At 64.7% G+C, this 112,624-nt stretch carries 103 protein-coding genes, 1 tRNA gene and 1 pseudogene (1 of these 105 only partly in view); 51 read left to right on the forward strand and 54 right to left on the reverse strand.

From position 1 onward, the window contains the following. The first annotated feature begins 92 nt into the window (after window positions 1–92). Together IVA81_RS00270 and IVA81_RS00275 are read left to right on the forward strand one after the other, a co-directional pair. The gene (locus IVA81_RS00270) at window positions 93–314 is read left to right on the forward strand and encodes a dodecin (protein WP_247310541.1); all 222 of its coding nucleotides are present in this window, start codon (window positions 93–95) and stop codon (window positions 312–314) included. Between the two features lie 179 nt (window positions 315–493). After that, window positions 494–2,398, forward strand: coding sequence for a sensor domain-containing diguanylate cyclase (locus tag IVA81_RS00275; protein ID WP_247310544.1), 1,905 nt, complete (start codon window positions 494–496; stop codon window positions 2,396–2,398). 18 nt (window positions 2,399–2,416) lie between these two features. Here the strand turns inward: IVA81_RS00275 and IVA81_RS00280 are convergent, their stop codons facing one another. The 6 genes from IVA81_RS00280 to IVA81_RS00305 all read right to left on the reverse strand — a co-directional run bounded on the left by IVA81_RS00280 (window position 2,417) and on the right by IVA81_RS00305 (window position 9,720). Next, window positions 2,417–3,385, reverse strand: coding sequence for a dipeptide ABC transporter ATP-binding protein (locus IVA81_RS00280; RefSeq protein ID WP_247310546.1), 969 nt, complete (start codon window positions 3,383–3,385; stop codon window positions 2,417–2,419). Beyond that, a complete protein-coding gene (locus IVA81_RS00285) occupies window positions 3,382–4,377 on the reverse strand; it encodes an ABC transporter ATP-binding protein (RefSeq protein WP_247310550.1) in 996 nt (331 codons plus the stop codon). The genes IVA81_RS00280 and IVA81_RS00285 overlap by 4 nt, the downstream gene beginning before the upstream one ends. Then, window positions 4,377–5,294, reverse strand: coding sequence for an ABC transporter permease (locus IVA81_RS00290; RefSeq protein ID WP_247310552.1), 918 nt, complete (start codon window positions 5,292–5,294; stop codon window positions 4,377–4,379). The genes IVA81_RS00285 and IVA81_RS00290 overlap by 1 nt, the downstream gene beginning before the upstream one ends. After that, window positions 5,260–6,219: an ABC transporter permease gene (locus tag IVA81_RS00295; RefSeq protein ID WP_247310555.1), complete on the reverse strand. Its 960-nt coding sequence runs from the start codon at window positions 6,217–6,219 to the stop codon at window positions 5,260–5,262. Before IVA81_RS00295 ends, IVA81_RS00290 begins: the two co-directional genes overlap by 35 nt. A gap of 30 nt (window positions 6,220–6,249) precedes the next feature. Beyond that, window positions 6,250–8,040 carry a peptide ABC transporter substrate-binding protein gene (locus IVA81_RS00300; RefSeq protein ID WP_247310558.1) on the reverse strand — a complete coding sequence of 597 codons (1,791 nt, stop codon included), beginning with the start codon at window positions 8,038–8,040 and terminating at the stop codon, window positions 6,250–6,252. A gap of 261 nt (window positions 8,041–8,301) precedes the next feature. After that, window positions 8,302–9,720, reverse strand: a complete 1,419-nt coding sequence (locus IVA81_RS00305) for a M20 family metallopeptidase (protein WP_247310561.1) — start codon at window positions 9,718–9,720, stop codon at window positions 8,302–8,304. 685 nt (window positions 9,721–10,405) lie between these two features. Between IVA81_RS00305 and IVA81_RS00310 the strand changes: the two genes are divergently transcribed. From IVA81_RS00310 to IVA81_RS00320, 3 genes are all read left to right on the forward strand, one after another. Beyond that, window positions 10,406–11,377, forward strand: a complete 972-nt coding sequence (locus tag IVA81_RS00310) for a S1C family serine protease (protein ID WP_247310563.1) — start codon at window positions 10,406–10,408, stop codon at window positions 11,375–11,377. A gap of 23 nt (window positions 11,378–11,400) precedes the next feature. Then, a complete protein-coding gene (locus IVA81_RS00315; protein ID WP_247310566.1) occupies window positions 11,401–12,471 on the forward strand; it encodes a phospholipase in 1,071 nt (356 codons plus the stop codon). Between the two features lie 81 nt (window positions 12,472–12,552). Then, window positions 12,553–12,759: a hypothetical protein gene (locus IVA81_RS00320; RefSeq protein ID WP_027573305.1), complete on the forward strand. Its 207-nt coding sequence runs from the start codon at window positions 12,553–12,555 to the stop codon at window positions 12,757–12,759. Between the two features lie 77 nt (window positions 12,760–12,836). Here IVA81_RS00320 and IVA81_RS00325 read toward each other — a convergent pair whose 3' ends face one another. From IVA81_RS00325 to IVA81_RS00335, 3 genes are all read right to left on the reverse strand, one after another. Further along, the gene (locus IVA81_RS00325) at window positions 12,837–13,496 is read right to left on the reverse strand and encodes a DsbA family protein (RefSeq protein WP_247310567.1); all 660 of its coding nucleotides are present in this window, start codon (window positions 13,494–13,496) and stop codon (window positions 12,837–12,839) included. An 86-nt stretch (window positions 13,497–13,582) separates the two neighbouring features. Further along, window positions 13,583–14,035, reverse strand: a complete 453-nt coding sequence (locus tag IVA81_RS00330; protein WP_247310570.1) for a PaaI family thioesterase — start codon at window positions 14,033–14,035, stop codon at window positions 13,583–13,585. 3 nt (window positions 14,036–14,038) lie between these two features. Then, window positions 14,039–14,467, reverse strand: a complete 429-nt coding sequence (locus IVA81_RS00335; RefSeq protein WP_247310572.1) for an acyl-CoA thioesterase — start codon at window positions 14,465–14,467, stop codon at window positions 14,039–14,041. Between the two features lie 113 nt (window positions 14,468–14,580). Between IVA81_RS00335 and IVA81_RS00340 the strand changes: the two genes are divergently transcribed. Then, entirely contained in the window at window positions 14,581–15,129 is a 549-nt protein-coding gene (locus tag IVA81_RS00340; RefSeq protein WP_247310574.1) for a TetR/AcrR family transcriptional regulator, read from the forward strand. Between the two features lie 54 nt (window positions 15,130–15,183). Here IVA81_RS00340 and IVA81_RS00345 read toward each other — a convergent pair whose 3' ends face one another. Next, a complete protein-coding gene (locus IVA81_RS00345) occupies window positions 15,184–15,666 on the reverse strand; it encodes a hypothetical protein (RefSeq protein WP_247310576.1) in 483 nt (160 codons plus the stop codon). A gap of 202 nt (window positions 15,667–15,868) precedes the next feature. Here IVA81_RS00345 and IVA81_RS00350 point away from each other — a divergent pair, with 202 nt between their 5' ends. Together IVA81_RS00350 and IVA81_RS00355 are read left to right on the forward strand one after the other, a co-directional pair. After that, window positions 15,869–16,159, forward strand: coding sequence for a PsiF family protein (locus IVA81_RS00350; protein WP_247310577.1), 291 nt, complete (start codon window positions 15,869–15,871; stop codon window positions 16,157–16,159). Between the two features lie 99 nt (window positions 16,160–16,258). Beyond that, window positions 16,259–17,344 carry an AbrB family transcriptional regulator gene (locus tag IVA81_RS00355; protein WP_247310579.1) on the forward strand — a complete coding sequence of 362 codons (1,086 nt, stop codon included), beginning with the start codon at window positions 16,259–16,261 and terminating at the stop codon, window positions 17,342–17,344. 115 nt (window positions 17,345–17,459) lie between these two features. On the opposite strand, the gene IVA81_RS00360 is transcribed toward IVA81_RS00355, so the two are convergent. Further along, window positions 17,460–18,014 carry a disulfide bond formation protein B gene (locus tag IVA81_RS00360; RefSeq protein WP_247310583.1) on the reverse strand — a complete coding sequence of 185 codons (555 nt, stop codon included), beginning with the start codon at window positions 18,012–18,014 and terminating at the stop codon, window positions 17,460–17,462. Between the two features lie 157 nt (window positions 18,015–18,171). Here IVA81_RS00360 and IVA81_RS00365 point away from each other — a divergent pair. From IVA81_RS00365 to IVA81_RS00380, 4 genes are all read left to right on the forward strand, one after another. After that, window positions 18,172–18,256 (forward strand) — tRNA-Leu (locus IVA81_RS00365). 191 nt (window positions 18,257–18,447) lie between these two features. Beyond that, entirely contained in the window at window positions 18,448–18,750 is a 303-nt protein-coding gene (locus tag IVA81_RS00370; protein ID WP_247310587.1) for a hypothetical protein, read from the forward strand. A gap of 791 nt (window positions 18,751–19,541) precedes the next feature. Continuing rightward, complete coding sequence (locus tag IVA81_RS00375) at window positions 19,542–19,769, forward strand: hypothetical protein (protein WP_247310589.1); 228 nt, start codon at window positions 19,542–19,544, stop codon at window positions 19,767–19,769. Window positions 19,770–20,327: 558 nt separating this feature from the next. Next, window positions 20,328–21,071, forward strand: a complete 744-nt coding sequence (locus IVA81_RS00380) for an ABC transporter substrate-binding protein (protein ID WP_247310591.1) — start codon at window positions 20,328–20,330, stop codon at window positions 21,069–21,071. Window positions 21,072–21,328: 257 nt separating this feature from the next. Here IVA81_RS00380 and IVA81_RS00385 read toward each other — a convergent pair whose 3' ends face one another. The 4 genes from IVA81_RS00385 to IVA81_RS00400 form a co-directional block, all read right to left on the reverse strand. After that, entirely contained in the window at window positions 21,329–21,835 is a 507-nt protein-coding gene (locus tag IVA81_RS00385) for a lipocalin-like domain-containing protein (RefSeq protein WP_247310593.1), read from the reverse strand. A gap of 310 nt (window positions 21,836–22,145) precedes the next feature. Continuing rightward, a complete protein-coding gene (locus IVA81_RS00390) occupies window positions 22,146–22,331 on the reverse strand; it encodes a hypothetical protein (RefSeq protein WP_247310596.1) in 186 nt (61 codons plus the stop codon). A gap of 223 nt (window positions 22,332–22,554) precedes the next feature. Further along, a complete protein-coding gene (locus tag IVA81_RS00395) occupies window positions 22,555–24,498 on the reverse strand; it encodes a serine hydrolase domain-containing protein (protein WP_247310599.1) in 1,944 nt (647 codons plus the stop codon). Window positions 24,499–24,847: 349 nt separating this feature from the next. Beyond that, window positions 24,848–25,261, reverse strand: a complete 414-nt coding sequence (locus IVA81_RS00400) for a hypothetical protein (protein WP_247310602.1) — start codon at window positions 25,259–25,261, stop codon at window positions 24,848–24,850. Window positions 25,262–25,666: 405 nt separating this feature from the next. On the opposite strand from IVA81_RS00400, the gene IVA81_RS00405 reads away from it, so the two are divergent. Next, the gene (locus tag IVA81_RS00405; protein ID WP_247310605.1) at window positions 25,667–26,350 is read left to right on the forward strand and encodes a response regulator transcription factor; all 684 of its coding nucleotides are present in this window, start codon (window positions 25,667–25,669) and stop codon (window positions 26,348–26,350) included. Between the two features lie 17 nt (window positions 26,351–26,367). Further along, window positions 26,368–28,305, forward strand: coding sequence for an ATP-binding protein (locus tag IVA81_RS00410; protein ID WP_247311162.1), 1,938 nt, complete (start codon window positions 26,368–26,370; stop codon window positions 28,303–28,305). A 136-nt stretch (window positions 28,306–28,441) separates the two neighbouring features. On the opposite strand, the gene IVA81_RS00415 is transcribed toward IVA81_RS00410, so the two are convergent. Beyond that, on the reverse strand, window positions 28,442–28,720 hold the full coding sequence (locus IVA81_RS00415) for a hypothetical protein (RefSeq protein WP_247310606.1): 279 nt from the start codon (window positions 28,718–28,720) through the stop codon (window positions 28,442–28,444). Between the two features lie 238 nt (window positions 28,721–28,958). Between IVA81_RS00415 and IVA81_RS00420 the strand changes: the two genes are divergently transcribed. Continuing rightward, window positions 28,959–29,183 carry a cysteine rich repeat-containing protein gene (locus IVA81_RS00420; RefSeq protein WP_247310610.1) on the forward strand — a complete coding sequence of 75 codons (225 nt, stop codon included), beginning with the start codon at window positions 28,959–28,961 and terminating at the stop codon, window positions 29,181–29,183. A 67-nt stretch (window positions 29,184–29,250) separates the two neighbouring features. Here the strand turns inward: IVA81_RS00420 and IVA81_RS00425 are convergent, their stop codons facing one another. Together IVA81_RS00425 and mddA are read right to left on the reverse strand one after the other, a co-directional pair. Beyond that, window positions 29,251–29,673: a GFA family protein gene (locus IVA81_RS00425; protein ID WP_247310613.1), complete on the reverse strand. Its 423-nt coding sequence runs from the start codon at window positions 29,671–29,673 to the stop codon at window positions 29,251–29,253. A 209-nt stretch (window positions 29,674–29,882) separates the two neighbouring features. Further along, entirely contained in the window at window positions 29,883–30,671 is a 789-nt protein-coding gene (gene mddA / locus IVA81_RS00430; protein ID WP_247310616.1) for a methanethiol S-methyltransferase, read from the reverse strand. Between the two features lie 134 nt (window positions 30,672–30,805). Here mddA and IVA81_RS00435 point away from each other — a divergent pair, with 134 nt between their 5' ends. Next, on the forward strand, window positions 30,806–32,353 hold the full coding sequence (locus IVA81_RS00435) for a winged helix-turn-helix domain-containing tetratricopeptide repeat protein (protein WP_247310619.1): 1,548 nt from the start codon (window positions 30,806–30,808) through the stop codon (window positions 32,351–32,353). A gap of 18 nt (window positions 32,354–32,371) precedes the next feature. Here IVA81_RS00435 and irr read toward each other — a convergent pair whose 3' ends face one another. Then, on the reverse strand, window positions 32,372–32,887 hold the full coding sequence (gene irr, locus IVA81_RS00440; RefSeq protein ID WP_276578174.1) for a Fur family transcriptional regulator Irr: 516 nt from the start codon (window positions 32,885–32,887) through the stop codon (window positions 32,372–32,374). A 425-nt stretch (window positions 32,888–33,312) separates the two neighbouring features. Between irr and IVA81_RS00445 the strand changes: the two genes are divergently transcribed. The 7 genes from IVA81_RS00445 (at window position 33,313) to IVA81_RS00475 (ending at window position 40,374) form a co-directional block, all read left to right on the forward strand. After that, window positions 33,313–34,863: an ABC transporter substrate-binding protein gene (locus IVA81_RS00445; RefSeq protein ID WP_247310623.1), complete on the forward strand. Its 1,551-nt coding sequence runs from the start codon at window positions 33,313–33,315 to the stop codon at window positions 34,861–34,863. Between the two features lie 270 nt (window positions 34,864–35,133). Beyond that, the gene (locus IVA81_RS00450; protein WP_247310626.1) at window positions 35,134–36,105 is read left to right on the forward strand and encodes an ABC transporter permease; all 972 of its coding nucleotides are present in this window, start codon (window positions 35,134–35,136) and stop codon (window positions 36,103–36,105) included. Further along, a complete protein-coding gene (locus tag IVA81_RS00455) occupies window positions 36,102–36,941 on the forward strand; it encodes an ABC transporter permease (RefSeq protein ID WP_247310629.1) in 840 nt (279 codons plus the stop codon). Before IVA81_RS00450 ends, IVA81_RS00455 begins: the two co-directional genes overlap by 4 nt. Window positions 36,942–36,943: 2 nt before the next feature. Continuing rightward, entirely contained in the window at window positions 36,944–38,563 is a 1,620-nt protein-coding gene (locus IVA81_RS00460; protein ID WP_247310631.1) for an ABC transporter ATP-binding protein, read from the forward strand. 41 nt (window positions 38,564–38,604) lie between these two features. Beyond that, entirely contained in the window at window positions 38,605–39,078 is a 474-nt protein-coding gene (locus tag IVA81_RS00465) for a hypothetical protein (protein ID WP_247311181.1), read from the forward strand. Next, a complete protein-coding gene (locus tag IVA81_RS00470; RefSeq protein WP_247310634.1) occupies window positions 39,075–39,284 on the forward strand; it encodes a hypothetical protein in 210 nt (69 codons plus the stop codon). The genes IVA81_RS00465 and IVA81_RS00470 overlap by 4 nt, the downstream gene beginning before the upstream one ends. A 154-nt stretch (window positions 39,285–39,438) precedes the next feature. After that, window positions 39,439–40,374 (forward strand): AEC family transporter, encoded by a 936-nt coding sequence (locus IVA81_RS00475; RefSeq protein WP_247310637.1) that lies wholly within the window; start codon window positions 39,439–39,441, stop codon window positions 40,372–40,374. Between the two features lie 34 nt (window positions 40,375–40,408). Here IVA81_RS00475 and IVA81_RS00480 read toward each other — a convergent pair whose 3' ends face one another. Continuing rightward, window positions 40,409–40,693 (reverse strand): hypothetical protein, encoded by a 285-nt coding sequence (locus tag IVA81_RS00480; protein WP_247310640.1) that lies wholly within the window; start codon window positions 40,691–40,693, stop codon window positions 40,409–40,411. 194 nt (window positions 40,694–40,887) lie between these two features. On the opposite strand from IVA81_RS00480, the gene IVA81_RS00485 reads away from it, so the two are divergent. The 6 genes from IVA81_RS00485 to IVA81_RS00510 all read left to right on the forward strand — a co-directional run bounded on the left by IVA81_RS00485 (window position 40,888) and on the right by IVA81_RS00510 (window position 51,086). Beyond that, a complete protein-coding gene (locus IVA81_RS00485) occupies window positions 40,888–41,208 on the forward strand; it encodes a hypothetical protein (RefSeq protein WP_247310643.1) in 321 nt (106 codons plus the stop codon). A 226-nt stretch (window positions 41,209–41,434) separates the two neighbouring features. Continuing rightward, window positions 41,435–42,160, forward strand: a complete 726-nt coding sequence (locus tag IVA81_RS00490) for an outer membrane protein (RefSeq protein WP_247310646.1) — start codon at window positions 41,435–41,437, stop codon at window positions 42,158–42,160. A gap of 165 nt (window positions 42,161–42,325) precedes the next feature. Further along, window positions 42,326–44,479 carry a methyl-accepting chemotaxis protein gene (locus IVA81_RS00495; protein ID WP_247310650.1) on the forward strand — a complete coding sequence of 718 codons (2,154 nt, stop codon included), beginning with the start codon at window positions 42,326–42,328 and terminating at the stop codon, window positions 44,477–44,479. Between the two features lie 158 nt (window positions 44,480–44,637). Next, window positions 44,638–45,699, forward strand: coding sequence for an MBL fold metallo-hydrolase (locus IVA81_RS00500; protein ID WP_247310653.1), 1,062 nt, complete (start codon window positions 44,638–44,640; stop codon window positions 45,697–45,699). Window positions 45,700–45,982: 283 nt separating this feature from the next. Further along, window positions 45,983–47,212: a 5-aminolevulinate synthase gene (gene hemA, locus IVA81_RS00505; RefSeq protein ID WP_247310656.1), complete on the forward strand. Its 1,230-nt coding sequence runs from the start codon at window positions 45,983–45,985 to the stop codon at window positions 47,210–47,212. Window positions 47,213–47,576: 364 nt separating this feature from the next. Beyond that, complete coding sequence (locus tag IVA81_RS00510; protein WP_247310660.1) at window positions 47,577–51,086, forward strand: PAS domain-containing hybrid sensor histidine kinase/response regulator; 3,510 nt, start codon at window positions 47,577–47,579, stop codon at window positions 51,084–51,086. A 42-nt stretch (window positions 51,087–51,128) separates the two neighbouring features. Here IVA81_RS00510 and IVA81_RS00515 read toward each other — a convergent pair whose 3' ends face one another. From IVA81_RS00515 to IVA81_RS00525, 3 genes are all read right to left on the reverse strand, one after another. Beyond that, window positions 51,129–51,683 (reverse strand): cytochrome P460 family protein, encoded by a 555-nt coding sequence (locus IVA81_RS00515; RefSeq protein WP_247310663.1) that lies wholly within the window; start codon window positions 51,681–51,683, stop codon window positions 51,129–51,131. A 72-nt stretch (window positions 51,684–51,755) separates the two neighbouring features. Further along, window positions 51,756–52,784, reverse strand: coding sequence for an alpha/beta hydrolase (locus IVA81_RS00520; protein WP_247310666.1), 1,029 nt, complete (start codon window positions 52,782–52,784; stop codon window positions 51,756–51,758). 35 nt (window positions 52,785–52,819) lie between these two features. Next, window positions 52,820–53,239: an organic hydroperoxide resistance protein gene (locus IVA81_RS00525; RefSeq protein ID WP_247310669.1), complete on the reverse strand. Its 420-nt coding sequence runs from the start codon at window positions 53,237–53,239 to the stop codon at window positions 52,820–52,822. Between the two features lie 195 nt (window positions 53,240–53,434). On the opposite strand from IVA81_RS00525, the pseudogene IVA81_RS00530 reads away from it, so the two are divergent. Next, window positions 53,435–56,268 (forward strand): annotated as a pseudogene (locus tag IVA81_RS00530) (tetratricopeptide repeat protein). 112 nt (window positions 56,269–56,380) lie between these two features. Here the strand turns inward: IVA81_RS00530 and IVA81_RS00535 are convergent. Beyond that, entirely contained in the window at window positions 56,381–57,052 is a 672-nt protein-coding gene (locus IVA81_RS00535) for a response regulator transcription factor (protein WP_097657244.1), read from the reverse strand. Between the two features lie 338 nt (window positions 57,053–57,390). Here IVA81_RS00535 and IVA81_RS00540 point away from each other — a divergent pair, with 338 nt between their 5' ends. After that, on the forward strand, window positions 57,391–59,016 hold the full coding sequence (locus IVA81_RS00540; protein ID WP_247310671.1) for an MFS transporter: 1,626 nt from the start codon (window positions 57,391–57,393) through the stop codon (window positions 59,014–59,016). A 125-nt stretch (window positions 59,017–59,141) separates the two neighbouring features. Here the strand turns inward: IVA81_RS00540 and IVA81_RS00545 are convergent, their stop codons facing one another. The 3 genes from IVA81_RS00545 to IVA81_RS00555 form a co-directional block, all read right to left on the reverse strand. Next, window positions 59,142–59,615 (reverse strand): secondary thiamine-phosphate synthase enzyme YjbQ, encoded by a 474-nt coding sequence (locus IVA81_RS00545; protein WP_247310673.1) that lies wholly within the window; start codon window positions 59,613–59,615, stop codon window positions 59,142–59,144. A 159-nt stretch (window positions 59,616–59,774) separates the two neighbouring features. Then, complete coding sequence (locus IVA81_RS00550) at window positions 59,775–60,311, reverse strand: hypothetical protein (RefSeq protein ID WP_247310676.1); 537 nt, start codon at window positions 60,309–60,311, stop codon at window positions 59,775–59,777. Continuing rightward, on the reverse strand, window positions 60,308–60,595 hold the full coding sequence (locus IVA81_RS00555) for a hypothetical protein (RefSeq protein ID WP_247310679.1): 288 nt from the start codon (window positions 60,593–60,595) through the stop codon (window positions 60,308–60,310). The genes IVA81_RS00550 and IVA81_RS00555 overlap by 4 nt, the downstream gene beginning before the upstream one ends. A 75-nt stretch (window positions 60,596–60,670) precedes the next feature. Here IVA81_RS00555 and IVA81_RS00560 point away from each other — a divergent pair, with 75 nt between their 5' ends. From IVA81_RS00560 to IVA81_RS00580, 5 genes are all read left to right on the forward strand, one after another. Then, window positions 60,671–61,045 (forward strand): AtpZ/AtpI family protein, encoded by a 375-nt coding sequence (locus IVA81_RS00560; RefSeq protein ID WP_063197865.1) that lies wholly within the window; start codon window positions 60,671–60,673, stop codon window positions 61,043–61,045. A 111-nt stretch (window positions 61,046–61,156) separates the two neighbouring features. Further along, the gene (locus IVA81_RS00565) at window positions 61,157–61,906 is read left to right on the forward strand and encodes a F0F1 ATP synthase subunit A (RefSeq protein ID WP_247310682.1); all 750 of its coding nucleotides are present in this window, start codon (window positions 61,157–61,159) and stop codon (window positions 61,904–61,906) included. Between the two features lie 53 nt (window positions 61,907–61,959). Beyond that, window positions 61,960–62,190, forward strand: coding sequence for a F0F1 ATP synthase subunit C (locus IVA81_RS00570; protein ID WP_007599451.1), 231 nt, complete (start codon window positions 61,960–61,962; stop codon window positions 62,188–62,190). Between the two features lie 65 nt (window positions 62,191–62,255). After that, a complete protein-coding gene (locus IVA81_RS00575) occupies window positions 62,256–62,822 on the forward strand; it encodes a F0F1 ATP synthase subunit B (protein WP_247310684.1) in 567 nt (188 codons plus the stop codon). A gap of 5 nt (window positions 62,823–62,827) precedes the next feature. Further along, window positions 62,828–63,313 (forward strand): ATP F0F1 synthase subunit B, encoded by a 486-nt coding sequence (locus IVA81_RS00580; protein WP_247310685.1) that lies wholly within the window; start codon window positions 62,828–62,830, stop codon window positions 63,311–63,313. A 195-nt stretch (window positions 63,314–63,508) separates the two neighbouring features. On the opposite strand, the gene IVA81_RS00585 is transcribed toward IVA81_RS00580, so the two are convergent. From IVA81_RS00585 to IVA81_RS00605, 5 genes are all read right to left on the reverse strand, one after another. Beyond that, complete coding sequence (locus IVA81_RS00585; protein WP_247310687.1) at window positions 63,509–64,159, reverse strand: hypothetical protein; 651 nt, start codon at window positions 64,157–64,159, stop codon at window positions 63,509–63,511. Window positions 64,160–64,293: 134 nt separating this feature from the next. After that, window positions 64,294–64,881 carry a GNAT family protein gene (locus IVA81_RS00590; RefSeq protein WP_212079711.1) on the reverse strand — a complete coding sequence of 196 codons (588 nt, stop codon included), beginning with the start codon at window positions 64,879–64,881 and terminating at the stop codon, window positions 64,294–64,296. Between the two features lie 39 nt (window positions 64,882–64,920). After that, window positions 64,921–66,210 (reverse strand): pitrilysin family protein, encoded by a 1,290-nt coding sequence (locus IVA81_RS00595; RefSeq protein ID WP_247310690.1) that lies wholly within the window; start codon window positions 66,208–66,210, stop codon window positions 64,921–64,923. After that, window positions 66,207–67,625, reverse strand: coding sequence for a threonine synthase (gene thrC / locus IVA81_RS00600; protein ID WP_247310692.1), 1,419 nt, complete (start codon window positions 67,623–67,625; stop codon window positions 66,207–66,209). Before thrC ends, IVA81_RS00595 begins: the two co-directional genes overlap by 4 nt. A 621-nt stretch (window positions 67,626–68,246) precedes the next feature. After that, window positions 68,247–68,891 (reverse strand): response regulator transcription factor, encoded by a 645-nt coding sequence (locus tag IVA81_RS00605; RefSeq protein ID WP_094890791.1) that lies wholly within the window; start codon window positions 68,889–68,891, stop codon window positions 68,247–68,249. A gap of 84 nt (window positions 68,892–68,975) precedes the next feature. Between IVA81_RS00605 and IVA81_RS00610 the strand changes: the two genes are divergently transcribed. Further along, entirely contained in the window at window positions 68,976–70,316 is a 1,341-nt protein-coding gene (locus IVA81_RS00610) for an ATP-binding protein (protein WP_247310694.1), read from the forward strand. Here IVA81_RS00610 and IVA81_RS00615 read toward each other — a convergent pair. The 9 genes from IVA81_RS00615 to coxB form a co-directional block, all read right to left on the reverse strand. Then, window positions 70,313–70,681 carry a nuclear transport factor 2 family protein gene (locus tag IVA81_RS00615; RefSeq protein WP_247310697.1) on the reverse strand — a complete coding sequence of 123 codons (369 nt, stop codon included), beginning with the start codon at window positions 70,679–70,681 and terminating at the stop codon, window positions 70,313–70,315. The genes IVA81_RS00610 and IVA81_RS00615 overlap by 4 nt on opposite strands. Window positions 70,682–70,798: 117 nt before the next feature. After that, window positions 70,799–71,551 carry an SURF1 family cytochrome oxidase biogenesis protein gene (locus IVA81_RS00620; RefSeq protein WP_247310699.1) on the reverse strand — a complete coding sequence of 251 codons (753 nt, stop codon included), beginning with the start codon at window positions 71,549–71,551 and terminating at the stop codon, window positions 70,799–70,801. After that, window positions 71,548–71,949 (reverse strand): DUF983 domain-containing protein, encoded by a 402-nt coding sequence (locus IVA81_RS00625; protein ID WP_247310716.1) that lies wholly within the window; start codon window positions 71,947–71,949, stop codon window positions 71,548–71,550. Before IVA81_RS00625 ends, IVA81_RS00620 begins: the two co-directional genes overlap by 4 nt. 97 nt (window positions 71,950–72,046) lie before the next feature. After that, a complete protein-coding gene (locus tag IVA81_RS00630) occupies window positions 72,047–72,943 on the reverse strand; it encodes a cytochrome c oxidase subunit 3 (RefSeq protein ID WP_247310717.1) in 897 nt (298 codons plus the stop codon). Between the two features lie 79 nt (window positions 72,944–73,022). After that, window positions 73,023–73,673, reverse strand: coding sequence for a cytochrome c oxidase assembly protein (locus IVA81_RS00635; RefSeq protein WP_247310718.1), 651 nt, complete (start codon window positions 73,671–73,673; stop codon window positions 73,023–73,025). Window positions 73,674–73,678: 5 nt separating this feature from the next. Next, a complete protein-coding gene (locus IVA81_RS00640) occupies window positions 73,679–73,855 on the reverse strand; it encodes a hypothetical protein (RefSeq protein ID WP_063197888.1) in 177 nt (58 codons plus the stop codon). Next, window positions 73,852–74,796, reverse strand: coding sequence for a heme o synthase (locus IVA81_RS00645; RefSeq protein WP_247310720.1), 945 nt, complete (start codon window positions 74,794–74,796; stop codon window positions 73,852–73,854). Before IVA81_RS00645 ends, IVA81_RS00640 begins: the two co-directional genes overlap by 4 nt. Window positions 74,797–74,857: 61 nt before the next feature. Further along, a complete protein-coding gene (ctaD, locus tag IVA81_RS00650) occupies window positions 74,858–76,477 on the reverse strand; it encodes a cytochrome c oxidase subunit I (RefSeq protein WP_247310721.1) in 1,620 nt (539 codons plus the stop codon). An 86-nt stretch (window positions 76,478–76,563) separates the two neighbouring features. After that, a complete protein-coding gene (coxB, locus tag IVA81_RS00655) occupies window positions 76,564–77,403 on the reverse strand; it encodes a cytochrome c oxidase subunit II (protein WP_247310723.1) in 840 nt (279 codons plus the stop codon). Between the two features lie 461 nt (window positions 77,404–77,864). Here coxB and IVA81_RS00660 point away from each other — a divergent pair, with 461 nt between their 5' ends. The 4 genes from IVA81_RS00660 to IVA81_RS00675 all read left to right on the forward strand — a co-directional run bounded on the left by IVA81_RS00660 (window position 77,865) and on the right by IVA81_RS00675 (window position 81,346). Further along, complete coding sequence (locus IVA81_RS00660) at window positions 77,865–78,410, forward strand: invasion associated locus B family protein (protein ID WP_247310726.1); 546 nt, start codon at window positions 77,865–77,867, stop codon at window positions 78,408–78,410. 110 nt (window positions 78,411–78,520) lie between these two features. Further along, on the forward strand, window positions 78,521–79,948 hold the full coding sequence (tldD, locus tag IVA81_RS00665) for a metalloprotease TldD (RefSeq protein WP_247310728.1): 1,428 nt from the start codon (window positions 78,521–78,523) through the stop codon (window positions 79,946–79,948). Next, complete coding sequence (gene lepB / locus IVA81_RS00670) at window positions 79,945–80,724, forward strand: signal peptidase I (RefSeq protein WP_247310736.1); 780 nt, start codon at window positions 79,945–79,947, stop codon at window positions 80,722–80,724. The genes tldD and lepB overlap by 4 nt, the downstream gene beginning before the upstream one ends. A 55-nt stretch (window positions 80,725–80,779) precedes the next feature. Beyond that, the gene (locus IVA81_RS00675; RefSeq protein WP_247310739.1) at window positions 80,780–81,346 is read left to right on the forward strand and encodes a nucleotidyltransferase family protein; all 567 of its coding nucleotides are present in this window, start codon (window positions 80,780–80,782) and stop codon (window positions 81,344–81,346) included. A 136-nt stretch (window positions 81,347–81,482) separates the two neighbouring features. On the opposite strand, the gene IVA81_RS00680 is transcribed toward IVA81_RS00675, so the two are convergent. The 3 genes from IVA81_RS00680 to IVA81_RS00690 form a co-directional block, all read right to left on the reverse strand. After that, entirely contained in the window at window positions 81,483–82,049 is a 567-nt protein-coding gene (locus IVA81_RS00680; protein WP_247310742.1) for a PAN domain-containing protein, read from the reverse strand. Between the two features lie 111 nt (window positions 82,050–82,160). Next, window positions 82,161–83,531 (reverse strand): glutamate--cysteine ligase, encoded by a 1,371-nt coding sequence (locus IVA81_RS00685; RefSeq protein WP_247310746.1) that lies wholly within the window; start codon window positions 83,529–83,531, stop codon window positions 82,161–82,163. 100 nt (window positions 83,532–83,631) lie between these two features. Next, the gene (locus tag IVA81_RS00690) at window positions 83,632–84,126 is read right to left on the reverse strand and encodes a MarR family winged helix-turn-helix transcriptional regulator (protein WP_247310749.1); all 495 of its coding nucleotides are present in this window, start codon (window positions 84,124–84,126) and stop codon (window positions 83,632–83,634) included. Window positions 84,127–84,251: 125 nt separating this feature from the next. Between IVA81_RS00690 and gstA the strand changes: the two genes are divergently transcribed. Beyond that, a complete protein-coding gene (gene gstA, locus IVA81_RS00695) occupies window positions 84,252–84,866 on the forward strand; it encodes a glutathione transferase GstA (RefSeq protein WP_247310753.1) in 615 nt (204 codons plus the stop codon). 154 nt (window positions 84,867–85,020) lie between these two features. Here the strand turns inward: gstA and IVA81_RS00700 are convergent, their stop codons facing one another. The 4 genes from IVA81_RS00700 to IVA81_RS00715 form a co-directional block, all read right to left on the reverse strand. Further along, a complete protein-coding gene (locus IVA81_RS00700; RefSeq protein WP_247310756.1) occupies window positions 85,021–87,234 on the reverse strand; it encodes an FAD-dependent oxidoreductase in 2,214 nt (737 codons plus the stop codon). A 161-nt stretch (window positions 87,235–87,395) separates the two neighbouring features. Continuing rightward, entirely contained in the window at window positions 87,396–88,604 is a 1,209-nt protein-coding gene (locus IVA81_RS00705; RefSeq protein ID WP_247310759.1) for an acetyl-CoA C-acetyltransferase, read from the reverse strand. 55 nt (window positions 88,605–88,659) lie between these two features. Further along, window positions 88,660–90,450, reverse strand: a complete 1,791-nt coding sequence (locus tag IVA81_RS00710; RefSeq protein ID WP_247310762.1) for an acyl-CoA dehydrogenase C-terminal domain-containing protein — start codon at window positions 90,448–90,450, stop codon at window positions 88,660–88,662. Window positions 90,451–90,548: 98 nt separating this feature from the next. Beyond that, window positions 90,549–90,932, reverse strand: a complete 384-nt coding sequence (locus tag IVA81_RS00715; RefSeq protein ID WP_247310765.1) for a nuclear transport factor 2 family protein — start codon at window positions 90,930–90,932, stop codon at window positions 90,549–90,551. 195 nt (window positions 90,933–91,127) lie between these two features. Between IVA81_RS00715 and IVA81_RS00720 the strand changes: the two genes are divergently transcribed. The 4 genes from IVA81_RS00720 (at window position 91,128) to IVA81_RS00735 (ending at window position 97,585) form a co-directional block, all read left to right on the forward strand. After that, the gene (locus IVA81_RS00720) at window positions 91,128–91,718 is read left to right on the forward strand and encodes a PadR family transcriptional regulator (RefSeq protein WP_247310768.1); all 591 of its coding nucleotides are present in this window, start codon (window positions 91,128–91,130) and stop codon (window positions 91,716–91,718) included. Between the two features lie 330 nt (window positions 91,719–92,048). After that, window positions 92,049–95,552, forward strand: coding sequence for a tetratricopeptide repeat protein (locus IVA81_RS00725; protein ID WP_247310771.1), 3,504 nt, complete (start codon window positions 92,049–92,051; stop codon window positions 95,550–95,552). Between the two features lie 348 nt (window positions 95,553–95,900). Then, window positions 95,901–96,815 carry a sulfite exporter TauE/SafE family protein gene (locus IVA81_RS00730; protein WP_247311166.1) on the forward strand — a complete coding sequence of 305 codons (915 nt, stop codon included), beginning with the start codon at window positions 95,901–95,903 and terminating at the stop codon, window positions 96,813–96,815. Continuing rightward, window positions 96,815–97,585, forward strand: a complete 771-nt coding sequence (locus tag IVA81_RS00735) for a TIGR02186 family protein (RefSeq protein WP_247310773.1) — start codon at window positions 96,815–96,817, stop codon at window positions 97,583–97,585. The genes IVA81_RS00730 and IVA81_RS00735 overlap by 1 nt, the downstream gene beginning before the upstream one ends. Window positions 97,586–97,727: 142 nt before the next feature. Here IVA81_RS00735 and IVA81_RS00740 read toward each other — a convergent pair whose 3' ends face one another. Next, entirely contained in the window at window positions 97,728–98,501 is a 774-nt protein-coding gene (locus IVA81_RS00740; RefSeq protein WP_247310777.1) for an MBL fold metallo-hydrolase, read from the reverse strand. 12 nt (window positions 98,502–98,513) lie between these two features. Then, the gene (locus IVA81_RS00745) at window positions 98,514–99,425 is read right to left on the reverse strand and encodes a DMT family transporter (protein WP_247310780.1); all 912 of its coding nucleotides are present in this window, start codon (window positions 99,423–99,425) and stop codon (window positions 98,514–98,516) included. Between the two features lie 110 nt (window positions 99,426–99,535). Between IVA81_RS00745 and IVA81_RS00750 the strand changes: the two genes are divergently transcribed. Continuing rightward, window positions 99,536–100,399: a LysR substrate-binding domain-containing protein gene (locus tag IVA81_RS00750; protein ID WP_247310783.1), complete on the forward strand. Its 864-nt coding sequence runs from the start codon at window positions 99,536–99,538 to the stop codon at window positions 100,397–100,399. Window positions 100,400–100,433: 34 nt separating this feature from the next. Here the strand turns inward: IVA81_RS00750 and IVA81_RS00755 are convergent, their stop codons facing one another. After that, window positions 100,434–100,667, reverse strand: coding sequence for a hypothetical protein (locus IVA81_RS00755; RefSeq protein ID WP_247310786.1), 234 nt, complete (start codon window positions 100,665–100,667; stop codon window positions 100,434–100,436). A gap of 206 nt (window positions 100,668–100,873) precedes the next feature. Here IVA81_RS00755 and IVA81_RS00760 point away from each other — a divergent pair, with 206 nt between their 5' ends. Then, the gene (locus IVA81_RS00760) at window positions 100,874–103,390 is read left to right on the forward strand and encodes a glycogen/starch/alpha-glucan phosphorylase (protein WP_247310789.1); all 2,517 of its coding nucleotides are present in this window, start codon (window positions 100,874–100,876) and stop codon (window positions 103,388–103,390) included. Between the two features lie 225 nt (window positions 103,391–103,615). Beyond that, window positions 103,616–104,431, forward strand: a complete 816-nt coding sequence (locus IVA81_RS00765; RefSeq protein ID WP_247310791.1) for a thioesterase family protein — start codon at window positions 103,616–103,618, stop codon at window positions 104,429–104,431. A gap of 91 nt (window positions 104,432–104,522) precedes the next feature. Here the strand turns inward: IVA81_RS00765 and IVA81_RS00770 are convergent, their stop codons facing one another. The 3 genes from IVA81_RS00770 to IVA81_RS00780 form a co-directional block, all read right to left on the reverse strand. After that, on the reverse strand, window positions 104,523–106,139 hold the full coding sequence (locus IVA81_RS00770) for a phosphoenolpyruvate carboxykinase (RefSeq protein WP_247310795.1): 1,617 nt from the start codon (window positions 106,137–106,139) through the stop codon (window positions 104,523–104,525). A gap of 287 nt (window positions 106,140–106,426) precedes the next feature. Further along, window positions 106,427–109,021, reverse strand: a complete 2,595-nt coding sequence (locus IVA81_RS00775; RefSeq protein WP_247310798.1) for a CHAT domain-containing tetratricopeptide repeat protein — start codon at window positions 109,019–109,021, stop codon at window positions 106,427–106,429. Between the two features lie 63 nt (window positions 109,022–109,084). Then, window positions 109,085–109,834, reverse strand: coding sequence for a DUF2470 domain-containing protein (locus IVA81_RS00780; protein ID WP_247310801.1), 750 nt, complete (start codon window positions 109,832–109,834; stop codon window positions 109,085–109,087). Window positions 109,835–110,075: 241 nt separating this feature from the next. Between IVA81_RS00780 and IVA81_RS00785 the strand changes: the two genes are divergently transcribed. After that, the gene (locus IVA81_RS00785; protein ID WP_008542552.1) at window positions 110,076–110,777 is read left to right on the forward strand and encodes a response regulator transcription factor; all 702 of its coding nucleotides are present in this window, start codon (window positions 110,076–110,078) and stop codon (window positions 110,775–110,777) included. 195 nt (window positions 110,778–110,972) lie between these two features. Beyond that, window positions 110,973–112,624, forward strand: the 5' portion of a protein-coding gene (locus IVA81_RS00790) for a sensor histidine kinase (protein ID WP_247310804.1). The gene runs 145 nt beyond the window's last position; 1,652 of the gene's 1,797 nt are visible here — the first part of the coding sequence; it begins with the start codon at window positions 110,973–110,975; its stop codon lies beyond the right edge, outside the window.

The following is a 112,624-nucleotide window of genomic DNA, read 5'->3' on the forward strand; positions in this document are numbered from 1 at the left end:
CCATCATGGGAGGGAACCCGGAGGACTGGCGCTCGTTCAGATCAGAGCGCACGCGGCAAGGCGTGCCACGGTGCAACCGAGGGAGGGCCATCATGCCCACAGCCGAACATGATCACGTCTACAAGATCCTGGAACTGGTCGGGTCGTCCGAGGCCTCGATCGAGGACGCGATCAAGAACGCGGTCAGCCGCGCCGCCAAGACCGTTCGCGAGATGAAATGGTTCGAGGTGGTGCAGACGCGCGGCCACATCGAGAACGGCACCGTCCGCCACTATCAAGTGACGCTGCGCGTCGGCTTCACGCTGGAGGGATGACGCGGCGGACGCCGGGCGGAACCGCCGCGCGCGGCGCGGGGTGAACATCCGCCCGATGAGCGGATTGTAATACCCACAATCGTCTCCGGTCGAGTACGGACCCCGCGCAATCATCGCAAATATTGCAACAGGCCGTTAAGGTGAAAGTGAGAGGTTTGCACCGATTTGGAGCAAGCCTGATGGTCACGAGCCGCGAACTCGGCAAGACGCGTCTTCCGCTCTGGGCGGCAGGGTTTGTCGTGCTGATCTGCGTGGCGATCCTGGGCCTGAGTGCCTGGCGCGAATGGGTAGCGCGCGAGGCCGACCTCAGGAACGCCGAAGTCGACGTCGCCAATGTGGCGCATTCCCTGGTCCAGCATGCGGACGACACGTTCGAGCTCGTCGACACGCTCCTGGTCGGGCTGGTCCATCGGCTCGAAATCGACGGAACGGGACCGGACACGATCGCAAAGCTCCAGGCCTATCTCCCCACGCGCAAATCATCGGACCGCATCCGCGGCATCTTCGTCTATGACGCGAGCGGCCGGTGGCTTGCCACGACCGAGCGCCTCGACTTCTCCAAGCTCAACAACAGCGACCGCGAATATTTCCGGCGCCATCGCGACTCGCCGGACCCGGGCACGCTGATCGGACCTCCGATCAAAAGCCGCGCCGGAGGCCAATGGATCATCACCGCGTCTCGCCGGATCAACGATTCCGACGGCGGCTTCGCCGGCGTTGTGCTGCTCACGATCGACGTCAGCTATTTTGTCAAGTTCTACGAGCGGTTCGACATCGGCCCGAACGGCTCGGCATCGCTGCTCAACAACAGCGGCATCATGCTGGCGCGCAGCCGTGACGAGAGCGGCGCCTTCGTCGGGCGCGACCTGTCCAATGCGCCCTTGTTCAAGGGGTGGCAAAGCCGCCCCGCCGCGGCGGTCTACTATTTCAAGTCGCCGCTCGATGGCGTGCAGCGGCTGAGCTATTACCAGCGCAGCAGCCGCTATCCCCTGATGGTGCTGGCGAGCAAGTCGCAGGACGACGTGCTGGCCTCCTGGCGGCGCGCGGCAACCGCGCGCATGACCTTCGTCCTTGGTCTCGTCCTGCTGATCGCGGTGATCGGCTACTATCTCGTCCGTCAGTTGCTGCAGCGGCAACGCACGGCACAGGCCCTCGTCGCCAAGGAAGCCAATTTCCGCCTGCTGGCCGAGCAATCCAGCGACATGGTGACCCGCATCGGGCTGGATAACCGGCTGCTCTACGTCTCTCCCTCCTGCGCACGCATCACCGGCTGGTCGGCCGAAGAACTGCTTGGCACCTCGGCTCTGGCCGGCATTCACGCGGACGACATGGAGCGGGTCGAGCAAGCCATCGCCGCGCTGAAGAATGGCGAAGCCGAGGAGGCGCGGTTCGTCTATCGCCAGCGTCATCGCGACAAGGGCGAGATCTGGGCCGAGGCGGCGCTGCACGTGACCCTGGCGTCGGACAGCGGCGCGATCGACGGCGTCGTTGCGGTCGTGCGCGACATAACCGAGCAGAAGGACCTTCAGGACAAGCTTGCCTCACTGGCAACGACCGACGGCCTCACGGGCCTTGCCAACCGGCGCGCATTCGACGAGCGGCTGGCCGACGAATGGGCGCGGGCCCGGCGCGACGGCACGCAGCTCTCGCTGCTGCTGATCGATGTCGATCATTTCAAGAAGTTCAACGACCATTACGGACATCTGGCGGGTGACGCCTGCCTGCGCGCGCTCGGCCGGATTCTATCGGCTCAGGCCAGGCGCCCGGCCGACCTCGCCGCGCGCTATGGCGGCGAGGAATTCGCCGTCTTGTTGCCGAACACCGGTCCTGACGGCTGCGCCGAGGTCGGCGAGGGAATTCGCCAGGCACTGCAGGAGCTCGCCATGCTGCATGGACAAAATCCGCCGTCCCGGCTGGTGACTGCGAGCCTCGGCGGCGCATCGGCTGTTCCGACCGAGACCACGATGGACTGCAGCACGCTGGTCGCCGCCGCCGATCGCGCCCTCTACGCCGCCAAGGATGGTGGCCGTGATCGGCTGGTGATGTCGGGACAGGTCATACCTTGGCCCGCGAAGAGTGCGTGAGGAGATCGGTGACGGCCCTCACGCCAGATGGCACGAGACGAAGTGTCCGCCCGCTCCTTCCCTCAGCTCCGGCGCACTTTCCGCGCAGCGCGGCTGGGCGATGGGACAGCGGGTGTGGAAGTGGCAGCCCGATGGCGGCTTCATCGGGCTCGGCACGTCGCCCTTGAGGCGGATGCGCTCGCGCTTGAGTTTTGGATCGGGCACCGGCACCGCCGACAGCAACGCCCTGGTATAGGGATGCTGCGGGTTGCGGTAGAGATCGCTGGCCTTGGCGAGCTCGACGATGCGGCCGAGATACATCACCGCGACGCGGTCGGAGATGTGCTCGACCACGGAGAGGTCGTGCGCGACGAACAGATAAGTGAGGTTCAGCTCGGCCTGGAGGTCTTCCAGCAGGTTGATCACCTGGGCCTGGATCGACACGTCGAGCGCCGAGACCGGCTCGTCGCAGACGATCAGCTTCGGCTCGACCGCGAGCGCGCGCGCGATCACGATGCGCTGGCGCTGGCCGCCGGAGAATTCATGCGGATAGCGCCGCATGTGCTCGGCCTTGAGCCCAACCTTGACCAGCAGGCTCGCGACGCGCTCTTCGCGCTCTTTCGCGGAGGAGGCGAGATTGTGGATGGTGAAGGCCTCGCCGAGGATGGCACCGACCGTCATGCGCGGATTGAGCGAGGCGAACGGGTCCTGGAACACCAGCTGCATGTTCCGCCGCATCGCGCGCAGATCATTGCCGCCGAGCTGGCGTACGTCCTGGCCGTCGAAGGTGACCTCGCCGTCGGTCGGCTCGATCAGGCGCAGCACGCAACGTCCCGTGGTCGACTTGCCGCAACCGGATTCGCCGACGAGACCGAGCGTCTCGCCGCGGTTGACCGAGAACGACACGCCGTCGACCGCATAGACTGTGCCGACCTGGCGCGACAGCAGGCCGCCGAGCACGGGGAAATGTTTTTTCAGGCCGCTCACGCGGAGCAAGGGTTCGCTCATGACGCGGCTCCCAGGTTTGGATCGCCGAGATGACAGGCCATGCGATGGCCAGGCGAAACCTCGCGCAGCAGCGGCTCCTTCTCGGTGCAGACGTTCATGGCGAATTTGCAGCGCGGCGCAAAGCGGCAGCCGACCGGCGGATTGATCAGGATCGGCACTGAGCCGCCGATCGCCTCCAGCCGCGTCTTGTGCTCGCTGTCGAGGTCGATGCGCGGGATCGAGCGGATCAACCCTTGCGTATAGGGATGGCGGGGATTGCCGAACAGCTCGTCGACCGGCGCCTCCTCCACCACCTTGCCGGCATACATCACGACGACGCGCTGCGCGGTCTCGGCGACCACGCCCATGGCATGGGTGATCAGCATCACCGCCATGCCGAAGCGCTCCTTCATGTCCTGGAGCAGGTCGAGGATCTGCGCCTGGATGGTGACATCGAGCGCGGTGGTGGGCTCGTCGGCGATGATCAGCTTCGGCTTGCAGGCCAGCGCCATCGCGATCATCACGCGCTGGCGCATGCCGCCGGAGAACTGGTGCGGATAATTGTGCACGCGGCCTTCGGCGTTGGGGATCTGCACCAGCTTCAGCATCTCGATGGTGCGATCGAGCGCCTGCTTCTTCGTCACCGCCTCGTGGCGGCGCAGGCTCTCGGCAATCTGCTCGCCGATGGTGAGCACCGGGTTGAGCGAGGTCATCGGCTCCTGGAAGATGAAGCCGATCTCCTTGGCCCTGATCTCGTCGAGCTGATTGCTGGTCAGCGGCACGAGATCGCGGCCCTCGAAGAGGATCTGCCCCGCCGCGATCCGACCCGGCGGCATCGCGATCAGCTTCAGGATCGACATCGCGGTCACGGTCTTGCCGCAGCCGGATTCGCCGACGACGCAGAGCGTCTCGCCCCGGTTGATGGAGATGTCGACGCCGTCGACGGCCTGGAGGATGCCGTCGTCGGTGGAGAAGTGGGTTTTCAGTCCCTTGATCTCGAGCAGCGGCGCCATCAGATCACCCGTCGCGCATCGAGCGCGTCACGCAGGCCGTCGCCGATGAAGTTGATGGCGACCACCGCGATGAAGATCGCGCCGCCCGGAAACAGCGCCCAATGCGGGCCGATGTCGAGAAAGTCCTTGGCGTCATACAGCAGGCGCCCCCAGGTCGGCGTATCCGGCGGGAAACCGAGGCCGAGGAACGACAGCGTCGATTCCGCGATGATCGCGGCGGCAACGTCGATGGTGCCGGCGATGATGACCGGGCCGAGCGCATTGGGCAGGATATGCCGCACCACCTGCCGCACCGGGCTGGCGCCGAGCGCCCGCGCGGCCTCGACGAACTCCTTCTCGCGGATCGACAGGAACTGCGCGCGCACGAGCCGCGCCACCGGCATCCAGCGCAGACCCCCGATCACCAGCACGATCAGGATGAAGATGCCGCCTTCGGGACCAAATACCTGCTTCAGCCCGTCGCGGAACAGATAGATCAGCAGCAGCAGCAGCGGCAGTTGCGGCAGCGACAGGAACAGGTCGGTGAGCCACATCAGGCCGTGCCCGAGCGCACCGCGCGACATGCCGGCGAGCGCGCCGATCAGCGTGCCGATGAAGACGGAGACCAGCATCGCGGCGAGGCCGACCGCAAGCGAGATGCGGCCGCCATAGATCATGCGCGCCAGAATGTCCTGGCCGAGATCATCGGTGCCGAAGGGATGGGCGAGTGAGGGTCCTTGCAGGCCCGCGACGATGTCGATCTCGTTGATCTTGATGCGCCACACGAAGGGCCCGAGAACGACGGCGAGCACCAGAATGAGGAGCAGGAAGGCGCTGACGACGGCGAGCTTGTGGCGGCTATAGCGCCGCCACGTCTCGCGCCAGGGCGAGTAGACGCGCCGCTCAGCGGAGGGAGATGCGAGGGTCAAGCCAGCCATAGAGAACGTCCGCGATGAGATTGAACAGCACGACCAGGCACGCGAAGACGAAGGTCACGGCCATCACCACCGGCGTGTCGTTGGACAGGATCGAAGAGATCAGCAGCGAGCCGATACCGGGGATGCGGAAGATCTGCTCGGTGACGATGGCGCCGCCGAACACGGCGGGCATTTGCAACGCGATCAGCGTCACGACCGGGATCATGGCGTTGCGCATCACGTGCTTGACGATGACCCTCGCCTGGCCGAGGCCCTTGGCGCGCGCCGTGGTGACGTAATCGAGCCGGATCACATCCAGCATCGCCGAGCGCACGAAACGCGTCATCGACGCCGCCTGGAACAGGCCGAGCACCGCCACCGGCATGATCGCCTGACGGATCATCTCCAGCACCCAGCGGATGCCGGTGCCCTTGATGTCGGTGGTATAGACGAACGGCAGCCAGTCCAGCGTGACCGAGAAGATCAGGATGAACAGGATGCCGGTGAAGAAGGTCGGCAGCGAGAAGCCGACGAAGGCGAGCGTGTTGGCGATCTGGTCGAACAGCGAGTACGGCTTGGTCGCGGCATAGACGCCGACCGGGATCGCGATCAGCAGGGCCAGGATCTGCGCCGAGCCGATCACATAGAGCGTGGCCGGCAGGCGCTGGAGAATCAGCGTGTCGACGTCCATCCGGCTGACGAAGGAGAAGCCCCAGTCGCCGTGCAGCATGGCGTTGAGCCAATGCAGGTAGCGGAGGTGGATCGGATCGTCGAGGCCGAACTTGGCCCGAAGCGCGGCCTGCACTTCGGGCGGGACGTTCGGGTTGGTCGCCAGTTCGGAGAACGGATCGCCGGGCGCGAGCGCGAGCACGACGAACAGCACGACCGAGATTCCGAGCAAGCTCGGAATCGCGATCATCAGTCGACGCAGGACGTATTGGCTCATGAGGGAAGGACCCCGTCTAGAGTTGGGGAATCATTCCTCGCGGTACCAGTCGAACAGATTGTCGGTCTCGTTGGCCCAGCCGGAGATGACCGGCCGCAGCGTGTTCGAGGCCGCCTCCACCTTGAGCCGGTGCTGCGCCGGAATGAACACGGTGTCCTGGAACAGCAGGTCGTTTGCCTTGACGTAGAGCGCGGCGCGCTTGACCGGATCCATCTCGCCGTCAGCCGCGTCGATCGTCGCGTCATACTCCTTGTTGACGTAGCGGGGGAAGTTGGTGCCCTGCCACTTGTTCTCCTTCGTCGCCACGTTGCTCGAATGATAGCGGCGCATGTGCTGGGCCGGATCCGGCTGGCTCATCGGGATCTGGAACATCTCGATGTCGGCATAGAACTTCGCATAGGTGTCGGGATTGGCGACGTCCGACGAGAAGAACACCGATGCCACGACCGACTTCAGCTCGACGTCGATGCCGGCCTTCTGACAGGCCTGCTTGACGATCGCCTGGGTCTTCTGGCGCGGGCCGTTGATCGCGGTTTGGTACAGGAGCTTCAGCTTCTTGCCGTCCTTCTCGCGGATGCCGTCCGCACCGGGCTTCCAGCCGGCATCGTCGAGGATCTTCGAGGCCTTCTCGACGCTGAATTCCCACGAGGTGTTCTTGGAGACGAACTTTTCGGGGCCGTTGAGGAAGTTCGCGGTGGTGCGGCCGGCACGGCCGTAGATGGCCTTCTTGATGGAATCGCGATCGACCAGCAACGACATCGCCTTGCGCACGGCAGGGTCGGAGAAGAGCGGATGCTTGGTCTTCATCGAGGAGCGTTCGCCGTCGACCTCGGTGTTTGGATCGGTGAAATTGAGCGCGATGAACTCGGTATCGCCGCCCACGGCATAGATGGTCTTGCCCTTGCCGCCCTTCTCCAGGCGCAGCAGGACGTCGTCCTCGACCTGGATGTTCCAGCCGAAATCATACTCGCCGGTCTGAATCACCGCGCGTGCGGCCGAGACCGCGTCGCCTCCGCCCTTCATCTCGAGCGTGTCGAAATAGGGTCGGTTCGGCATGTGATAGTCTTTGTTGATCTCGCCGCGGATCAGGTCGCCGGGCTTGAACTCGAGGAATTTGTAGGGGCCGGTGCCGACCGGCGCGAGATTGTTCGGCGCTTCGCGGGACTTGGAGCCCTTGTACTCGGCGAACAGATGCTTGGGCAGAATCTGTCCGGTTGCACCGACGAAGGCGTCGGCCCAGAACGGCGTCGGCTTCTTGAAGGTGAGGCGGACCGTGAGGTCATCTACCTTCTCGACCGTGATGTCGCGGTAGGTTGCGACAGTGACGGCGGCGGTCGCCGGATCCCTGATGTAATCCCAGGTAAAGACGACGTCGTCGGCCGTAAACGGCTTGCCGTCATGCCACTTCACGCCGGGCTTCAGCTTCCACGTCACCGACTTGCCGTCGGCGGCAAGCAGGCCGTTCTGGGTCGAGGGAATTTCCGACGCCAGAACCAGCTTCATATTGCCGTCCGGATCCCAGCAGGCGAGCGGTTCGTAGAACAGGCGCGAGCCGTCCTGGTCCTTGGTGCCGGTGGCGAAGTGCGGATTGAGCAAGGTCGGTCCCTGCCACCACAACAGCTTCAGCGCACCGCCGCCGCCACGCTTGGTCGGCTTGTAGGTCGAGGCGCCCTCGGCCATGGCGACGCCGCCGAGCGCGAGGATCTGGTTGGCCAGGGGTGCGGTGAGACCGACGGCAGCCAGACGCTTGATGAAGGCGCGGCGATCCATCCGCCCATCCTTCACTTTGCCGATCATCGAACGCAGTTCTTTATCCAGCATGGTTGTCCCCCGTCTGGTTCCCATAGTGATGAGGGCGGCCGCGAAACGTGGCTGCCCATTTGGCTGGCAGTAGATGGCACACCGAATGGGGGGCGCGTCAACTGCGACCGTGTGTATGCAAACGGTCTTCTGGCCGTCTGTTGGGCAAAACTGCGTTCTGCAGCCCATCCGTTCGGCAATCCAGCATCAAAACATGCTGGATTGCACGCTGCAGTGCGAAAAATTTGTTCGCCGGATCAGACGAAGTATCGAGGCGAAATTCTACGCGACGGACATGTCGAGCGGCGGCCCAACATGATCCGGCAGCGGACAGACATAGGGCGTCTTGGCCGTCCGCTTTTTCAGGTCGGCCTTGGCTGCCTTGATCAGCGCCGGATCCGTCAGTGCCTTAATGCCGAGACCGGCCATCGCCTTGGCCGCCTGCACCATGGCCTTGTGGGCATGCGGGCTCTTGCCCTGCGCCACCACCTGCCAGGTGTGGAAGGGCGTGCCGATTGCAACCGTGGGTGCGTGAACCTGCACGGTCGGCACCACCCAGCTGACGTCGCCGACGTCGGTCGAGCCGACCAGTGGATTGCGCTTGGCATCGAGCGGCACCAGGAAGTCGGCCAGCGGCCGGTCGGTCTGCTCCATGCCGATCGCGTAATAGACCGACGCGATGTCCTTGTCGCTCAGCGTCGCGCGGATCTGGCCGGCAAAGCTCTTGTCGGCTTCGTCGAAATGCGGCGGTCCGAGCTCTTCCATGACCCGGTGCAGCGCCTGCTCCAGCGGCGTGTTCGGGAGGATGTTGGAGACCGCGGAAATGATCTTCATCTCGACCTTGGTCTCGGTCATCAGCGCCGCGCCCTCAGCGATCTTGCTCACGCGTCCGACCAATTCGTTCATGCCGGGAAGATCGCGGGCACGGATCGAATAGCGCACCCGTGCATGGGCCTGGACCACGTTGGGCGCGATGCCGCCGGTGTCGAGCAGCGCGTAATGCACGCGCGCGTCGCTCGGCATGTGCTCGCGCATGTAGTTCACGCCGACATTCATCAATTCCACCGCATCGAGCGCGGAACGGCCGAGATGCGGGGAGGCCGCGGCATGCGAGGTTCGGCCAGTGAAGATGAAGTCCGCACGCGTGTTGGCGAGCGACGGCGTCACCGCGACCTCCCAGAAGCTGTGCGGATGCCAGGTGATGGCGATGTCGGCGTCCTCGAACGCGCCGGACCGCACCATGAAGGCCTTTGCCGCGCCGCCTTCTTCGGCCGGGCAGCCGTAGTAGCGCACGCGACCGGGCACCTTGTTTTCGGCGAGCCAGTCCTTCACCGCGGTCGCGGCGAGCAGCGCGGCGGAACCGAGCAGATTGTGACCGCAGCCGTGGCCGTGCCCGCCGGCTTCGACTGGACGATGCTCGGCGACACCCGCTTCCTGGCTGAGGCCCGGCAGCGCGTCGTATTCCCCCATGAAGGCGATGACCGGACCGCCCTCGCCCCACTCGCCCATCACCGCGGTCGGAATGCCGGCGACGTTCTCTGTGATGCGGAAACCCTGATGACGCAGCTCGGCGAGATGTTCGGCGGCGGACCGCGCCTCGGTGTAGCACACCTCGGGCATGCCCCAGACCTTGTCGCTGAGGTCGATGAAACGCGCCTTGATCGTGTCGACGCCACGCCAGATGTCGCTGCGGTTGTCCATGCTTCGATCCGTGATCCCTTGGTCAAACGAAGCGGCAATGGTTAGCAGCTTCGGCGAACCCCGCCTAGCAGCGGCGAGGACATCAGCCATGCGGCGCCGACAGGGTCTCAGGGCGCGGTCTAACGCAACACGGCACCCCGACTACATTCTCGGCCTTGATGGCGTGCAACGAGCACCCCCTTGAGAGATTGTAGACCGCCTGCGAAGAACGGTTCGCGAAGCCCGTCGCCGTGAACCTCGGTCCATTCCGGTATTCGTAATCCGTAAACGCGCGCAAGGTGCTCCGCCACTGCGGCCGCATAGGCGTCGTGCATCGCATCGATGGAAGCGAGTCGCTCTTCGATCGCCTACTGACGCACGTGCCCGACAATATCTTTCCAACTCCGGCTGCACCCAACAGCAGTCACGTGAAAGAAAGACCGCGCGGGCAATCGACATGATGGGTGGCCCACCTCGAAGGCGCCTCGACTGCGGCGTGGCCGCTCGGCAAGCGAGCGCCGGCGGATTGGAAAGTGAGACGGATTCAGGGCTTGTTCCTGCCTCTGTTCGTGCAGGCTGCGCCCCAATCCGGTGCGAATGATCTCGGCAAGCCTTTAAACTCGCCCGTCCGCAGCTTAGATTGCTCGTGCTTCGCGCGTCGTTCCGCTAGACACGGCGGAGCGATGCACTCAGCCAGGAGAACTCCATGCCCGCCCTGACCGAATGGAGAGTGCCGCCGGCCAATCAGCCGCGTGCGGGCGACTACGGTTTCGATCTCGACCGCGCGCTCGCATCCGTTGTCGGCCTGCATGCCATCATCCCGCCGGACGCCTTCAGCGCCGAGACGCTGGGCACCGAACGGGCCGGCAACGGGGTCGTGATCGACGACGGCCTCGTGCTCACGATAGGTTATCTCATTACTGAGGCGGAGTCGGTCTGGCTGCACCGCGCCGACGGACGCGTGGTGGAGGGTCATGCGCTCGGCTTCGATTCCGAGACCGGGTTCGGGCTGGTGCAGGCGCTCGGCCCGCTCGACGTCGAGCCGCTGCCGCTCGGCTCGTCGGCGGAAAGCCGGATCGGCGACCGCGTCGTGGTCGGCGGCGCCGGCGGCCGCACGCGCTCGGTCGCGAGCCAGATCGTGGCCAAGCAGGAATTCGCCGGTTACTGGGAATATCTGCTGGACGAAGCCGTCTTCACCCATCCCGCGCATCCGAACTGGGGCGGCACCGCGCTGCTTAACGAGCGCGGCGAGTTGATCGGCATCGGCTCGCTTCAGCTGGAGCGTGAACGCGACAGCAAGGCCGAGCACGTCAACATGATCGTGCCGATCGACCTGTTGAAGCCGATCCTGGACGATCTGCGCAAGTTCGGTCGCGTCAACAAGCCGGCGCGGCCCTGGCTCGGGCTCTACTCGACCGAGATCGACAACCGCGTGGTGGTGATCGGGATCTCCGCCAACGGTCCGGCGGCGCGCGCGGAGCTCAAGACCGACGACATCATCCTCGCCGTCGACGGCGACAAGGTCACGAGCCAGACCGCCTTCTACAAGAAGATGTGGTCGCTCGGCGCCGCCGGCGTCGACGTGCCGCTGACCGTGCATCACCAAGGCGTCACCTTCGACGTCACGGTGACATCGACCGACCGCTTCAAGCTCCTGAAGGCGCCGAAGCTGCATTGAAATCCACGCTGAAGGGATCCGCAATGACCGAGGCCGTGGTGGACGACATCGTGGCCGTGCTCCCACCACTGCTCAATGCGCTGGAAGCTCTTGGATTTTTCCAAAGGCAATTGCATCCGCCGGCCTTTGCTTCCGTCATGAACGCGATCGGCACGCCGGACGAGGCACTGCAGGCCGCGCGCACTGCGATCGGGGACTGGCCGGACCAGTTCGCCGGCTTGCGCGAGCGACTGGATCGCGCCTGCGACGAGACGCTCGCCGCCTTTGCCGGCATCCGCGAGGTCGAGCGCGGCAATGGCGATCTCGTCGCGGTCTTCCGCGCGCTGCGCCACCTGCCGCGCGCGCAGGAGGCGCTCTATCCGCTGGCGCTGCAATTTCCGCCCGTGAGCAGCTTCTTCCTCAACGCCGCCAATCGCGAAAATGCGGACCTGTTGTCGCGACTGGAAGTCGGTGCAAGCGAGCACACCGGCATCTTCCACGACCACAACGAACCCGGCAGCCGCGGCGGCTTCTCGGTCTATGTGCCCGAATATTACACGGCCGATCGCGCCATGCCGCTGGTGATGGCGCTGCATGGCGGCAGCGGCAACGGACGCGGCTTTCTGTGGAGCTGGCTGCGCGACGCCCGCAGTCTCGGCGCGATCCTGGTGGCGCCAACCGCGACCGGCCCGACCTGGGCACTGATGGGCGACGATGCCGATACGCCCAATCTACTGCGCATCCTCGAGACCGTGCGCGGCCGTTGGACCGTCGATGCCTCGCGCATGCTGCTGACCGGTATGAGCGACGGCGGCACCTTCTGCTACGTCACCGGTCTCGACGGCGCCTCGCCCTTCACCCATCTGGCGCCGGTGTCCGCAACCTTCCATCCGCTGATGGCGGAGATGGCAGACGCCACGCGCCTCCAGCGCTTGCCTGTCTTCATCACACACGGCAAGCTCGACTGGATGTTTCCCGTGCAGACCGCGCGCCAGACGCAGGCGGCGCTCGCAGCGGCCGGCGCCGATGTTACCTATCGCGAGATCGACGACCTCAGCCACACCTACCCGCGCGAGATCAACGCGGAGCTGCTGGCGTGGCTGAATGCGGGATGAACAACCCGTCCTTACCGGCGCCGCACTGCCACGGAACCATCAGTCCGGGCCGACGTTATTGCCGGTCACCGGAGGTTCGCCATGCAGACTTTTTTCGGAATGATCCTGGGCGCGCTGCTGCTTGCGGGCGGCGTCTACGTCTATGATTCCATGCAGACGTCATCGGTCGCCAATGGCGAGGTGGCGATCACCAATCGCACCATCGTGAACTGGGACGTGGCGAAGGCGGATTGGGATGCGCTGCGCGATCGCGCGCACAAGGACTGGGTCCGGATCTCGTCGAAGTAACGATGCCGTATCATGAACGAGGCGCCGTCGCGGATTCGCGGCGGCGCCTTTGTGTTGGCTACGATCAACGCTGCGCGTCAGTTCATCTTGGCCTTGCGGGCATCGGCGATGACCTGCTCGAACTCGGTCATGCTGAGCACGCCGGGTACGCGGTACTTGCCGACGATGAAGGATGGGGTGCCGCTGAAACCGAAGGCTTCAGCCTGCTCGTTGTTGCGCTTGAGCAGGGCGTCGATGTCGCTGCCATGGTCGGCAAGATCGCGTTTCAGGCGATCCATGTCGACGCCGGCGGCCGCGAGCAGCTCGTTGATACGCGGCTCGGTCAGGCGTGAGCTGACGCCCATCAAGGCGTCATGGGCCTGGTGGTACTTGTCCTGGAATTTCGCCGCGAGCGCGGTCCGCGCCGCCGTGACCGAGACCGGCCCGAGGATCGGCCAATCCTTCATCACCAGCCGCACCTTGCCGTCGTCCTGGACGACCTGGCGCAGCTCGGGCTCGAGCTTGCGGCAATAGGGGCAATTGTAGTCGGACCATTCGACGATGGTGACGTTGCCGTTGGGATTGCCGGCGACGGGCGTGTCGGGATCGCGCAGCACCTTGGCTTCGGTCAGCACCTCGTCATTATCGGCGGCTGCCCGCGCCGAGGTGATGCGGCCCGCCGCGAGGACGCCCGCCCCGATCAGCGTGAGCGCCGCGCGCCGCGTCGGCATCAAGCCCTTATTTCCGGATTCAGCCATATCTCGTCCCGTTTCGGTCCCATCTCCCCGAATACGGATCGGGACCGGGAATTGTTACGCTCATATAGAGCGTTGCGGGCACGATGTCATCGCGTGCTAGGCACGGGCAGCATCGCCATCAGCGTTCCGGTCATGGTGGCGATCAGCGTGGTCTTGCCTTCGTGCTCGGCAAAGGCCCTGGCTTCGCAGAAGGTCAGCGTGCGGCCGGGCTTGACCACCTCGGCCTTGAAGACGAAGCGTTCGCCGCGGGCGGGCGCAAGCAGCGTGGTCTTGAACTCGACGGTGAGGATGTCGGCCTCAGGTGGCATCAGAGTGAAGGCGGCGACACCGCAGGCATTGTCCAGGCCTGCCGTGATGATGCCCGCATGGACAAACCCGTTCTGTTGCGTGAAGGCCGGCGAATGCAGCATTGCCAATTCGACCGCGCCCGGCGAAAGGCGGACGATCACGATGCCGAGCGTGCGCATCGCCGGCTGACCGTCGAACAAGGCAATGGCAGCCGCGCGATAGCCCGGATTTTTCGGCTCGAACGCCGCCATGGCTCAGACCTCGGCCGGTTCGGCAAGATGCCTCAAGGCGGTTTGGCGGATGGCATCCGCGAACGGCGCCGACTTCCGCAGCCCACGATCCATGTGCACGCCGGTAATCTCGCAAGTCGCGGCGATTTCGCCGGTCTCGGCATTCCTCATCTCGTGCCTGAAGCGGATCGATTTGTCGCTGATCTCGAGCAGGTGACTGCGGATCTCGACGATGTCGCCGGCGAGCAGCTCGCGCTTGTAGGTGATGTTCTGCTGCACCGCCGCCATGCCGCGGCCGGAACTGCGCAAGTAACTGGGCGTCAGCCCAAGGCGGGCGAACAGATTCCAGTTGGCCTCGTCGAACTTGCCGACATACCACATGATGTTCATGTGGCCGACATGATCGCATTGCCACGGATAGACCGTGCCGCGATAGGTCGCCTCCTGCTCCATCGCAATTCCTCCTGCCCTGTTCTGCCTTTGGGGGCTTCTTGATACGGTAGCGTATCAGGGCTCCGTCGCGGTAGCAATACGGCACCGTATCAAGAATCGGCGAGGCTTCCTTCATGAGCGACGGCAAGGGCGATGTCTGGGTCGAGGCGGGATTTGCCGAGCTCGCCCGCTCGGGGGTCGAGGGTGTCAGGGTCGAGGTCCTCGCCAAGAGCCTCGGCGTCACCAAGGGCGGCTTCTACCGCCGCTTCGCCGACCGCGCCGCGCTGCTCGACGCCATGCTGCAACGCTGGCGCGAGGGGCGCGCAGCCTCGATCGCGCAGCAGACGCGCCTCGACGGTCAAGAGCCCCGCGAACGGCTGAAGGCGGTGATCCAGCTCTATTCGGAGCGGCTCAATCCGGAAGCCATGGCGATCGAGCTCGCGATCCGGCAATGGGCCCGCTCGGACGAGAGTGCCGCGGCGGCGGTGGCGGGCGTCGACGCCGCGCGGCTCAAGCACGTGGCCGAGCTCTATCGCGCGACCGGGCTTGCAGCCGAGGAGGCCGAGGCGCAGGCCTTCCTGTTCTACTGCTTCATCTTCGGCCAGAGCCTCTTGTTCGTCGAGCGCGGCCCGCGCAAGCGGGCGCAACTGGTGGCGAAATCGGCCGAAAAGCTGCTCGACTAGGCGAAAAGGCCGGAGCTTTGCTCCGGCCTTCGCATTGTCGCGTTAGATCGAAGCTCAGGCGGCGCCTTTCAGCTTCTTGGTACATTCGCTGTAATAGCCGCCGCCCTTCTGGATCCACTTCAGGCCGCCGTTGCCGTTGGTGGTCTTGTTGGCGTTGTACTGGTCGACGCAGGTGTGCAGGCGGGCCTTGCCGGCGGTCTCCTTGGCATATTTCGGATCGACCGCGTTCGGATATATCGCCGGTCCGGCCGGCAGCGTCGGCGCGGCGGCGGGCGCGGCCTCCTTCTTCGCCTGCTTCGGCTCGGCGGGAGCTGCGGGCGCGGCCGCAGCCGGCGCTGCAGCCGGAGTCGCATCCGCGCCGCACTGGGCCTTGCGGAAGTCATTCCACTTCGTGGTGCCGAGCGAGCCGTCCTTCTTGGCCGCCTGGTATTTCGCGCTGCACTCCTGCGACGTCAGCGCCTGCGCTGGCGCCGACACCGTGAGCGCAGCGAATCCCGACAAAGCAATCGCGCACAGCAATTTCGATTGGATGGTCATCCCTAGGTCTCCTCCTTGGACTTCCTCGACGGAAGTGAAACGAACAATACTATCCTAGCGTGCCGGCCGCTTGCGACAAGGATGCGATGCATTAGGCCGGCAAAATATAGTGATCGTGTCGTTCTCATCATTCATGTCGCGTTCAGCAACGCGAGCCGACGTTCGCAGCCCTTCGCAATTCTCGCAAGATGAGTGCAACATCATGACCCTCGCGTCCCGCCTCGCCGCAATCGCCCTCGCCTCCCTGCTCGCCAGCGGCGCCGCCTTCGCGCAGACCGCCGCGCCGGCAACCAAGCCCGATGCAGCCGCCATTGCCGACAGGAAGGCGCCGAAGGAGCGCTCGGCGGAATCGCTCGAATGCTCCAAGCAGGCGGACGCCAAGGGATTGAAGGGCAAGGAGCGCAAGAAATTCCGCCGCGAGTGCAAGAAGGAAGCGAGGGCAGGCACCGCGGCGCCCGCCGCGCCCGGCGCCCCCGCCGCCGACAAGAAATAAGTCTCTCGCGATCCTCCACGAGCCTCGGGAAGAGGCGCACGCATTGCGGCATGACGAGCCTGCAATTGTGCGCCTCTCGCTGATTTGCGATAAGGCGGCGTGAAGCAAATCACCGCCTCCCCGCCGTTCGAATGGCCCAGCCGTGCCAAGATCTTGAGCACGGCGGAGACGCTCGTCATCGGCACGGCCGGAGGCCTGGCGTTTCTGCTCGCCGGCCTTCCCGGCGGGCTGATCTCGGGCTCGATGATCGCGGTCGGGATCGCCGCAATCGCCGGCCGCCAATTGTCGCTGCCGCCGCTCCTGACCCAGACCGTGCTGGTGCTGCTCGGCATTTCGCTGGGCTCGGTGGTCTCGCGCCATCTGCTTCAACAGGTCGGCGCCTATCCCCTCACCATCGGGCTGCTTGCGCTCGCAACCTTCTGCTCGACCTTCGGCTCGAGCTATTACCTCCAGCGCGTCCATGGCTGGGACCGCACCTCGGCCTTCCTTGCCGGCAGCCCCGGCGCGCTGTCGCAGATCACGATCCTGGCGGTCGAGCGCGGCGCCGACCTGCCGGGCATCGCGGTGGTGCAGACCATGCGCGTCATCATCCTCACCGCAGCGCTGCCGATGGTGCTCGCGATTGCGGGCGTGGCGCCCTCTGCCGCGCCGTCGCTGACGACGACGATTGCCTCGCCGCTCGGCCTCGTGGAGCTGGTCGCGGCCTCGCTGGGCATGGCGCTGTTGCTGCGGCTGATCAAGTTTCCGGCGAGCTGGATGTTCGGCGCCATGATCGCCTCCAGCGTGCTGCATGGCGCCGGCTGGGTCGAGGGCGGCCTGCCCGACTGGGGACGCGGCGTGGCGCTGGTCGGGATCGGCGCGCTGATCGGCAGCCGTTTCGCGCGGATGCGGATCAAGACCCTCGCCGGCCACATCAACGCGGCACTGGGCTCGTTCACGGTCGCGATCGCCGTCTCCGCCATTTTCGTCGGCATCGTCGCGCTGACCACGCAGGTCAAATTCTCCGACGTCGTCGTCGCCTTCGCGCCGGGCGCGATGGACGCCATGCTGGCCCTGGCGCTGACGTTGCACATCGACCCGATCTTCGTCGGCGCTCACCATTTGTCGCGCTTCGTGTTCGTGACGATTGCGACGCCGGGCATCGTGCATCTGTTCGGACGCACGCAGGACGATGTCGATGATTGAAGGAGCGCGGCTCGCGTAACCGGCTCCGCTCTCGTAGGGTGGGCAAAGGCGCATGAGCGCCGTGCCCACCATGCGATGTCACTAAGAGTGGTGGGCACGCTGCGCTTTGCCCACCCTACGGCAGCTCACCCTGGCGCTTCGCCGTCCGCACAAATCCCCACGCCGCGATCGCAGCCATGAGCAGCGAGATCAGCCCGTTGTAGCCGGCGAGCGAGAGGCCGAGGAAGCGCCACTGCACCTCGTCGCAGCGCACCACCTTCACGGTGTCGAGCTTTGAAAAAAGATCGCCGGCGTTGCCGAGGTTGACGATAGGACCGGTGCAATCGGTCGGCCCCTTCCAGAACCCCCATTCGACGCCGGAATGATAGGCGCCGAGACCGGCATTGGCGAACGTCGCCAGCGCGAGGATCGCGAGCCCCGCCAGCAGCAGCGGCCGCGGCGCGCCGGCTCGTGCCGCAATCGCCGTGAGCGCACCGAGCGGAATCGCGAGGTAATAGGCGTAGCGCTGCTCCAGGCAGAGCGGACAGGGCAGGATCTCCAGCACGAGCTGGAAGAACCAGGCGCCCGCGATGGTCGCAGCCGCGATCAACGTCACGAGCAGCGAGGCCGTCAGCGCAGAGCCGCCGGCAGCCGGCTTGAACGCAGGTATCGCGGCACTCTGGGTCGTCACGGCAGCCTCTTTCCGATGGGTCGCGCCCTTAAGCCTCTAGCTCCGGTCCATGCGGCTGTCGAGAATGGGCGGGATCACTTTGGCGCGGGTTGACCCCGCATTGTCCATGGCTATAGTCCGCCGGCTTCGCGACGCTCCCCTCAAGGGCCGACCGAGGGCCCCTGTGGCGGAACTGGTAGACGCGCTCGACTCAAAATCGAGTTCCGCAAGGAGTGCTGGTTCGATTCCGGCCAGGGGCACCAGCCTTCGCTGCTTCGCAGCTACGGCCAGGCAAGCCAGGCGCAATTCCATCCATGCGAAGCGGCGAAGGCTGTCGCGCCGAAGCCTTGGCGAAGGCGGACTGTCTCAGCGGTCCCGCTCTCCCCTCCCCTAGCCATCCCCGTATCCCCCCTGTATAAACCGGTAGCTTCTTCCGTAACTCGAAGGAGCTCATATGAACGACCTGCACGCGTGGCTTTCGCAACAGCACCACGGTTTGCGGACCTTCCAGACCTTTCAGCAAAAGCTCGAGACGCTCGGCCGGCACGATCCTGCGCAGCGCGGGCTGTGCCGCCTGCTCAGCGGTGTCGTCGGCAGCTATGTCGAGGCCTTTGACGAAGCTCCGCTGCCGGTCGAGGTCGCCGATGGCGCCTATCATCGCCTGTTGAGCCTGGTCGAAAGCCTCGATCTGCACGGCGACGCCACTCGCCGCCTCACCGACATCAACCGCGTGGCGACCTGCGAATTGTGGCGCTGATCGGTAGGACGAGCGGGCACGTTTAAGGTTTCAAACAGCAAGACACGCCGCTACAGCCTCGCGGCGCCTGACGCCCGAGTCTTGTGCTTCTCTTGACGCCCCTTCCTTGGAAGGGCGCAGGGAAGGCCGGGCGCCGGCTGGCACCCGCGGTCCGCTGTGCGCAAATTGCGCGAAAACAAATGCACAGCGGCATACAGGGCAGCCCAGACATCCCGGCCTTTCCCTGCGCAGTGGTTTGACGGCTTATGGCGCGCTCTCCCCGGGGAGCGATGCACTATTGCCCCCGTCGCCTTGCGGATGGCTGATGCGCACGCCCGGTCGGGCAGCTACATCACCGCAAGCCTTGACGCACAGACCCCGGTCGTCAGGACGACACGCTTTTGCCGTACGCGGACCGCACCGGTCGTGTGCGCGCTGCTCAACCGCTCACGGGCAAGCCCGCCCTGCGATTGCTGGCGCGCCGATGCGCTCCACGTCCACCGCCACCCCGCCCGCGTATCGTGACGATCGCGAAACGCCCCTTTTCCATGGGCCGGGATGGCGAGGACATACGACATTTCCGAAATTCGGTCAAGCAGAATTTTGGGGCGGAGACTGTTGGCGTCCGGAGTTTGCTTACGACGGCAGGCGATCGCACCTGAGAGGATTGCCTTGCGGGCGTCTCGAAGGACGAGGCGCGCGGAGCCTGCCGCCCGCGGCTGTCTTAGCAAGCGAACCGCCGCGCCACGTTCGACTTCCCCGCGCCACTCCCTATATCCTGTGACAACCGATGGGATGCAGTGGACAGTTTGATGGCCAGGACACGCACGACAGACGCCGAGGACCTCCCCCGCTATTTCGTCTGGGTGCGAGGCCTCGAAGGCCCCGAGCCGCAGAAATGGACGGCCATGGATTTCGGCGTCGGCGACTGGAAGCGACCGCTCGTGCTGGCTTATCTGGAACTGCCGCAGGACGAACGGCGTTTGACGTTGTCGGCGCTGGCCCGGCGCTATCCGCCGCCGCGCGTTGATCTTTCGTGAGCCGGGCTAGGTGTGCGCTCCTAAACGTCGGGTCCGTAGAGCAAAGCGGAAGTCGCCCCACGTGATCAGGATCGGCAGCTTGTGCCCCTTAGCGGAAGTCACTTCACATTATTCGATGACCTCGTCGGCACGGGCGAGCAGCGGCTCGGCAAGCACGAGTCCAATGCCGTTGGCGGCCCTTTCTGGGTCGGCGCTTGATCTCCGCCAAAGTGGTCCACGGGCCGTGTTTCGGCAAATGTGCGCATGTGTCTGTAGTTCCTGACCTGTCGATGTGGTAGCCTTTGGTCGCAACTGAATGGGCATTCCGCGCGGAGGCTCCATGAGGCGGCGCGAATTCATCACCATACTCTGTTATGCGGCGACGGCGTGGCCACGCTCCGCGATTGGTCAAGCTGCGACCACGCGTCCTCTTATCGGATGGGTTTCAGGGGGCGGGCGGACCGCTTCCTGGACTTTCGTTGAAGCCTTCTTGGAAGGTATGCGCGACTTCAGCTACGTCGAGGGAAAACAATTCGACTTCACGCATCGTTTCGCCGACGGGTACGTGGAGGACTGCCCGTGCTTGCGGACGAGCTAGTCCGTCTCAACCCCCGCGTAATCGTTGCCCCTGGGAGTGGCCCTGCTGTTGCGGCGAGAAAAGCGACCGCGACAATCCCGATTGTCGCGCCAGCCCTCGGCGATGCCGTGCATCTGGGACTGATAGAAAGCGAGGAACGACCGGGAGGCAACGTCACGGGGATATCGCCGTATGTACCGGGACTGCCGGCTAAGCAGTTGGAGTTCGCGCGGGAAATCTTGCCCGGTGCCGGCAACATTGGGGTGCTAGCCAACTTGGTTGATCCGAAGGCACCACCTCAGTTGCAGGAGCTAAGGAATGCCGGCCAGAAAATGGGGATCATGGTAGTCGCGGCGGAAGCCGACACGCCGGGCGATCTCGACCATGCCATCCAATCGCTGGTCAGCCAGCGGGTTGACTTGATCATCGTACTGCAAACCTCGATGTTATTAAGCGAGCGAAAAAAAATTGCGGCATTGACAGCAGCGGCCCGGGTACCAACGATTTACGGATATCGCCAGCATGTCGAAAGCGGTGGGTTGATAAGCTATGGAGTAGACCTTCGCGCGTGCTTTACACGCGCCGCCTATTTCGTCGATAAAATCCTGCACGGTGTCCCGCCGGCCAATCTGCCGGTGGAGTTTCCAACCAAGCTGGAGATGGTGATCAACCTTCCTGTTGCGAAGGCGCTCGGCCTGACGATCCCTAACTCGGTGCTCATCCGAGCCGACACGCTGATCGAATGAGGCGAGGAAGATCAGAAGGCTGCAGCGCCGTGGATGAGTTTCGCTCTTGGTGGGCGGGGGATCACCTCACCGAGGCCTAACAATACCACCGATGCCTAACAATACCGCGAGGTCCAGAAGTGACACGCTTCCAGAATTCTTGTGGCTGGGAAATTGGCTGCGCCGCAAACCGACATAGGTGTGCCGCCGTACGAGTGCAGGGAAGCCAGCCGCCACTCCCGCTCAAGATGCCGTTAATTAGCGCGTTCGACCGGAAACTACTCGGCCCGGTCGTAGGTGGTGATAACTACAATGTCCTGGCCATCTACCGGGCTCTTGAACGGCTGCGTTGTCACCGTTAACTTATTTCCCGCCATCTCCGCCTGATACGTTCGGGTGGTGCCGACCCATGACTGAATCCAGGCGATATCTACGTTGTAGATGACCTTGCTGCCATCAGTTTTATAAGTTCCGCCCCACGCGTACATGCTCTTGAAAAGTTCGGCACGTTCCGCGTCCGTGGGCTCGACTTTCTCGATCTTTTTCCGATCTTGTGACACGGTGAAGGTAAGGAAATTGCCGCCCTTCGTGTAGTAGGCGTAACCCCGCGCGTGCTCGCCATACGGAGCGTGGTCGATCTTACCCGTCGCCACTTCCTTGCGAGCAAAGCTCGTCAGCTTCCACGTACCGACAATCGAGGACGCCAAATCCTCCCCCGCTGAGAGCTTCGGCATCGTCGTCAGAAGGAACGCAAAAGCTACTGCCGACATCAAAACGCTTTTCATAGTCTCCTCCCGAAGTGTTTGAAAGCGTACCAACACGCAACTTTGTCGCCGCCGACGAATTGTGCGGGTGCCAACGGACCCGTCAAGCGAAGGTATGTTCTATTTCAGAGTGCTTGCCGGCCGATGGCACCAACGCTGCCGCAAAAAACCGGGACTTCGGCGCGTCCCGCTAGCAAGTCGCAGGGAAACGATACCAATCTCTCGCGGCGCCCGAAAGGGGCCACGATGTCTGCTTGTGGCACCTTTGAGACATGCCCGCCTTCGTCGGCTTGGCGATCGGTATCTTCGCTGGCTCATGCGCCGCACGCTGCTATTTGGAAAGAAACCAAATGGCTGGTGCGCAAATCAAGCCAACAACAACCACCATCAGCGTGAGGCGGCCAAACTGACCCCAAGCGCCAAGTTCAGAGAACTCGCGGTTCGGCATTTTATCCAGCCAACGGCGGAAGCGAGCCAAGTGCGGCGCAAATCCACTGAGATCCAGCCATTCCAGCATTCGAACCTCGCTGCAGAGACATATTGGCAGAGGCGCGTTAATCGGAGCTTGAAGACACATTTAGAATTGAGCCTCGGTGTCTCCTTTTGGGCCCTTAGCCGAACAACGAGGCGTCCATTGCCACGTCTGCTGTCGGCGGTAAACCGGACGCGGGGCTGGTTTAGCCTCGACTACCGCCCGTGACCCTGAGCGGAAGTAGTTCCCGGCATTTCGTCTGCTGTGCTTATTGGGCGAGCGCGCCGCGCTGTTTCGATGGTCCCGAGTTGAGAACCGCGCCATTGACTTTGCCAACACCATCGCGAGTAAAGGCAATCCGCGTATGATCGCCGCCCTGGACGTAGAATTCATCCCTCGAAAGAACGGCCATGGGCGTCGGTTGGCCCTTGTCAAAATCAAGTATCGACCAGCCGCCTGTTGCTTCAACGACCAATTGGCCATTCGCGAGACGGACTCGAAGCTGGACGCTGTGTGCGGGGACCGCCTCCCGGGTAAAGCTGACGTTGAACGGATCACTCCGCTTTTGGCGGATGATCTTGAGCTCGATCCCGGTATAGGCCGGACCTGAAATTCGGTGAAGTGCTGCTTCCAAGGTGACACCCCTGATCGAAGCTCCCCCGACAGCCGTGATGAGGTCTCCTGCGAGGACGCCCCCCTTCGCGGCGGGGCCTGCGTCGGCCAATTTGATCACCCTAAGCCCGCCTGTTTCCGCGGCAACGGACTCGAGCCCGACCCAGCCGTCACCGTCGGCGACCAAAATCTGCCTATCCAGCGAACTTGTCGACCCGCCGAAATCGTAGCGCCCCACATATTCGGCGAGGTTTTCGGAATTGCCTCGCTCCGACGCGACAGGAATAGGGGCTTCAGGAACCTTCAACGCCGTGTACGGCAGACGCCGGATAGCATTGAAATAGTATCCGTTCTCGCTGTACTGGCTTCGCTGCATCATCATGACGAGGATCAGCTTCTGCGCCGGGTCTACCGAGAAGAACGTACCCCAGCTTCCCTGCCAGTTGAAGCTGCCGACTGCGCCCGGAATCAGGCTGAAATCCGGATCGGTGCGAACAGCGAAGCCGAGTCCCCATCCCGTTCCGAAAGCCGGGCCGACCTCGTGTCCTGCGATGTGCATGTCGGGCGGCAGCGAGTTCGTCGTCATCAGCCGGACGGTTTCAGGCTTCAGGATGCGCACGCCGTCAAGCTCGCCGCCGTTGAGCAGCATCTGGCAGAAGCGCAGAAAATCAGGAACCGTGGAGACGATGCCTCCGCCGCCCGAGAAGAACGTCTGCGGCTTGCCGACGTCGCCATCCGAAAGGGGTTGGGGCTGCGCGCCCGGCAAGGCGACGAGACGGGCAAGCTTGTCCTGCGGTACCGAGAAGCCGCTATCGACCATGTGCAGTGGCGCGAAGAGGCGGCTTTGCAGAAACTGATCGAAGGGCTGGCCCGACACGACTTCAATGACGTGACCGAGCACGTCGTAGCCGATGGCATATTCCCAGACTTCGCCCGGCTGGTGCAGAAGCGGCAGGGCGCCGAGGCTCGCGACGAAGTCCGCGATAGGCTTGTCGCGTCGGAACGGCGCCCTGGCGCCATAAAGCACGTGGATCGCCGTATTGCCAAATCCAGGATCGGCGAAATCCGGCATGGCATAAACGAGGCCGGACGTATTGCGCAGCAGGTCCCGGATCGTCATCGCACGCTTCGCCGGTTCAAAAATCTTCCGCGCAAGATCCGAGAGGATCGGATCACCGGTGACCGGATCCTTTTTGACGACCTGCATATCCCTTAGCTCCGGCAAATACTGCGCCACGGGAGCGTCAAGCTCGAGCTTGCCTTCATCGACCAGCATCATGGTGGCGACGCTGGTGATCTGCTTGGACATCGATCCGATGCGAAAGATCGAATCCGGCCGCATCGGCGTTTTTTTGTCGTGGTCCTCGAAGCCGGTGGCTTGCAAATAGGCGAGCTTGCCTCCCCGGGCGATCCCCACGACAAAACCGGAGGGATCGCCTTTTTCGCTCTGTGCCTCGAACCAGGACGTCATGCGCGCCAGGCGCCGCGCCGAAAAGCCAAGACTGTCGGGATCGACGATGGTCTGCAAATCGTCGGCAAGCGCGATACCCGCCAGACAGAGCGTGATTGCGGCCATGCACGATGCCTGAATAATTTTCATTGGGGAAACCCTTCAGACGATCCTAAACCGGGATGATCGGAGCGAAGAGCTCGGACCCAGATCACAACCATAGGTATAGCCAAACGCTCACGTCGCCGCAATGCCACTTCCGGATTTGGCCCTTAGCCGACCGTCTGGCATCAACCCGCCACTTCTGCCTTTGACCCGAAGGCGAAGTCGCCGCTGTCCGTATGCATGTCGTTAATCGGGGGCTGAGCCGAATCGTTACCCTCGCGGCAAGTCTTTCGGTTGATGAGTCGGCCCATCGCCCATGTTGCTGTACCCAATATGCCGCTGAGCGGGGGGACCGATCATACATCCGGCGGCAGTGGATAGCATTGTTGCCTGATCAGTCGTTCACGCTGATATCCGTAAAAAGGAACCCGGCCGGCGTCTTGGTAAAGACGAAGATGAGCTCGCCGCAGAAGACGAAGTAAGAGTCATTCTTGTATTGATCGCGATCGTAGATGGCCTTGCCGCGCTGGATACACGTGCGATTTTTCGCCGTGAACGAGCTCGCATAGGTCTTGGCGCGAAATTGCGCGGCGTCGCGAATTGCGCTGTCGTTCATGAACGGCAATCGTGTCATACCGGCGACGGCGGCGGAATCGTTTGTTCTCAGCGCCGCGCGAAACTTCTCGATGAAGCCATCGAATTCCTTCTGCAAGGCAGGAGAAGCGACGGCGTTCTTCGGCGCCGCGGCGACGGCTGGAGCAAGGTTCACGAGGGCGGTTGCAAGCATAATTCTCAGCAAAAATTTCACGGGTCGGCTCCGTCCATCTACCAATCAAAAGTCTTCCGAATCCATGGTGTTCTGTCGCGTCAAGGACTTTCTGGTTCACCGGCGCAGCGTTGACCCCGCCCAGGCGTGGACCGACATTCGCCGGAGCATGCGCTGGCATGTTTTGCCGCGCCTGTTTAAGGCAGAAATTGGCCCAGCTCGGACGTTCTGGTGAACTGCCAGAGCCAGAGCGGACCGCATGCGCGCCCCGGATGCGGTGCGGATTATGAGGCCGCGCTCTCGCTCAGGCGCAACCCTGCGATTGCCCACCCGCGCTGACGCGGGACCAAGTGATCCGCCCCCATGATTATGGGTGTCCCCGCATCCCCGCTCCGGCTAAACTTGCCCTTGCGCCGCGGGGGACACGCGTGTCGCGGGACCATGATCATGACCGAACAGGGCGAGACGGGTGAAGCCATCACCATCCTCCTCGTCGAGGACGACGCGCCGACCTGCTGGCGGCTGCAGGATGCGCTGGTCAAGGCCGGCTACGAGGTGCGCAGCGCCGGCACGCTCAGTGAAGCCCGTTCCGCTCTCGCCGGCGGCGCGCCGCGCGTGCTGCTGACCGATCTGCGGCTGCCGGACGGCCACGGCATCGAGCTGATCCGCGAGATGAGGCAGCGCTTTCCCGACACCGAGATCATGGTGATCTCGGCACTCGGCGACGAGGAAAGCGTGATCTCCGCGATCACGGTCGGCGCCACCGGTTATCTGCTCAAGGACGCCTTCCCGACCGACATCGCCACCACCGTGCGCGATCTCGTCGCCGGCCATTCGCCGATCTCGGCCTCGATCGCGCGTTTCATCGTGCGCAGAACGCAGGGTGCCGCACAGAGTTCGGCAGAGCCGCCGCCGGGCCCCGCGCTCAACACGGCCAGGCTGACACCGCGCGAGATCGACATCCTCTGGGGCATCGCCAAAGGCTTCAGCTATGCCGAGATCGCCAGCCATCTCGGCCTGTCCAAGCAGACCGTGCCCGGCCATATCAAGAACATCTATCGCAAGCTCGAGGTGCATACGCGCAGCGAAGCGGTGTTCGAGGCGGTGCAGCAGGGCCTGATCAAGCTGTGAGCGAGATCGCGGCCAAGATATCTGCAAAGGCACCTACGAACGCACCTACAAAGGCACCCCCGCGCCCGCGGCGCCGACTGATCGCATCGCGCCTCGTGCCCTATCTGCTGCTGCAGGCCCTGATCGTGATCGCCACCGTTCTCGGGCTGCGGCTGCTGCAGCCGAGCGACCCCGACGATTTCGCGCTGAGCGGGTTTTCACTGCAGGAAGACGGCGTGACGAACCCGGTGACGCTGCCGCATTTCACGGCGTCGCGCTATTCCCTGGCCGATCCGCCGCTCTACACCGGCGTCTTCACCTTCCGTCGCGGCGAAGCGGCGTCGGGATGGTCGGTCTATCTGCCGCGCTTCAGCAATGCGGTGGAGGTCGCCGTCGACGGCGTCGTCGTGCTCGACTCCCGGCGCGACGCCAATGCCAACCGGCCCGACCGCAACACGCCGCAGATCGCGGCCATCCCCACCTCGCTGCTGCGCGAGGGCGCCAACGAGATCACGGTGCGCCTGTTCGTATGGGGACCGTTGAAGGGCTTTCTCGACACGGTGTATGTCGGCCCGGACGCGGCGTTGCGCCCGGCCTATGAGACGCGCACGCTGCTGTTCGTCACTCTGCCGGTGGTGTTCTCGGCCTGGCAGTCGATCCTGGCCGTCATCCTCGCGATCATGTGGCTGATGCGGCGTCATGAGCCGGTCTACGGCGTGCTGGCGGCCGCGATGGTGCTCGGCGTGGTGCAGGCGTTCGCGCCCCCGCCGGTGCCGCCGGCCGTCACATCGCGGCTCGCCGCCGTGCTGCTGGCGTCCGCCCCGACAGAGAGTGCGCTGATCGTCGTCTTCGGCGTGCTGTTTTTCGGCTGGCGCTGGCCGCGCTACGCCACGCTGCTGTTCGTGCCTGGAATCGTCGTGTTCGCGGTCGGACTGATCGGAGGCCCGCCGCTGCCGCGCATCCTCTTTCTGGTGCTCGGCATCCCCACCGTCGGGCTCTGCCTGGTCCTGATGGCCTGCATCACGGCAACTGCCGTGGTGCGGCGGCAGGACGCCGCGAGCTTCACGATCGGCTGCGCGGTGACCATCGTGCTGGTCTGCTGGATCCAGGACATGCTCACGGTGCTCGAGATCGTGAGCAACGATCGCATCTTCGTCTCGCGCCTGTCCTATTCGGCGATGCTGGTCGCGATCGGCGCCGGGCTGACCTGGCGCTTTGCCCGTGCGCTGAACCAGGTCGACAGCTTTGCCGGCCAGCTCGTGACGCGCGTACGCGAAGCCGAGGAGCGGCTGAAGGCGAGCTTTGCCCGCGAAGAGGAGCGCGCGCGCGCCGCCGCGCTCGCCAACGAGCGCACGCGCCTGATGCGTGACCTGCATGACGGCCTCGGCGGCCAGCTCGTCAGCATCGTTGCTCTGTCCGAGCGCGGCCATGAGGGCGCGACCATCACCGACGCCGCCCGTGCCGCGCTGAAGGATCTGCGTCTTGTCATCGATTCCATGGACGACATCGGTGGCGACCTGATGCTCGCCCTCGGCTCCTGGCGCGAACGCGCGAGCGCACAATTGCGGCCGCACGACATCACGCTCGACTGGCGCGTGGCGACGCCGCAGGGCCTGCCGCTGCATCCCGAGCTCAGGCCGTGGCACGTCATCCAGATCGTGCGCATCCTCGACGAGGCCGTGACCAATGCGGTCAAGCACGCCCAGACCCGCCGCATCGCGGTTACCATCGACACGCTGGACGGGGACCAGGGGCAGTACGGCGTGATTAGCGTGACTGACGACGGCCACGGCTTTGCGGTGAGCGGCCATGGCGAGGCCGCGCGCGCGGGCCAGACCGCGCGCGGCTTGCGCAACATGAGAAGCCGCGCCGCGCGCTGCGGCGCGGTGCTCGATCTGAGTTCCGATGCTTCCGGGACGCGCGTGCGGCTGCAATTGCCGCAGAGTTTTCCCGACAGCGACGCGGCCGCGGGCTGAAAAGCCCCCTCTCCGAACGTGTGGGACGCGCGGAGAGAGGGAACGAGCCGGGTGACTTGCCTGCGGAGGACGGGGGGTTCGTCCGCAAGGCGCCCTGGGCCCGAAGCGATGCAGTCAACTCAATCGAATGGAAATATCAGCGCACGCCGACGCGATTGACCGGGCCGCCGCGATTCATCGGCGTTCCCGCGCGCACGCCGACACCGGGCGCACCGACGCCGGGCGTCGCGACCGCCGCCCTCGCGACCGGGGCTCCCACCACCACCGCAGTCGGCCGCACCACGCAGCCCTTGGGCACGCCGACGGTCTTGCAATAGACCACCGCCTGCGCCGGGCTCGTGCCCAGCGACACCATCGCCGCGCCGGCCAGCGCCATGACCAGCCCTGCGCTCAGCGCTCCAGCTCTCTTCGACATCCTTCGCTCTCCTGCTTCCGTTCGGCGTCCCGATGCAATCACCGGATTTCGCAGCCGAGGTGCAGCCCTGAATGGCAAAAGACGGCGCGCGGAGACATGCCATGAAGATGGGGGATGCCGCGGCCGGGAGGGCTTGCCGGTGCCATGAACATGGCATGGACCGGCGCCTGTCCTTCGCGGGATGGTCCGGCCCGATTGATCCCGGTCGGGACCAACATCGATTCCAAAGAGGTGCTTTATGAAGATTTCTGTTGTTGCCGCGCTGCTGCTCGCCGCTGCCGCCCTGCCCGCTGTCGCGCAATCCGGCCCATCGGTCCAGGAGCAAATGGCCTGCCGCGGTGATGCCAGCAAATTCTGCGCCGACCATATCGGCAAGCCGCCGCAGATGAACGCGTGCCTGCGCGAGAACAAGTCGAAGCTCTCGGACTCCTGCCGCAAGGTCGTCGAATCGCGCGGCGGCTAGTCTTTCTTCCTTCTCCCTTGGGAGAATGATGAGAGGGCGGCGCTCTGCCGCCCTCCTGAACGCGCCGCTACTCCTGCATCATCTCGCCGCTGCCGCCGAACTCGGCCGGGAAATCCTTCAGCTTGGGCAAGCCATCGCGCATCGGCAGCACGGTCTCGGCATAGTTGACGTGAACGCCGGGCGCGAATGCGAGCGTGGGGATGGTGGCGGTGAAGACGTCGATCAGGCCAAGTGGCGGATGGTTGGTCATGAGATGGCCGCCGCACTTCTTGCAAAATTTGCGCTGGCTGAGCGGCGTTTTTGCAAACGTCTCGACATTCTCCTCCCCTTCGGTGACGCGCACCGCCTCGGGCTTCCACAGGCTGAAGGCGTTGACCGGGCCACCCGACCAGGAGCGGCAGGACCGGCAATGGCAATAGCCCATCGCCTCCGGTGCACCCGTGACCTCGATCGTGACCGCGCCACAGAAGCAGTTTCCGACATGTTTCATTTGGTCGAACTCCGTTTGATGAAAGGGGAGAAATCCTCTCCCCGCGCCCCGTTCCACGAATTTCAGGAAAGGCGGGATGCGGGGAGAGGTCGGGGCGGGGGAATCACCCCGGGGACGTTGAGGGGACGGATGGGTGCGACGCTCGCGTACCTCACTCGGCGCGGCCACGCGTCCTCCGTTCGGCGGACGCGCGCAGTGCCACGCCGAGGTTAGAGTGACCGGCGCCAGGGAATAAGCATCGACACCCGTTGTTTGTACTGCCGGTACTCGTCACCGAAGAGAGCGACGAGGTCGTGCTCCTCCAGCGCGATGCCGACGAAGATGTAGAGCGTGGTGACGACCGCGAACAGCAGATGGCCCGCAGTCATGGTCGGCGCCGCCCAAAACGCAATGATGAAACCGAGATAAATCGGATGGCGGACGAAATTGTAGAGCAGCGGCGTCTTGAAGCGCGGCGGCGTCATTTCCTTCCCGACCAGATGGTTGGTCACCTGATGCAATCCGAACAATTCGAAATGGTTGATGATGAAGGTCGAGGTGAACACCAGCACCCAGCCGGCGAAGGACAGCGTGACCAGCATCACGGCAAGATCCGGATTCTCGACGTTCCATATGACCGCAGGCAACGGACGCCACTGCCAGAACAGGAGCAGCAATGACAGGCTCGCCAGCAGCACATACGTGCTTCGTTCGACCGGCTTGGGGACGAACTGCGTCCACCAGGCCTTGAACTGCTGGCGGGCCATCACGCTGTGCTGAATGGCGAACAGCGACATCAGGAGCAGATTGACGATGACGGCTTCCACCGGCGGAGTTTGGGTTCCAGTGTCGATGGTCTTGGGCACCATCACCCCCATGACGAAGCCGATGGCGTAGAGAATGGTGACGAAAAACACGAGATATGCCGCAATTCCGTACAGAAAGGCGATGAACTTGAAAATGCGAGAGCCCGTAACCTCCGGGCCGATCGAATGTACCTGGTGATCAAGTTGGGTCATAAACAGCTCCGTTGTGCCAAAGCGCCGGCACTTCATTGGTCGCTGCACCCTGCCGCATCGGCGGCCCCAAGACTTTCGCAGACAGTTGATTTTCGCCTGAGACGACTTTGATTTTTGCTTGAGACGACAAAAACGTGCGATTTCGCTTTGAAAACAACGTGCTCGACGGCGACCTGCGGGAACTCACCCGCGGCGGGGCAGCCGTGCCGTTGCAGCCGCAAGTGTTCGATCTCTTGTTCTACCTCGTCGCGCAACGCTCGCGTGTGGTCAGCAAGGATGACCTGATCAGCCAGATCTGGAGCGACCGGATCATCTCGGATTCCGCGCTGAACAGCCGGATCAATGCCGCACGCAAGGCGATCAATGACGACGGCGCGACACAGCGGCTGATCAAGACCATTCCGCGCAAGGGCTTTCGCTTCGTCGGCGACGTCCGGGAAGAAATGGCAGCGTCGATCGCACCAGTCGAAGCCGGGCCCGCCCTCCCGCGCGTCGCGGACCGCCCGGCGGTCGCCGTGCTCGCCTTCGAGAACATGAGCGGCGATCCCGCACAGGATTATTTTGGCGACGGGATCAGCGAGGACATCCTCACGGCGCTGTCGAAACAACGCTGGTTCATGGTGATCGCCCGCAACTCGTCCTTCACCTACAAGGGACGCGCGGTCCATATCAGGCAGATCGCCGAGGAGCTCGGCGTCCGCTATGTCGTCGAAGGCAGCGTGCGCAAGGCGAACAACCGGGTGCACATCACCGCGCAGCTCAACGATGCCGCATCGGGCGGCCATCTGTGGGCCGAGCGCTATGACCGCGATCTGGTCGACGTCTTCGCCGTCCAGGACGAGATTACCAACGCGATCGTGGCGGCGATTGAGCCGCAGATCCATGCAGCAGAGAATTTCCGCGCCGATCGCAAGCCACCGTCGAGCCTCGATGCATGGGATCTGCTGATGCGGGCGCTGTCGCACTATTGGCGCGTGACCCGGCGCGATCACGAGGCCGCGCGGGCCCTGCTGGAGCGCGCGATCGAGATCGATCCGAATTATGGCCGGGCGCTGTCGGTGCTGGCGGCAAACCACATGCTCGGCGTGCATCTCGGCTGGGCCGAGCTCGCCGCGGTGGCGCCGGCGGCGGAAGCCGCCGCACTGGCCGCGCTGCGCTGCGACCATGAGGATGCCTGGGCGCATGTCGCGCTCGGCAGCGTCTGCTTCTCGACACGCAGGCTTGCAGACGCGCTGTCCGAGTTCGAGCAGGCGCTCGCGCTCAATCCGAACTTCTCGCTGGCGCAAGGCTATTACGCGCTGGCGCTATCCTATGCCGGACGGCCGAAGGATTCGTTCGAGGCCGCCCAAAGGGCGATCCGGCTGTCACCGCGCGATCCGTCGCTGGCGATCTATCAGGGCATCGCCGGCTATGCGCGCTTCACCGAACGCCATTACGACGAGGCCATCGCGCTCGCGCGCGAGGCGATCCGCCATCGCGGCGATCTCACCGGCGCCTACCGGGTGCTCGCGGTTTCAGCCGGCATGACGGGCGACGAGATGCTTGCGGCGACGGCGCTGGGCGAGCTGCGCCGCACCCAGCCGGACATCTCGCTGCACTGGATCGCGACGCAGCTGCCATGGGCCAACGACGCCGATCGCGCGCACTATCTCGAAGGATTCCGGCGCGCGGGGTTGCGTTAGACGACCGTCATGCCGTCTCTACGTCGTGCGCTTGCGGCGCAGGTGGACGATGACGTCGAGCCGCGCGATCTCGTGGCCGGGAAGCGCCTCGGGGATCTTGGTGAAGGCAAGGCCGTCGGCGACGTCGACCAGCACATCCTCGCCTTCGAGATAGAAGTGCGGGTGCACCGATGTGTCGGTGTCGAAGAACGACTTGATGCCGTCGGCCGCGATCCGGCGGAGCAGGCCGGCCTCGGTGAACTGGTTCAGCGTGTTGTAGACGGTCGCGAGCGACAGATACGCGTTCGCCGCCATCGCCTCGTCATAGAGGCTCTCCGCGGTGACATGACGATGGCCGCCCAGGAACAGCAACTGGCCGAGCGCGAGGCGCTGACGCGTCGGGCGCAGGCCGGCATTGCCCAGCAATTGCAGGCAGTGCTGCACGCCGGCGTTCGGCGGGTGCTCGTGGCCGGCGACATCAGGTCCGCACTCGTCACCGACAGGATATTCGTGGCCTGGATGTCCATCGATTGTCTCACGCGTCTTACGGCTCAAGGGGGCAGGACACGCCGTTCCGGGTCCCGCCAGTTGCCATTCGATCGCAAAAGCGGCGGCTCGGCTTTGATCCGGATCAAATCCGCAGCAGAGCGCCTCTGACCTATCGCAAGGCGGTCCGGTTTATTCCGCGTGGCGCAAGAGGGCTGTGACCGCCGTCCCGCGACGCTGTGTCGCTAGTCCATCGGCCATGTCGGCCAACGACCGACATCATCCAGCTCCCTGGCAATAAGAGGCCGATCCATCAAAACAGGACGCGCTGTACATTTTTTATGCTGACACTGTCGCGACTTTCATCTTGCGGCGCCGAACGAGACTATGTGAGCTTCGATATCGGATGGGGACTGGGATGGGCCGGCCGTAGCTTTGCGCGCGAGGGCGCTTGCGAAGCGTTCACGGCCGGTCTCGCTTGAGAAAGATACGACATGCCAAAACGAGTGTTGCTTGGTCTCCTCCTGGCTTGCGGCCTCACGGCCCCGACACTGGCGCAAGAGCCAAAAACGGGGGGCGTGGTCAATGCCGTGATCCAGCCCGAGCCCCCCGGCCTGATGCTCGCGCTGGTCCAGAACGGACCGACCCAGATGGTGTCGGGCAATATCTTCGAGGGATTGCTGCGCTACAGCCCCAAGCTCGAACCGCAGCCGGAGCTCGCCGAGAGCTGGAGCGTCAGCGAGGACGCCAAAACCTACACCTTCAAGCTCAGGAAGGGCGTGACCTGGCATGACGGCAAGCCCTTTACCGCTGCCGACGTGCTGTTCTCGGTCGAGATGCTGAAGCAGACCCACGCGCGCGCCCGTAACAACCTCGCCCAGGTCGACAAGGTCGAGGCGCCCGACGACTACACCGTGGTGTTCACCCTGAAGCAGCCGTTTGGCCCGTTCCTCGGCATCTTCGAGGTCGGCTCGATGCCGATGGTGCCGAAGCATCTCTACGAAGGCACCGACTTCAAGACCAATCCTTACAACAACGCGCCTGTCGGCACCGGCCCCTTCATGTTTAGGGAGTGGCAGAAGGGCTCGTACATCCGTTTGGTCAAGAATCCGAACTATCACGAGAAGGGCAAGCCCTATCTCGACGAGATCTACTGGCAGATCATTCCCGACGCCGCTGCGCGCTCGGTGGCGTATGAGACCGGCAAGGTCGACGTGCTGCCGGGTGGCTCAGTCGAGAACTTTGACGTGCCGCGGCTGTCCAAGCTGAAGGACACTTGCGTCACCGGAGCCGGCTGGGAGTTCTTCTCGCCGCTGGCCTGGCTGTGGCTCAACAACCGCCAGGGTCCGCTCGCCGACAAGCGGGTGCGGCAGGCGATCATGTTTGCGATCGATCGTGATTTCGCCAAGGACGTGATCTGGAACGGGCTCGGCAAGGTCGCGACCGGCCCGTCGGCCTCGACCATCAAATATTACACCGACGACGTGCCGAAGTACGCCTACGATCCCGCCAAGGCCAAGGCGCTGCTGAAGGAAGCCGGCTACAAGGGCGAGAAGATCCGCCTGCTGCCGCTCGCCTATGGCGAGACCTGGCAGCGCTGGGGTGAAGCGGTGAAGCAGAACCTGATGGACGTCGGCATCAACATCGAGACCATCGCCACGGACGTTGCCGGCGGCAACCAGAAGATCGGCGATTGGGATTACGACATCGCCTTCACCTATCTCTACCAGTACGGCGACCCCGCCCTCGGCGTCGGCCGCAACTACGTCTCCAGTGCCATCGCCAAGGGCCAGGTGTTCAACAATGTCGAGGGTTACTCCAACCCTGAGATCGACAAGCTGTTCGCCGACGGCGCCATCGCAACCCCGGACTCCAAGCGCAAGGAGATCTACGAGAAGGCGCAGAAGATCCTGGTCGAGGACGTGCCGGTGGCCTGGATGCTCGAGCTGCAATTCCCGACGATCATGCGGTGCAAGGTCAAGAACCTGATCACGACGGGGATCGGCGTCAATGACGGCTTCAAGGACGCATGGCTCGACAAGTGACGGACGCTTCGCGTCTGATCTCCTGTGCTATAGCTTTCGCCGAATGATTACTGTCCGAGCCACGGAAAAGGTGCACCTCTCCCGCTTGCGGGGGAGGTCGACGCGCGCCGGGCGATGCGAAGCATCGTCACAAGCGCGGCGGGTGGGGGCTCTCTCCACGCGAAGACTCTCACTGCGGAAACACCCCCACCCCAACCCTCCCCCGCAAGCGGGAGAGGGGGCGCACCGTCGCTGCGGCGACCCTCTCGTCAAACAAGCGTCGCTCTAACTATGCTCTCCTTCGTTGCTCAGCGTGTCCTGAAGGGCGTGATCGTCCTGCTTGCGATCGTCGTCCTCAATTTCTTCCTGATCCGGCTCGCGCCCGGCGATCCCGCGGTCGTGATGGCGGGCGAGGCCGGGGCCAGCGACCAGGTCTTCGTCAAGCAGCTCCGTGAAAAGTTCGGCCTCGACAAGCCGCTGCCCGAGCAGCTCTTCATCTACGTCAAGGGCGTCGTGACACTCGACCTCGGTTTCTCCTTCCGCCAGCAGGCACCGGTCGCAAAGCTGATCGGCGAACGGCTGCCGGCGACACTGCTGCTGACGCTGACGGCATTCGCGATCTCGCTCGCACTCGGCATTCTGTTCGGCACCTTCGCCGCGCGCTTTGCCGGGACCTTTCTCGACACGGCCATCACCGTGTTCGCGCTGATCTTCTACGCTATGCCGCTTTTCTGGGTGGCGCTGATGGGCATCCTGCTGTTCTCGGTCACCATGGATTGGTTGCCGAGTTTTGGTTACGAGACGGTCGGTGCCAACCTCACCGGCCTCGCCCATGCCGTCGATGTCGCAAAGCACCTGATCATGCCGGCGATGACGCTCGGCCTGTTCTTCATGGCGACCTATACCCGCATGACGCGCGCCTCGATGCTGGAGGTGAAGCGGCTCGATTTCGTCAAGACGGCGCGCGCCAAGGGCCTTTCCGACGCCGTGATCCAGCGCCGCCACGTGCTGCGCAATGCGCTGCTGCCGGTGGTGACGCTGGCCGGCGTGCATTCCGGTACGCTGATCGGCGGTGCGGTCATCACCGAGACCGTGTTCGCCTGGCCCGGCATCGGACGCCTGATGTACGACGCCCTGCTCCAGCGCGACTACAATCTGCTGCTCGGCGTCTTCGTGATCTGCTCCGCCATGGTGCTGATTTTCAACCTCATCACCGACCTGGTTTACCGACTGGTCGATCCGCGCATCGAATTCGCCTCATGAAACAGTTCTGGAAATCGATGCTGAAGAGCCCGAGCGGCGTCATCGGGCTCGTCATCCTGGTGCTCGCGATCTCGGTCGCAGTGTTCGGGCCGATGCTGTTCCCAAACTCGCCCTGGCGCATGGTGCAGCGGCCGTTCCTGCCGCCGTTCACGCTCTCGACGGTGCCGCTCGGCACCGACGCGCTCGGTCGCGACGTGTTCGCCGGCATGATCTTTGGCGCACGCGTCTCGCTGCTCGTGGGCCTCGTCTCCACGCTGGTGGCGCTAATCGTCGGCATGCCGATCGGCGCCGTGGCCGGCTATTTCGGCGGCAGGGTCGATGACGCCCTGATGCGCTTCACCGAGTTCTTCCAGACCATTCCGAGCTTCGCGCTAGCGATCGTGCTGGTCGCGATCCTGCAGCCTTCGATCTATTCGATCGTGACCTCGATCGCGCTGGTGAGCTGGCCGCCGGTCGCCCGTCTCGTGCGCGGCGAGGTGCTGTCGCTGCGCACGCGCGAATATGTCCAGGCCGCCGTGGTCACCGGGCAGTCGCACACCTGGATCATCCTGCGCGAGATCCTGCCTAACGCGCTGTCGCCGGTGATCGTGCTGGCCTCGCTGATGGTGGCGACCGCGATCCTGCTGGAATCCTCGCTGTCCTTCCTCGGCCTCGGCGATCCCAATCTGATCTCCTGGGGCTACATGGTCGGCGCCGGCCGCACTGTGATCCGCCAGGCCTGGTGGATCACGGTGTTTCCCGGTGTCGCCATCCTGATCTCCGTGCTCGGATTGAACCTGATCGGCGAAGGCCTCAACGACGCGCTCAATCCACGCCTGTCGCGGGAGGGACGCTGACGATGACCGCCCCGCCCGCCGTCTCCATCAAGAACCTCAAGATCGCGCTGCCGAAAGGCGCCGAGCGTCCCTTCGCCGTCGACGGCGTGTCGCTGGACCTGCGGCCCGGCAAGATCGTCTGCGTCGTCGGCGAATCCGGCTCCGGCAAGTCGATGTGCGCGCATGCGCTGATGGGCCTGTTGCCTGATACGGTGTCTATCGCCTCCGGCGAGATCCAGTTCGAAGGCCGCGACCTGCTCAAGCTCGATGACGACAGCTGGCGCGATCTGCGCGGCCGCAGGCTGGCGATGATTTTTCAGGAGCCGATGACCGCGCTCAATCCGTTGATGCGGATCGGCGACCAGATGGCGGAGATGTTCGAGGCGCACGGCCTGCTCACATCTAGGGAACGGCGCGCGAGAGCGCTGGCGCTGGCACGCGAGGTGGGCTTGCCCGACCCCGAGCGCATCGTCCGCGCCTATCCGCACCAGCTCTCCGGCGGCCAGCGCCAGCGCGCCATGATCGCGATGGCGCTCGCGCTCGAGCCTGCCGTGCTGGTCGCGGACGAGCCGACCACCGCGCTCGACGTCACCACGCAGGCGCAGATCCTCAAGCTGATCCGTAACCTTCAGCGCAACCGGAACATGGCGGTGATGTTCATCACCCATGATTTCGGCGTGGTCGCCGACATCGCCGACCAGGTCGTCGTGCTCCGCCATGGCAAGGTCGTGGAGGAAGGCCCGGCCGCGGCCGTCTTCAACGCGCCGCAGCACGACTACACCAAGGCGCTGCTCGCAGCCGTGCCCTCGATGGATCCGCCGGCGCGAGAGCCCCTCGACGATCAGGCCAGGGCGGTCGAGGTGATCGGGTTGGACAAGACCTACGTGACATCAGGCGGCTGGTTTCGCGAAGACCGCCGCGTCGATGCGGCGCGCGCGGTCAATTTTGACATCCTCAAGGGCGAGACGCTCGGCCTCGTCGGCGAATCCGGTTCGGGAAAATCGTCGGTGGCGCGGCTCGTGATGCGGCTGATCGAGGCCGACCGCGGCACGGTGCGGATCGGCGAGACCGATCTCACGTCACTCTCGGGCAAGGCGCTGCGCACTGAGCGCCATCGCATCCAGATGATCTTCCAGGATCCGTTCGCCTCGCTCAATCCGCGGCGCAAGGTCGGCCACATCATCGCCGACGGCCCGATCGCGGCCGGCATCGATCCGAAGGTCGCCTTCGACCGCGCCCGCGATCTCCTCAAGATGGTGGGCCTGGATGCCGGCGCACTCGAACGCTATCCGCACGAATTCTCAGGCGGCCAGCGCCAGCGCATCGGCATTGCGCGCGCGCTGGCGCTCGAGCCCGAGATCATCGTCGCGGACGAAGCCGTCTCCGCGCTCGACGTTTCCGTGCAGGCGCAAGTCCTGAGACTGCTCGAAGACCTCAAGGCACGCCTCGGCCTCTCGATGCTGTTCATCACCCACGATTTGCGCGTCGCCGCCCAGATCTGCGACCGCATCGCGGTAATGCAGCGCGGCGCCATCGTCGAGCTGAAGCCGACGGCGCAGCTCTTCGCCGCGCCGGAGCATGCCTATACGCGGGAGTTGCTTGCAGCGGTGCCGGGACGCAAGGAACGCGCGCCGGCGGCGTAAACGAACGCGTACGGCAGCCGAATTCGAGATCGTTCCAAAACTTGCACGCCGCAAAGCGAGAAACATATTCGATCGAGCGGCATTTGCTTGGCGAGATTGTCCTTGCTGGCGGCAGCAAGGGGAAAATTGGCACCGCCCTCGCGCATTATGAGGCGGTGCGCGGCTTCGCAATTCACGCGAGAGAACAAACCGGGACATCGGACCGCCAGAGTGCCATCACGCGCTTTTGTTCTGACGTGACCGGTTGCGCCGTTTCAAAGCCGAAACGGCGCCATAGATCGGAATGGAATGATCGCCGTCATCTGATGACGGATTGGCAACTGATATTCGGAGCCGCCATGGGCGAAGTTATTCAATTTGTCTCGAAGTCCGAGCGCGAGCGAGTGCGCCTTATTCAGGAGGCACGCGCGATCTACGACAGTATCTTCCCGCCGGCTGATCCCGCCAGCGAGAGACAGGACAAGGCAACAGGCGGCCGCGCGTTTGGCCGCGGCGACGGGGGTAACCTCGCATGATCAAGATCATCGCCGTGCTCTGTAGCCTCGCCTCTCCGACAAATTGTCACGAGCAGATCGTGACCACCTCCGACTTTGCCGAGGTCTCGGTGCAGTCCTGCCTGATGGGCGCGCCGCAGCTCGCCGACTGGATGAATCAGCATCCGGCGGAGCGACTGGCTGCGTGGCGCTGCGTAATCGGGAAGCAGGGCGACAGGGGAATCTAGGCTCGCGGGTCTGCTTCCATCCAACGATTCTGGCCTGGTCCTGACGGCTGCAGACGAAGGCCGCTCGAGTTGAGATTGGCTCGAGCAAAACGGTGACGACCATACATTGCCGGAGTAACCTGCCGCGCGGACGTTGGCAGCAGGGGAAAGCCGGATGGAAGTCGCCAGCCTCGTTCTTCCCGTATTTGCGATTATCGTCACCGGCTGGCTCGCGGGCGAACTCGGCTACCTCTCCCGTTCGCTTTCCGATGCCCTTGTGCACTTTGCCTACAACGTGGCGATGCCGGCGCTTCTGATCGTCACGATCGCACAGGAGCCGGCGCGCAATCTGCTGGAATGGCGCTTCCTGCTCGCGTTTGGCGGTGGCTCCCTGATCTGCTTCGCACTGGTGTTCCTCGTGGTCCGCGCCGACGGAAAGCATGATCTTGCGAGCAGCACGATCCATGGCATGGCCGCGGCGATGACCAACACCGGTTTCGTGGCGCTGCCGATCCTGCACGCGATCTACGGTCAGCCTGCCGTCCTCCCCGCGGCGGTGGCGACGGTATTCGTGGCCGCCGTGATGTTCCCGATCACGGTCATTCTGCTGGAAAAGGACGCGCGAGAGCCGGCGCATTCGGCGGGGTTGGTGAGGCAGATCCTGCTCAATCCGATGGTCCTATCGACACTCATTGGTCTCGTCTGGGCAATCACGGGCCTGCCGATTCCGGCGCCGGTCGCGGCCTATCTGAACATGATCGCCGCCGCGCTCACGCCCTGCGCGCTGTTCGCCATCGGCCTCGGTCTGTCCGTCGACGGCCTGCGCTCCAACCTAAAATCATCGTTTGCGCTGGCGGCGGTGAAACTGGTGGTCATGCCGCTGATCGTCTACGGGCTCTGTGTGGTCTTGGTGCTCGATCCTCTCTACACGGTCGCGGCCGTCGTCTGCGCGGCCGTGCCGACCGCAAAGACCGTGTATGTCCTCGCGCATGAGCACAAGGTCGAGGAGAAGCTGGTTGCGGCCACGGTCTCGATCACGACGATGCTGTCGGTCGCGACATTGCTGGCCGCGCTCTATCTGCTCTCCGGCTTGGCGAGCGGCACGCGTTGATCTGCCATCGGCTTCCGTCTCGCCGAAATGTTGTCTATCGCGTGGTATTGTTCCAGGTGGGGACCGAGTTGGTCACGCCGACCGAGGGCCAATTGTACGAGCCGACCGACGGCGCCGTAACCGTGCCGGCCGTCTGTCCGGATGACCCGTAGGACGCCCTCGGCTGCGCTGCCGATGCTGGCGCACCGCTATAGCTCGGCGCCACCACACCCGTGCTGTAATGTCGGCTCGACCGGACCTTCTTTGCTTCAGCCGCGAAAGGCGCGGCAAGCAATCCGGTCGTGATGAGCGCGGCAATGGCGAATTTGATGGTTTTCATGGCTGATCCTTTCGCCCGCTGCACGCCCCGGTATTCAACTGTACATTCACCGGACAATTTCCATAGGTCTCAGTTCATAACTCCGTGCGCGGACGAAGGTGCCGAAGCGCAGGGAGCACGCCTCCGCCGCCTTCGGATGGACCCGAATCAGCGTTAGTGCATTGCGTTCAGTGACTTCCCTGGACGCGAGCAGCATGACCGGCCCCGAACTGAAGCAACTCCGCACCGACCTCTCCGACGCCCTCGAGCGCAAGCTCACGACGGCCGACATGGCCAAGCTCTGCGGATTGCCGGAGAAGGGCGGCGCTGACACCATCCGGCGCTGGGAGGTCAGCGGCCCGACGCCGTCGGCGACCAAAGTGCTGCGCGTGCTCGCGATGGCGAGCGAGCGCTATCCGATCCTGGAGAAGTTCGACATCTTCGATCGCCATGACGTGCGCGAGGAGGACCGACCCGCAAAGCGCGCAGCGTTCCGCGAACAGATGCGGGACGAGGCGCGACGGCGCCTTGGTTAACGAAAGGCGCGCGCGGGTTACCGGAGAGCTGCGAAGTTAAGTCTTCCTTCAGCATTTCTTAAGCCGACATTAAGCACGAAAATCATTTGCAGCCCAATAAGTTAGCTTGGGCCTCGCTGTGCCACGCATGTGACAGCATTTTCGTCAAAAGCAAGCTATCTGCAAAACCAACGCCGGCGCGAAAATGCGCGCCTGCCGGGGACCTTTAAGTGTTGGAGTTTGGACTATGAAGAAGATTCTGTTTGCGACCGTGGCGCTGCTCGCGATGGGCGCGGCTGCTCCGGCCGTCGGCGCCGATCTCGGCAACCGCAACTACTACAAGGCGCCCGCGCCGGCCTATGCCGCGCCGATCTATAACTGGACCGGATTCTATATCGGCGGCCATGTCGGCGGCGCGTTCTCCAGCGATAACAACTTCAACGGCCTCTCCACCGGCAACAACGGCAACGGCCGTTTCCTCGGCGGCCTGCAGGTCGGAGCGGACTGGCAGATCAACCCGAACTTCGTGGTCGGCGTCGAAGGTCAGTATTCCTGGCTCTCCGGCAGCGTCGGCGCAGTGTTTCCGGGCGGCGTCGCCTACACCAACGACCAGCGTGGCCTCGGCTCGATCACCGGCCGCGTCGGCTACACCTGGGGCCCTGGCCTTCTCTATGTGAAGGGCGGCTACGCCTATTCGGACAACAACGAGAGGGTGACGGTCGGTGGCGTGCCGACCGCCTTCGTGATCACCGGCGATCACCGCAACGGCTACACCGTCGGCGCCGGCCTCGAATACATGTTCGCGCCGAACTGGTCGGCCAAGGCCGAGTACCAGTACTACAATTTCGGCGACGCGAGCTTCACCGGCGGTCCGCTGGCGGGCACTGGCAAGTTTACCACCGACGACCACACCATCAAGGCGGGCGTCAACTACCGCTTCAACTGGGCAAGCCCGACTGTGGCGCGCTACTGATCGGTTACCGAAATCTTACCACGACAGAGGGCCGGCGATTTCGCCGGCCCTCTTTTTTCGCTCTGCGGAACACGCCCAACCGTTTGCGGAGATTGCGAATTTTTAACTCGCCGTGCGGATACTGCCGGCCACCAAGCAGAAACAAGAATTGTTGGGGGAATTTCGATGGCGATCCGTCTCAGCCTTAGCGGCTCACTTGGCCGAATGCGGCCTCGTTTCAAAATGCCGACCTGGGGCGTGCGCGGCAGCCTGTTCGCGGCCTTCGCGGTGATCGCGGGCATGGGCCTCGTGATCTCGGCCGGCGCGGGCCTCGTGCTGCAAAATCTCGGCGGACGCATGACCGAACTGAGCGGGCGGGACATTCCGCGCCTTGCCGCCAGCCTGCAATTGTCGGCACTGAGTGCGAGCCTTGCGGCACAGGGACCGGCCCTGCTTGCGGCTCAAACCGAGGAAGCGCTGAACGAACGCACCAAGAAGCTCAGGGAATTGCAGGAGCAGACGCAGAAGAAGCTCAACGAGATCATCGAGCTCGGCGGCGACAAGACCGTCGTCTCCGGACTCAGCGAGACGATGAAGAGCATCAACGAGGCGGCCCAGAGCCTGGCCAAGGCCGCCCGCGAACGGCTGGATATCGCCGCCCTTCACGACAAGCAATACGACGCGCTGCGCAACGCGCAGGGCGCATTCGTCGGCGCGGCCAGCCCGGCGATGCTCGACGCGCAGACCCGGGTCAACGCCATTCTCGGCTCGGCCGACCTGTCTGCCGCAGATGCCAGCGACGCCGCGCAGACCGTCGGCCAGCTCGGCAACGTCGTCGCCAGCGGCAATCTCGCCGCCGCCGACATGAGTGCGGCGCTGTCGGCCAACACGAGCGACAAGCTCGACGACATCCAGAAGGGATTCAAGACGGCGCAGGGCCGCCTGCGCTCCAACCTCGATCTGTTGCCGGACAATCAGGGCAACAAGATGCTGCGCGAAGCAGCGGAGAAGCTGCTCGCGCTCGGCACCGGCAAGACCGGCGTGTTCAATCTGCGTGAGAAGGAGCTCGATTCTGTCGACTACGGCCAGACCATCCTGGACGAGACCCGCAAGCTCAATATCGGCCTCGGCATCAGCGTGCAGCAGCTCGTCGACGGCGTGCAGAAGGAGACCAACGCCTCGACCTCCCAGGCGCAGCAGGAGACCTCGCTCGCGACGACCGTGATGCTGGCGCTCGGCTCCCTGATGCTGGTCGGCTCGGCGCTGTTCGTCTGGCTCTATGTCGGCCGCAACATCCTCCGCCGCATCCGTGAGCTTCAGCGCGCCATGCAGCTGCTGTCGGCCGGCGACCTCGACAGCGAGATCGTCCGTTCCCGGCAAAACGATGAGATCGGCGTGATGAAGGAAACGCTGACCGTATTCCGCGACAGCATGATCGAAGCACGGGCGCTTGCCGGCGAGCAGGAAAAAGACCGTATCGCCAAGGCGGAGCGGGCCGCGCGCATGGAAGCGAAGATCGCCGAATTCGAAAACACGGTGCGCTCCGCGCTCGACAATCTGGCGCAGTCGGCTAATTCGATGCAATCGACCGCGCAGAGCATGTCGACCACCGCCGACCAGTCCAACGCGCTGGTGAACGCGGTTGCCTCCGCCGCCGAGGAGACGTCAGTCAACGTGCAGACCGTGTCGTCGGGCACCGAGCAGCTGTCCTCCTCGATCGAGGAGATCAGCAGGCAGGTCGTCACTTCCGCCGCGATCGCCAAGAAGGCGGTCGACGAGGCCGGCGCCACCGACGCAACGGTGCAGAGCCTTGCCGACAGCGCGAGCCGCATCAGCGTCGTGGTCGATTTGATCCAGACCATCGCCTCGCAGACCAACCTGCTCGCGCTCAACGCCACCATCGAGGCGGCGCGTGCCGGCGAGGCCGGCCGCGGCTTCGCGGTGGTTGCCTCCGAGGTGAAGAGTCTCGCGAGCCAGACCGCCAAGGCGACGGAGGAAATCCGCACCCAGATCGCGAGCATGCAGAACATCACGACATCGGCGGTCGGCGCCATCCAGGGCATCGGCCGGATCATCGGCGAGATCGACGGCGTGACCACGACGATCGCGGCCGCGGTCGAGGAGCAGGGCGCCGCCACCCGCGAGATCGCGCGCAACATCCAGCACGCGGCCGGCGGCACCAGCGAAGTCTCCAGCAATATTGTCGGCGTCTCCACCGCCTCGGCCGAAGCCGGCGCCGCGGCCAACGAAGTGCTGGGCGCCTCCGACGCGCTGCGGCGCGAAGCCGACATGCTGCGCGGAGAGATCGACGCGTTCCTCAACAACATGCGGGCGGCGTAAGGACGCCGGCCCGTCGTTTCGAGACCAGACCGGTAGCCCGGATGGAGCGCAGCTCCATCCGGGCTACGGAAAAAGCCGCCGGTATGACCGCCATGCGGAGACCACGGCCCGTCCTTTTTCGGCTGGCGCGCCGCCCGCGGCGGGTTTAAGCCGGTAGCATGAACGCAAAAACCGACACCGTGCAGTCCTCGGCCGAGGCCCTGCGCTACCCCTGGGAACAGCATCCTGGTCACGACGAGATCGTCGAGGTGCGTCCCGGCGTGTTGTGGGCGCGGCTGAAGCTGCCGTTTCGCCTCAACCACGTGAACGTCTACCTGCTCGCCGACGGCGACGGCTATGCCATGGTGGATACCGGCTTCGGCAACGAGGAGACGATCGAGGCCTGGACCAAGCTGTTCGACGGACCGCTGAAGGGCATCGACATCACGCGCCTGATCGTGACCCACTCCCACCCCGACCATGTCGGACTCGCGGGCTGGGTCGTCGAGCGGTTCAACTGCCCGCTGGTGATGTCGCAGGTCGAATATCTGCAATCGGTCTATCACCAGAACCGCGGCACCGCGGAACGGCAGGAAGCGCAGCGGCTGTTCTTCCGCCGCCATGGCATGGACGAGTCGCTCACCGAAAAGCTGCTGGGCCGCGGCCAGGATTATCTCAAGCGCGTCTCGGTGCTGCCGCCCTCCTACCGCCGCATCTCCCACGGCGACGACGTCGTGATCGGCACGCGCCGCTTCAAGGTGATCACCGGCGGCGGTCACGCGCTCGACCAGGTGATGCTGTATTGCGCCGACGACAAGCTGTTCCTCTCCGCCGACCAGGTGCTGAGCAAGATCTCGCCCAATGTCAGCGTCTGGGCGGTCGAGCCCGACCAGAACTCGCTCGGCGAATATCTGGCCTCGCTCGCCAGCCTCACCACGACGCTGCCCTACGACGTGCTGGTGCTGCCCGGCCACGGCGTGCCGTTCTACGGACTGAAGACCCGCATCAAGCAGCTCGCCGACCACCATGAAGAGCGCTGCCGCCTGATCGCGGAAGCCTGCCGCGAGGTGCCGCAGACCTCGCGCGCCTTGGTGCCCGTCGTGTTCAACAAGCATGTGCTCGACGAGCACCAGATGGGTTTTGCCGCCGGCGAGCTGGTCGCGCATGTCAACTACATGATCGTCGAGGGCCGGCTGACGGCGGAGACAAAGGACGGCGTGCTGCAGTTCCGGACGACGTGAGCTACGGCGTCGGCACGACCGGCTGCGCAATCATGGACGGAGCGCGCGTCTTGGACAAAATGTCCATGGCAGCAGCCAGGGTCCGTGCCTTCCCTGGAGCCTCGGTCCCCGCGGGCAGGCCCGTGTTAGGCGTTTGATCCAAATCAACTATCGCCGGCGATACGCCGCTATCAATATACCCGCGCCCCTCGTGACAAATGTGTGGGGGCGCATGGACATTGGAGCTGGAAAAGCTCTAAAAATGAGCGGCCGCCGTGGCCGGGTTCCGTTGCAGGTTTTGCCGATGGATTACAACCAGTTCTTCGATTCCGCCCTCGATCGTCTCCACGCCGAGCGGCGCTACCGCGTGTTCGCCGACCTGGAGCGGACGGCCGGCAGATTCCCGCACGCGGTCTGGCACTCGCCCAAGGGCAAGCGCGACGTCGTGATCTGGTGCTCCAACGATTATCTCGGCATGGGCCAACACCCGAAGGTGGTCGGTGCCATGGTCGAGACCGCGACGCGCGTCGGCACCGGTGCCGGCGGCACCCGCAACATCGCCGGCACGCATCATCCGCTGGTCCAGCTCGAGACCGAGCTCGCCGATCTCCACGGCAAGGAAGCCGCGCTGCTGTTCACCTCGGGCTATGTCTCGAACCAGACCGGCATCCCGACCATCGCAAAGCTCATTCCGAACTGTCTCATTCTGTCGGACGAGCTCAACCACAATTCGATGATCGAGGGCATCCGCCAGTCGGGCTGCGAGCGGGTCGTGTTCCGCCACAACGATCTTGCGCATCTGGAGGCGCTGTTGAAAGCGGCCGACCCGAACCGGCCGAAGCTGATCGTGTGCGAGAGCCTTTATTCCATGGACGGCGACGTCGCCCCGCTCGCCAAGATCTGCGATCTCGCCGAGACGTACAAGGCGATGACCTATGTCGACGAGGTCCACGCGGTCGGCATGTACGGCCCGCGCGGCGGCGGCATCGCCGAGCGTGACGGCGTCATGCACCGCATCGACATTCTGGAAGGCACGCTGGCGAAAGCGTTCGGCTGCCTCGGCGGTTACATCGCCGCCAACGGCCAGATCATCGATGCCGTGCGCTCCTACGCACCGGGCTTCATCTTCACGACCGCGCTGCCGCCGGCGATCTGCTCCGCGGCGACCGCCGCGATCAAACATCTGAAGACCTCGAACTGGGAGCGCGAGCGCCACCAGGACCGTGCCGCCCGCGTCAAGGCGATCCTCAACGCCGCCGGCCTGCCTGTGATGTCGAGCGACACCCACATCGTGCCGCTGTTCGTCGGCGATCCCGAGAAGTGCAAGCAGGCGTCCGACCTCCTGCTCGAAGAGCACGGCATCTACATCCAGCCGATCAACTATCCGACTGTCGCCAAGGGCAGCGAGCGGCTGCGCATCACGCCCTCGCCCTATCACGACGACGGCCTGATCGATCAGCTCGCCGAAGCCCTGCTGCAAGTGTGGGACCGCCTCGGCCTGCCGCTGCGCGCGAAGTCGATGGCGGCGGAGTAGGCTTCTCGCCTCTCCGTAGAACCAACTTCTATCGAGCCCGTGGCTACCCCTCTCCCCGACCCTTCCCCGCAAGGGGGGAGGGAGCGAGATAGGCGTGCCTGCCTCACGTTGATCTGCCACTCTGTCCCGTCTCGATCGCGACAATCGACACTCTCTCCGTTCCCTCCCCCGTTGTGGGAGGGTCAGGGAGGGGGGTGCCGCACGGGGATTCTCTCGGCAGACCCCAAGCGACGCACCTTAACGACAACGCCAGTTCCCGCCCTCACCCGCCATTTCGCTGTCGCCTCCACCGGTCCAACGCGCTAGATTTACAGGGAAAATGAGCTTGGGCGCCGGTCAGCGCCCTGGGAGAAGCGCGCTCGCCATGCTGCACGATTGGGGCGTGATCGCCGCCGCCTTCGGCTATATCGGCTTCCTGTTCCTGGTGGCGAGCCATGGCGACCGCCGCTCGCCGGCCGGACGCGGCCGTGCCTCCGGGTGGATCTATCCGCTGTCGCTGGCGATCTACTGCACCTCCTGGACCTTCTTCGGCTCGGTCGGCTTCGCCACCCGTACCTCGACCGACTTTCTCGCCATCTATGTCGGCCCGATCCTGATGATCGGGCTCGGCGCGGGCGTCTTGCGCCGCGTGATTCAGCTGGCGAAAGCCCACAACATCACCTCGATCGCCGATTTCATCGGCGCCCGCTACGGCAAGAGCCAGGCGGTGGCGGCGACCGTCGCGCTGATCGTGATCATCGGCTCGGTGCCCTACATCGCGCTCCAGCTCAAGGCGGTGGCCTCCTCGCTCGCAACGATCCTGAGCGAGGACCAGGCCTTCTCCCACATCCCGATCCTCGGCGACATGGCGCTGATGGTGACGCTGGCGATGGCGGCCTTCGCGGTGCTGTTCGGCACACGGCAGACCGACGCCACCGAGCACCAGCACGGCCTGATGCTGGCGGTCGCGACCGAATCCATCATCAAGCTGGTCGCCTTCCTCGCCGCCGGCATCTTCGTCACCTTCTGGATGTTCTCGCCGCAAGAACTGATCGAGCGCGCCATGAAGACGCCGGAGGCGGTGCGCGCCATCAACTACTCGCCGTCGATCGGCAACTTCCTCACCATGACGCTGCTGTCGCTATGCGCGATCATGCTGCTGCCGCGCCAGTTCCACGTCAGTGTGGTGGAGAATTCCAGCGATGCCGAGGTCGGTCGCGCACGCTGGCTGTTCCCGCTCTACCTCATCGCCATCAACCTGTTCGTGATCCCGATCGCGCTCGCCGGCCTCGTCAGCTTCCCGTTCGGCGTGGCCGACCCTGATATGTACGTGCTGGCGTTGCCGATGGAGGGAGGTGCGGATCTGCTCAGCGTCGCCATCTTCGTCGGCGGCCTGTCGGCGGCAACCGCGATGGTGATCGTCGAATGCGTCGCGCTTTCCATCATGGTCTCGAACGATCTCGTGGTGCCCCTGGTGCTGCAACGCCGGCCGGAAGGACGCACCGGTGGCGCAGATTTCAGCGACTTCCTGCTGCGCTCGCGGCGGCTCGCGATCTTCGCCATCATGGTGATGGCCTATTTCTACTACCGCGCGCTCGGCAATACCCAGCTCGCGGCGATCGGCCTGCTCTCCTTTGCCGCCATCGCCCAGCTCGCGCCGAGCTTCTTCGGCGGCCTGTTATGGCGGCGCGCGACCGCGCGCGGCGCGATCGGCGGCATGCTGGTCGGCTTCGCGGTGTGGCTCTACACGCTGTTCATACCGAGCTTCATGGACACCTCGACCACGGGAATCCTGCTGCTCCAGCATGGACCGTTCGGCATCGAGGCGCTGCGGCCGCAGGCGCTGTTCGGCGCCGATCTGCCGCCGCTGATGCACGGCGTCATCTGGTCGCTGTCGCTCAACATCCTGACCTATGTGCTGCTGTCGCTGGCGCGAAGGCCCTCGTCCATCGAGCTGTTGCAGGCCGATCTGTTCGTGCCCAACACGCTCGCGCCGATCTCCCCGGGTTTCCGCCGCTGGCGCACCACCGTCACCGTGCAGGACATCCAGACCACCGTCGCGCAATATCTCGGCCCCGACCGCGCCCGGCATTCCTTCGAGGCGTTCTCGGCGCGGCGCAATGTCCGGCTGGAGTCCGGAGCCCCCGCTGACTTCGAGCTGTTGCAGCACGCCGAGCACCTGATCGCCTCCTCGATCGGCGCGGCCTCCTCCCGCCTCGTGATGTCGCTGCTGCTGCGCAAGCGCACGGTCTCGGCCAAAGCCGCACTCAAGCTGCTCGACGACTCGCACGCGGCCCTGCATTTCAACCGCGAGATACTCCAGACCGCACTCAACCACGTGCGCCAGGGCATCGCGGTGTTCGATGCCGACCTGCAACTGATCTGCTCCAACCGGCAGTTCGGTGATCTCCTCAACGTTCCCCCGCACATCGTCCAATTCGGCACGCCCTTGCGCGAGATCCTGGAATTCATGGGCGTGAGCGATCCGGATCATCAGACCGACCGTGAGGCGATGATCGAGAAGCGCCTCGCCGCTTACACCACCGACAGCGAGCCATATCTCGAGCGCCTGCCGGAACGCCACATGGTGATCGAGGTGCTCACCAACCACATGCCCGGCAGCGGTTTCGTCATCACCTTCACCGATGTCACACCCAGCTTCGAGGCGGCGGAAGCACTGGAGCGCGCCAACGCGACGCTGGAAAAGCGCGTGCGCGACCGGACCGAGGAATTGACGCGGCTGAACTCCGAGCTGGCCCTGGCCAAGAGCACGGCGGAAGACGCCAGCATCTCCAAGACGCGCTTCCTCGCCGCCGCCAGCCACGACATTCTCCAGCCGCTGAACGCGGCGCGGCTCTATGTCACGAGCCTGGTCGAGCGCCAGCACAGCGGCGAGGAGACGCGGCTGGTCGAGAACATCGACGAATCGCTGCAGGCGATCGAAGAGATTCTCGGTGCGCTGCTCGACATCTCCCGCCTCGACGCCGGCGCGATGACCACCTCGATCTCGAGTTTCAAGATGGCCGATCTGATGCGCTCGCTGGAGATCGAGTTCGCACCGATCGCGCGCGCCAAGGGCCTGGAGCTCGCTTTCGTGCCCTGCTCGCTGCCAGTCGAGTCGGATCGGCTCCTGCTGCGGCGCCTGCTCCAGAACCTGATCTCGAACGCGATCAAATACACCCCGCGCGGCCGCGTGCTGGTCGGCTGCCGCCGCCGCGGCGCCGCGCTCAAGATCTGCGTCTACGACACCGGCGTCGGCATCCCGCCCGTCAAGCGCGGCGAGATCTTCAAGGAATTCCATCGCCTGGAGCAGGGCGCGCGGATCGCGCGCGGGCTGGGGCTCGGTCTCTCGATCGTCGAACGCCTCGCGCGGGTGCTCAAGCACGGTATCGCCATCGACGGCAACAAGAGCGGCGGCTCGGTGTTCTCCGTGACGGTGCCGACGGCCAAGGCGATCACCCACACCGCCGCCGTGACCAGTGCGACGCCGCTGGCGCGCACGCCGATCTCGGGCGCGCTGATCGTCTGCATCGAGAACGACGCGGCGATCCTCGACGGCATGCGCACGCTGCTGAAGGCCTGGGACGCCGAGGTGATCGCGGTCGCCGATCCCGAAGGCGCGATCGCCGCAATCGAAACCGCCGGAAGACGCGTCACCGGCCTCTTGGTCGACTATCATCTCGATCGCGGCAACGGCATCGCCGCGATCCGCGACATTCGCCGTCGCTTCGGCGATACCATCCCCGCGATCCTCATCACGGCCGACCGCAGCCCCGCCGTGCAGGTGGCTGCACGCGACGAGAAGGTCGCGGTGCTCAACAAGCCGGTCAAGCCGGCCTCGCTCCGCGCGCTCCTTGGCCAGTGGCGCACCCAGCAGATGGTGGCGGCGGAGTGAAGCGGCCTTCCTGACGAAAGCCAGCAGGCCCACCTTCACCGCTTAGGGCGCAAGCCGCGTGAAGACGTAGTCTCGGCTCTTGGCCCCCGCTTCATGGCAGGCAAAGCAGGTGCGATGTTGGGCTTCGTCGACCGGCTTGCCGTTGACGAAGCGGCCAAAGCCCCAGCCGCCGGTCGCAGCGTATTTCCTGGAGTCCTTGACCATCACCTGAACCGTGGTGGCGGCTCCGGGAATCGTTGCGGACGCAAATTCGGGAGATTGTTTCCGCTTCCAGGCGCGCTTGACCAGAATGGTGCCGTCCGAGAACGGGAGCTTGCCGGCTTGATACGCGTCGATTGCGGTCTGGTTACCGACCACGGCGCGAAGCTCGTCGAGCGGCGCCGCCTCTTCAGCCGGCGCGATCAGTTCCCACTGCTTGTAGCCCGACGGAATCGTGACGCCGAAGATCGGCGAGGCGTCGGCCGTCGCGGGGCCCTCCGCAAGAGCGATCGTGACGAGATACTGCACGCAGCTCAGGAGAACGACGAGGAGAACCACGGCGAGCGCGACGATCGTGGAAACGGAGAATTTCTTCGTTTCAGGTTTGGCTGACGTCATGAGGTTTCTTCAAACTGGGATCAACGGGCGGACCTCGGTCCAGCCTGGCTGGACCGAGGTCATGACGGATCTTCAGGCGCCGTCGGCGTCGATGACGGCCTTGGCAAAGGCTTGCGGCGCTTCCTGCGGCAAATTGTGGCCGATGCCGCCGGTGATCAGGCGAAACTCGTATCGGCCTGAAAACTTCTTGGCATAGGCGCCGGGGTCGGGGTGCGGTGCGCCGTTGGCGTCGCCCTCCATCGTGATCGTCGGAACGTCGATGACGGGAGCCGCCGCGAGCTTCTTTTCGAGATGCTCGTATTTCGCTTCGCCCTGGGCGAGCCCAAGCCGCCAGCGGTAATTATGGATCGTGATCGCGACATGATCCTTGTTGTCCAGCGCCGCCGCGCTGCGGGCGAAGGTGGCGTCGTCGAACTTCCACTGCGGCGAGGCGAGCTTCCAGATCAGCTTGGCGAAATCGTGCGTGTACTTCTCGTACCCGGCCCGGCCGCGCTCGGTCGCGAAGTAGAACTGATACCACCATTGCAGCTCGGCCGACGGCGGCAGCGGCATGTTGCCGGCGGCCTGACTGGAGATCAGATAGCCGCTGACCGACACCAGCCCGCGGCAGCGATCCGGCCACAGCGCGGCGATGATGTCGGCCGTGCGCGCGCCCCAATCGAAGCCGGCCACGACCGCCTTCTTGATATCGAGCTTGTCCATCAGCGCGATGATGTCGGCGGCCATCGCGGCGGGCTCGCCGTTGCGCGGTGTCTCACTGGTGAGGAAGTGCGTCGAGCCGTAGCCGCGCAAGTACGGGATGATCACGCGATAGCCGGCTTTTGCCAGGATTGGCGCGACGTCGACGAAGGCGTGAATGTCGTAAGGCCAGCCGTGCAGCAGGATCGCCACGGGACCGTTCGAAGGACCTGCCTCGGCATAGCCGACATTGAGGACGCCGGCATCGATCTGCTTGATCGCGCCGAAGGACGTGGTCGAGGCCTGGGATCGCGACGCTTCCGTTTCGGCGCGCGCGAGGTCGATCACGCCGAGACCGACGGCGACGGTTCCGGCGGCGACGCCGAAGAACTTGCGACGATGCTGATCGATGATCTGCGTCATGGTCGTGCTACCCTTTGATGATTGGTGATAATGCGTCAGATCAGTGCGACCGTGACGTCGATGTTGCCGCGAACGGCCTTGGAATAGGGACAAGTCTGATGCGCATCATCGATGATGCCGCGCGCGATCTCAGGGTCGAGGCCTGGCAGGCTGACATTGAGGCGTGCCCGGAGCGAATAGGCGCCCTCGTCGAGCACGAGATCGATCTCCGCATCAACAGCGCATTTCCTGGGAAGCTCGATCCCGCGCTTGCGGGCCGCGATCTCCATCGCGCCTTCGAAGCAGGCCGACCAGCCGGCCGCGAACAATTGCTCGGGATTGGTGCCGATGCCGGTGGCGCCCGGCGGCGACAGCTTGACGTCCAGGCGACCGTCGGAGCTGCGCGATATGCCGTCGTGCCGCCCGCCGCTGGTGTGGGTCTTGGCCGTGTAGAGTATCTTTGCCGCCTGCGTCATCAGGATCTCCTCGTCGTCACGCCATTGACTAGCAGCGGTCGCGGCAGCACACCCGTTTGGACTTGTGAGAAATTGTGAGGTCACCTCACGCCTCACGAGGCCTGCATGCGCGGTCTGATGCCGATGCAGGGAGGCGCCTTGCAGGATCGCGATCATCTGGCTATCGGGTGCTGTCGAAGGGACCAAGTTTTCGCCATGACTGAGCCGGCCGGCACCGCGACGGGAACATTGTCGTTCGGGCCATTCTCCGTGACGCCGCATGAAAGGCTCGTGATGCGCGACGGCGTCGCGTTGCCGCTCGGCGCGAAAGCCTTCGACACGCTGATTGCGCTGATGTCGCGGCCGAACGAGGTCGTCAGCAAATGGGACCTGATGGCGCTGGTGTGGCCCGGCATCACCGTCGAAGAGGCCAATCTGCGCTTTCATGTCGCAGCGCTGCGCAAGGCGCTCGGCGACGGCAAGGATGGCGCCCGCTATATCACGACGCTCTCCGGCCGCGGCTATTGCTTCGTGGCGCCGATTTCGCAAACGGACATTGCGGCAGCACAGCGTCCCGCGCCGCGGCTGGAATTGCCGCCTGTGAAACTGCCGAACCGGTTGCAGCGGATGGTCGGGCGCGACGATGCGATCGCCGCCATCTCCGACAAGCTCATCGTCTCGCGCTTTGTCACGATTGCCGGCCCCGGCGGCGTCGGCAAAACCGCGGTCGCCGTGGCGATCGCGCACGACCTGCTCGAAACATTCTCCGATGCCGCGCATTTCGTGGACCTTGCCGCGCTCAGCGATCCCGATCTCGTGATCACCTCGATCCTGCTGATGCTTGGTCTGCCGGCCGACGATCCCCTGCCCGCTCTGCTCGCGCATCTCCGCGACAAGCGGATGCTACTGATCCTCGACAATTGCGAGCATGTCATCGCGACCGCTGCACCGCTGGCGGCAGACATCTTCCAAGCGGCGCCGCATGTCCATAACTCGCGACCAGCCGCGAAGCCCTGCGCGTCGAGGGCGAGCAAGTCTATCGATTGGCCCCACTCGCCGTTCCGCCCGACGGCTCCTCGCTGACGGTCGCCGCAGCCCAGACCTATCCCGCGCTTCAACTGTTCCTCGAACGTGCCACAGCCAGCGGGGCGCAGATCACGCTCGATGACGCCAATACCACGATCATCGCGAGGATCTGCCGCAAGCTCGACGGCATGGCGCTGGCGATCGAGCTCGCCGCCGGCCGGGTCGAAGCCTACGGCCTGGAGCAGACGGCAACGCTGCTCGACGAGCGCCTCAACCTGCTCTGGCAGGGCCAGCGAACGGCGCCACCCCGGCAAAAGACATTGCAGGCCACGCTCGACTGGAGCTACGGTCTGTTGTCGGATCTCGAACGCCTCGTGCTACGCAGGCTTGCGGTCTTCGCCGGGCATTTCACCATCGATGCAGCGCTCGAGGTCGTGCCGGACGAGCGCGTCGACCACACCCACCTGTTCGACGCCGTCGATAGTCTCGTTGCCAAATCGATGGTCGCGCCGCGACCGATCGGCGCGATGATGCGCTACCGTCTGCTCGACACGACGCGCGCCTATCTGCTCGAGATCGAACCTGATGACGCGGCTCTCGCCGTCCGCCACGCGACTTACTACCGGCGATGGCTGGAACAGGCCGGCATGACTTGGGCCAGGGTGCCGAGCGCGGACGAACGGGCGGCTCACTTCTCCGCGCTTCACAATGTGCGCGCCGCGCTCGACTGGTGCTTCGGCGCGGACGGCGATCTCGGCATCGGCATTGCGCTCACCGCCGCCGCAGCGCCGATTTTCCTGGCGATGTCCCTGTTGATCGAATGCCGGCGCTGGTCGGAACGGGCCCTGCTGGCGATTGTCCCTTCCTCGCGCGGCAGCGCCGAGGAAATGCACATCCAGGCCGCCCTCGGACTGACCTTGATGTTCACCCGCGGCGGCAGCGACGCGGCGCGTGGCGCCTTGAGCAGGAGCCTTGCGATCGCCGAAGCGCGTGGCGACGACATCAACCAGCTCCAGCTGCTCGGCCGAATGCATATCTTTCACGAGCGGATGGGAGAGTTCGACGCCGCGCTTGGCTACGCCCAGCAGAGCCTCGCGGTCGCGACGTCGCTGGGCGACCCCGCCTCGATCGCCCTCGCCCATTCCCTCCTCGGCGTCTCATTGCATCTGGCCGGCGATCATCGCGACGCGCTGAAGATGCTGGAGGTCGCCTGGCAGGGACCCGGCACGGAACGAATCAGCACCGTGCATGGCTTCGATCATCGCAACCGGGCCGGCATCACGCTGGCGCGCGAGCTCTGGTTGCAGGGCCGGCCCGCAGATGCGCTGCAACTGGCGCAGCAGACGGTCACCGAGGCCGCGCAGATGGATCACCCGATCACGCTCTGCATTGCGCTGATCTGGGCGGTCTCGATCGATCTCTGGAGCGGAGACCTCGACGGCGCGGACGAGAACATCGACCACTTCATCGCACATGCCAATTCGCGCTCGATGGGGCCTTATCTCGCCGTCGGCCGAGGCGTCAAAGGCGAGCTGGCGATCCGGCGCGGCGACGCCGCTGATGGCGTCGAGACGATCAGGACCTGCCTGCGCGAGCTCCACGATGCCGGCTACGAGCTGCTCACCACGACGTTCAACATCGCGCTGGTTCAGGGCTTGCTGGCGCTCGGGCAGATCGAGCAGAGCGCAGAACTGATCGACGATGCGATCCGCCTGGTCGAGCAAGGCGGCGATCATCTGTACATGCCCGAGCTGCTGCGGATGACGGGCAAGGTGCTGCTGTCTCTCCCGCAGCCCAGGGCCGAGCAGGCAGAAACCTATTTTGTGCAGTCCCTGGAATTGAGCCGTCGACAAGGCGCAAAAGCCTGGGAGCTGCGTGCCGCAATCGATCTCGCCGGGCTGATTGTCGAACGCGGGCAGCACGAGGACGCGAAACGGTTGCTGCAATCGTGCCTCGACGACTTTGCCGAGGGCTCAGAGACGGCGGACATCAAGGCGGCCAACACCCTTTTGCGGATGCTATAAGGGCGCTGTTACACCGTATCAGGCTGCGTCTCATCCTGAAGTGCGAGGCATGCGGTGCGGAGCACCGCAGGGGGAGCCTCGAAGGATGGCGGATTGGATAGCGCAGCAACGCTTACCCCGTCGGCGTGCCCTGCTTCCACTGGCCCCCGGCGATCTTGGCGGCCGCGATCACCGCCTGGGTGCGGCTCTCGACGCCGAGCTTTTGCAGGATCGCCGAGACATGTGCCTTGATGGTGGCCTCGGAGACCCCGAGCTCATAGGCGATCTGCTTGTTGAGGAGCCCCTCCGACAGCATCATCAAAACCCGGACCTGCTGCGGCGTCAGCGTCACCAGGCGGTCGCGCAGGCGCGTCATGTCGGGATCGGCCGCAGCCGAGAGGTCGGTGTCGGCGGGAACCCAGACGTCGCCTTCCATCACCTTGAGGATGGCGTCGCGCAAGGTCTCGACGCCGAAACGCTTCGGAATGAAGCCGGAGGCGCCGAAATCGAGCGAGCGGCGGATCGTGGCGCTGTCGTCGGAAGCCGAAACGATCACCACCGGGATCGCCGGATATTGCGCACGCAGATAGATCAGGCCGGAAAAGCCTGAGATCCCGGGCATCGAGAGGTCGAGCAGGATCAAGTCGACGTCCGAGGTCTGTTCCAGGAGCGTGGTCAGATCCTCGAACGATCCGGCCTCGTCGATTCTGGCCGAGGTCAGGACGCCGGCCACCGCCTGTCGCAGCGCGTCGCGGAAAAGCGGATGGTCATCGGCGATGACGAGATGGGTCGAGGGAGCGTTCATCGTTCTCTTGCTGTCGTTCGGGGGCCGGCGGACAGATCCCGGGTTTGTCCAATTCTTCCCCGAGCGGCCGTGGCATGCAAGTGCACATTATCCCTTTGCTGCAAAGGGGTTAATCCGGACGCCGCCGTGACAGCAGGCCGGCGCCCGATACCGGACGTCAGCTGCACGTCAGTGCGCAAGGCCGAAAGTCGTATTGGGGCGGGTTTCACGCCGATGTTACCTTGCGGGCAAGACCTGGTTGATCCGGCATGTCCGGACGTCTGGGGCGCGAGGAAACGCATTTCGGGGAGCGACTCAACATGTCGACAATGGCCGTATCTCAAGCAGGCGCGGGAGGGATGACGAAGGACGAACGGTTCGTCATTCTCGCCTCCTCGCTCGGTACCGTCTTCGAATGGTACGATTTCTACCTCTATGGTTCACTGGCCGGCATCATCGGCGCCCAGTTCTTCTCGGCCTATCCGCCGGCAACCCGCGACATCTTCGCGCTGCTTGCGTTCGCAGCCGGCTTCCTGGTGCGTCCGTTCGGCGCGATCGTGTTCGGCCGCATCGGCGACATCGTCGGCCGCAAATACACCTTCCTCGTCACCATCCTGATCATGGGTCTGTCGACCTTCATCGTCGGCCTGCTGCCGAACGCGGCGACCATCGGCATCGCGGCTCCGATCATCCTGATCGCGCTGCGCCTCGCCCAGGGCCTGGCGCTTGGCGGTGAGTACGGCGGCGCGGCGACCTATGTCGCGGAGCATGCTCCGAACGGCAAGCGCGGCTACTACACCTCCTTCATTCAGACCACGGCGACTCTCGGCCTGTTCCTGTCGCTGCTGGTGATCCTGTTCACCCGTTCCGCCCTCGGCGAGGCCGACTTCGCGGCGTGGGGCTGGCGCATTCCGTTCCTGGTCTCGGTGCTGCTGCTCGGCATCTCGGTCTGGATCCGGCTTCGCCTCAATGAATCCCCGATCTTCCAGAAGATGAAGGACGAGGGAAAGAGCTCGAAGGCGCCGCTGACCGAAGCCTTCGGCAATTGGCAGAACGGCAAGCTCGTGCTGCTCGCGCTGCTCGGTGGCGTGATGGGCCAGGGCGTTGTCTGGTACACCGGCCAGTTCTACGCGCTGTTCTTCCTGCAATCGATCCTGAAGGTCGACGGTTACACCGCCAACCTGCTGATCGCCTGGTCGCTGCTGCTCGGCACCGGCTTCTTCATCGTGTTCGGCGTGCTCTCCGACAAGATCGGCCGCAAGCCGATCATCCTCGGCGGCTGCCTGATCGCGGCGCTGACATTCTTCCCGATCTTCAAGATGATCACCACCAACGCCAACCCGGCGCTGGAAAAGGCGATCGAGTCGGTCAAGGTCGACGTGGTGGCGGATCCCGCCGGTTGCGGCGACCTGTTCAACCCGGTCGGAACCCGCGTCTTCACCTCGCCTTGCGACACCGCACGTGCCTACCTGTCGCAATCGTCGGTCAAGTACTCGACCACGCCAAGCGCTGCAGGCTCGGGCGTGAAGGTGGTGGTCAACGGAAAGGACGTCGCCTACGCCAACGCCAAGGACGGAAACCCGGCGGTCCTCGCCGCCGTGCAGGCGGCCGGCTATCCGAAGCCGGGCGATGCGGGCATCGTGAAGATGTCGCATCCGTTCGACATCTTCCGTCCGCAGGTGGCCGCGACCATCGGGCTGCTGTTCATTCTGGTGCTCTTCGTCACCATGGTGTACGGCCCGATCGCTGCGATGCTGGTCGAACTGTTCCCGACCCGCATCCGCTACACCTCGATGTCGCTGCCCTACCACATCGGTAACGGCTGGTTCGGCGGCCTGCTGCCGGCGACCGCCTTCGCCATCGTGGCCTCCACGGGCGATATCTATGCGGGTCTCTGGTATCCGGTCATCTTCGCATCGATTACCGTCGTGATCGGCCTCTTCTTCCTGCCCGAGACCAAGGACGTCGACATCAAGGCGACCTGATCGAAAGCACCGATCTCAACCAACACGAACCGGCCGCGGTGTCCCGCGGCCGGTTTTGTTTTATGGAAGCTTCTTGTTGACGCGTTTCTTGACGCGAACCGGCGCCCACTTCGCTCGAAAACGCTCTATTGATTGCTGCCGACGAATTGCAGCACCACCTCGCGCCGATGCGGGCGCTTGCGGTGCTCGATAAGATAGATCGCCTGCCAGGTGCCGAGTGCAAGCCTGCCGTTCAGGACCGGGATCTGAAGCGAGGCTCCGGTCAACATCGTCTTGATGTGTGCCGGCATGTCGTCCGGTCCTTCGGTGTCGTGGGTCCACCCGGCATTCTCCGGCGCGAGCCGGGACAGCGCCGTCGTGAGGTCGACGAGCACGGAAGGATCGGCGTTCTCCTGAATCGTCAGTGAGGCCGAGGTATGGCGGATGAACAGCGTCAATGCGCCCTCGCGCGCGTGCACCTCGGCGACGAATTTTGCGACTTCGCTGGTGAGATCAGTGAAGCCGCGGCCCGACGTCTGCACGGTCAGCAATGACGAAGCGATCGCGGTGGCTTGCACGGACGATGCTGCCGAGCGCGTGACGGATTTGGCTGATGTCATGAAAGGTCTCGCTGCATCGGACACTGCCGTAGGGGGGCAAAGGCGCGAAGCGACGTGCCCACGTCCTCTCTTGTCGTCGTGGAAACATGTTGGGCACGGCGCAAGAGCGCCTTTGCCCACCCTACGGCACCTCAACGCATGGATGGCGCGAAGGCACCGTCAAATCCTCCCCGACACGTCCTTCTGGACGCGGTTAGCCATGTCGATCAGCCGCCGCCAGGCCTTTTCCAGAAACGACATCAGGCGATCGACGTCCTGATCGCTCGGCAGCGGGATCTCGATCTTGCGCTCGCCCTCGGCGGCCCGGGGCTGGGCGTTCTTGGGCTCGGCTTTCTTCAACGGATCGGATTTCGGCAGCGCCTCGTCGATCTTGCCCGACGCCGTCGGGCCTGCCGCGAGCTGCCCCTTCAGCCTTTCGACCTCGGCCTGGAGCCTGCCGATCTCGGCGTCGAGCGCCGTCCGTTCGTCGGGCACCGCGTAGCAGGCCCAGCCGGCGCCGTTCTTGGTGCAGGTCGATACCGTGCCGGTGCGCGTGTCGAGCCGCAGCACGCCTTCGGGGATGGGCGTCATGCTGTAGCGACCGTTTTCGCTGTCGGGCGCGGATTGCGCGGCCTCGAGACCGCCGCTGACGGCCATCGCCGCGGCAAATGCCGCCGCCGCAAGCCAGGATGTTGTGGATGACATCACGGGTCTCATCGCGCTCTCCGCCACGACGTGCAGGTGGCAATCTGGCAAATTCTACACCCCGGTGCGACGATCTGCTGCCCAAAACGCGCACCGACATCAACGATCGCGGCGATGTCTTTGATCCCGGCAGCGCGGCGAAAGGGCGGCCGCATTCGCCGATCATGAGGCGAGCTGCTGCGGTGCGGCGTCACGCTGTGTGCAGCGCTGCCGTGCACGCCAATATCATCAAATAAATCAGTCACATAATCGAAAGCGACGCAATCGTGACTTGGCTTGACTTGATTATGGGCCATCAGTATGGTCCGCGCGGCTTTTGAGGGTGGCGGGCGTAATTTCCATTCAGCCGCAGCGTTTCGGGTCTTCGTTGCATGACACAGGGCACGGGACACGGCGAGAATGGAGATCGCGATAAATCGTCCGAGGAAGCTGCGCTTTCCGAACGGCTCGGAAGTCTTGATCAGAGGTTGTCCGAATTTCGCGACCGCCGGATCAAGACCGAGCAACCCGCAGGTGACGGTGGAGACGGAGCGGCCAGAGCCTCGGCGATGGCGCTTGGTTTCCGGTTATCCTCGGAGTTGATCGCCGGCGTCGTTGTCGGGGCGGGGATTGGCTGGGGGTTCGACCGCTTGCTGTCGACGTCGCCTTTCGGGTTTATCGTGTTCCTGTTGCTAGGCTTCGTCGCCGGCGTGGTGAATGTGGTGAGAACGGCGGGCGCGGGTCAAAACAGGCGCGGTGGTTCGTAAGCTGTCCCACCAGATGAGGAATGATCGTGCCGGCTTCGCCGGTACGGGCCGGCCCGGCCGGCAGACCGAGACCCGCCGGCATTGCCCGGCAGACCAAGAGATGCCGCGCTGATGAAAATCGACCCGATCCACCAGTTCAACATCGAGCCTCTCTTCACCCTGGGCCATATCGGCAATCACACGATCGCCTTCACCAATTCGTCGCTCTACATGCTGGTGGCCGTCGCGATCATCTCGATCCTGATGCTCGCCAGCGGCACGCAGCTGGTTCCGGGGCGCCTGCAGTCGGTCGCCGAAATCTCCTACGAATTCGTCGCCTCGACCATCCGTTCGACGGCCGGCGCGGAAGGCATGAAGTTCTTCCCGCTGATCTTCTCGCTGTTCATGTTCATCTGCGTCTCGAACCTGGTCGGCATCATCCCCTACACCTTCACGATCTCGAGTCATCTGATCGTCACCGCGGCGCTCGCGCTGCTGGTCTTCTTCACCGTCCTGATCTACGGAATCTACAAGAACGGCCTGAAATTCTTCAAGATTTTCGTTCCCCACGGCGTCCCCATCTACATCCTGCCGCTGGTCATGTTCATCGAGATCCTGTCGTTCTTCCTGCGTCCGGTCTCCCACAGCGTCCGTCTGTTCGCCAACATGCTGGCCGGCCACATCGCGCTGAAAGTGTTCGCGGGCTTCGTCGCCATGCTCGGCTTCTCGCTCGGCGCTGTCGGCTGGATCGGCGGCGTGCTGCCGCTGGCGCTCACGGTCGCGCTGACCTCGCTGGAGCTCCTGGTCGCGTTCCTGCAGGCCTATGTGTTCGCGATCCTGACCTGCATCTACCTCAACGACGCCATTCATCCGGGACACTGAGCGGTCCGGGGAATTTCCACCCACAACCCAATCTTTCTTCCAAGGAGTCTAAAATGGATCCGGCAGCAGCAAAACTTATCGGCGCGGGCATCGCATGCATCGGCATGGGCGGCGCGGGCGTCGGCGTGGGCGTGATCTTCGGCAACTACCTCGCCGCAGCCGTCCGCAACCCGTCGGCCGCTCAGGGCCAGTTCGGCAACCTGATCTTCGGCTTCGCCGTGACCGAAGCGCTCGGCATCTTCTCGCTGCTGATCGCGCTGCTGCTGCTGTTCGTTCCGCTCTGAGGACGACGTTTTTCGCGCCGTTCCAGGCTCTGGGACGGCGCGTGTGACAGCAACAGGAGAACTCCATGGCTGAGAGTCATGGCGGCGCAAAAGGTCCGGCGGCGGGCGCTCATACCGAGGCTGACGGTGGTCACCACGGTGGCGGCTTTCCGCCGTTCGAGAGCAGCAGCTTCGCTTCACAGCTGGTGTCGCTCGCGATCTTCTTTGTCCTGCTTTACGTGATCGTGTCCAAGCTCGCTCTGCCGCGCATCGGCGGTGCGATCGAGGCGCGTCAAAACAAGATCGAGGGTGACCTCGCCGAAGCGCAGAAGCTGAAGGACCAGTCCGACGCGGCGCTGAAAGCCTATGAGAGCGAGCTCGCTTCGGCGCGCACGCGGGCACAGGCGATCGGCAACGAATCCCGCGACAAGGCGAATGCGCAGGCTGACGCCGAGCGCAAGACGCTGGAAGAGCAATTGGCGGCCAAGCTCGCCGGGGCGGAGAAGACCATCGCCTCGACCCGCGCAACCGCCATGAGCAACGTCCGTGGCATCGCAGCCGATGCGGCAGGCCAGATCGTGCAGCAGCTCACCGGCGTCGTTCCCGACGCTGCGTCGGTCAATGCCGCGGTCGATGCGTCCCTGAAAGGTTAGTCGAGATGTTCTTCGAACCTGAATTTTGGGTCGCCGTCGCCTTCGTGATCCTGATGGTCGTTTTCGGCTATCTCGGGGTCTTCAAGACCGTGATGAAGACGCTCGATCACCGTGCCGACCGCATCAAGGCCGAGCTCGACGACGCCCAGCGCCTCAAGCAGGAAGCGGCCAAGGTGCTCGCCGACTACAAGGCGCGCAGTGCGACGGCCGAGCGCGAGGCCGCCGACATCATCGCCAATGCCAAGGCCGAAGCCGAGCGCATCGCAGCCGACGCAAAGGCGAAGATGGAAGACTTCGTCGCCCGCCGGACCAAGACCGCGGAGAGCAAGATCGCGCTCGCCGAGGCCCAGGCGCTGGCTGATGTCCGCGCTGCAGCCGCGGAAGCCGCCGTTCAGGCCGCCTCCACGATCCTGTCGCAGTCGGTCAAGGGCCCGGTCGCCGACGACCTGCTCGCCAGGGGCATCACCGAGGTTCGGCAGAAGCTGAACTGAGGGTTTGGCCTCACCAATCAAAAAGCCGGCGCGATGAGCGCCGGCTTTTTTGTTGGCCTGAAGACTGTCGTGTCCCGGACGCGACGCGGCATGAAAGACGCGACGCAGAGCCGGGACCCATGCATCCGCAATTTCTGGACCCCGGCTCTGAGGCGCACCGCTGCGCGCTGCGCCGCGTCCGGGGCACCAGACCTCCTACTTCTTCTTCCGCCCCTTCGGCTCGGGCGAGAGCGCCTGCGGGTCGAAGCCGACATAGAAGATGTAGCTGTCGGCGGTCGCCGCTGACGGTACCGGATAGGTCATATCCTCGACGACGAAGGTGAATGGCACACTGCCGCCCTCGGTCATATCGACCGTGGTCCGGTAGGCCTTCGAGGCAATCACCTTCTCGCCAACGCCGCCCTGCACGACCGCGATGCGCAGGGGCACCTCGACGGAGGCAGGCGCACCGGCGGGACCGGCGATGACGCGGCCCTGAATGCCGATCCGCGCCGTGATGCCAGCGCTGCTCCGGGCACATTCGCGCGCCATCTTGGTGATCGAGGCCTGGAAGCGGATTTCATTGCCAACGGCCGGCTTGCCGGTGGCCCCAACCGCGTAGGTCGAGGCCCCCGCGCGCACCGTAACCTGGGGACAATCGAGATCGTCTTCAGCCGGCTGGCCGGGCGCAGGCGCCGGCTTGGGCTCGGCCGGCTCGTCGGACTTGCCGCCGAACAGGCTCTTGAAGCGGTCGGTGAATGACTGCGCCGCGGCCGGCGAAACCGCTGCGAACGACACCGACAATGCCAGCGCGATCGCCGGCATTCGCCGCAGCACATTCCGCGATGACCGAAGCTGCTTCCCCATCAAAGCCCGTACTCCATTACAAAATCCCCGGCCGATCGCCGGTAGGCCTGCGCGTTATATCGTCAAAATCGGCGAACCCAAGGCAGCAAACGAGGCGGTACCAAAGAGACTTTGGTCACATGAACGAATGGGGTTCAGCCGCGGAAATCCTCGTGCAGGAGGCCAAACAGCAAATGGTCCTGCCAGATCCCGTTGATGCAGAGATAGCGGCGCGCCAGCCCCTCACGGGAGAAGCCGCACTTCTCCAGCACCCGGATCGACGGCGCATTGGTCGGGATGCAGGCCGCCTCGACGCGGTGCAGGTTGAGTTCGCCGAACAGCGTCGGCAGGAGGACCCGCAGCGCAGCCGTCATGTAGCCGCGATGGGCATGGGGTTGTCCGACCCAATAGCCGATGGTGCCGGCCTGGACGATACCCCGCCGCACATTGGCCAGCGTGATGCCGCCGACCATGGCGCCGTCGAGCTCGCGGAAGATCAGAAAGGGATAGGAACGGTCCGCGGCGATGTCCTCGGAATAGCGGCGCAGACGGCGGCGGAAGCCGGAGCGGGTGAGATCGTCCGACGGCCAGATCGGCTCCCAGGGCGTCAGGTAGTCGCGGCTGGACTCACGCAGATGCGCCCATTGCAGGAAATCCGACATCTGCGGCGCGCGCAACAATAGCCCGTTGCCGCGCGGCGCGAGGGCGGCGGGTCCACTGGACGGCAGGCGAAAGAGGGCCATGGTGATGCTTCCCGGGGCAGATCGGCCCGCGCGCGGCTCCTAATGCAACCGCGCCTTGGCGCGCGCCCGGGTCAATCCTTCCGCAAAAGACACCGCCGTGTCCAGACCCCTGCCACTGCCCAATGCGACAACGGCAGGCCGGCTCCGCGACAGCAGCGCACGCGCCGCGTCCCGGGTCGATTCGACGCTGACGGCGTCGATCCGGGCCACCAGCTCCTCGACCGTCTGCGGCCGGCCATAGGCCAGCACATGACGGGCAAGCTGTTCGGCGCGGGACGAGCAGCTCTCCAACGCCATCAGGAGGCCCGCCTTCATCTGCGCCTTGGCGCGCGCGATCTCGGCCTCGGTCAGCGTCTCCACCGAATCATTCATGATGTCGACCACGACCTCCATCATCTCCGGCGCATCGGCCGGATCGGTGCCGGTGTAGAGGCCGAAGAAGCCGGTATCGGTATAAGGCGCGTGGAACGAATAGATGGAGTAGCAGAGACCGCGCTTCTCGCGCACCTCCTGGAACAGCCGCGACGACATTCCGCCGCCGAGGATGTTGGTGAAGACCTGAAGCGAGAACAGCGACAAATCGCTCTGCGGCACGCCTTCCAGCGCCAGCGTCAGATGCGCCTGCTCCAGCTCGCGATGCACCACCTTGGCGCCGCCCTTGCCGAACTGGGCGGTTTGCGGCTTCGGGCCCGGCGTCCCCTCGAAACTCGCAAAACGCTTCTCGGCCTCGGCGACCACCTGCTTGTGATCGACCGCACCGGCCGCCGCCACCACCATGTCGGGCCCGCGATAATGCGTCGAGAGGTAGTCGCGCAGCATGTCGCGGTTGAAGGCGCGTAGCGTCTTGGCGGTGCCGAGCAGCGAGCGGCCCATCGGCTGGTCGGGATAGCAGAGCTCGTTGAGATGCTCGAATACGACGTCGTCGGGTGTGTCCTGCGCGGCACCGATCTCCTGCACGATGACGTTCTTCTCGCGCTCCAGCTCGTCGGGCTCGAAGGCGGGATTGGCCAGGATGTCGGCGAGCACGTCGAGCGCCAGCGGCACGTCGGCCTTCAGCACCCGCGCATAATAGGACGTGGTCTCGGTCGAGGTGCCGGCATTGAGGTCGCCGCCGACCGCTTCGATCTCCTCGACGATCTCGCGCGAGGAGCGCTTGGTCGTGCCCTTGAACGCCATGTGCTCAAGCAGATGCGAAATGCCGTGCTCGTTGGGCTTTTCGTCGCGTCCGCCGACGCCGGCCCAGACGCCAAGCGCCGCGGTCTCGAGGTGAGGCATCTTGTCGGTGACGACGGTCAGGCCGGAGGCAAGCTTGGAAATCTCGACGCTCATCCGGCAACTCCCTGCTTTGCGGCGCGGCTGACCGACAGCACGAACCGCTCAATCTCGGCCTGGTCGTTCTTCACCACCTTCATGTGTTCGGATTTGGTCATCAATCCGTCGAGCCAAGCCGGCAATTGCGGCCGCTGGCCGCAGGCCGCTTCGACAGCATCGGGGAATTTGGCCGGATGGGCGGTCGAGAGCACGATGCTCGGCACCCTCGTGTCGGTGGTGTCGCGGTCGGCGACAGCGAGCGCCACCGCCGTATGGGGATCGACCAGCTCGCCTGCCTCGCGCCAGCCGGCGCGGATCGCAGCCGCGGTCTCGGTCTCGTCGGCGCGCCCGGCGTCGAACTCCTCCCGGATTGCGGCCAGCGTCGCATCGGGCAGCACGAAACGTCCTGACTGCTTCAGCGAATCCATCAGACGGCGCACGCCTGCCGCATCGCGCCGGCCGGCCTCGAACAGCAGCCGCTCGAAATTCGACGAGATCTGGATGTCCATCGACGGCGACGCCGTCGCGTGCACCTCGCGCACCTCATAGATCCCAGTCTTCAGCGTGCGCGCCAGGATGTCGTTGACGTTGGCGGCGATGCGCAGGGTCCGCACCGGCAGGCCCATGCGCTTGGCGACATAGCCGGCAAAGATGTCGCCGAAATTGCCGGTCGGCACGACGAAATCCACCGCACGCGCCGGCGCGCCGACGGCAACGGCGGAGGTGAAATAGTAGACCACCTGGGCGACGATGCGCGCCCAGTTGATGGAATTGACGCCGGAAAGCGAGGTCGCATCGCGGAAGCGATGGTTGTTGAACATTCCCTTCACGAGCGCCTGGCAGTCGTCGAAATTGCCCTCGATGGCGAGCGCATGGACATTGGCCGCGCCCGTCGAAGTCATCATCCGCCGCTGGACTTCGGAGATGCGGCCGTGCGGGAACAGCACGATGAGATCCACGTTCTCGAGGCCGGCGAAGGCTTCGACCGCCGCGCCGCCGGTATCGCCTGACGTCGCGACCACGATGGTGGTTCGTTGGCCGCGCTTGGCGAGCACATGGTCCATCAGCCGCGAGATCAGCTGCATCGCCACGTCCTTGAAGGCGAGCGTCGGGCCGTGGAACAGCTCCAGCACGAACTGGTGCGGCGACATCTGGCGCAGCGGCACCACCGCCGGATGGCGGAAGGTCGCGTAGGCCTCGTTTGCCATGCGGCCGAGTTCGGCGTCGCTGATCTCGCCGCCCACGAAGGGACGAATCACGTCGACGGCGACCTCCCAATAGGGACGGCCGAAGAAGCCGGCGATGGCATCAGTGGAGAGCTGCGGCCAAGTGGCCGGCACATACAGGCCGCCATCCCGGGCGAGCCCGGTCAGCATCACGTCGCAGAAGCCGAGTTCGGGGGCCTCGCCCCGGGTCGAGATATAACGAGTCAAACTGCCCTCCAAAGGCCGACCGGGCCTGAGCGCGATCCATAAGCCTTTGATTTTACGAAATTACTTGTTAACAGCCAGAGGCTTTGGGCCACCATAAAGTGTTTTGCGGCATCGGGAAACCGCTTCCCACCTGTACACCTGCCCAACAAAAAGGGCTGCGGCGGCGCCGCAGCCCTCTCTTGGAAGGTCTGTCGTTGATATGTGCAGACCGGGTTTGCCTCTTTCGGGTCGCCGCCCCGCTGAAACTTGTCAGCCAAGCTTTCGTCGCCCGTCACGAAATCGTCAAGGGCGAAAACGACCGATGCGGGACGATGTTCCTATTTTTCCCGAAACGCCCGAGCTTTTGCGAGTTCGTTCGAGCGAATTCGCTCCGTCGATTGCCGTTTTGTCCCGACAGTTGCGGATAGCACCGGAACGATTGCCACCTCGGCTCATTGTGTCCGCGGATGGGTGTCGGCGGTGTCCATGCATTGCCCGGCTGCACGCTGACACCGATCCGTCCCGCCGAACCGGCTGCATCCTGGAGTAGCCGGTTCGGTGCTCCGGGCCGCAGTCCACGCCGCCAGTGCCCAGGCCGCCAGTGTCCCGACCCTCGGTGCCGGGCGGTCGGTGCCGGCGACGTCAATTCATCCCGATTTCCACCGCGATCCTGATCAGGTCGGAATGGTTCTTGGCCCCTAACTTCTGCTTGAGCAGAGACGTGGTGTTGGCGACCGTCTTGTAGGAGATGCCGAGCGCCTCGGCGACTTCCACGATCTTGTCGCCGCGTCCGAGCAGGCGAAGAATTTCGAGTTCCCGCGGCGTCATCTGCGAGGCCGGGTTGGCCTTGATCGCCGCGCCGGAAAACGTCACGGCTTCCGCGAGCTGCGGTGAGATGAAATTGTCGCCTGCGACCACCTTGCGCACCGCTTTCAGCAGGATCCTGGGATCGTCGCCCTTGGAGACATAGCCCTGCGCCCCGAGTTCGACTGCCCGCACCACGAAGGCCGGATCGTCGTTCATGCTGAACATGATGATCTTGGCGTCGGGATCGTCCTTGCGGATGCGTCGCATCAGCTCGAAGCCCGAGACATCGGGCAGGCTGATATCGATCACAGTGACGTCGGGCCGCTTGCTGACATAGGCGCGATGCCCGGATTTGGCGTCCGTCGCCTCGTCGATACGGATCGAATGGTCCGAAGCGAACAGAGTGCGGCAACCGGACAGCACCACGGGATGGTCATCGACGATCAGGACCCGGGTCCCCGGCTTGGCGGTATCTTGCATCGCGCACTCGCTTTTTTTGACTCATAAACCGGCGGGAACAAATGGAAAGAGCAAATCCCGCCGATGCGCGTTAGAATTGACCTAATGTGGCAACGACTCTCGTTCAGAACGCAACTGTTTCTTCCGCTCGGCGCGAGCTTTCTCGCAGCCCTGATCCTGGGCGGGGTGCTGCTCCAGATATTCGCAACCAGCCAGTTGGCCGACGAGAACGAGCCCGCTCGACGTTCGACCCGAACGATCGCCACCGCACTCAACAACACTTTGCGCGCGTCGGACGATCCGCAGAAGATGCTTGACGCCTTTGTCCAATCCTTGACCACCTCCTCGGACATCCAATTCCGTTCCGCGGAAGGCGCGCCTGTGCCTTCGCCAAAGAACGACACGCGCAACCTGCAAGGGGTGCCGCAGTGGTTCGTCAACCTGCTTATGCTACCGGGCACGGACGTTGCGGCCCCGGTGCTGATCGATGGCAGACGTATCGGCGATATCGTGTTCCTGCCGGACCTCTCGGCCGACCTGTTCGAGAAATGGATCGGCTTCCTGGCCCTGACCAGCCTCGTCGCCGTGCTGACGGTGCTCACTGGAATCATCGCCTACGTCTTCGCGGGATCGGCCCTGCATCCCCTGCAACATCTCGGTGAAGGCCTGACACGGATGCGGCGCGGCGACTACGCAACGCCGATCCCGGTCGGAGGGCCGCCGGAGATTCGGCAGAGCTGTGCGGAAGCAAATGCGCTGGCTGCTACGCTTGCACAATTGAGCCAGGACAATCGCGATCTGATGCACCGCCTGGTGTCGCTCCAGGATGACGAGCGGCGTGATCTCGCCCGCGAATTGCATGATGAGCTCGGACCGCTGCTGTTCAGCATCCGCGCCGGTACGATCGCGTTGGTCGACGCCTCACCGCCGGTGGGAAATCTCGGCAACCCGGCCCAGCAGGTGCTGCAATCGGTCGAGGCACTCCAGCAGACCAACCGCCGCATCCTGGATCGGCTGCGGCCGCTCTACATCGAGGAGCTGGGCCTTGCGACCAGCGTGCAGACGCTGCTCCGGAACTTTCGCAAGCAGGCACCGCATATCGTCCTGACGGATACGATCGATCCGGATCTCAACGTGATAGACGGGCCGCTGGCCCGGACCGTCTATCGCGTGATCCAGGAGGCCTTGACCAACGTGCTGCGCCACGCCAAGGCCAGCAGCGCCCATGTCCAGGCGACCGTCAGCAGTGAGGCGCTCGTCATCGAGATCTCCGACGACGGCGGCGGCTTCCCCGCCGACAATGTCTTCGGCCGTGGCCTGACCGGCATGCATGAGCGCGTGCGCGCGCTCAGCGGATCGCTGTCACTGCTGCGCGCGGATGAGCGAACCTATGTCCGCTGTCGCCTTCCGGCCGAACCGGCACGCGAGGAGCCGGTCGGCGGCTAACATGCACAACAGCCGTCGTGCGCGTGCTGTCGCGCCGGCTCGCACAGCGTGCTGCGGATCTTGCCTTCCGGGCTGAAGCAAAACGAGGCGCGAATGCGTAGCGCGCCGGCGACGGAATATTCGAGATCAACGCCATGGGGCACCGGGCGGATCTCCTCCAGCCCGAAACCCGCCAAGGAGAACGCACTGAGCCGCGGCTGCCAATAGGCCTCGAGCTCGCTCCGGCCGCGATAGCGCTGCGCGCCGTTACACGTGCATTCGAGCTGGGCATCGTCCGCATAGAGGTCGAGCAACGTCGTGAGGTCGCCTTTCCGGCAGGCGTCCACCCAGTCGACGACAATTCCCATCTGATCGAAATCGCTCACGCCGCAATCCTGTCTGCCGCGGGAAACCACAGGCGGCTTAGGACCACACTCGTGAATGTGCGCTGAATAATAAACCCCGGGCGATACCGGGTTCCCCTCGGGGGACCGTCGACGAGCTTAGCTCTGCCGCCGGCCCCTTGCCCACACCGCGAAGGCGATCAGCACGGCGCCTGCGAGCGTGAACCAGGTGATGGCATATTGCAGGTGATCGTCCTTCAGATGCACGTCGAGGGGCCCCGGGCGCGGAATGCCGTTCTCGGGCGCCGGCTGTTCGAGATCGACATAGAACGGCGCAACCGCGCCCCAGCCGAGCGCGCCTGCGATTGCCAGTTGATCGCGCACGAACCAGAGCCGCTTGTCGCGATTCTCTGCGGGCGTCAGCCAGCCGGACGGCTCGGGAAAGCGCAGATAACCGGTGAGCGCGACCGGCTGCCCGGTGACAAGCTTCTTCACCGCGCGATCCTCGACGCTACGGTCCTGCATGGTGTTCTCGACGAAGCCCGCATCGATCACGACCGTCTCGCCGCTGGGAAGCCGCGCCGGCAGGAACGCCCAGGTGCCCGGGCCGGAGGCGTCCCTGCGCACCGCGGAGCCGGAGGAATAGACCATCGCATCGGGCAGGGCTGCGTAGGTCGCGGTGAAGCTGACGCGGCGGAATTCATCGCGCGCGGGATTGAGTGCAGCCCATTGCGCCGGCGGCGGCAGCGCGACGGGCGCCTCGGCCAGACGCTCGGTGAGCGCCGCGATCAGCTCGTGCTTGGCCGTTCGCCGCTGCAATTGCCAGGCGCCCAGGGCGACGAAGACGGCCGTCAGGAACAGCGTGAACAGCGCGAAGCCGGCCACGCGGGGCTTGCGTGCAGGCTCGTTCATTTCGCGCGGTCGACCAACCGGCCCGGCGCCGCCTTGTGGTGGAATTGCAGCGCGATCAGCAGCGACTTCATCGCACGCAGCGGCAAGAGCGTGGTGGCCAGGATCAGCGGCAACCACAGCGCCGCATGCAGCCAGTACGGCGGCTGGTATTTGACCTCGACGATGAGTGCGGCCGCAACAACGATCCCACCGGCCAGCATGATGATGAAGATCGCCGGACCGTCCCCGGTATCGATGAAGGCGAAGTCGAGACCGCAGCGGTCGCAGGCGGGCGCGAGCGTCAGGAAGCCCGCATAGAGCTTGCCCTGGCCGCAGCGCGGGCATCTGCAGGCAAGTCCGCGCAGCGCGCTTTGCAGGACGGTGGTTTCGGGCTCGGATTTGCCGGCGGTGTCGTTCATGATGGCGGACTCTATCACAGTTTCCGCCGAAGCTTCCGGCGGCCCAAAAGCGAAAGGGCGGCCCTGCGGCCGCCCTTTCTGATCGATTGCTCGCGGCTCAGTGCGCGCCGTGGGCCATGGTCTCGGCGCCGTGTCCCCAGACGTAGATGCAGAGGAACAGGAACAGCCAGACCACGTCGACGAAGTGCCAGTACCAGGCGGCGAACTCGAAGCCGAGGTGCTGCTTCGGCGTGAAGTGGCCCGCATAGGCGCGGATCAGGCACACCAGCAGGAAAATGGTGCCGACCAGCACATGGAAGCCGTGGAAGCCGGTCGCCATGAAGAAGGTCGCGCCGTAGACGTTACCGCCGAACGAGAACGCCGCGTGGCCGTACTCATAGGCCTGCACGCAGGTGAACAGCGCGCCGAGCACGACGGTGAGGATCAGGCCATACTTCAGACCCTGGCGATCGTTCTCGAGCAACGCGTGGTGCGCCCAGGTCACGGTGGTGCCCGAGGTGAGCAGGATCAGCGTGTTGAGGAGCGGCAGATGCCAGGGATCGAAGGTCTCGATGCCGTGCGGCGGCCAGGTGCCCGGCACGGCGCAGGCGCCGGCCTGAGTGCCGAGGCCGCAGCCGAACACGGCATCGCGGGTGGCGTGGACGGCGTCGGCCGGAAACAGCGCCGCGTTGAAATAGGCCCAGAACCAGGCGACGAAGAACATCACCTCGGAGGCAATGAACAGGATCATGCCGTAGCGGTGATGCAGCTGCACGACGCGGGTGTGGTCGCCCTTGTATTGGGCTTCCTTGATCACGTCGCCCCACCAGCTCGCCATGGTGTAGAGCACGCCCACGGTGCCGACGCCGAACACGATCGGCGCGGCCGAGAACATGTGATGCATCCAGGCGATCGCGCCGACCGCCATGATGAAGGCCGAGAGCGAACCGACGGCCGGCCACGGAGAGGGATCGACCAGGTGATAGTCGTGATGCTTGGTGTGCGCCGTTGCCATTTGCGGTCTCTCTCCTCAATCCCGTGCCTATCAGGCACTTATCCCCTCGTTTCCGACCTCCTGGGCGCGAGCCCGGCGATCAGAGATTTCCCTTGCGTTTGTCGTCTTCGCCCGATGCCAGCGGTTTCACCACCGGATCCTTCACCGGATAGAAGGTGTAGGACAGCGTGATCGTGTTCAGCCCGTCGTTCTCGTGGTCGCTGGCGATCGAGGGATCGACGTAGAACACGACCGGCATCTCGCGCTTCTCGCCGGGCGCCATGGTTTGCTCGGTGAAGCAGAAGCAGTTGATCTTCTGGAAATAGGAGCCGACCGTCAGCGGCGCGACATTGTAGGCGGCCTGCCCGGCCGTGGTGCGCGCGGCCTGGTTGGTCACGGTGTAGAAGACGGTCGTGACCTCTCCGATATTGACCTCGATCTCGTTCTGCTCCGGCTCGAATTTCCAGGGCAGGCCGGGCGCGACATTGGAATCGAAGCGCACCGAGATCTTCCGCGCGATCGGGCCGGTGGCCGGCGCGGAGGTCGCAACCTGGGTCGTGCCGTTGAAACCGGTGGCGCGGCAGAACCAGTTGTAGAACGGCACCGCCGCGTAGGAGGCACCGACCATTAGCGCAACCACGCCGCCGCAGATCGAGGCGACCAGCGCGTCGCGGCCAAGGCCCTTAAAAGGCCCACGCCCCTTGCTGGCCGTCCGGCTCCGATTCCGCGATATGGTCGGCTCGTGATCCATGTTTCCTACATCGGCCGCACGAGAACTGCCGGTCCCTTGACCATGGTGACGGCGAAGAACAGCACCACGAGCACGCCGAGCGCCAAGGCAATGGCAATGGAGCGCTGACGACGGCTCTTCTTCTGCGCCTCGGTGAGGACGATTCCGTCTGTCTCAGGTTTGTCGGCCATCGCTGTGATCATGCGCCCCCAACCATCGGAGCCAGTGCCCGGAACACGACCTCGGCCAGCAGGGTCGCGAACAGCGCGAACAGATAGAGGATCGAGAAGGCAAACAGCTTGCGGGTCGCGCGCAGCGATTGGCTGCGCTCGCGGCGCACATAGACGTTGATCGCGAGCACCAGCATGCCGGCCCCCAGGATCAGCGAGACGATGCCGTAGACGGCGTCGAAATAACCGAGCGCCCAGGGCGCAGCGGCGACCGCGATCAGCACGATGGTGTAGAGCAGGATCTGCAGACGCGTCGCATCGGGACCGGCGACGTTGGGCAGCATCGGAATGCCGGCGCGCGCGTAGTCGTCGGAGCGGAACAGCGCCAGCGCCCAGAAGTGCGGCGGCGTCCAGAAGAAGATGATGGCGAACAGCAGCAGCGGCTCGACGTCGACGGTGCCCGTCACGGCGGCCCAGGCCACCACCGGCGGCAGCGCGCCGGCCGCGCCGCCGATGACGATGTTCTGCGCGGTCCAGCGCTTCAGCCACATCGTGTAGATCACGACGTAGAAGAAGATGGTGAAGGCGAGCAGCGCGCCCGCGATCCAGTTGACGAGGATGCCGAGCGTCATCACCGAGAAGAAGGACAGCGTCATGCCGAACGCCATCGCCTCGGGTCGGGTGATGCGGCCACGCGGGATCGGCCGGTTCGCCGTGCGCGACATTTTTGCGTCGATGTCGCCTTCGAGCGCCATGTTGAGCGCGCCGGAGGCGCCGGCGCCGACCGCGATGCAGAGCAGCGAGGTAAACGCGAGCACGGGATGGAAGTGTCCCGGCGCCATCGCCATCCCGACCAGCGCGGTGAAGATCACCAGCGACATCACCCGCGGCTTCAGAAGCGCGATGTAGTCGCCGACCTCCGCCTCGGAGATGCGGGGATTGATGTCGAGGGCGTTGTGGTCGAGGACGGACACTAAATTCAACTCGCTTCGTTATAGAGCCGCGGCGCCCGTCATGGGCGCCGCGGGAGATTGCTTACTGCACGCGGGGCAGCACTTCGAACTGGTGGAACGGCGGCGGCGAGGGCAGCGTCCATTCCAGCGTGGTCGCGCCCGCACCCCAGGGATTGTCGCCCGCCGGCACCTTCTTCATGAAGGCATCGACCACGCAATAGAGGAAAATCAGGACGCCGAAGCCGGAGATGTAGGAACCGAGCGACGAGACCAGGTTCCAGCCCGCGAAGGCATCGGGATAGTCGACATAGCGGCGCGGCATGCCGGACAGGCCGAGGAAGTGCTGCGGGAAGAACACCAGGTTGACGCCGATGAAGGTGACCCAGAAGTGCGCTTTCGCGAGCCACTCATTGTACATGTAGCCCGACATCTTCGGGAACCAGTAGTACCAGCCGGCAAAGATCCCGAACACCGCACCGAGCGACAGCACGTAGTGGAAGTGCGCGACAACGTAGTAGGTCTCCTGCAGCACGCGGTCGACGCCGGCGTTCGCCAGCACGACGCCGGTGACGCCGCCGACCGTGAACAGGAAGATGAAGCCCACCGCCCAGATCATCGGTGCCCGGAATTCGATCGAGCCGCCCCACATCGTGGCGATCCAGGAGAAGATTTTTACGCCGGTCGGAACGGCAATCACCATCGTCGCAGCGACGAAATAGGCCTGCGTCGCGCTGGACATGCCGACCGTGTACATGTGGTGCGCCCAGACCACGAAGCCGATGCCGCCGATCGCGACCATGGCGTAGGCCATGCCGAGATAGCCGAACACGGGCTTGCGCGAGAAGGTCGAGACGATCTGGCTGATCATGCCGAAGGCGGGCAGGATCAGGATGTACACCTCGGGGTGGCCGAAGAACCAGAACAGATGCTGGAACAGCACCGGATCGCCGCCGCCGTCGGGCGCGAAGAACGTCGTGTGGAAATTGCGGTCGGTGAGCAGCATGGTGATCGCACCGGCGAGCACCGGCAGCGACAGCAGCAGCAGGAACACCGTCACCAGGATCGACCACACGAACAGCGGCATCTTGTGCAGGGTCATGCCCGGCGCGCGCATGTTGAAGATCGTGGTGATGAAGTTGATGGCGCCGAGGATCGACGAGGCGCCCGCCAGATGCAGCGACAGGATCGCGAAGTCGACGGCCGGGCCCGGATGGCCGGAGCTCGACAGCGGCACGTACATGGTCCAGCCGGCGCCGACGCCGTTGGCGCCCGGCTCGCCCTCGACGAAGGTCGACATCAGGAGCAGGCCGAAGGAGGCCGGCAGCAGCCAGAACGAGATGTTGTTCATGCGCGGGAACGCCATGTCGGGCGCGCCGATCATCAGCGGCACGAACCAGTTGCCGAAGCCGCCGATCATCGCGGGCATGACCATGAAGAAGATCATGATCAGGCCGTGAGAGGTCACGAACACGTTATAGGTGTGCGTCTCGTGGAAGATCTGCACGCCCGGATACATCAGCTCGGCACGGATCGCGATCGACATCGCGGCGCCGATGACGCCGGCGATGACCGCGAAGATCAGGTACATCGTGCCGATGTCCTTGTGGTTGGTCGAATAGACGTAGCGCCGCCATCCGGTCGGATGGGCATGCTCGTCATGTCCGTGGGCGTGATCGCCGTGTGCCGCTGCGCTCGTTGCCATTTTCAAATCCTGCCTTGCGTCCCATTCGGACCTTGGGAGGTCCCGCCCTTATGTCGCTTTGAGTCCCTCAAGCCGTGCCCCGACGCTTACTGCGTCGGGCCGGCCGCGGAGGCGTAGGTGCTGGTGCCGCCGCTCGCATATTTCTTCTTCGCCGTTTCAACCCAGGAGGCGAATTCCTGGTCCTCCACGACGCGAATCGCGATCGGCATGAAGGCGTGGTCCTTGCCGCAGAGCTCCGAGCACTGGCCGTAGAACATGCCGGTCTTGGTGGCCTTGAACCACGTCTCGTTCAGCCGCCCCGGAATGGCGTCGATCTTGACGCCGAAAGCCGGCAGCGCGAAGGCGTGGATGACGTCGGCGCCGGTGACCTGGACACGAATCACCTTGTTGACCGGCACCACCATCTCGTTGTCGACGCCGAGCAGGCGGGGCTGCTTGTCCTGCGCCATCAGCGAGTCGAACTCGAACTTGCCGTTATCGGGATAGGCATAGGACCAGTACCACTGCTTGCCGGTCGCCTTGATGGTGATATCCGCCTTCGGCACGTCGAGCTCGAGGAACAGAAGCCGGAACGACGGCACCGAGATGCCGACCAGGATCAGCACCGGAACCAGCGTCCAGGCCACTTCGATCAGCGTGTTGTGGGTGGTGCGCGACGGCACCGGATTGGCCCGCGCGTTGAACTTGACGACCACGACCACGAGCAGCGCCAGGACGAACAGCGTGATCAGCGTGATCAGCACAAACAGGAAGTTGTGGAACCAGATGATGTTGTCCATCACCGGGGAAGCGGATTGCTGGAGCGTCCACTCCCACGGCGCCGGTTGCCCGAGCTCGGCGGACGCCACACCGCCCGTCGCCAGCGTCAGACCCGCCACGGCCAATCCCAGCAACTGCCGGCCCATCCGGCCCATCGACATCCTCATGCCGTTCGCGCTCCCCTTACGAAATCACCCCAGGTGCGCCGCCCTATGTCCGGGAGACGCTTATTCGATCCGCCCGCCTGACAAACCGCCGCGCAAGAATACCTCTAAGAGGAATTGGGGCCAGATCGCTAGAACGCCGAAATCAAGCCTCTCAAACCATAATTCTTGATCTATCGCAATGCAGTCTTGAGCCTGATCTGCCAGCGATCACCCGCAGGATATTTCCTAGTAAGATCAGACAAAAATACCGTTTCCCGGGATGCCGCCGCTTGACAGCGGAATTGCCCGCGTTAGGCACTGGCAGGTGGCCGCGCAGGAACCTGATTCGTGCGGGCGGCGGCGGCGCGGGGCGGCGTAGAATTTGCTTGGGAATCGCCTTCAAGACGCCGTCATTCCCGTATCAGTCCGCCAGATCAGTCCGCCAAGCGCGAGCGACCCAGGCGAGCAGAGGTACCGACCCGATGGGGCTTTCGAAATCGATGGCACGGCCGGCTACAAGGCAGCTTGAGCGCCTCCCGGCACTGGTCGGCCTGCTGGCTGCGATCGTCCTTCTGGCACTTCCTGGCCTTGCCCATGCGCAGGGCGCGGTCCGCTCCGTGCATGGCGACTGGCAGATTCGCTGCGACACCCCGCCGGGCGCCCAGACCGAGCAATGCGCCCTAATCCAGAGCGTGGTGGCGGAAGACCGCTCCAATGCCGGCCTGACCGTGATCGTGCTCAAGACCGCCGACCAGAAGAGCCGCCTGATGCGCGTGGTCGCGCCCCTGGGGGTCCTGCTGCCCTCCGGTCTCGGCCTCAAGCTCGACAACCAGGACGTCGGCCGCGCCGGATTCGTCCGCTGCCTGCCCAATGGCTGCGTTGCCGAGGTCGTCATGGACGACAAGCTGCTCGGCCAGCTCCGCACCGCCAAGACCGCCACCTTCATCATCTTCGAGACACCGGAAGAAGGCATCGGCTTCCCGCTCAGCCTGAACGGGCTCGGCGAGGGCTATGACAAGCTGCCGTAGGGACTGGCGCGCAGCGAACCTATTGTTTCCGTAATGTGAGGCTTAGCGCTCTCGCGGAACCGGTCCGAAACCATTATCTTGCCCCACATCTTCCGCTAATGGACGGACGCATGACCAACCCTGCCACGACCTCCCTGCTCGACCGCGCCAATCTCGACCGCGACCAGATTCGCAACGAGGTCGCGCGCGGGCTCGCCGGCGCCGACGACGGTGAGCTGTTCCTGGAATACAGCCAGACCGAAGCGCTGATGTTCGACAACGGGCGTCTGAAGCAGGCGACCTACGACACCTCGCAAGGGTTTGGCCTGCGCGCGGTCAAGGACGACGCGGTCGGCTACGCGCATTCCTCCGACGTGTCGCTCCCCGCGCTGATTCGCGCTGCGGACGCGGTCGCGGCCGTGCGCGGCGGCTATTCCGGCAGTTTCGCCGCGCCGCCAGCACATACCAACGTGCGGCTCTATAGCGACGACAACCCGCTGGACGCGCCGGGCTTCGAGACAAAAGTAAAACTGCTCGCCGAGATCGACGCTTACCTGCGCGACAAGGATCCGCGGGTGCGGCAGGTCAGCGTCAGCCTGGGCGCGACCTGGCAGGTGGTCGAAATCCTGCGGCCCGACGGCGAGAGCTATCGCGACATCCGCCCGCTCGTGCGCGTCAACGTCTCCGTGGTCGCCGGCCAGGGCGATCGCCAGGAGAGCGGCAGCAAGGGTTATGGCGGCCGTGCCGGCTATGCCGAATTCATCGAGAGCAAGAACTGGCGCGACGCCGCCGACGGCGCGCTGCGCGAGGCGCTGGTCAATCTGGAATCGATTCCGGCGCCGGCCGGCGAGATGGACGTCGTGTTAGGCGCCGGCTGGCCCGGCGTGATGCTGCATGAAGCGGTCGGCCATGGCCTCGAGGGCGACTTCAACCGCAAGAAGACGTCTGCATTTGCCGGCCTGATGGGCCAGCAGGTCGCGGCCAAGGGCGTCACCGTGGTCGACGACGGCACCATCGCCTCGCGCCGCGGCTCGCTGTCGATCGACGACGAGGGCACGCCGACCAATCGCACCGTGCTGATCGAGGACGGCGTCCTGGTCGGCTACATGCAGGATCGCCAGAACGCGCGCCTGATGAACATGAAGCCGACCGGCAACGGCCGCCGCCAGGGCTATGCCCATGTGCCGATGCCGCGCATGACCAACACCTACATGCTCGCGGGCGACCGCGATCCGGCCGAGATCCTCGCCTCGGTGAAGAATGGCGTCTTCGCCGCGAATTTCGGCGGCGGCCAGGTCGACATCACCTCGGGCAAATACGTGTTCCAGTGCACCGAGGCCTACAAGATCGAGAACGGCAAGCTGGGCGCGCCGCTGAAGGGCGCCATGCTGATCGGCAACGGGCCGACCGACCTGCATCGCATCCGCATGATCGGCAACGACCTTGCGCTCGATACCGGCATCGGCACCTGCGGCAAGAACGGCCAGGGCGTGCCTGTCGGCGTCGGCCAGCCGTCGCTGCTGATGGAACGCATCACGGTGGGTGGAACGGGCGCATGAGCGTGGAAGAAAAGGTCACTGTCACCGCCAAGCGGAAAAGCAGCGGCTGGGGCGGGCAGCTCGTTCAGCTCGCCGGTATCGTCGCCGCCGTCTTCATCGCCAAGGGCGCGCTCGCCGAGCCGTTCTACGTGCCGTCGGGCTCGATGGAGCCGACGCTGCTGATCGGCGATGCGCTGCTCGCCTCGAAATTTCCCTATGGCTACGGCACCTCGTCGCTGCCGATTCAAATCAGCCTGCCCGAGAGCGGCCGCGTATTCGCGGAAACGCCGAAGCAGGGCGACGTCGTGGTGTTCCGCTGGCCCGGCGATCGTTCGCAGGCCTGGGTCAAGCGCGTCGTGGGTCTGCCCGGCGATCGCATCCAGATGCGGCAGGGCCAGCTCTTCATCAACGACCGCCCCGCCGAGCTCAAGCCGGACGGCGTCGGTGCGGCCGAGGACGACAATGGCGGCAGCGAGCCCGCCTACCGTTATGTCGAGAAGCTGCCGAACGGCGTCTCGCACCTGATCTTCAAGATGCGCGACAACGGTCCGCTCGACAATACACAGGAAGTGACGGTGCCGGCCGGCCACCTTTTCGTGCTCGGCGACAACCGCGACAATTCCTCCGACAGCCGCGTGCCGCTGCGGTCCGGCGGCGTCGGCCTGTTGCCGATCGACAATCTGATCGGGCGTGCGGATGCGGTGCTCGGCTCTTGGGATCTCGGCATGCGCGGCCAGCCGGTGTGGACCTGGCTGTCCGGATTCAGGATGGCACGGTTCTTCACCGCGGTGCATTGAAGGCTCGAAGAATGACTTCACCTCTCCTGCAAGCGGGAGAGGAAGAGCAGCAGCGATGAACCGCGACGAATTTCTTGCCCTCGCGCTGCAAAATCCCGTCAATGTCGCGATCATCGACGAACTCCATCGGCTCGCCCTGCCGGATGCATGGCTGGTCTCGGGTTGCCTGGTGCAGACCGTGTGGAACGTGCTCACGCGCCGTGCGATCGATCACGGCATCGCCGATTACGACACGTTCTATTTCGATCCCTACACTTCGTGGGATGCGGAGGACGCGGTCATCCGCAAGCTGCACGCGCGGCTCACGCATCTCGGCGTCAAGGTCGAGGTCCGCAACCAGGCCCGCGTGCATCTGTGGTACCCCGCCAAGCACGGCTTGCCCTATCCGCCCCTGAGAAGCTCGAGAGAAGGCATCGATCGCTTCCTGACGCAGAACACGCAGGTCGGCGTCCGGCGCGCGGGCGATGGCTATGAGGTCTACGCGGCGCACGGCTTTGACGATGTCGCGGGACTGATCGCGCGGCCCAATCCGGGACCGAATTTTTCCGCGGCGAGTTACGCGGTGAAGGCCGCGCGCTGGAAGGCGCTGTGGCCGGAGCTCACGGTGATCGCGGCGGAGTGAGATCTCGTAGGGTGAGCAAAGCGAAGCGTGCCCACGCGTCTGTGGCCGGATCGGAAAGATCGTGGGCACGGCGCAAAGGCGCCTTTGCCCACCCTACGGCACCTACCCTTGCAGTAACGAGGGTCAGAGCTGCGTGCTACCGCACCACGCCCGACGTGAATCCCGCCTTGCGGCGCGGCGGCTTGATTTCCTTTTTCAGGAAGCAGCGCGCCTCGCGCCCGGTGTAGCCGGGGCGGGCATAGGTGAAGGCGCGGCATTTGTTGTCGGCGGTGCACGCAGCCTTGCAGGCCTCGACGCCGTCGCCCTCCTTCAGTTCGAAATTGCGCAGATCACCGCCGGGACGGTCGATCGACGTCTCCACGCCCTCGACCCGCGGCTCGATCACGCCGGCACCGCGCACACCGGAGATGCAGCAACTGCCCGGCACCCGCGTCGGCACGGTGTTCTTCAGCCAGCACACCGCCGAGCCGCCTTCGACGTCGGGATAGTTGAAGCTCCAAGAGCGGCAGCGGCGATCACGCTCGCACAGCAGCGCGCAATCCTCGGGATCGCCTGACGCGACCGGTGAGCTGAAATAGTCGCCCCCAGGCCGATCGAACGCAGTCTGGGCGCGCGCCGGCACGCTCGCGCATGCGAGCGACAGCAGCGTGACACATGTCACGACGCTGGCCATGACGGCCCTGCACAGGCGGCCCTTCCACATTCGGAACAGCTTTCGGGTTATTGACGACGCTCAGGTTTTTTCAGCCAATCATTTGATCGCCGCAAACCTGTATGGGCGATGAACGGCTGAAATCCCGATCGGCCTACCGGCCTAGAACGCGCATTCCGCGTAGGCCGGTTCCACCGAGCCCTTCCAGGGGCCGTTGAACTTGTCCAACATTTCCTCGGCCGGCGTCCGGCCGGAATCAATGATGCGGTCGAGCGGCTCCAGATGCCGCGTTTCGTCGCGGCCGAGCTGGTCGATCCGGCCGCGCCGGCGCAGGCCCGCATGCGCCAGAACGAGGCATTCCTTGGCGATCTCAAACAGATAACGGTCCTTGATCCTCGCCTTGAAGCCGAAGCGCGGCACGTCGTCGCGCAGGGCCTGACGCTCAGCGGCGCTCCAGTGCTTGACGATCTCCCAGGCGGCATCGAGCGCGACATCGTCATAGAGCAGCCCGACCCAGAACGCCGGCAGCGCCGGCAACCGGCCCCACGGACCGCCGTCGGAGCCGCGCATCTCGAGATAGCGCTTGAGCCGCACCTCCGGGAAAATCGTCGAGAGATGGTTGGCCCAGTCCGACAGCGTCGGACGCTCGCCGGGAAGGTTGTTGTTGCGGCCGTCGAAGAACGCGCGGAACGAAGAGCCCGACACGTCGATGTACTCCTCGCCGCGCTTGACGAAATACATGGGCACGTCGAGCGCGTAGTCGACATAGCGCTCGAACCCCATGCCGTCCTCGAATGCCCACGGCATCATGCCCGACCGCGCATTGTCGGTGTCGCGCCAGATCTCGGAGCGGAAGGAGAGGAAGCCGTTCGGCTTGCCTTCGGTGAACGGCGAATTGGCGAACAGCGCGGTTGCGACCGGCTGAAGCGCGAGCGAAACACGCAGCTTCTTGACCATGTCGGCTTCGGAAGAGAAGTCGAGATTGGTCTGCACCGTGCAGGTCCGGTACATCATGTCGAGGCCGTACTGGCCGACCTTCGGCATGTAATTGGTCATGATCTTGTAACGGCCCTTGGGCATCATCGGGATGTCCGCGCGCGACCAGGACGGCGTCATGCCGAGACCGAGGAAGCCGATGCCGAGCGGCGTTGCGATCTCTCGCACCTGCGCAAGATGCGCCATCAACTCGCTCTGGGTCTGATGCACATTCTCGACCGGCGCGCCGGAGAGCTCGAACTGTCCGCCGGGCTCGAGCGAGATCGCACCGCCGCCGGTGACGTCGTAGAGGCCGATGATGTTGCCCTGCTCCATGATCGGCTCCCAGCCGAGCAGGAGCTTCATGCCCTCGAGCAACGCACCGATGCCCCGTGCGCCTTCGTAAGGCACCGGACGGTGGCCCTCGAGCGTGAACGGCGTCTTCTCGTGCTCGGTGCCCATGCGGAACTCGGACGGGTCCTTGCTGCCGGCCTCGAACCACGCGACGAGCTCGTCGCGCGATTGCAGCGGCGTCATATCGATCTGGTCTCGCGCCATATCAAACTCTAATCAAAAGGCGCTTCGACCGAACGCGCACGGGTGACAGGGATGGTCCGCGAACCCACCGGTTGCACGGACGAGCGGATTTGCCGCGCGATCATCGCGACGGCATGCTTTCGTTGACGCCTGCGGGCGGCAGTTTCATCTCGCCGCACGAGCAGCCCAGGCGGTCGAGCAGACCGCTGAGCTTGACGGCATCGGCATCGGACAGTTTCGAACCGACATATTTCTCGATCGCGGCCGAATAGGCGCTCCACATCCGCTTCTGCAACTCGCGGCCGGCTTCCGTGATCTCGACGAACTGGCCGCGCTTGTCGATCTTGCATTCGCGCCGCGAGGCGAGGCCCTCGTCGACCAGGCGGTCGATCAGGCGCGAGGTGGAATATTGCGGGATCAGCATCTGCCGTTCGAGCTCGACCGGCCGCAGCTCGCCCGAGGGCGCCCGCGACAATTCGAGCAGCGCGTCATACCAGGCCAGTGGCGGGAAGCCGGCCTTCTTCAGGTCCTGCTCGACGCAATCGAGCACGCGGCTCTGCACCCGCATCAGGCGGATCCAGGCGGAAGTCGCCTCGGTCGATGGTTTGCGTTTCATGGTCCCGCTCAAGCTCGTCGCCCGTCTCTTACCTCATTTGATGCAGCTGCATCAATCTTGACTATTCCAAGCAAGTGCATGTAATCGCTGTTTCGGCCGAACCAAGCACAAGAGAAGGAAATTCCATGAAACTGTATTATTCGCCCGGTGCCTGCTCGCTGTCCCCCCACATCGCCCTCCTGGAAGCCGGCCTGCCCTATGAGCTGGTCAAGGTCGATCTCCGGGCCAAGAAGCTCGAAAATGGCGAGGATTATCTGAAGCTGAACCCCAAGGGCCAGGTCCCTGCGCTGGGCCTCGACAGCGGTGAGATCGTGACCGAAGGTCCGGTGATTGTCCAGATGATCGCCGATCAGGCATCGGCTAAGGCGCTGGCGCCGGCCCACGGCAGTTCCGAGCGCTACAAGCTGCTGGAGTGGCTGAATTTCCTCACTTCCGAGGTGCACAAGAGCTTTGGTCCGCTGTTCGCGCCGGCCCTGAACGACGAGGCCAAGGCCTTCTTCAGGGATCGCGTCATGGGCAAGCTGAAATATATCGACGGCCAGCTCGCCGGCCGCGACTACCTCATGGGCAAGCAGTTCACGGTCGCCGACGGCTATCTCTTCACGATGCTCACATGGGGCGAGCGAATGAAGTTCGACCTCTCGGCGATGCCAGACCTTGCCGCCTACAAAGCCCGCGTCGCGGCCCGGCCGCAGGTGCAGGAGGCATTGAAGAAGGAAGGCTTGGCACAGGCGAAGTAAGCGCCAGCGAATCGCAATCAGCGAAAGGCCGGATCGATGATCCGGCCTTTGTTTTTACGTAGCCCGGATGGAGCGAAGCGCAATCCGGGTAACTGCGTCCAGGAGGCGCTGTCCCGGATTTCGCTTACGCTCCATCCGGGCTACAGGCTTCTCTTCAGGCCGCCGCCTTCTTCGGCGCGAAGCGGCCGTAGAAGGTTTCGCCCTTTGCCGCCATCTCTTCGAGCAGCTTCGGCGGGGTGAAGCGCGAGCCGTACTTCGCTTCCAGCTTGTGGCAGAGCTCGACGAATGTCTTCGTGCCCATGAAGTCGATATAGGACAACGTGCCGCCGGTGAACGGCGCAAAGCCGAAGCCGAGGATGGAGCCGACATCCGCCTCGCGCGGATCGGTGATGACGTGGTCCTCGACCGTGCGCGCGGCTTCCACCGCCTGCACCACCAGGAAGCGTTGCTTCAGCTCCTCGATATCGAGCGTGTCAGGATCGAGCTGCTTCGGCTGCAATGCCGAGAGGCCCGGCCACAGGCTCTTCTGCCCCTTGCCCTTCTCCGGATAATCGTAGAAGCCCTTGCTGTTCTTGCGGCCGAGCCGGCCCTGCTTCTCGACCATCTCCACCATCAGCTTCTTCTGATCGGGGTTGATGGCGTTGGGGCCGAGATCCGCCTCCGTCGCCTTCATGATCTTGAGGCCGAGGTCGAGCGCGACTTCATCCGACAGCGAGAGCGGGCCGACCGGCATGCCGGCCATCTTGGCGCAGTTCTCGATCATCGCCGGCGGCACGCCTTCGAGGAACATCTCGTTGCCTTCGGCGACATAGCGGCCGACGCAGCGATTGGCGAAGAAGCCGCGGCTGTCGTTGACGACGATCGGCGTCTTGCCGATCTGCCGCACGTAGTCGAGCGCGGTCGCGAGCGCGAGGTCGCCGGTGTTCTTGCCCTTGATGATCTCGACCAGCATCATCTTCTCGACCGGCGAGAAGAAGTGAATGCCGACGAACTTGCCCTGGTCCTTGAAGCTCTCGGCCAGCGAGGTGATCGGCAGCGTCGAGGTGTTCGACGCGAAGACCACGTCGGGCTTCAGATATTGCTGCGCCTTGGCAAAGGTCTCCGCCTTGACCTTGCGGTCCTCGAACACGGCCTCGATGACGAGATCGACGTCCTTCAGCGCCGCATAGTCCGCAGTCGGGGTGATGCGCGCGAGCAGCGCTTCGGCATCCGCAGGCTTGGCGCGGCCTTTCTTGATCTGCTCCTCGATCACCTTCTGCGCATGCGCCTTGCCCTTGTCGGCGCTCTCCTGGTCGCGGTCGATCAGGACGACGTCGAGGCCGGCACGGGCGGAGACGTAGCCGACGCTCGCGCCCATGAAGCCGGCGCCGATCACGGCGATCTTCTTCGCCTTGGTCGGCGGCACGTCCTTCGGACGGCGCGCGCCCTTGTTGAGCTCCTGCATCGACAGGAACAGGCTGCGGATCATCGCGGCCGCTTCCTTCGAGCGCAGCACCGAGGTGAAGTAGCGCGACTCCACGCGAAGCGCGGCGTCGATCGGCAGCTGCAGGCCTTCATAGACGCAGCTCATGATCGCGCGCGCGGCCGGATAATTGTCGTAGGTCTCGCGCCGATAGATCGCGTTGCCGGCCGGAAACATCATCATGCCGGCCTTGGAGAACACCGGGCCGCCGGGCAGCTTGAAACCCTTCTCGTCCCAGGGCGCGACCGCCTTGCCGCCGCCCTTGATCCAGTCCTTCGCCGCCTTGATGAGATCGGCGGCCGGAACGATGGCGTGGATCAGGTTCAGCGCCTTGGCCTTGTCCACCGTGACAGGGTCGCCCTTGAGCAGGATCGTCATGGCGTCCTGCGGCGGCACCAGGCGCGGCACGCGCTGTGTGCCGCCGGCACCGGGGAACAGGCCGACCTTGACCTCGGGCAGGCCGAGGCGGGTCTTGGGATTCTCCGCGGCGACACGATAGTGGCAGCACAGCGTGATCTCGAAGCCGCCGCCGAGCGCGAGGCCGTTGATCGCGGCTGCCCACGGCTTGCCTGACGTCTCGATCGAGCGCAGCACCTGCGAGAAGCGGCGGCTCTGGTCGAACAGCATCTGGTTCGCCGCGGTCTCGCCCTGCTCCTTGAACACCTTCGCGTAGGCCTGGTTCATGCCTTCAAGCATCGACAGGTCCGCGCCGGCGCAGAAGGCTTCCTTGGCGGAGGTGATGACGACGCCCTTCACCGCGGCATCCGCCGTGGTCGCCTTGACGATCGCGTCGAGCTCGCTGGTCGAGGTCTCGTCGAGCACGTTCATCGAACGGCCCGGAATGTCCCAGGTGACGAGCGCGATGCCGTCTGCGTCGGTCTCAACCCTGAAGTTCTTGTACGACATGTTGGTTGCTCCTCGGTGCCGCAGCCGATGCCAGGCGCGGCGGTTGATGGTGATCTCGTAGGGTGGGCAAAGGCGCTCTTGCGCCGTGCCCACCATCACTCGCGAAGACAGCAGAGGTGGGCACGCTTCCCTTTGCCCACCCTACGGCAGCTCCCCTACCCTTAGACGCGCTCGATGATGGTCGCGGTGCCCATGCCGCCGCCGATGCACAGCGTGACCAGAGCGGTGGACTTATTGGTGCGCTCGAGCTCGTCGAGCACGGTGCCAAGGATCATCGCACCGGTGGCGCCAAGCGGATGGCCGAGCGCGATGGCGCCGCCATTAACGTTGATCTTGGCGTTGTCGATGTCGAAGGCCTGGATGTAGCGCAGCACGACCGAGGCGAAGGCCTCGTTGAGCTCGAACAGGTCGATGTCCGACTTCTTCATGCCGGACCGTGCAAAGAGCTTCTCGGTGACGTCGACCGGACCGGTCAGCATCATCGCCGGCTCGGAGCCGATATTGGCAAACGCGCGGATCTTTGCGCGCGGCTTCAGGCCGTATTTCGCAGCCGCGTCCTTGCTGCCGAGCAGCACGGCGCCGGCGCCGTCGACGATGCCCGACGAGTTGCCGGCATGGTGCACGTAGTTGACCCGCTCGATCTCGGGGTGCGACTGCAGCGCGACACCGTCGAAACCGCCCATCTGCGCCATCATCGTGAACGAGGGCTGCAGCTGCGCCAGCGACTGCATCGTCGTCGAGGGACGCATATGCTCGTCCTTGGCGAGGATGGTGAGGCCGTTGATGTCCTTCACCGGCACGATCGACCTGTCGAAGCGGCCTTCCTCCCAGGACTTCGCCGCACGCTGCTGGCTCTGCACGGCATAGGCGTCGACGTCGTCGCGCGAGAAACCGTATTTGGTCGCGATCAGATCGGCCGACACGCCCTGCGGCATGAAATAGGCCGGCACCGCCATCGAGGGGTCCATCGGCCAGGCACCGCCGGAGGCGCCGATGCCGACGCGGCTCATGGATTCGGCGCCGCCGCCGATCACCAGCTCATGCTGGCCGCTCATCACCTGCGCGGCGGCGAAGTTCACGGCATCTAGTCCGGAGGCGCAGAAGCGGCTGATCTGCACGCCGGGCACGGCTTCGCCGAGACCGGATTTCAGCGCGGCGAAGCGCGCGATGTCGGAGCCGGCCTCGCCGACCGGATCGACCACGCCGAGCACGACGTCGTCGACGGAGTCCTCAGGGAGGTTGTTGCGATCCTTCAGCGCCTTCAGCGGCACGGTCGCGAGCGCGAGCGCCGTGACCTCGTGCAGCGCGCCGTCCGCCTTGCCGCGGCCGCGGGGGGTCCGAACGTGGTCGTAGATGAATGCCTCAGGCATGACGCCCTCCTGATGTGATGTTCGATACGATTGGGAGCAGGCAGCGGAAGCAGGCTCAGAACGCGTCCGCCGGCAATTCCATGATGGTGGCGCAGCCGGCCTGGATGCGCGCGAGATTGGCGGCGGTCTCCGGCAGCATCCGCTCCATGAAGAAACGGCCGGTGACCAGCTTGGTCGAGAGATAGGGCGTCGCCCCGCTCTCGGCAATCTTGGCATTCGTCACCTTCGCCATCTTCGCCCACATGTAGCCGAGCGCGACGAAGCCAAAGAGGTGCAGGTAATCGGTTGCGGCAGCACCGGCATTGTCCGGCTTCGCCATCGCGTTCTGCATCAGCCAGGTCGTCGCCTGCTGGAGATGGCCGAGCGAGGCCGAGAGCGGGGTGATGAAGGGCTTCAGCGCCTCGTCACTGCCGTTCTCCTTGGCGAAGGCCATGACCTCGCCGAAGAAGGCCATGATGGCGCGGCCGCCGTCGCGCGGCAGCTTGCGGCCGACGAGGTCGAGCGCCTGGATGCCGTTGGCGCCTTCATAGATCATGGCAATACGGGCATCGCGCACGAACTGCTCCATGCCCTGCTCGGCGATGTAGCCGTGGCCGCCATACATCTGCTGCGCCTGTACCGCGTTGGCGAAGCCGTAATCGGTAAGAAAGCCCTTCAGCACCGGGGTCATCAGGCCCATGTGATCGTCGGCGGCCTGGCGGTCCTTCGGGTCTTCGGAGCGATGAGCGACGTCGCTCTTCAGCGCGGTCCACATCACGAAGGCGCGCGCGGCCTCGTTGAAGGCCCGGATCGAGAGCAGCGTGCGGCGCACGTCGGGATGCACGATGATCGGGTCGGCCGGCTTGTCCGGCGCCTTCACGCCGGTGAGCGCGCGGCCCTGGATGCGGTCGCGGGCATAGGCGACCGCATTCTGATAGGCGACCTCGGATTGCGCGAGGCCCTGCACGGCGACGCCGAGCCTGGCCTCGTTCATCATCACGAACATGCCCTGCATGCCCTTGTTCTCTTCGCCGATCAGCCAGCCGGTGGCGCTGTCGTAGTTCATCACGCAGGTCGAATTTCCGTGGATGCCCATCTTGTGCTCGATCGAGCCGCAGACGACACCGTTGCGCTGCCCGACCGAACCATCGGCATTGACCAGGAATTTCGGCACCACGAACAGCGACACGCCCTTGATGCCGGCGGGCGCACCCTCGATGCGGGCGAGCACGAGATGGATGATATTGTCGGCCAAGTCATGCTCACCGGCCGAGATGAAGATCTTGGTGCCCGTGATCTTGAAGCTGCCGTCGGCCTGGCGCACCGCCTTGGTGCGGAGCATGCCGAGATCGGTGCCGCAATGCGGCTCGGTCAGGTTCATGGTGCCGGTCCATTCGCCCGCCACCATCTTCGGCACGTAGGTCTTCTTCTGCTCGGGCGTGCCATGAACGATCAGCGCCGCGGTCGCGCCCATGGTGAGGCCGCCATACATCGAGAATGCCATGTTGGCCGAGATCTGAAATTCGTTGACGGCCTGGCTCAGCGTCACCGGCAGGCCCTGCCCGCCGAACTCGGTCGGCGCCGACAGACCGAGCCAGCCGCCCTCGGCGACCTGCTTGAAGGCGTCCTTGAAACCCTTCGGCGTGGTGACGCTGCCGTCATCGGCACGCTTGCAGCCTTCGAGATCGCCGACGCGGTTGAGCGGCTGCAGCACCTCTTCGGCGAGCTTGGCGGCTTCACCGAGGATCGCTTCGCGCACGTCGCTCGACGCATCGGAGAAGCCGGCGAGATTGTCGTACCGGTCGATCTGGAAGACGTCGTTGAGCAGGAAGTTCACGTCTTCGACGGGGGCTTTGTAGATCGGCATGGTGGTCTCCCGGCATGGGGCTTGAAGTGACGTGGCGCGATTGCTGAGGCGCAGCCTTTGCCCGCGAGCTTAGCGGGTTCGGCAACCTCGGGGCAGGGTCATGATTGAGCGGCAAGCTGCTCCGCCATCAGGCGGTGCAGCATGTTGATCGCCTTGAGCGGACGCACCATCACCTTGAAATGGGTGATGCGTCCCTCGGCATCGAAACTGATGATGTCGACGCCGTTGATCTCGATGCCGTCGATGACATTCTTGAATTCGAGCACCGCACCGGTGTCGCTGCGCCATTCACCGACATAGGTGAAACCTGGGCCGCCTAGCACCTTCTCGGCGCTGGAGAGGTATTTGAAGGTGATGTCGCGGCCACGCTGCGGCGAATGCACGACGGGGCTTTCGAACACGGCATCGGGGTGCAGGAGGTCCCAGAGCGCTGTGCGGTCATGGGACTTCATGTAGGCGTACCAGGAATCGAGGCCGGTCATTCTCAGGTGCCTCCCTAGGGCAAGGGCAAAAAGTACGAGAACAACCCCATGCACAGTAGCGAGGAGGTTGATTTCGCTGGATTTTTCAGTCGAGCCTGTACCGGCCCGCAAGCTGCCTCATATGCACATTGACGCATATGCGCCGATGCGCATAAAGTCAAGCTGGTTGGTTAAGGTCGAAGAAGGAGGCCGGCCATGGCGCTGGGCGACGCAATCCTCGCATGCCTGACGGAACGTCCGATGACGGGCTACGAGCTCGCCAAGACATTCGATTCCTCGATCGGCTTCTTCTGGAAGGCCGACCACCAACAGATCTACCGCGAGCTCTCCAAGCTGCGCGACCGCGGCCACATCCAGGGCCGGGAGGTCGTGCAGTCAGGCAAGCCCAACAAGCTGGTTTATACGCTCACGCCCGAGGGTAGAACAGCGCTGCGGCACTGGGCCGCGCGGCCAAGCACGCCCGCCTCGACCAAGGACGACCTCCTGGTCCGCCTCCACGCCCTCGACAGCATCGACATCGAGCCGCTGCGCACCGATCTGATGGCCCGCCTGGAGCACCACCGCGACCGCCACGCCAATTACGAGCGCATCCTGAAGAAGCGTTTTCCGGACGGCACGGCGGAAGGCAGGCTCGACCTCGGCAACCTGCTCCTGCTCCGCTTAGGGGCCCGGCACGAGCAGATGGTGGCCGACTTCTGCGAGGAGACATTGGAGGCGCTCTCAGCGATGAGCGGCAAGGCCAGCGTGGTGCCGCTCGAGGACGCCAAGCGCGAGGGGAAGGGGTGAGCGGCATTGGCGGTGTTCGTCACCTCTCCCGCTTGCGGGAGAGGTCGCGCCGAAGGCGCGGGTGAGGGTTCTGAGTCTTCGTTGTTGAGACACCCTCTCCCCAGCCCTCCCCCGCAAGCGGGGGAGGGAGCGCACCGGTTCCGTGGCTGGCATCGCCGCCCAACTTTAAGACACCCAGCCTGCGTTCCTTAACTCGTTATTTACCGTAACGGACAAAAGTCGGTTTTCGAGGCAGACGACCCGCGCAAAATTCGGTTGTGTTTGCAACTGGCGCGCGTGGGGAGGCTGGAGGCGCCGGGTGGGGCGCCGGAGTCGGAACCGGACAGAGTCATGAATTCGCGCGTATCGTGGAGTGTTGACGGCATCGACCCATCCGTCCGGGAGCGGGCCGAAGCTGCTGCGCGCCGCGCCGGCATGTCACTCAACGATTGGCTGAACTCCACGCTCGGCGAAACTGCCCCGCCAAACTTTCGCGAATCTTACGACCAGCGTCCGCAAGCCCCGCACGTTCCGAGTCAAGCACCGAGTCAGGAAAGCCGCGAAGTCGCCGACATCCACCAGCGGCTCGACGCGATCACCCAGCAGATCGAACGGATTTCAAAGCCCGCGCAGCGCCAGGACTCTTCAAGACAGGACCCATCGCGCCAGGAGTCTTCACGACCAGACGTCTCGCGCGAGCAGGGCGTCGCGCGCCAGCTCAACGATGCGATCTCGCGGCTCGACGCGCGGCTGTCGCAAATCTCCAAGCCACAGCAGCCGCAACCGCAGCAGCCCCCGGCTCAGCGCCCCGCGCCGGCCGACACGCGCCAGCGCCAGGCCGATGCGGTCGAGCGTGCGGCAGCGCAGGTCTATCGCAACTCCCCTCCCCTGAGCCCCGCATCGTTCGACGTCGCCGTCGCCGAAATCACCGCGCGGCAGAGCGAACTGGACGGCTTCACGCCGCGGCAGATGCCACCGCGTGCCGCGCCCTCCATTGCGCCCGATGCAGCTGCCTTCGCGCCCCCCATGGCACCAATGGCGGCGCCGCCCGCGCCTGCCTATGCTCCACCGCCACCGCAAGCGGGGCCGGATTTCTCGTCGCTCGAGCGCCATCTGCTCAAGATCACGAGCCAGATCGAGTCGCTGCAGCGCCCTGACAACACCGAGCAGGCGATCAACGCCTTCCGCAGCGAACTCGCCGAAATCCGCCACGCCATCACCGAGGCGATGCCGCGGCGCGCGATCGAATCGATCGAGAACGAGATCCGCTCGCTGCATCGCCGGATCGACGAGACCCGTTCCAACGGCACCGACGGCCAGGTCCTCTCGGGCATCGAGCACGCGCTGTCCGACATCAAGCAGGTGCTGCGCACGCTGACGCCGGCCGAGCAGCTCACCGGCTATGACGAGGCGATCCGCAATCTTGGCGCCAAGCTCGATCTGATCCTGCGCGCCAATGACGATCCCTCGACGGTGCGACAGCTCGAAGGCGCGATCTCGGCGCTGCGCGGCATCGTCTCCAACGTCGCGTCCAACGAAGCGCTGGCACGCCTGTCCGAAGACGTGCAACTGCTGTCGTCCAAGGTCGACCAGGTCACCCGCCCCTCCGGCCAGGGCGACAGCTTTGCGGTACTGGAGCAGCGCATTGCGGCGCTCACCGCGGCGCTGGAAACCCGCGAGCGGCCCCAGCCATCCGAAAGCACCGAGCATCTCGAAACCGCGATCCGCGCGCTGTCGGACCGTTTCGACCGCATGCAGGTCGGCAACGATTCGGCCTCGACCTTCGCGCATCTCGAACAGCGTGTCTCGTATTTGCTGGAGCGGATCGAAGCCGCCTCCGACCCGCGCAACGGCAATCTAAGCCGCGTCGAGGACGGGCTGCACGACATTCTCAGGCACTTGGAGCGGCAGCAGGCGACTTACTCCGCGTTGGCGGAGAGCCGCAGCTCTGCGCCGCCGGCCGATTCCGGCGTGGTCGATCTCGTCAAGCGAGAGCTTTCCGACATCCGCTTCAGCCAGGCCGAGACCAACCGCAGCACCCAGGACTCGCTCGACGCCGTCCATAGCGCGCTCGGCCATGTCGTCGATCGCCTCTCCATGATCGAGGGCGATCTGCGCGCGGTGCGGACCGCGCCGCCGGCCCCTGCGCCGCAGCCGATGCCGATGCCGATGGCCGCTCCCATTGCTGCTTCCATGGAGCCCGCGCCTGTCGCGCGTGAGCCACGGCCGCAGGCACAGCAGCCGAAATACGATCCCAAGCCCGAGCTTCCGAATCCCGCCGCGCAGCAGCAGGCACAAGCCGCCTTCGCCGCCGCGCCGCGTGAATTCCATGCCGCTGCCCCCGCCGCGCCGCCGCCGGTGCCGGCGCCGATGGCGTCGCAAGTCGCACCACCCTTGCCGCCGCGCGCGATCAGCGAGATCCTGGAGCCGCACACGGCGCCAGCGCGCGCCGCGCTCGCCCCGGAATTGCCGCCGGATCATCCGCTCGAGCCGGGCACACGGCCTGGCGGACGCGTCGCATCGCCGTCGGAACGCATCGCCGCCTCCGAGAGCGCGATCAGCGGCATCCCCGCTGCTGCGAAGGAGTCGGTCTCGTCGTCGAGCTTCATCGCGGCCGCCCGCCGCGCCGCCCAGGCCGCCGCCGCGCAGCCGGAAAAGCCGGCTCGCGGTGCCAAGGGTGGAGCGAAGGCTGGCCCCGATCGCGCCAAGGACAAGGGCAAGGACGGCGGTTCGACCATCACCTCGAAGATCCGCTCGCTGCTGGTCGGCGCGAGCGTGGTCGTGATCGTGCTCGGCACCTTCAAGATGGCGATGAATCTGCTCGAAGGCAGCAGCGCGCCGCCGGCGCCGCAGGCCATGGAGAATACATCCAGCCAGCCCGCGCCGCAGGCCCCGCCGCCGGTGATCGAGAACAAGCCCGCCACGCCCGAGCAGGTCACGCCATCGATGACCTCGCCGACGCCGATTGGACGGCAATCCCAGAACAATTCCGCGCCGGCTCCCGCCGCCAACTCGGCCTCCGTTGAAATTCCGACGGCGCCAGCCACGACACCGCCCGCACCTGCGACCAACAGCGACGTCACCGGTGCGCTGTCTGGCACGAGCCGCGCCAAGCTCAGTCATATCCAGGTGCCACCGAGCGAAAAGCTGCCTGACGGCATCGGCGGCCCGGGCCTGCGCACCGCCGCGATGAAGGGCGATGCGACCGCGGCCTACGAGATCGGCCTGCGCTTTGCCGAGGGCAAGGGCGTTGCGACGAATTACGACGAAGCCGCCAAATGGTACGACCGCGCGGCGCAGGCCGGCGTCGTGCCCGCGACCTTCCGCCTCGGCACGCTCTACGAAAAGGGCTTGGGGGTGAAGAAGGACGCCGACATCGCCCGCCGCTACTACACTCAGGCCGCCGAGCGCGGCAACGCCAAGGCGATGCACAATCTCGCGGTGCTCGATGCCGATGGCGGCGGACGCGGCGCCAACTACAAGAGCGCGGCGCAGTGGTTCCGCAAGGCCGCCGACCGCGGCGTCGCCGACAGCCAGTTCAACCTCGGCATCCTCTATGCCCGCGGCATCGGCGTCGAGCAAAACCTCGCCGAGTCCTACAAATGGTTCAGCCTGGCAGCCGCTCAGGGCGATGCGGATGCGTCCGGCAAGCGCGACGACGTCGCAAAACGTCTCGACCCGCAATCGCTCGCCGCCGCCAAGCTCGCGATCCAGACCTTCAGCGCCGAGCCGCAGCCGGATGATGCAGTCAACGTTCCGGCCCCGAACGGCGGCTGGGACAGCGCGCCGCAGGCGAATGCAAAGCCGGCGCCGAAGGCGGTGGCGACCAAGCGCTCGGCCTCGGCGGCGCACTGAAGGCGAATAGCTTTAGGCAGACAAAACGCGCCGCGCGCTCGGTGCACCTCTCCCGCCTGCGGGAGAGGTCGCGGAGCGGAGCGACGCGGGTGAGGGCTCTCGCCTCTTGGGGGTTCTCGCTAGAGGAGACACCCTCTCCCCGACCCTCCCCCGCAAGCGGGGGAGGGAGCACACCTCATCGTGGCGACGATTGCCGATCTCATCACGGTCTCGTCCTACCCATTCACCACGCCCGAAATTGCCGGTCCCTCCCGCCAGCAAATTCCGCTATTGAGGGGCGCGACAATCGTTCCGATCTTCCCGCGGGCCTTCCGCGATAGTCGATCCGTCTCGCCGGCGCGTGGTTCAATGCAACTCTATCTTCCGATCGCCGATCTTCCGGTCAACGTCTTCCTGGTGCTCGCCATGGGCGCTGCGGTCGGCTTCGTCTCGGGCATGTTCGGGATCGGCGGCGGCTTCCTGATGACGCCGCTGCTGATCTTCATCGGCATCACGCCGGCGGTCGCAGTCGCCTCCGTCACGAGCCACATCGCGGCCTCCTCCTTTTCCGGCGCGCTGTCTTATTGGCGGCGGCGGGCGATCGATCCGGCACTGGCGAGCGTTCTGCTCTGCGGCGGCGTGACCGGGACAGCGCTCGGCGTGTGGACCTTCACGCAGCTTCGCGCGCTCGGCCAGCTCGATCTGATGATCGCGCTCTCTTACGTGGTGCTGCTCGGCACCGTCGGCAGCCTGATGTTCTCCGAAGGCCTGCGCGCCCTGATGCGAACACGGCGCGGCGCGCTGCCGCCGCGACGCACCCACAATTGGATCCACGGCCTGCCGCTGAAGATGCGGTTCAAGCGCTCCAAGATCTATCTCTCGGTCATCCCCGTGGTGATCGTCGGCATCATGATCGGCTTCATCGGCGCCATCATGGGAATCGGCGGCGGCTTCATCCTGGTGCCGATCATGATCTATCTGCTGAGGGTGCCGACCTCGACGGTGATCGGGACCTCGATGGTCCTGACCCTCGTCACGATGCTGTTCGCGACCATGCTGCATGCGGTGACCAACCACCTCGTCGACGCCGTGCTGGCGCTGATCCTGATGGTCGGCGGCGTCACCGGCGCGCAGTTCGGCGTCCGTGCCGGGCAGAAGATCCGCGGCGAGCAACTGCGGCTGCTGCTCGGACTTCTGATCCTCTCGGTCGGCGTGCGCTTCGCGATCGAGCTGGTGATCCGGCCCGAGGATCTCTTCACCATCCGTGAGCTGGGAGCGAGCTGATGATGCGTGCAGCTCTCGCACTCCTGCTCGTCCTGCTGCTCGGTTCAGTCGCGCGCGCCGAGCGGCTGATCGTCTCGGTCTCCAACCACCGCGTCACGGTGACACCGAACTATTCCGGCGAGGAGCTGGTGCTGTTCGGCTCGGTCGAGAAGGATGCCACGACGCCCGCTGATCGCACGGCCTACGATCTCGTGGTCACCGTGATGGGCCCGCGCGCCGACATGGTGACGCGGCGCAAGGAGCGCACCTTCGGGATCTGGATCAACACCGATTACCGGCAGTTCCTGCAGGTGCCGAGCTATCTGGCGCTGTTTGCCAACCGCCCCTTCGACGCCATCACCTCGCCCGAGATCGCGCGACGGCAGCAGATCGGACTCAACAACGTGCTGCTGATGCAGCGGGTCGGCGGCGATTATGCCGACGTGGTGCCGAACGATGCGTTCCGCTCGGCCTTCATCCGCCTGCGCACCCAGCGCGGGCTCTATCGCGAGGATCCGAGCGCCGTGACGTTCCTGACGCCGACCCTGTTCCGCACCGGCATTCCATTGCCGGCGGAGGTGCCGATCGGCACCTACGAGGTGGAGATCAAGCTGTTTGCGAACGGCGCGTTCATCGGCAAGACCGAGACCGCGTTCGAGATCGTGAAGGTCGGCTTCGAGCAGTTCGTCGCCACCACCGCCCGGCAGAACGGGCTGATCTACGGCCTCGTCACCGCGGCAATGGCGCTGATGACAGGCTGGATGGCGTCGATCGTATTTCGGAAGGATTAGGTGCTGTCATTCCGGGATGCGAACCACATACTCGCCGTCATGGCCGGGCTTGACCCGGCCATCCACGTCTTTGTCGCCGCACTTAAGAACGTGGATGCCCGGGACAAGCCCGGGCATGACGGAGAGAGGGGTGTACGCGGGCTCACGGCGCCTCGATCACCGTCGGCACGCCCGGCTCCAGCAGCCGCAGCCGCGTTCCGAAACCCAGCACGTCGAACGTCTTGCGCAGATCCTCGCTGCTCTGGCGGAAATGCGCCCAGCCTTCGGTATGCACGGGCACGATCATCGCATCGGGGAAGGCGCGCGCGGTCTCGATGGTGTCGTTGGTATCCATCGTGAGATGGAACGGGCCGCGCGTTTGCGCGGCGCCGGCGAAGGGCAGCACCACGCCGCATTTGAAGCGGCGCGCAACTTCGGCGACGCCGTCGAACCAGGTGGTATCGCCGGTGATATAGACCGCGCTGGTGTCCTTCCGGTTTGAGGACACCACAAAGCCGATGACGTCGCCCGACAGCGGCTCGATGCCGGCCGGGCCATGACGCGCCGGCGTTGCGGTGATGGTCAGCATGTTGCCGTCGCGATCCCTGACGTGGGCGGTGGCCCAGGGCGCAAGACCCTCGGCATGACCGCCGAGACGTTTGGCACCGGCTTCGGTGGTCAGCACGCGTTTGGCATGCGTCAGAAATTCGCGCCCCGAATTGTCGAGATTGTCCGAATGCTGGTCGTGGCTGAGCAGCACGGCATCGACCGGGCCGATCGCATCGGGCCTCACGGCGGGGCCGATGATCTTTTCCAGCTTCACATGCGGCAGCTGGTAGGCGCCCGGCGCATCGAAGGTCGGATCGGTGAGCAGGCGAAAGCCGTCGATTTCGATCAGCGCAGTGGGGCCGCCGATCAGGGTGATGGAAATGGGCATGATGAACTCCTGCTACGAGACGGGCTTTGCGGGGCGCGTCACCAAATAAATGCCGAGCGCGACCGGGATGATGCCGAGGAGGTCGCGGGCCTCGACATGCTCGCCGAGGACGAGATACGCGAACAGCATGCCGAGCGGCGGCATCAGGAAATGATAGGCGCTGGCGGCGGTCGCGCCGCACACTTTCAGGAGATGGAACCAGAGCCAGTAGGCCAGGATCGAGCCGCCCAGCACGAGGAACGCAAAGGCGCCGATCAGGCCCGGCGTGACATCGATCGCGTGGATGTCGGCGAAGGTGAGCGCGACCGGCGTCAGCACGAGGCCGGCAGCGAGGTTCTGCACGCCGTTGCCGATCCACAAGGAGCCCTTCGGCGCGAGCAGCTTGAACAGGATTGTGCCGGCGACGAGCGAGGCCAGAGAGGCCAGCGTGAACACGATGCCGTGCAGGGAATCGGTGCCGACCGACAGGCGGTGCCAGACGATCAGCGTCACACCGGCGATGCCGAGCAGGAGGCCGGTTGCCTTGCGCCAGGTCATGCCTTCGCCGAGCAGCAGCGCGGCGAGCGCGGCGGTGAATACCGGATTGGCCGACACGATCAAGCCGCCGAGGCCGGCGGAGACGGATTGCAGGCCGGTGTAGCCGAGGCCGAGATAGAGCGCGTTGTTGGCGATGCCGAGCACGGCGAAGATCGCGGCATCGCGCCAGGATAGCGACCAGGCCTCGCCGCGGATCAGCGTGGCGCCCAGGATCAAAATGCCGGCGAGCGAGAAGCGCGCGGCGAGCAGGATCAGCGGCGGACAATGGGTGACGCCGATCTTGCCGGCGACGAAGGCGTAGCTCCAGAGCAGGCAGAACAGACCGATAGCGAGCGGCAGCGTGTTGAAGCGGCGGCCAGGAACCGAAATCGAGGGGGCGAGCGACATGAGGGCATTCTCGGATGTTTTTCTTCTGGCCCTCGATCTAGGGAGGCCGCTTGTCATTTGGAAATTAAATGATTAACTCACTGCCAGTTGTTTCTCGAATGGAGACGCCCATGCTGGATCTCGACCTGCTGCGCAGCTTCGTCTCGGTGGTCGAGGCCGGCGGTTTCACCCGCGCCGGCGAGCGCGTCCACCGCACGCAGTCGACCGTGAGCCAGCAGATCAAGCGGCTGGAGGAGGACGTCGGCCAGGTGCTGCTGCATCGCGACGGCAAGAACGTGCGCCCGACCGAGGCCGGCGAGCGGCTGCTCTCTTATGCGCGGCGGCTGCTCTCGCTGGCCGAGGAGGCGCGCGACGTGCTGCGCCAGCCTGATGGCGAAGGCGCGATCCGGCTCGGCATCCCCGAGGATTTCGCGGCGTACCGGCTGACCAAGCTGTTGGGCGCGTTCTCGCGCTCGCATCCAGGCCTGCGGCTCGACGTGCGCGCTGACCAGAGCAAGCACCTGGCGCGAGATCTCGAACGCGGCGAGCTCGACCTTGCGCTCTACAAGCGCGAGGCCGCCGCGAAGGATGCGATCGCGGTGTGGCCGGAGCGGGTGCACTGGGTCACCAGCAAAAGCCATCCGGTCGATATCAGCGTGTCGTCGGTGCCGCTGATCGGCTTCCCGCTCGGCTGCATCTATCGCGCCGGCGCCATCCACGCACTGGAAAGCGCGGGCCGCGCCTGGCACACCGCCTATACGTCATCGAGCCTTTCCGGCATCCAGGCCGCGGTCGCGGCCGGCATGGGCTTGAGCATCCTGTCGGAGATGTCGATCCAGTCCGACCATCACGTGCTGACGGCGAAGGAAGGTTTTGAGCCGATCAACAGGACCGAGGTCGCGCTGATGGCTTCGCCGGATGCGAGCCCGGCAACGCTACGGCTTGCGGATCGTCTCGCCGAATTTTGCGATGCGGTTCAGGCCAAAGCGGCTTGAAGGCGGCTTGAGCCGTGCGATTGCCGCCCGCTGCTCAATTCGCCGCGGACATCAGCCTGTCGCCGCAGGCATTCGCATAAAACTTGCCGCCGCATTGGCGCTTGATGGCGGCGCAGCGGGCCGCGGGCGACGCATTCTGCGGGACCGTGAAGCCGCAGCTCAGACCATCGGCGCTGCGACCGGGCTTGCCGGCGGCAAACGCGGCACTGGAGGCGCTGATGCAGACGACGAGCAAGGCCGCCGCGGCGATTTCGATCAGCAGTCTCATGGGAATATTCCTCCACACTGATGGCTGAATTGACCCGCAATCTAGCACCGAATCCCGGTTTCTCCGTGCTCGTCCGGGTTCCCAAAGCGGCCCATTCCTTGCATAAATTGACGCCAGCGCAGTGCACGGTCGCGCCGGTGACGATTCCGGTGCAAGGGCAGGACGCGTAGTGTGAGTAGTGTTCTTTCGACCAGGAAGTGACGGCTTTGCAAGATCAATCGTTCCAGCCCAGTTTTCCCGCCCCCACGCAGCCCATCGACGAGCTCGCGCTGGCTGAGATCAAGGGCGCGATCCTGGCGAAGCTGCGGCTTGCCATCGGCAAGGATGCCGCCATGGCAACCAGGCACGACTGGTATCAGGCCGCGGCGCTCGCGCTGCGCGACCGCATCGTGCATCGGTGGCTCACCGCGGAGAAACACAGCTACGACGCAGGACGCAAGCGCGTCTATTATCTCTCGCTCGAATTCCTGATCGGCCGCCTCTTCAGCGACGCGCTCAACAATATGGGCCTCCTGAAGATCTTCGAGGTCGCGCTCGGCGATCTCGGCGTCTCGCTGCCGGAGCTGCGCAAATGCGAGCCGGACGCCGCGCTCGGCAATGGCGGCCTGGGGCGGCTTGCCGCCTGCTTCATGGAGAGCATGGCGACGCTGTCGATCCCCGCGATCGGCTACGGCATCCGCTACGATTACGGCCTGTTCCGCCAGATCATCAATCAGGGCTGGCAGCAGGAATATCCCGACGAATGGCTGAGCTTCGGCAACCCCTGGGAATTGCAGCGCCCCGAGGTGATCTACGACATCAGTTTCGGCGGCGGCGTCGAGCATATCGACGACAAGGGGCGCGACCGCGCGATCTGGCATCCGGCCGAGACCGTGCAGGCGATCGCCTATGACACGCCGATCGTCGGCTGGCGCGGCCAGCACGTCAACGCGCTCCGCCTGTGGTCGGCGCGCTCACCCGATCCGTTGAAGCTCGACGCCTTCAACAAGGGCGACTATGTCAGCGCCAGCGCCGAGCAGTCGCGCGCCGAGGCGATCTGCAAATTCCTCTATCCGAACGACGAGAGCCCCGCCGGTCGCGAGCTGCGGCTGCGCCAGGAATATTTCTTCGTTTCGGCCTCGCTTCAGGATCTGGTGAAGAGGCATCTCGCCTCCGACGGCCAGCTCCGCAGCCTGTCGTCCAAGGTCGCGGTGCAGCTAAACGACACCCATCCGAGCCTCGCCGTCACCGAGCTGATGCGCATCCTCGTCGACCTCCACAATTTCCGCTGGGACGAGGCCTGGAAGATCACCGTCGCCACGCTCTCCTACACCAACCACACGCTGCTGCCCGAGGCGCTGGAGACCTGGCCGGTCGAGCTGTTCGAGCGACTGTTGCCGCGGCACCTGGAGATCATCTACCGCATCAACGTGCAGCATCTGGCGCTCGCCGAGGCGCGCTGCCCCGGCGACATCGACTTCCGTGCCTCGGTCTCGCTGATCGACGAGAAGAGCGGACGCCGCGTGCGCATGGGCCAGCTCGCCTTCGTCGGCTCGCACCGCATCAATGGCGTCTCGGGGATGCATTCGGACCTGATGCGCGAGACCGTGTTCCACGACCTCAACCACCTCTATCCCGGCCGCATCACCAACAAGACCAACGGCATCACCTTCCGCCGCTGGCTGATGCTGGCGAACCCGAAGCTGACCGATCTGTTGCGCGAGACCTGCGGCGAGGCCGTGCTCGACGATCCGACCCAACTCAGCCTGATCGAGGCCCGCGCCAGCGACGTCGAATTCCAGAAGAAATTCCGCAGCGTCAAGCTCCACAACAAGTCCGCGCTGGCGCGGCTGATCGGCGAGCGGCTCGGCATCAAGGTCGACCCGACCGCGCTGTTCGACGTGCAGATCAAGCGCATCCACGAATACAAGCGCCAGCTCCTCAACGTCATCGAGACGGTCGCGCTGTACCAGTCGATCAAGGACGACCCCAACGGCAATTGGGTGCCGCGGGTGAAGATCTTCGCCGGCAAGGCCGCCGCGAGCTACAAATACGCCAAGCTGATCATCAAGCTGATCAACGACGTCGCGGAAGCCGTCAACAACGATCCCGCGATCGGCGGCAAGCTCAAGGTCGTGTTCCTGCCTGACTACAATGTCAGCCTGGCCGAGGTGATCATTCCCGCGGCCGACCTCTCCGAGCAGATCTCGACGGCGGGCATGGAAGCCTCCGGCACCGGCAACATGAAGCTGGCGCTCAACGGCGCCATCACCATCGGCACGCTCGACGGCGCCAATATCGAGATCCGCGACCATGTCGGGGCCGAGAACATCGCGATCTTCGGCATGGAGGCTGGCGACGTCATGATCCGGCGCAAGCAGGGGCTGGACGCCTCCGACGTGATCCGCAATTCGCCGAAGCTGCAGCGCGCCATCAATGCGATCGGCGCCGGCGAGTTCTCGCCCGGCGATCCCGGCCGCTTCGAATCCATCGCGCACGCGCTACGCTATCTCGACCATTACATGGTCAGCGCCGATTTCGATTCCTATTACGAGACACAACGCGCGGTCGATGCGCGCTGGCTGGTCTCGCCGGCCTGGACCCGCGCCTCCATCCTCAACGTCGCGCGCATGGCCTGGTTCTCCTCGGACCGCACCATCCGCGAATATGCCGAGGAAATCTGGAACGTGCCGGTCAATCCGACCACGCCGCAGCTTCCGAATTTGCGCGACGTCGCAGGCTGATTTTCCGCGGCGTGGAAGCGGCGTTACCTGCGCGGTTATTGCATCTCGCAGGGCGGATGATGATATGATTTCCATCATCCCCAAAGCGGTCTCGGCGGAATGGACGCCGTGACCTCCAACGCCGTCATGCGAGCGCAGCGAAGCAATCCAGACTGCCCCGCGGAAAGATTCTGGATTGCTTCGCTGCGCTCGCAATGACGGGTGGGTCGGCATCGAGGACCAACAATGCACGCCAAGCTCCCGCATCCCTTTGACGACGCCACGCGCGTCACCGCCGGCGACAGCAGCTGGCAGGGGCACACCAGCGACGATTACTGGGCCTTTGTCGGCCCGTTCGGCGGCGCCACCGCCGCGACCATTTTGCGTGCGCTGATCGACCATCCGGAACGCGCCGGCGATCCGCTGGCGCTGACCGTCAGTTACTGCGCGCCGATCGCGAAGGGGCCGTTCGATCTCGATGTGCGGCTGGTGAAGGCCAACCGCTCCAGCCAGCACTGGAGCGTCGAACTCAGCCAAGGCGGCGGCGAGGTCGCGACGCTCGCCACCGCCGTGTTCGCCGAGCGCCGGCCGTCTTGGGAGCACCGGGTGGCGCAATATCCTGAGACCAAGCCGTTCGAACAGACGCTGCCGTTCCCGAAGATCGCGGCGTCCTGGGCCAACCAGTATGAATTCCGCTTCGTCGAGGGCGAGATGCGGATCGGCCCGCCGCAGGCCGAGCCCGCCAGCACCTATTCGAAGCTCTGGATCAGCGACCGCACGCCGCGCAAGCTCGACATGCTGTCGCTGATGTCGATGTCGGACGCCTTCTTCGGCCGCGTCTTCCATGCCAGGCGCGCGCTGGTGCCGTTCGGCACGGTGTCGCTGACGACGTATTTCCACACCGACAGCGAGGAGCTCGCAGCGGAAGACATCACGCGCGTGCTCGCGACGGCAGACGCAAAGATCTTCCACAAGAGCTATGGCGACCAGCACGCCGAGCTGTGGTCGCCGAACGGACGGCTGCTCGCGACCACGACGCAGATCGCGTATTTCAAGGCGTGAGCTTTTTCTTCCCCTCTCCCCTTGCGGGAGAAGGTGAAACAAAAAGGGCGGCCTCGCGGCCGCCCTTTTGCATTCAAGACAGTGCGGGAAATTACTCCGCCGCGAGCTTCACGTCCGGGGCCGCCGCGCGCACCTCGGCGTCGACCTGGGCTTCGAACTTGGCGAAGTTCTTCTGGAACATGCCGACCAGGGCGCGGGCGGTCTTGTCGAACTCGTCCTTGTCCTTCCAGGTGTTGACCGGGTTGAGGATCTCGGCCGGCACGCCCGGCAGCGCGGTCGGGACCGCGAAGCCGAAATATTTGTCGGTGCGGAATTCGACGTTGCGAAGCGAGCCGTCGAGCGCGGCGGTGAGCAGCGCGCGCGTCACCTTGATCGGCATGCGCGAGCCGACACCATACTTGCCGCCGGTCCATCCGGTGTTGACCAGCCAGCAATCGACATTGTGCTGGGCAATGAGGTCGCGCAGCATGTTGCCGTAGACGCTGGGGTCGAGCGGCAGGAAGGGCGAGCCGAAGCAGGTCGAGAATTCCGGTTGCGGCTCGTTGCCGAGACCGCGCTCGGTGCCGGCGACCTTGGCGGTGTAGCCGGACAGGAAGTGATACATCGCCTGCGCCGGCGTGAGCTTGGCGATTGGCGGCAGCACGCCGAAGGCGTCGGCGGCGAGCATCACCACGTTCTTCGGCTGCGGCGCGCGGCCGGTGCGCGAGGCGTTCGGGATGAAGTCGAGCGGATACGCAGAGCGCGTGTTCTCGGTCTTGGAGCCGTCGTCGAAATCCACCACGCGGGTGTCCTCGTCGAGCACGCAATTCTCGAGCACCGCGCCGAAGCGCGTCGAAGCCGCGTAGATCTCGGGCTCGGCTTCCTGCGACAGCTTGATGCACTTGGCATAGCAGCCGCCCTCGAAATTGAAGACGCCGTTCGGGCCCCAGCCGTGCTCGTCGTCGCCGATCAGCGTGCGGTTGGGATCGGCCGACAGCGTGGTCTTGCCGGTGCCTGATAGCCCGAAGAAGATCGCCGCGTCGCCCTTGGCGCCGACATTGGCCGAGCAATGCATCGGCATCACGCCGCGCTCGGGCAGATAATAGTTCAGCGTGGTGAAGACCGACTTCTTCATCTCGCCGGCATAATAAGACCCGCCGATCAGGACGATCTTGCGGGCGAAATCGATCGCGACGACGTTCTCCGAGCGGCAGCCATGACGTTTAGGGTCGGCGCGGAAGCTCGGCATGTCAATGATGGTGAGGTCCGGCACGAAGGTCGACAGCTCGATCGCCTCGGGGCGGATCAAGAGCGTGCGGATGAACAGCGAGTGCCAGGCGAGTTCGGTGAAGACGCGCGTCTTGATCCGGTAGGCCGGATCGGCGCCGCCGTAGAGGTCCTGCGCGAACAGCTTCTTGCCTTCGGCGTGCTTGAGGAAGTCCTGATAGAGCGTCTCGAACTGCTCTGCGGTGATGGACTGGTTGCCGGCCCACCACATCTTCTTGTCGGTGGAGGCGTCACGCACCGTGAACTTGTCTTTCGGGCTGCGCCCTGTGAACTCGCCGGTGTCGGCGCAGAGTGCGCCGTCAGCGGACAGCATCGCCTCGCCCGCAGCGAGCGAGTATTGATAGAGTTGCGGCGCACCGAGGTTCCAGTGAACCTGCTTGAGATTCTTTAAGCCGAATTTGTCGGCGCCGAAGGCACCGTTGCGCACGCCCGTCTCTTGCACGAAAAAATCCTCCTAGAACCCGCGACACTCAGCGCGACCATGGTTGGGCGCCATCGCGGTCACCGTGATGAATGGGCCATTCGGCCTCGGCTGAACGACCTAATAATCATGAACGCTGGCGTTGCCAAGCCGATCCCGCAGGATTTGGTTTATTCAAGGACCGCGCCAAACGTCGCGCATGTCAGCTCTGAGCAGATGCATCAAGAAATCGCGAATGATCGCGCAACCAAATGCGTGTTTGCGCGTTACTTCCGGTTATTGCGACGCACAATCCCTGCGGCGCCTTCTTATCTTACCTCACCTTCGCCAATCAGTGCGAACGGCCCCCACATCGCAGGGTAGGCGTTGCGCGGCGACGAGGTGTCATCGACAAACGTTAACATCGCGCGGCGCAAGGCTTCGGCACGACCGATCTTCGGTTCGTTCTTGAGCAGCGCGAACGTCGAAATGGTCAGGCGGGTGGCAGCTTCCGAATCCACGGCCCAATGCGAGACCAGGAGCGCGCGGGCACCTGCGTAGAAGAATGAGCGCGCCAATCCCGACAGCGCCTCGGCGCCCGGCTTGTCGCCGGCGATGGTGTTGCAGGCGGACAGCACCACCCAATCGGCATTGAGCTTGAGCTGAGCCACCTCGCTCGCGGTCAGAAGACCGTCGTCGAATTCCGACGGCTGATCGGGAATGGAGAGTGCAAGCGAGGGCTCGCCCAATCCCTTGACGTCGCCAGCGACGAGGCCGTGGGTGGCGAAATAGATGATGCCGTATTGAGCAAGCGCTGCACGCTTGAGCGTCGTTTCGCTGGCATCGCGTCCGAGATGGATGTCGGCATCAGTGGCGCCGACGTCCCTCGCCACCGCGTTCAGCTCGTCGGCGGTGTCGGGCAGTTGCGGCAGCGCCTGCGCCAGCCGCGCGCGATCGACGCCGGCGCCGCGCCAGAAATCGGTATAGGCAATCGTCGCGATGCTGCGCGCGGCGACCTTGCCGCTTGCAGCGCGATGGTCGGCGGGTCCTTCGGCTGCGGGATTGAAGACGGGATCGCCGAAGCCGGTCATGGGTTTTGCGCCTTGATCCCTGCGAGCGAAGGCCCGCAGCGATTTCAGGCTGATCACCGACGGCAGCACCGAAACGGCCTGACGCCGGAGCAGCCAGGCGGCATCGCGATAACCTTCGAGCTTGTCCGGGATCGCAGCCTGCGGCGTCTCCGTCACCAGGAGATGAAACGGCAATGCGGTCAGCGCCGCCGATGGCACGACCAAAAGGTTGCGCTTGTCTTTCGTCAACGCCTCGACCGGGCCGAGCAGCGCGACATAGAGCTCGTTCGCAAGCGCAAGATCGAACAATCCCGATTTGCCGGAGGCATCGCGCGCCTTGCCGACATCCAGCCCCCTGCGAAAGGCCGCCACCTTCCGCGCCATCGCGTCCGCGCCGAGCGAAATCTCCTTCCACTCGGCGCTCTCGCGCGTGATCGCGATGACATAGCTCTGCTTGTCGACGACGGAATAGATCACCATCGCCTCGTCGGCCGACAGCAGCGGCTGGATATCCTTCACCGCCAGCGGCAGCGGGTTGGAGAGCGAGGCGTAGTCGGGAAATTCGAGCGTGAGCGTTTTCTGCAAGCCCGCACGCTCGTTCGCAATCGTTGCGATCCGCGCGCGGCTGCGCTGCTCGGCTGCGGCGTCTCGTTGGGCCGATTGCTTCGACACCGCGGCGATGATCGCCTTGTCGCGCGCCTCGGCCTCGGCCGCGAGATCCTGATCCCGGCGCACCAGCTCGGCGAGCCGGTCGCTGCCGGCGGCCAGTCGCACGGCGAGCTTGTTCACGGCGGAGGCGGCGGAAGATTGCGTGCCGCGCTGAATCGCGCCGAGCGCGTCATCGAGCGCCTTGTCGCTCGCCAGGAGTGCCCGCTGCCGCGCAGCGAACAGAACCGGCAGCACGACACGCAGCTGCGCGCGATTGCCGGCAAGCGTCTTCTGCGCGAACGGCAAAGCGTCGGCGGTCCGGCCCGACACCTGAAGGAAATATGCGAGATTGCTGGTCGAGGTCACGACATCGGGATGATCCGGCCCGAGTGCACGCTCACGGATCGACACGGCGCGGCGATAGAGCGGCTCGGCCTCGGCATAGCGCTGCTGGTGCTCGTAGAGCCCGGCGAGATTGTTCAGCGAACGCGCCACGTCGGGATGATCCGGTCCCAGCACCTTTTCACGGATGGCGAGCGAGCGCTTGATCGGCGCCTCGGCATCCACATCGCGATTGAGGTCGCGATCGACCTGACCGATGTTGTTCAGGACGGTGGCGACCGCGGGATGCTCGGGCCCGGCGGCCTTCTGATAGATCGCGAGCGCACGCTGGAACAGCGGCTCGGCGTCAGCAAAATGCTCCTGCTTCACATAATGCGTGGCGAGATTGTTGAGGGACTGGCCGACGTCGGGATGCTCGCGCGACAGCGCCTGCTCGCGAACGGCAAGCGCGCGCTTGAACAGCGGCTCGGCCTCGGCGAAGCGGCTCTGCCGCTGATAGAGCGCCGCAAGATTGTTGAGGAGCGGCGCGATCTCGACGCTGCCCTGACCGGTCCCCTTCTCCATCAGCGCGATGGCGCGCTTGTAGAGCGGCTCGGCCTGATCGTCGTGGCCCTGGTCGGCGTAGATCTGCGCGAGATTATTGAGCGCGGCGGCGAGATCGCGGTTGTTGCTGGTCTTCTCGAGCGCGGCCACCATGGCCTGCGCCAGCGGCAGCGCCTCCGAATATTTGCCGGCGCTCCGCAGCGCAGTGATGCGCGCGCTCTGCGCCGACAGATCGCCCTTCTGGGCAAGACCGGGCACGGCAAACGACGCATTGATCGCGAGCGCCAGACCCGCAGCCAATGCCAAACGACGACGCGTCATGAACCCTCTCGCTGCGAGCCTTCAGGACCTACCGTCTTGGGTCGCAGCGATGGGTCGCGGCGTTCAAATTGTTGCGTTCTGGTCCATCTTCATGCGCGCCTCGCCAGCGAGACGAACCAGCATCTTGCGCAGCGACGTGCCGTCGGTCACCCGCTCCGGGAAGTCCAGCCGCAGCGCGGTCTGGCCGTCCTGCATGTCGAGACCTTCCGGATCGCAGCCGGTGCAGCGCCAGTCGCCGTCGGCCGCGCCCAGGAGCTTTGTCGCATAGAGGCCCAAGGCCTCGCGATGGTCGGCGTTCATATGCTCGACGGCCCCCTCCTCCGCTGCCAAGAGATCCTCGGCGCCGGTGAGATCCGTGAGGAACTGTGCGGGCTTGAGATCGACGATCCGGCCGAAGCCGGCGACCAGATGGGTTCCCGTGGGACGGATCCGGAAGAAAGAGAAATCCTTAAAGGAAACAAAGCCTTCCGCCGACGGATGAGCATTGAGATACCGTCGCTGGAGCAGATCCTTCTCGGCATCCGCCTGCTCTGCCCGGCCGGACAGCATGATCCGGGCGCCTTCCAGCGGATCGCCCGCTGCCCGCTCGTCCAGCATCAGCGAGACCCTGCTATCGGCAAGGATATTGCGTGTATGCACGGCAAGGCCCGAGATCAGCAGGATCGGCGAGCCGTCTGGATGGCTGGCCAGATTGACCAGGGAACAATAGGGATCGCCGCTGCCGGCCATGAGAGTTGCCAACGCCCCCTGCCGCGATCGGCGCAGCAGGGATTTGGCGAGCTTTCCGGGGTCGAAATCAGGGGTCGGTTGCATTGGCTTTCTCGGCTCAGGTGGTTGCAAGGGGGGCCTTTTTTCGGGTAAACGGGGGCCTGGTTATGGGTCGACATGCGGCGAATCTGCCGTGTTTCGTGGAACTTGGTCACACTTCAGCCCAGCTTGCATTGCTCGGTGACAAGGTTCGAATGCCGACTTCGGCACCCATGTATGCGGCGCATCAGTGGATTGCTCGCCGTTTCAAGCCACGACCCAAACGGAAAGCAGAAAGCAGAGGCTCATGCCCACAATCGCTTTGGTCGACGACGACCGCAACATTCTCACATCCGTCTCGATCGCGCTGGAAGCCGAAGGCTACCGCATCATGACTTACACCGACGGCGCCTCCGCGCTTGACGGTTTCCGCACCACCCAGCCCGATCTCGCCATCCTCGATATCAAGATGCCGCGAATGGACGGCATGGAGACGCTGCGCCGCCTCAGGCAGAAGTCCGACCTGCCGGTGATCTTCCTGACCTCCAAGGACGAAGAGATCGACGAACTGTTCGGCCTCAAGATGGGCGCCGACGATTTCATCCGCAAACCGTTCTCGCAGCGCCTTTTGGTCGAGCGCGTCAAGGCGGTGCTGCGCCGCTCGGCACCGAAAGACCCGACCGTCGCGCCGAAGGAGAACGACGCCAAGGCACTCGACCGCGGCCTTCTGCGTATGGATCCGGAACGGCATACCTGCACCTGGAAGAACGAGCCGGTGACGCTGACCGTCACCGAATTCCTGATCCTGCAGGCGCTGGCGACCCGGCCCGGCGTGGTGAAGAGCCGCAACGCGCTGATGGACGCCGCCTATGACGACCAGGTCTATGTCGACGACCGCACCATCGACAGCCACATCAAGCGGCTGCGCAAGAAGTTCAAGGTGGTCGACAACGAGTTCGAGATGATCGAGACGCTCTACGGCGTCGGCTACCGGTTCAAGGAAGCCTGAGGCTCACGCAGCATCACCGGTTCTGATTCCATCGGGACCGGGATCGCTCCAAAGCGCGATGAGATGAGAATCGTCATCGCGCTTTGGTTTATTTCTTGAGCATGATCCATTCGGAAAACCGCTGCACACTTTTCCGGATCATGCTCTAGAATGCGGGGACCTTCTCGACGAGCCGTCCTAACGCGGGCGTAAGCATTGCTGGACCGAACGCAGCCTGATCCAAACCAGAGCGCCGGGGATGTCACGTCCGACGGCGTTCCGGAGCATTTTGCCGAGGACAAGCCGCAGGGCTTTCGGCCGCTGAACTGGCTGAAGCGCGCCGGGCAATTCTTCTTCGCGCTGTCCTTCTCCAGCCTGACCCGCCGCATCGTCTCGCTCAACCTCGCCGGCCTCGTCGCGCTGGTCGCGAGCATCCTGTACCTGTCGCAATTCCGCGCCGGCCTGATCGACGCGCGGGCGCAGAGCCTCTTGGTACAGGCCGAGATCATCGCCGGCGCGATCGCGGCCTCCGCCACCGTGCAGACCAACGCCATCACCATCGACCCCGACCGGCTGCTCGACCTCAAGCCGGGCGAGACCTATGGCGGCCCGGACGAATATTCGCCGCTGGACTTCCCGATCAATCCGGAGCGCGTGGCGCCGGTGCTGCGCACGCTGGTCTCGCCGACCAAGACGCGCGCCCGCATCTACGACCCGAACGGCAGCCTGCTGGTGGACAGCCGCAATCTCGAAAACGTGCTGCGCTACAATTTGCCACCTCCGGCCGAGAAGCCCGGCATCGTCGAGCGCGGCATGGTCGCGGTGCGCACTTGGCTGAATCGCGGCGACCTGCCGCTCTACCGCGAGCTCGGCCCCGAGAACGGCAATGGCTATGCGGAGGTGGGCGATGCGCTCCAGGGCCAGAAGCGCTCGATGGTGCGGGTCAATGCGCGCGGCGAGGTGATCGTCTCGGTCGCGGTCCCCGTGCTGCGCTCGCGCGCCATCCGCGGCGCCTTGATGCTGTCGACGCAAGGCGACGACATCGATCAAATGGTCACCGCCGAACGCCTCGCCATCCTGAAGGTCGGCGGCGTCGCGGCCGCGGTCATGATCATGCTGTCGCTACTGCTCGCGAGCACGATCGCAGGTCCCGTACGCCGGCTCGCCGACAGTGCCGAGCGCGTCCGCCGCCGCATCAAGGCCCGCATCGAGATCCCCGATTTCACCCGCCGCCGCGACGAGATCGGCCACCTCTCCGGCGCGCTGCGCGACATGACCAGCGCGCTCTACAGCCGCATCGAGGCGATCGAGATGTTCGCCGCCGACGTCGCACACGAACTGAAGAACCCGCTGACCTCGCTGCGCTCGGCGGTCGAGACCTTGCCGCTGGCGCGCAACGAGAACAGCCGCGCGCGCCTGCTCGAGGTGATCGAGCACGACGTCAAGCGGCTCGACCGCCTCATCTCCGACATCTCCGACGCCAGCCGCCTCGATGCCGAATTGCAGCGCCAGGACGCTATCCCGGTCGACCTGCGCCGCCTCCTGACGACGCTGGTGTCCGTCGCCAATGAAACCAAGCTCGGCCACGACGTCGCGGTCGAGACGCGCTTCGAAGGCCGCAGCGCGTCCGACACGCTCGCCGTGACCGGCCACGATTCACGGCTCGGGCAAGTGGTCTCCAACCTGCTCTCCAACGCGCAATCGTTCTCCGAAGCCGGCAGCAAGGTGCGCCTCACCTGCCGCCGCGTCCGCGGCGAGATCGAGATCGTGGTCGACGACGACGGCCCTGGTATCCGTGACGACGCGCTGGAGCGCATCTTCGAGCGCTTCTACACCGATCGTCCGCATCAGGGCTTTGGCCAGAACTC

It is taken from the genome of Bradyrhizobium sp. 141 (assembly GCF_023074055.1).
Taxonomy (GTDB): Bacteria; Pseudomonadota; Alphaproteobacteria; order Rhizobiales; family Xanthobacteraceae; genus Bradyrhizobium.

What these genes read in the sequence shown, in the direction of transcription:
- IVA81_RS00500 (WP_247310653.1), top strand. Translation starts at nt 44,638, where the DNA reads ATGAACGCAAAAACCGACACCGTGCAGTCCTCGGCCGAGGCCCTGCGC.
- IVA81_RS00495 (WP_247310650.1), top strand. Translation starts at nt 42,326, where the DNA reads ATGGCGATCCGTCTCAGCCTTAGCGGCTCACTTGGCCGAATGCGGCCT.
- IVA81_RS00640 (WP_063197888.1), bottom strand. Translation starts at nt 73,855, where the DNA reads ATGATCACAGCGATGGCCGACAAACCTGAGACAGACGGAATCGTCCTC.
- IVA81_RS00745 (WP_247310780.1), bottom strand. Translation starts at nt 99,425, where the DNA reads ATGTCGCTCGCCCCCTCGATTTCGGTTCCTGGCCGCCGCTTCAACACG.
- IVA81_RS00555 (WP_247310679.1), bottom strand. Translation starts at nt 60,595, where the DNA reads ATGGCCCATAATCAAGTCAAGCCAAGTCACGATTGCGTCGCTTTCGAT.
- IVA81_RS00445 (WP_247310623.1), top strand. Translation starts at nt 33,313, where the DNA reads ATGCCAAAACGAGTGTTGCTTGGTCTCCTCCTGGCTTGCGGCCTCACG.
- IVA81_RS00460 (WP_247310631.1), top strand. Translation starts at nt 36,944, where the DNA reads ATGACCGCCCCGCCCGCCGTCTCCATCAAGAACCTCAAGATCGCGCTG.
- IVA81_RS00490 (WP_247310646.1), top strand. Translation starts at nt 41,435, where the DNA reads ATGAAGAAGATTCTGTTTGCGACCGTGGCGCTGCTCGCGATGGGCGCG.
- IVA81_RS00485 (WP_247310643.1), top strand. Translation starts at nt 40,888, where the DNA reads ATGACCGGCCCCGAACTGAAGCAACTCCGCACCGACCTCTCCGACGCC.
- IVA81_RS00295 (WP_247310555.1), bottom strand. Translation starts at nt 6,219, where the DNA reads ATGAGCCAATACGTCCTGCGTCGACTGATGATCGCGATTCCGAGCTTG.
- IVA81_RS00385 (WP_247310593.1), bottom strand. Translation starts at nt 21,835, where the DNA reads ATGAAAAGCGTTTTGATGTCGGCAGTAGCTTTTGCGTTCCTTCTGACG.
- IVA81_RS00715 (WP_247310765.1), bottom strand. Translation starts at nt 90,932, where the DNA reads ATGACCGGCCTCGATTCCTGGTACGCCTACATGAAGTCCCATGACCGC.
- IVA81_RS00425 (WP_247310613.1), bottom strand. Translation starts at nt 29,673, where the DNA reads ATGAAACATGTCGGAAACTGCTTCTGTGGCGCGGTCACGATCGAGGTC.
- IVA81_RS00590 (WP_212079711.1), bottom strand. Translation starts at nt 64,881, where the DNA reads ATGGCCCTCTTTCGCCTGCCGTCCAGTGGACCCGCCGCCCTCGCGCCG.
- IVA81_RS00575 (WP_247310684.1), top strand. Translation starts at nt 62,256, where the DNA reads ATGGCTGAGAGTCATGGCGGCGCAAAAGGTCCGGCGGCGGGCGCTCAT.
- mddA (WP_247310616.1), bottom strand. Translation starts at nt 30,671, where the DNA reads ATGACCCAACTTGATCACCAGGTACATTCGATCGGCCCGGAGGTTACG.
- IVA81_RS00330 (WP_247310570.1), bottom strand. Translation starts at nt 14,035, where the DNA reads ATGGCGGCGTTCGAGCCGAAAAATCCGGGCTATCGCGCGGCTGCCATT.
- IVA81_RS00270 (WP_247310541.1), top strand. Translation starts at nt 93, where the DNA reads ATGCCCACAGCCGAACATGATCACGTCTACAAGATCCTGGAACTGGTC.
- IVA81_RS00335 (WP_247310572.1), bottom strand. Translation starts at nt 14,467, where the DNA reads ATGGAGCAGGAGGCGACCTATCGCGGCACGGTCTATCCGTGGCAATGC.
- IVA81_RS00660 (WP_247310726.1), top strand. Translation starts at nt 77,865, where the DNA reads ATGGGGCTTTCGAAATCGATGGCACGGCCGGCTACAAGGCAGCTTGAG.
- IVA81_RS00415 (WP_247310606.1), bottom strand. Translation starts at nt 28,720, where the DNA reads ATGTCGAAGAGAGCTGGAGCGCTGAGCGCAGGGCTGGTCATGGCGCTG.
- IVA81_RS00585 (WP_247310687.1), bottom strand. Translation starts at nt 64,159, where the DNA reads ATGGGGAAGCAGCTTCGGTCATCGCGGAATGTGCTGCGGCGAATGCCG.
- IVA81_RS00395 (WP_247310599.1), bottom strand. Translation starts at nt 24,498, where the DNA reads ATGAAAATTATTCAGGCATCGTGCATGGCCGCAATCACGCTCTGTCTG.
- IVA81_RS00780 (WP_247310801.1), bottom strand. Translation starts at nt 109,834, where the DNA reads ATGCAACCGACCCCTGATTTCGACCCCGGAAAGCTCGCCAAATCCCTG.
- IVA81_RS00720 (WP_247310768.1), top strand. Translation starts at nt 91,128, where the DNA reads ATGGCGCTGGGCGACGCAATCCTCGCATGCCTGACGGAACGTCCGATG.
- IVA81_RS00595 (WP_247310690.1), bottom strand. Translation starts at nt 66,210, where the DNA reads ATGAGCGTCGAGATTTCCAAGCTTGCCTCCGGCCTGACCGTCGTCACC.
- IVA81_RS00735 (WP_247310773.1), top strand. Translation starts at nt 96,815, where the DNA reads ATGATGCGTGCAGCTCTCGCACTCCTGCTCGTCCTGCTGCTCGGTTCA.
- IVA81_RS00680 (WP_247310742.1), bottom strand. Translation starts at nt 82,049, where the DNA reads ATGTGGAAGGGCCGCCTGTGCAGGGCCGTCATGGCCAGCGTCGTGACA.
- IVA81_RS00705 (WP_247310759.1), bottom strand. Translation starts at nt 88,604, where the DNA reads ATGCCTGAGGCATTCATCTACGACCACGTTCGGACCCCCCGCGGCCGC.
- IVA81_RS00675 (WP_247310739.1), top strand. Translation starts at nt 80,780, where the DNA reads ATGAACCGCGACGAATTTCTTGCCCTCGCGCTGCAAAATCCCGTCAAT.
- ctaD (WP_247310721.1), bottom strand. Translation starts at nt 76,477, where the DNA reads ATGGCAACGAGCGCAGCGGCACACGGCGATCACGCCCACGGACATGAC.
- IVA81_RS00310 (WP_247310563.1), top strand. Translation starts at nt 10,406, where the DNA reads ATGCCCGCCCTGACCGAATGGAGAGTGCCGCCGGCCAATCAGCCGCGT.
- IVA81_RS00730 (WP_247311166.1), top strand. Translation starts at nt 95,901, where the DNA reads ATGCAACTCTATCTTCCGATCGCCGATCTTCCGGTCAACGTCTTCCTG.
- IVA81_RS00525 (WP_247310669.1), bottom strand. Translation starts at nt 53,239, where the DNA reads ATGACGCAGGCGGCAAAGATACTCTACACGGCCAAGACCCACACCAGC.
- IVA81_RS00775 (WP_247310798.1), bottom strand. Translation starts at nt 109,021, where the DNA reads ATGACGCGTCGTCGTTTGGCATTGGCTGCGGGTCTGGCGCTCGCGATC.
- IVA81_RS00765 (WP_247310791.1), top strand. Translation starts at nt 103,616, where the DNA reads ATGCACGCCAAGCTCCCGCATCCCTTTGACGACGCCACGCGCGTCACC.
- IVA81_RS00510 (WP_247310660.1), top strand. Translation starts at nt 47,577, where the DNA reads ATGCTGCACGATTGGGGCGTGATCGCCGCCGCCTTCGGCTATATCGGC.
- IVA81_RS00690 (WP_247310749.1), bottom strand. Translation starts at nt 84,126, where the DNA reads ATGAAACGCAAACCATCGACCGAGGCGACTTCCGCCTGGATCCGCCTG.
- IVA81_RS00470 (WP_247310634.1), top strand. Translation starts at nt 39,075, where the DNA reads ATGATCAAGATCATCGCCGTGCTCTGTAGCCTCGCCTCTCCGACAAAT.
- IVA81_RS00580 (WP_247310685.1), top strand. Translation starts at nt 62,828, where the DNA reads ATGTTCTTCGAACCTGAATTTTGGGTCGCCGTCGCCTTCGTGATCCTG.
- IVA81_RS00420 (WP_247310610.1), top strand. Translation starts at nt 28,959, where the DNA reads ATGAAGATTTCTGTTGTTGCCGCGCTGCTGCTCGCCGCTGCCGCCCTG.
- IVA81_RS00785 (WP_008542552.1), top strand. Translation starts at nt 110,076, where the DNA reads ATGCCCACAATCGCTTTGGTCGACGACGACCGCAACATTCTCACATCC.
- IVA81_RS00630 (WP_247310717.1), bottom strand. Translation starts at nt 72,943, where the DNA reads ATGGCAACGGCGCACACCAAGCATCACGACTATCACCTGGTCGATCCC.
- IVA81_RS00740 (WP_247310777.1), bottom strand. Translation starts at nt 98,501, where the DNA reads ATGCCCATTTCCATCACCCTGATCGGCGGCCCCACTGCGCTGATCGAA.
- IVA81_RS00285 (WP_247310550.1), bottom strand. Translation starts at nt 4,377, where the DNA reads ATGGCGCCGCTGCTCGAGATCAAGGGACTGAAAACCCACTTCTCCACC.
- IVA81_RS00550 (WP_247310676.1), bottom strand. Translation starts at nt 60,311, where the DNA reads ATGAGACCCGTGATGTCATCCACAACATCCTGGCTTGCGGCGGCGGCA.
- IVA81_RS00700 (WP_247310756.1), bottom strand. Translation starts at nt 87,234, where the DNA reads ATGTCGTACAAGAACTTCAGGGTTGAGACCGACGCAGACGGCATCGCG.
- IVA81_RS00455 (WP_247310629.1), top strand. Translation starts at nt 36,102, where the DNA reads ATGAAACAGTTCTGGAAATCGATGCTGAAGAGCCCGAGCGGCGTCATC.
- IVA81_RS00345 (WP_247310576.1), bottom strand. Translation starts at nt 15,666, where the DNA reads ATGACCATCCAATCGAAATTGCTGTGCGCGATTGCTTTGTCGGGATTC.
- IVA81_RS00750 (WP_247310783.1), top strand. Translation starts at nt 99,536, where the DNA reads ATGCTGGATCTCGACCTGCTGCGCAGCTTCGTCTCGGTGGTCGAGGCC.
- IVA81_RS00290 (WP_247310552.1), bottom strand. Translation starts at nt 5,294, where the DNA reads ATGGCTGGCTTGACCCTCGCATCTCCCTCCGCTGAGCGGCGCGTCTAC.
- IVA81_RS00635 (WP_247310718.1), bottom strand. Translation starts at nt 73,673, where the DNA reads ATGGATCACGAGCCGACCATATCGCGGAATCGGAGCCGGACGGCCAGC.
- IVA81_RS00280 (WP_247310546.1), bottom strand. Translation starts at nt 3,385, where the DNA reads ATGAGCGAACCCTTGCTCCGCGTGAGCGGCCTGAAAAAACATTTCCCC.
- IVA81_RS00710 (WP_247310762.1), bottom strand. Translation starts at nt 90,450, where the DNA reads ATGCCGATCTACAAAGCCCCCGTCGAAGACGTGAACTTCCTGCTCAAC.
- IVA81_RS00620 (WP_247310699.1), bottom strand. Translation starts at nt 71,551, where the DNA reads ATGAACGAGCCTGCACGCAAGCCCCGCGTGGCCGGCTTCGCGCTGTTC.
- hemA (WP_247310656.1), top strand. Translation starts at nt 45,983, where the DNA reads ATGGATTACAACCAGTTCTTCGATTCCGCCCTCGATCGTCTCCACGCC.
- IVA81_RS00275 (WP_247310544.1), top strand. Translation starts at nt 494, where the DNA reads ATGGTCACGAGCCGCGAACTCGGCAAGACGCGTCTTCCGCTCTGGGCG.
- IVA81_RS00315 (WP_247310566.1), top strand. Translation starts at nt 11,401, where the DNA reads ATGACCGAGGCCGTGGTGGACGACATCGTGGCCGTGCTCCCACCACTG.
- IVA81_RS00350 (WP_247310577.1), top strand. Translation starts at nt 15,869, where the DNA reads ATGACCCTCGCGTCCCGCCTCGCCGCAATCGCCCTCGCCTCCCTGCTC.
- IVA81_RS00725 (WP_247310771.1), top strand. Translation starts at nt 92,049, where the DNA reads ATGAATTCGCGCGTATCGTGGAGTGTTGACGGCATCGACCCATCCGTC.
- IVA81_RS00605 (WP_094890791.1), bottom strand. Translation starts at nt 68,891, where the DNA reads ATGCAAGATACCGCCAAGCCGGGGACCCGGGTCCTGATCGTCGATGAC.
- IVA81_RS00755 (WP_247310786.1), bottom strand. Translation starts at nt 100,667, where the DNA reads ATGAGACTGCTGATCGAAATCGCCGCGGCGGCCTTGCTCGTCGTCTGC.
- IVA81_RS00625 (WP_247310716.1), bottom strand. Translation starts at nt 71,949, where the DNA reads ATGAACGACACCGCCGGCAAATCCGAGCCCGAAACCACCGTCCTGCAA.
- coxB (WP_247310723.1), bottom strand. Translation starts at nt 77,403, where the DNA reads ATGAGGATGTCGATGGGCCGGATGGGCCGGCAGTTGCTGGGATTGGCC.
- IVA81_RS00325 (WP_247310567.1), bottom strand. Translation starts at nt 13,496, where the DNA reads ATGGCTGAATCCGGAAATAAGGGCTTGATGCCGACGCGGCGCGCGGCG.
- IVA81_RS00545 (WP_247310673.1), bottom strand. Translation starts at nt 59,615, where the DNA reads ATGACATCAGCCAAATCCGTCACGCGCTCGGCAGCATCGTCCGTGCAA.
- IVA81_RS00320 (WP_027573305.1), top strand. Translation starts at nt 12,553, where the DNA reads ATGCAGACTTTTTTCGGAATGATCCTGGGCGCGCTGCTGCTTGCGGGC.
- IVA81_RS00515 (WP_247310663.1), bottom strand. Translation starts at nt 51,683, where the DNA reads ATGACGTCAGCCAAACCTGAAACGAAGAAATTCTCCGTTTCCACGATC.
- IVA81_RS00390 (WP_247310596.1), bottom strand. Translation starts at nt 22,331, where the DNA reads ATGCTGGAATGGCTGGATCTCAGTGGATTTGCGCCGCACTTGGCTCGC.
- IVA81_RS00480 (WP_247310640.1), bottom strand. Translation starts at nt 40,693, where the DNA reads ATGAAAACCATCAAATTCGCCATTGCCGCGCTCATCACGACCGGATTG.
- IVA81_RS00375 (WP_247310589.1), top strand. Translation starts at nt 19,542, where the DNA reads ATGGCCAGGACACGCACGACAGACGCCGAGGACCTCCCCCGCTATTTC.
- IVA81_RS00300 (WP_247310558.1), bottom strand. Translation starts at nt 8,040, where the DNA reads ATGCTGGATAAAGAACTGCGTTCGATGATCGGCAAAGTGAAGGATGGG.
- IVA81_RS00570 (WP_007599451.1), top strand. Translation starts at nt 61,960, where the DNA reads ATGGATCCGGCAGCAGCAAAACTTATCGGCGCGGGCATCGCATGCATC.
- IVA81_RS00520 (WP_247310666.1), bottom strand. Translation starts at nt 52,784, where the DNA reads ATGACGCAGATCATCGATCAGCATCGTCGCAAGTTCTTCGGCGTCGCC.
- IVA81_RS00405 (WP_247310605.1), top strand. Translation starts at nt 25,667, where the DNA reads ATGACCGAACAGGGCGAGACGGGTGAAGCCATCACCATCCTCCTCGTC.
- IVA81_RS00535 (WP_097657244.1), bottom strand. Translation starts at nt 57,052, where the DNA reads ATGAACGCTCCCTCGACCCATCTCGTCATCGCCGATGACCATCCGCTT.
- IVA81_RS00305 (WP_247310561.1), bottom strand. Translation starts at nt 9,720, where the DNA reads ATGGACAACCGCAGCGACATCTGGCGTGGCGTCGACACGATCAAGGCG.
- lepB (WP_247310736.1), top strand. Translation starts at nt 79,945, where the DNA reads ATGAGCGTGGAAGAAAAGGTCACTGTCACCGCCAAGCGGAAAAGCAGC.
- IVA81_RS00610 (WP_247310694.1), top strand. Translation starts at nt 68,976, where the DNA reads ATGTGGCAACGACTCTCGTTCAGAACGCAACTGTTTCTTCCGCTCGGC.
- tldD (WP_247310728.1), top strand. Translation starts at nt 78,521, where the DNA reads ATGACCAACCCTGCCACGACCTCCCTGCTCGACCGCGCCAATCTCGAC.
- gstA (WP_247310753.1), top strand. Translation starts at nt 84,252, where the DNA reads ATGAAACTGTATTATTCGCCCGGTGCCTGCTCGCTGTCCCCCCACATC.
- IVA81_RS00565 (WP_247310682.1), top strand. Translation starts at nt 61,157, where the DNA reads ATGAAAATCGACCCGATCCACCAGTTCAACATCGAGCCTCTCTTCACC.
- IVA81_RS00540 (WP_247310671.1), top strand. Translation starts at nt 57,391, where the DNA reads ATGACGAAGGACGAACGGTTCGTCATTCTCGCCTCCTCGCTCGGTACC.
- IVA81_RS00340 (WP_247310574.1), top strand. Translation starts at nt 14,581, where the DNA reads ATGAGCGACGGCAAGGGCGATGTCTGGGTCGAGGCGGGATTTGCCGAG.
- IVA81_RS00560 (WP_063197865.1), top strand. Translation starts at nt 60,671, where the DNA reads ATGACACAGGGCACGGGACACGGCGAGAATGGAGATCGCGATAAATCG.
- IVA81_RS00370 (WP_247310587.1), top strand. Translation starts at nt 18,448, where the DNA reads ATGAACGACCTGCACGCGTGGCTTTCGCAACAGCACCACGGTTTGCGG.
- IVA81_RS00450 (WP_247310626.1), top strand. Translation starts at nt 35,134, where the DNA reads ATGCTCTCCTTCGTTGCTCAGCGTGTCCTGAAGGGCGTGATCGTCCTG.
- IVA81_RS00475 (WP_247310637.1), top strand. Translation starts at nt 39,439, where the DNA reads ATGGAAGTCGCCAGCCTCGTTCTTCCCGTATTTGCGATTATCGTCACC.
- IVA81_RS00685 (WP_247310746.1), bottom strand. Translation starts at nt 83,531, where the DNA reads ATGGCGCGAGACCAGATCGATATGACGCCGCTGCAATCGCGCGACGAG.